General features: G+C 72.5%; 90 protein-coding genes and 3 pseudogenes (2 of these 93 only partly in view). 46 read left to right on the top strand and 47 right to left on the bottom strand.

The genetic code is table 11. The features are described 5' to 3' along the window. A protein-coding gene (locus tag OG245_RS25010) for a glycosyltransferase (protein WP_371625684.1) crosses the window boundary here: on the bottom strand, positions 1–139 show its 5' end (the start). The gene continues 1,460 nt to the left of window position 1, outside the view; 139 of the gene's 1,599 nt are visible here — the first part of the coding sequence; the start codon lies at positions 137–139; its stop codon lies off the left edge, out of view. Between the two features lie 350 nt (positions 140–489). On the opposite strand from OG245_RS25010, the gene OG245_RS25005 reads away from it, so the two are divergent. Continuing rightward, the gene (locus OG245_RS25005; protein WP_371625683.1) at positions 490–2,571 is read left to right on the top strand and encodes a TPM domain-containing protein; all 2,082 of its coding nucleotides are present in this window, start codon (positions 490–492) and stop codon (positions 2,569–2,571) included. Positions 2,572–2,634: 63 nt separating this feature from the next. Next, positions 2,635–3,348 carry a PspA/IM30 family protein gene (locus OG245_RS25000; RefSeq protein ID WP_371625682.1) on the top strand — a complete coding sequence of 238 codons (714 nt, stop codon included), beginning with the start codon at positions 2,635–2,637 and terminating at the stop codon, positions 3,346–3,348. Between the two features lie 94 nt (positions 3,349–3,442). Here OG245_RS25000 and OG245_RS24995 read toward each other — a convergent pair whose 3' ends face one another. The 5 genes from OG245_RS24995 to OG245_RS24975 all read right to left on the bottom strand — a co-directional run bounded on the left by OG245_RS24995 (position 3,443) and on the right by OG245_RS24975 (position 8,748). Next, entirely contained in the window at positions 3,443–6,010 is a 2,568-nt protein-coding gene (locus OG245_RS24995) for a SpoIIE family protein phosphatase (RefSeq protein WP_371627985.1), read from the bottom strand. A gap of 223 nt (positions 6,011–6,233) precedes the next feature. Then, positions 6,234–6,677 (bottom strand): ATP-binding protein, encoded by a 444-nt coding sequence (locus tag OG245_RS24990; protein ID WP_371625681.1) that lies wholly within the window; start codon positions 6,675–6,677, stop codon positions 6,234–6,236. 193 nt (positions 6,678–6,870) lie between these two features. Then, complete coding sequence (locus OG245_RS24985; protein WP_371625680.1) at positions 6,871–7,275, bottom strand: NUDIX domain-containing protein; 405 nt, start codon at positions 7,273–7,275, stop codon at positions 6,871–6,873. A gap of 271 nt (positions 7,276–7,546) precedes the next feature. After that, positions 7,547–7,747 (bottom strand): hypothetical protein, encoded by a 201-nt coding sequence (locus tag OG245_RS24980; RefSeq protein ID WP_047178584.1) that lies wholly within the window; start codon positions 7,745–7,747, stop codon positions 7,547–7,549. Between the two features lie 248 nt (positions 7,748–7,995). Then, positions 7,996–8,748, bottom strand: coding sequence for a GntR family transcriptional regulator (locus OG245_RS24975; RefSeq protein ID WP_371625679.1), 753 nt, complete (start codon positions 8,746–8,748; stop codon positions 7,996–7,998). A gap of 393 nt (positions 8,749–9,141) precedes the next feature. On the opposite strand from OG245_RS24975, the gene OG245_RS24970 reads away from it, so the two are divergent. Further along, the gene (locus OG245_RS24970; RefSeq protein WP_371625678.1) at positions 9,142–10,551 is read left to right on the top strand and encodes a glycoside hydrolase family 18 protein; all 1,410 of its coding nucleotides are present in this window, start codon (positions 9,142–9,144) and stop codon (positions 10,549–10,551) included. A gap of 126 nt (positions 10,552–10,677) precedes the next feature. On the opposite strand, the gene OG245_RS24965 is transcribed toward OG245_RS24970, so the two are convergent. Then, the gene (locus OG245_RS24965) at positions 10,678–12,264 is read right to left on the bottom strand and encodes a S8 family serine peptidase (RefSeq protein WP_371625677.1); all 1,587 of its coding nucleotides are present in this window, start codon (positions 12,262–12,264) and stop codon (positions 10,678–10,680) included. 574 nt (positions 12,265–12,838) lie between these two features. On the opposite strand from OG245_RS24965, the gene OG245_RS24960 reads away from it, so the two are divergent. Then, positions 12,839–15,547: a discoidin domain-containing protein gene (locus OG245_RS24960; RefSeq protein ID WP_371625676.1), complete on the top strand. Its 2,709-nt coding sequence runs from the start codon at positions 12,839–12,841 to the stop codon at positions 15,545–15,547. Between the two features lie 135 nt (positions 15,548–15,682). Then, the gene (locus tag OG245_RS24955) at positions 15,683–15,931 is read left to right on the top strand and encodes an SCO4226 family nickel-binding protein (protein WP_371625675.1); all 249 of its coding nucleotides are present in this window, start codon (positions 15,683–15,685) and stop codon (positions 15,929–15,931) included. Positions 15,932–16,032: 101 nt separating this feature from the next. On the opposite strand, the gene OG245_RS24950 is transcribed toward OG245_RS24955, so the two are convergent. The 9 genes from OG245_RS24950 to OG245_RS24910 form a co-directional block, all read right to left on the bottom strand. Then, on the bottom strand, positions 16,033–17,142 hold the full coding sequence (locus OG245_RS24950; protein WP_371625674.1) for an SPFH domain-containing protein: 1,110 nt from the start codon (positions 17,140–17,142) through the stop codon (positions 16,033–16,035). Positions 17,143–17,205: 63 nt separating this feature from the next. Then, the gene (locus OG245_RS24945; RefSeq protein WP_371625673.1) at positions 17,206–17,643 is read right to left on the bottom strand and encodes an NfeD family protein; all 438 of its coding nucleotides are present in this window, start codon (positions 17,641–17,643) and stop codon (positions 17,206–17,208) included. A gap of 190 nt (positions 17,644–17,833) precedes the next feature. Beyond that, a complete protein-coding gene (locus OG245_RS24940; RefSeq protein WP_371625672.1) occupies positions 17,834–19,039 on the bottom strand; it encodes an FAD-dependent monooxygenase in 1,206 nt (401 codons plus the stop codon). Next, the gene (locus tag OG245_RS24935) at positions 19,029–20,138 is read right to left on the bottom strand and encodes a 3-dehydroquinate synthase II family protein (RefSeq protein WP_371625671.1); all 1,110 of its coding nucleotides are present in this window, start codon (positions 20,136–20,138) and stop codon (positions 19,029–19,031) included. Before OG245_RS24935 ends, OG245_RS24940 begins: the two co-directional genes overlap by 11 nt. Further along, positions 20,110–20,952 carry a 2-amino-3,7-dideoxy-D-threo-hept-6-ulosonate synthase gene (locus OG245_RS24930; protein WP_371625670.1) on the bottom strand — a complete coding sequence of 281 codons (843 nt, stop codon included), beginning with the start codon at positions 20,950–20,952 and terminating at the stop codon, positions 20,110–20,112. Before OG245_RS24930 ends, OG245_RS24935 begins: the two co-directional genes overlap by 29 nt. After that, positions 20,949–22,595 carry a class I adenylate-forming enzyme family protein gene (locus OG245_RS24925; protein WP_371625669.1) on the bottom strand — a complete coding sequence of 549 codons (1,647 nt, stop codon included), beginning with the start codon at positions 22,593–22,595 and terminating at the stop codon, positions 20,949–20,951. Before OG245_RS24925 ends, OG245_RS24930 begins: the two co-directional genes overlap by 4 nt. A gap of 115 nt (positions 22,596–22,710) precedes the next feature. Further along, entirely contained in the window at positions 22,711–22,881 is a 171-nt protein-coding gene (locus tag OG245_RS24920; RefSeq protein WP_371625668.1) for a thiazolylpeptide-type bacteriocin, read from the bottom strand. Positions 22,882–23,271: 390 nt separating this feature from the next. Then, positions 23,272–23,436 carry a thiazolylpeptide-type bacteriocin gene (locus OG245_RS24915; protein WP_073740160.1) on the bottom strand — a complete coding sequence of 55 codons (165 nt, stop codon included), beginning with the start codon at positions 23,434–23,436 and terminating at the stop codon, positions 23,272–23,274. A 209-nt stretch (positions 23,437–23,645) separates the two neighbouring features. Further along, a complete protein-coding gene (locus OG245_RS24910; RefSeq protein ID WP_371625667.1) occupies positions 23,646–23,810 on the bottom strand; it encodes a thiazolylpeptide-type bacteriocin in 165 nt (54 codons plus the stop codon). A gap of 242 nt (positions 23,811–24,052) precedes the next feature. On the opposite strand from OG245_RS24910, the gene OG245_RS24905 reads away from it, so the two are divergent. After that, entirely contained in the window at positions 24,053–25,723 is a 1,671-nt protein-coding gene (locus tag OG245_RS24905; RefSeq protein ID WP_371625666.1) for a bifunctional 3-(3-hydroxy-phenyl)propionate/3-hydroxycinnamic acid hydroxylase, read from the top strand. Positions 25,724–25,738: 15 nt separating this feature from the next. On the opposite strand, the gene OG245_RS24900 is transcribed toward OG245_RS24905, so the two are convergent. The 8 genes from OG245_RS24900 to OG245_RS24865 form a co-directional block, all read right to left on the bottom strand. Beyond that, positions 25,739–26,479: an ABC transporter permease gene (locus OG245_RS24900; protein WP_371625665.1), complete on the bottom strand. Its 741-nt coding sequence runs from the start codon at positions 26,477–26,479 to the stop codon at positions 25,739–25,741. A gap of 33 nt (positions 26,480–26,512) precedes the next feature. Continuing rightward, positions 26,513–27,430 (bottom strand): ABC transporter ATP-binding protein, encoded by a 918-nt coding sequence (locus OG245_RS24895; protein WP_371625664.1) that lies wholly within the window; start codon positions 27,428–27,430, stop codon positions 26,513–26,515. Further along, a complete protein-coding gene (locus tag OG245_RS24890; protein ID WP_371625663.1) occupies positions 27,427–28,494 on the bottom strand; it encodes a thiopeptide-type bacteriocin biosynthesis protein in 1,068 nt (355 codons plus the stop codon). Before OG245_RS24890 ends, OG245_RS24895 begins: the two co-directional genes overlap by 4 nt. Before the next feature lie 14 nt (positions 28,495–28,508). Then, a complete protein-coding gene (locus OG245_RS24885) occupies positions 28,509–29,960 on the bottom strand; it encodes a hypothetical protein (RefSeq protein WP_371625662.1) in 1,452 nt (483 codons plus the stop codon). A 119-nt stretch (positions 29,961–30,079) separates the two neighbouring features. Beyond that, positions 30,080–32,011 (bottom strand): TOMM precursor leader peptide-binding protein, encoded by a 1,932-nt coding sequence (locus OG245_RS24880; protein WP_371625661.1) that lies wholly within the window; start codon positions 32,009–32,011, stop codon positions 30,080–30,082. Next, on the bottom strand, positions 32,004–33,824 hold the full coding sequence (locus tag OG245_RS24875; RefSeq protein ID WP_371625660.1) for a hypothetical protein: 1,821 nt from the start codon (positions 33,822–33,824) through the stop codon (positions 32,004–32,006). The genes OG245_RS24880 and OG245_RS24875 overlap by 8 nt, the downstream gene beginning before the upstream one ends. Further along, positions 33,821–36,400, bottom strand: a complete 2,580-nt coding sequence (locus OG245_RS24870; RefSeq protein WP_371625659.1) for a hypothetical protein — start codon at positions 36,398–36,400, stop codon at positions 33,821–33,823. The genes OG245_RS24875 and OG245_RS24870 overlap by 4 nt, the downstream gene beginning before the upstream one ends. Next, the gene (locus OG245_RS24865) at positions 36,397–37,542 is read right to left on the bottom strand and encodes a hypothetical protein (RefSeq protein ID WP_371625658.1); all 1,146 of its coding nucleotides are present in this window, start codon (positions 37,540–37,542) and stop codon (positions 36,397–36,399) included. The genes OG245_RS24870 and OG245_RS24865 overlap by 4 nt, the downstream gene beginning before the upstream one ends. Positions 37,543–37,884: 342 nt before the next feature. Between OG245_RS24865 and OG245_RS24860 the strand changes: the two genes are divergently transcribed. The 9 genes from OG245_RS24860 (at position 37,885) to OG245_RS24820 (ending at position 47,997) form a co-directional block, all read left to right on the top strand. After that, the gene (locus tag OG245_RS24860; RefSeq protein ID WP_371625657.1) at positions 37,885–38,595 is read left to right on the top strand and encodes a trans-aconitate 2-methyltransferase; all 711 of its coding nucleotides are present in this window, start codon (positions 37,885–37,887) and stop codon (positions 38,593–38,595) included. A gap of 259 nt (positions 38,596–38,854) precedes the next feature. Then, positions 38,855–39,496 (top strand): class I SAM-dependent methyltransferase, encoded by a 642-nt coding sequence (locus OG245_RS24855; RefSeq protein WP_371625656.1) that lies wholly within the window; start codon positions 38,855–38,857, stop codon positions 39,494–39,496. A gap of 22 nt (positions 39,497–39,518) precedes the next feature. Then, on the top strand, positions 39,519–40,823 hold the full coding sequence (locus OG245_RS24850; RefSeq protein WP_371625655.1) for a nucleotide disphospho-sugar-binding domain-containing protein: 1,305 nt from the start codon (positions 39,519–39,521) through the stop codon (positions 40,821–40,823). Between the two features lie 46 nt (positions 40,824–40,869). Beyond that, the gene (locus tag OG245_RS24845; protein ID WP_371625654.1) at positions 40,870–42,021 is read left to right on the top strand and encodes a DegT/DnrJ/EryC1/StrS family aminotransferase; all 1,152 of its coding nucleotides are present in this window, start codon (positions 40,870–40,872) and stop codon (positions 42,019–42,021) included. Between the two features lie 145 nt (positions 42,022–42,166). Then, positions 42,167–43,258 carry a glucose-1-phosphate thymidylyltransferase gene (locus OG245_RS24840; RefSeq protein ID WP_371625653.1) on the top strand — a complete coding sequence of 364 codons (1,092 nt, stop codon included), beginning with the start codon at positions 42,167–42,169 and terminating at the stop codon, positions 43,256–43,258. Next, positions 43,255–44,247 carry a dTDP-glucose 4,6-dehydratase gene (gene rfbB, locus OG245_RS24835; RefSeq protein ID WP_371625652.1) on the top strand — a complete coding sequence of 331 codons (993 nt, stop codon included), beginning with the start codon at positions 43,255–43,257 and terminating at the stop codon, positions 44,245–44,247. The genes OG245_RS24840 and rfbB overlap by 4 nt, the downstream gene beginning before the upstream one ends. Continuing rightward, positions 44,244–45,551: a lipopolysaccharide biosynthesis protein RfbH gene (rfbH, locus tag OG245_RS24830; protein WP_371625651.1), complete on the top strand. Its 1,308-nt coding sequence runs from the start codon at positions 44,244–44,246 to the stop codon at positions 45,549–45,551. Before rfbB ends, rfbH begins: the two co-directional genes overlap by 4 nt. After that, positions 45,548–46,972 carry an NDP-hexose 2,3-dehydratase family protein gene (locus OG245_RS24825; protein WP_371625650.1) on the top strand — a complete coding sequence of 475 codons (1,425 nt, stop codon included), beginning with the start codon at positions 45,548–45,550 and terminating at the stop codon, positions 46,970–46,972. Before rfbH ends, OG245_RS24825 begins: the two co-directional genes overlap by 4 nt. After that, positions 46,969–47,997: a Gfo/Idh/MocA family protein gene (locus OG245_RS24820; protein ID WP_371625649.1), complete on the top strand. Its 1,029-nt coding sequence runs from the start codon at positions 46,969–46,971 to the stop codon at positions 47,995–47,997. The genes OG245_RS24825 and OG245_RS24820 overlap by 4 nt, the downstream gene beginning before the upstream one ends. 25 nt (positions 47,998–48,022) lie before the next feature. Here the strand turns inward: OG245_RS24820 and OG245_RS24815 are convergent, their stop codons facing one another. Then, positions 48,023–48,646: a response regulator transcription factor gene (locus tag OG245_RS24815; RefSeq protein WP_371625648.1), complete on the bottom strand. Its 624-nt coding sequence runs from the start codon at positions 48,644–48,646 to the stop codon at positions 48,023–48,025. A gap of 1,376 nt (positions 48,647–50,022) precedes the next feature. Here OG245_RS24815 and OG245_RS24810 point away from each other — a divergent pair. After that, a pseudogene (locus OG245_RS24810) lies at positions 50,023–50,262 on the top strand (oxidoreductase); the annotation flags it as partial. A gap of 346 nt (positions 50,263–50,608) precedes the next feature. On the opposite strand, the pseudogene OG245_RS24805 reads toward OG245_RS24810, so the two are convergent. Further along, positions 50,609–50,862, bottom strand: a pseudogene (locus tag OG245_RS24805) (Txe/YoeB family addiction module toxin). Then, a pseudogene (locus OG245_RS24800) lies at positions 50,859–51,011 on the bottom strand (type II toxin-antitoxin system prevent-host-death family antitoxin); the annotation flags it as partial. The pseudogenes OG245_RS24805 and OG245_RS24800, both read right to left, overlap by 4 nt. Before the next feature lie 87 nt (positions 51,012–51,098). Between OG245_RS24800 and OG245_RS24795 the strand changes: the two are divergent. The 3 genes from OG245_RS24795 (at position 51,099) to OG245_RS24785 (ending at position 54,929) form a co-directional block, all read left to right on the top strand. Further along, entirely contained in the window at positions 51,099–54,011 is a 2,913-nt protein-coding gene (locus tag OG245_RS24795) for a hypothetical protein (protein ID WP_371625647.1), read from the top strand. A 238-nt stretch (positions 54,012–54,249) separates the two neighbouring features. Further along, complete coding sequence (locus OG245_RS24790; protein ID WP_014048106.1) at positions 54,250–54,525, top strand: hypothetical protein; 276 nt, start codon at positions 54,250–54,252, stop codon at positions 54,523–54,525. Next, the gene (locus tag OG245_RS24785) at positions 54,522–54,929 is read left to right on the top strand and encodes a type II toxin-antitoxin system VapC family toxin (protein WP_371625646.1); all 408 of its coding nucleotides are present in this window, start codon (positions 54,522–54,524) and stop codon (positions 54,927–54,929) included. Before OG245_RS24790 ends, OG245_RS24785 begins: the two co-directional genes overlap by 4 nt. 21 nt (positions 54,930–54,950) lie before the next feature. On the opposite strand, the gene OG245_RS24780 is transcribed toward OG245_RS24785, so the two are convergent. Together OG245_RS24780 and ychF are read right to left on the bottom strand one after the other, a co-directional pair. Continuing rightward, positions 54,951–55,244: a hypothetical protein gene (locus tag OG245_RS24780; protein WP_371625645.1), complete on the bottom strand. Its 294-nt coding sequence runs from the start codon at positions 55,242–55,244 to the stop codon at positions 54,951–54,953. 272 nt (positions 55,245–55,516) lie between these two features. Next, on the bottom strand, positions 55,517–56,605 hold the full coding sequence (gene ychF, locus OG245_RS24775) for a redox-regulated ATPase YchF (protein WP_205083994.1): 1,089 nt from the start codon (positions 56,603–56,605) through the stop codon (positions 55,517–55,519). Between the two features lie 357 nt (positions 56,606–56,962). On the opposite strand from ychF, the gene OG245_RS24770 reads away from it, so the two are divergent. Next, entirely contained in the window at positions 56,963–57,541 is a 579-nt protein-coding gene (locus tag OG245_RS24770) for a DUF6542 domain-containing protein (protein WP_371627984.1), read from the top strand. A 156-nt stretch (positions 57,542–57,697) separates the two neighbouring features. On the opposite strand, the gene ppgK is transcribed toward OG245_RS24770, so the two are convergent. Then, entirely contained in the window at positions 57,698–58,453 is a 756-nt protein-coding gene (gene ppgK / locus OG245_RS24765) for a polyphosphate--glucose phosphotransferase (protein ID WP_371625644.1), read from the bottom strand. A 38-nt stretch (positions 58,454–58,491) separates the two neighbouring features. Beyond that, positions 58,492–59,481: a 4-hydroxy-3-methylbut-2-enyl diphosphate reductase gene (locus OG245_RS24760; RefSeq protein ID WP_371625643.1), complete on the bottom strand. Its 990-nt coding sequence runs from the start codon at positions 59,479–59,481 to the stop codon at positions 58,492–58,494. Positions 59,482–59,574: 93 nt separating this feature from the next. Here OG245_RS24760 and OG245_RS24755 point away from each other — a divergent pair, with 93 nt between their 5' ends. The 4 genes from OG245_RS24755 to OG245_RS24740 all read left to right on the top strand — a co-directional run bounded on the left by OG245_RS24755 (position 59,575) and on the right by OG245_RS24740 (position 63,636). Then, entirely contained in the window at positions 59,575–61,050 is a 1,476-nt protein-coding gene (locus OG245_RS24755) for an APC family permease (protein ID WP_371625642.1), read from the top strand. Positions 61,051–61,255: 205 nt separating this feature from the next. Further along, positions 61,256–62,467, top strand: coding sequence for an exodeoxyribonuclease VII large subunit (xseA, locus tag OG245_RS24750; RefSeq protein ID WP_371625641.1), 1,212 nt, complete (start codon positions 61,256–61,258; stop codon positions 62,465–62,467). Between the two features lie 96 nt (positions 62,468–62,563). After that, positions 62,564–62,806 (top strand): exodeoxyribonuclease VII small subunit, encoded by a 243-nt coding sequence (locus OG245_RS24745; RefSeq protein WP_371625640.1) that lies wholly within the window; start codon positions 62,564–62,566, stop codon positions 62,804–62,806. Positions 62,807–63,045: 239 nt separating this feature from the next. Then, on the top strand, positions 63,046–63,636 hold the full coding sequence (locus OG245_RS24740; RefSeq protein WP_215106895.1) for a malonic semialdehyde reductase: 591 nt from the start codon (positions 63,046–63,048) through the stop codon (positions 63,634–63,636). 130 nt (positions 63,637–63,766) lie between these two features. On the opposite strand, the gene OG245_RS24735 is transcribed toward OG245_RS24740, so the two are convergent. Next, positions 63,767–64,315, bottom strand: coding sequence for a DUF4245 domain-containing protein (locus OG245_RS24735; protein WP_371625639.1), 549 nt, complete (start codon positions 64,313–64,315; stop codon positions 63,767–63,769). A gap of 158 nt (positions 64,316–64,473) precedes the next feature. On the opposite strand from OG245_RS24735, the gene glpX reads away from it, so the two are divergent. After that, complete coding sequence (gene glpX, locus OG245_RS24730) at positions 64,474–65,505, top strand: class II fructose-bisphosphatase (protein ID WP_361874329.1); 1,032 nt, start codon at positions 64,474–64,476, stop codon at positions 65,503–65,505. Positions 65,506–65,625: 120 nt separating this feature from the next. On the opposite strand, the gene OG245_RS24725 is transcribed toward glpX, so the two are convergent. Together OG245_RS24725 and OG245_RS24720 are read right to left on the bottom strand one after the other, a co-directional pair. Next, positions 65,626–66,000, bottom strand: coding sequence for a WhiB family transcriptional regulator (locus tag OG245_RS24725; protein ID WP_371625638.1), 375 nt, complete (start codon positions 65,998–66,000; stop codon positions 65,626–65,628). Positions 66,001–66,176: 176 nt separating this feature from the next. Continuing rightward, positions 66,177–66,869 (bottom strand): DUF1707 domain-containing protein, encoded by a 693-nt coding sequence (locus OG245_RS24720; protein ID WP_371625637.1) that lies wholly within the window; start codon positions 66,867–66,869, stop codon positions 66,177–66,179. A 393-nt stretch (positions 66,870–67,262) separates the two neighbouring features. On the opposite strand from OG245_RS24720, the gene OG245_RS24715 reads away from it, so the two are divergent. Then, the gene (locus OG245_RS24715; RefSeq protein WP_371625636.1) at positions 67,263–68,933 is read left to right on the top strand and encodes a fumarate hydratase; all 1,671 of its coding nucleotides are present in this window, start codon (positions 67,263–67,265) and stop codon (positions 68,931–68,933) included. Between the two features lie 59 nt (positions 68,934–68,992). Here the strand turns inward: OG245_RS24715 and OG245_RS24710 are convergent, their stop codons facing one another. Beyond that, positions 68,993–69,997: a LuxR C-terminal-related transcriptional regulator gene (locus tag OG245_RS24710; protein WP_371625635.1), complete on the bottom strand. Its 1,005-nt coding sequence runs from the start codon at positions 69,995–69,997 to the stop codon at positions 68,993–68,995. 70 nt (positions 69,998–70,067) lie between these two features. Between OG245_RS24710 and OG245_RS24705 the strand changes: the two genes are divergently transcribed. The 7 genes from OG245_RS24705 (at position 70,068) to OG245_RS24675 (ending at position 86,263) form a co-directional block, all read left to right on the top strand. Further along, positions 70,068–71,501 carry an MFS transporter gene (locus OG245_RS24705; RefSeq protein WP_371625634.1) on the top strand — a complete coding sequence of 478 codons (1,434 nt, stop codon included), beginning with the start codon at positions 70,068–70,070 and terminating at the stop codon, positions 71,499–71,501. Then, complete coding sequence (locus tag OG245_RS24700) at positions 71,446–74,769, top strand: type I polyketide synthase (protein ID WP_371625633.1); 3,324 nt, start codon at positions 71,446–71,448, stop codon at positions 74,767–74,769. The genes OG245_RS24705 and OG245_RS24700 overlap by 56 nt, the downstream gene beginning before the upstream one ends. Continuing rightward, positions 74,766–80,612: a MupA/Atu3671 family FMN-dependent luciferase-like monooxygenase gene (locus tag OG245_RS24695; protein ID WP_371625632.1), complete on the top strand. Its 5,847-nt coding sequence runs from the start codon at positions 74,766–74,768 to the stop codon at positions 80,610–80,612. The genes OG245_RS24700 and OG245_RS24695 overlap by 4 nt, the downstream gene beginning before the upstream one ends. Continuing rightward, positions 80,609–81,910, top strand: coding sequence for a M18 family aminopeptidase (locus OG245_RS24690; RefSeq protein WP_371625631.1), 1,302 nt, complete (start codon positions 80,609–80,611; stop codon positions 81,908–81,910). Before OG245_RS24695 ends, OG245_RS24690 begins: the two co-directional genes overlap by 4 nt. 115 nt (positions 81,911–82,025) lie before the next feature. Further along, a complete protein-coding gene (locus OG245_RS24685; RefSeq protein ID WP_371625630.1) occupies positions 82,026–82,760 on the top strand; it encodes a thioesterase II family protein in 735 nt (244 codons plus the stop codon). Then, positions 82,757–83,647 (top strand): mycofactocin-coupled SDR family oxidoreductase, encoded by an 891-nt coding sequence (locus OG245_RS24680; RefSeq protein WP_371625629.1) that lies wholly within the window; start codon positions 82,757–82,759, stop codon positions 83,645–83,647. Before OG245_RS24685 ends, OG245_RS24680 begins: the two co-directional genes overlap by 4 nt. A gap of 45 nt (positions 83,648–83,692) precedes the next feature. Beyond that, positions 83,693–86,263, top strand: coding sequence for an amino acid adenylation domain-containing protein (locus tag OG245_RS24675; protein WP_371625628.1), 2,571 nt, complete (start codon positions 83,693–83,695; stop codon positions 86,261–86,263). Between the two features lie 56 nt (positions 86,264–86,319). On the opposite strand, the gene OG245_RS24670 is transcribed toward OG245_RS24675, so the two are convergent. Continuing rightward, a complete protein-coding gene (locus OG245_RS24670; protein ID WP_371625627.1) occupies positions 86,320–87,873 on the bottom strand; it encodes a ricin-type beta-trefoil lectin domain protein in 1,554 nt (517 codons plus the stop codon). Between the two features lie 105 nt (positions 87,874–87,978). On the opposite strand from OG245_RS24670, the gene OG245_RS24665 reads away from it, so the two are divergent. The 3 genes from OG245_RS24665 to OG245_RS24655 all read left to right on the top strand — a co-directional run bounded on the left by OG245_RS24665 (position 87,979) and on the right by OG245_RS24655 (position 92,533). Beyond that, the gene (locus OG245_RS24665) at positions 87,979–89,394 is read left to right on the top strand and encodes a class II fumarate hydratase (RefSeq protein ID WP_371625626.1); all 1,416 of its coding nucleotides are present in this window, start codon (positions 87,979–87,981) and stop codon (positions 89,392–89,394) included. A 166-nt stretch (positions 89,395–89,560) separates the two neighbouring features. After that, entirely contained in the window at positions 89,561–90,247 is a 687-nt protein-coding gene (locus OG245_RS24660; RefSeq protein WP_371625625.1) for a DUF402 domain-containing protein, read from the top strand. Positions 90,248–90,631: 384 nt separating this feature from the next. Beyond that, positions 90,632–92,533 (top strand): SpoIIE family protein phosphatase, encoded by a 1,902-nt coding sequence (locus OG245_RS24655; RefSeq protein ID WP_371625624.1) that lies wholly within the window; start codon positions 90,632–90,634, stop codon positions 92,531–92,533. 72 nt (positions 92,534–92,605) lie between these two features. Here OG245_RS24655 and OG245_RS24650 read toward each other — a convergent pair whose 3' ends face one another. Further along, positions 92,606–94,840, bottom strand: a complete 2,235-nt coding sequence (locus OG245_RS24650; protein WP_371625623.1) for a transglycosylase domain-containing protein — start codon at positions 94,838–94,840, stop codon at positions 92,606–92,608. Between the two features lie 239 nt (positions 94,841–95,079). On the opposite strand from OG245_RS24650, the gene OG245_RS24645 reads away from it, so the two are divergent. The 5 genes from OG245_RS24645 to OG245_RS24625 all read left to right on the top strand — a co-directional run bounded on the left by OG245_RS24645 (position 95,080) and on the right by OG245_RS24625 (position 100,048). Further along, positions 95,080–96,051, top strand: coding sequence for an SPFH domain-containing protein (locus OG245_RS24645; RefSeq protein WP_371625622.1), 972 nt, complete (start codon positions 95,080–95,082; stop codon positions 96,049–96,051). Beyond that, positions 96,048–96,368 carry a hypothetical protein gene (locus OG245_RS24640; protein WP_371625621.1) on the top strand — a complete coding sequence of 107 codons (321 nt, stop codon included), beginning with the start codon at positions 96,048–96,050 and terminating at the stop codon, positions 96,366–96,368. Before OG245_RS24645 ends, OG245_RS24640 begins: the two co-directional genes overlap by 4 nt. An 88-nt stretch (positions 96,369–96,456) precedes the next feature. Next, positions 96,457–96,981 carry a PadR family transcriptional regulator gene (locus tag OG245_RS24635; protein ID WP_371625620.1) on the top strand — a complete coding sequence of 175 codons (525 nt, stop codon included), beginning with the start codon at positions 96,457–96,459 and terminating at the stop codon, positions 96,979–96,981. Then, positions 96,978–97,664: an ABC transporter ATP-binding protein gene (locus tag OG245_RS24630; RefSeq protein WP_371625619.1), complete on the top strand. Its 687-nt coding sequence runs from the start codon at positions 96,978–96,980 to the stop codon at positions 97,662–97,664. Before OG245_RS24635 ends, OG245_RS24630 begins: the two co-directional genes overlap by 4 nt. Next, positions 97,661–100,048 carry an FtsX-like permease family protein gene (locus OG245_RS24625; RefSeq protein WP_371625618.1) on the top strand — a complete coding sequence of 796 codons (2,388 nt, stop codon included), beginning with the start codon at positions 97,661–97,663 and terminating at the stop codon, positions 100,046–100,048. The genes OG245_RS24630 and OG245_RS24625 overlap by 4 nt, the downstream gene beginning before the upstream one ends. Before the next feature lie 78 nt (positions 100,049–100,126). Here OG245_RS24625 and OG245_RS24620 read toward each other — a convergent pair whose 3' ends face one another. Beyond that, on the bottom strand, positions 100,127–101,113 hold the full coding sequence (locus OG245_RS24620; protein WP_371625617.1) for a LysR substrate-binding domain-containing protein: 987 nt from the start codon (positions 101,111–101,113) through the stop codon (positions 100,127–100,129). Positions 101,114–101,246: 133 nt separating this feature from the next. Here OG245_RS24620 and OG245_RS24615 point away from each other — a divergent pair, with 133 nt between their 5' ends. Beyond that, complete coding sequence (locus tag OG245_RS24615; protein WP_073957802.1) at positions 101,247–101,801, top strand: peroxiredoxin; 555 nt, start codon at positions 101,247–101,249, stop codon at positions 101,799–101,801. A gap of 12 nt (positions 101,802–101,813) precedes the next feature. Further along, on the top strand, positions 101,814–102,347 hold the full coding sequence (locus OG245_RS24610; protein ID WP_371625616.1) for an alkyl hydroperoxide reductase: 534 nt from the start codon (positions 101,814–101,816) through the stop codon (positions 102,345–102,347). Between the two features lie 76 nt (positions 102,348–102,423). Here the strand turns inward: OG245_RS24610 and OG245_RS24605 are convergent, their stop codons facing one another. From OG245_RS24605 to OG245_RS24590, 4 genes are all read right to left on the bottom strand, one after another. After that, positions 102,424–103,839 carry an AI-2E family transporter gene (locus OG245_RS24605; protein ID WP_371625615.1) on the bottom strand — a complete coding sequence of 472 codons (1,416 nt, stop codon included), beginning with the start codon at positions 103,837–103,839 and terminating at the stop codon, positions 102,424–102,426. 164 nt (positions 103,840–104,003) lie between these two features. Then, positions 104,004–104,726, bottom strand: a complete 723-nt coding sequence (locus OG245_RS24600; RefSeq protein WP_371625614.1) for a transglycosylase SLT domain-containing protein — start codon at positions 104,724–104,726, stop codon at positions 104,004–104,006. Between the two features lie 388 nt (positions 104,727–105,114). Next, positions 105,115–106,437 carry a PhoH family protein gene (locus OG245_RS24595; protein ID WP_371625613.1) on the bottom strand — a complete coding sequence of 441 codons (1,323 nt, stop codon included), beginning with the start codon at positions 106,435–106,437 and terminating at the stop codon, positions 105,115–105,117. A 392-nt stretch (positions 106,438–106,829) separates the two neighbouring features. Further along, entirely contained in the window at positions 106,830–107,591 is a 762-nt protein-coding gene (locus OG245_RS24590) for an isoprenyl transferase (RefSeq protein WP_073741104.1), read from the bottom strand. A gap of 263 nt (positions 107,592–107,854) precedes the next feature. Between OG245_RS24590 and mgrA the strand changes: the two genes are divergently transcribed. Together mgrA and OG245_RS24580 are read left to right on the top strand one after the other, a co-directional pair. Beyond that, positions 107,855–108,904: an L-glyceraldehyde 3-phosphate reductase gene (mgrA, locus tag OG245_RS24585; RefSeq protein ID WP_371625612.1), complete on the top strand. Its 1,050-nt coding sequence runs from the start codon at positions 107,855–107,857 to the stop codon at positions 108,902–108,904. Positions 108,905–109,333: 429 nt separating this feature from the next. Then, the gene (locus OG245_RS24580) at positions 109,334–110,524 is read left to right on the top strand and encodes a winged helix DNA-binding domain-containing protein (RefSeq protein WP_371625611.1); all 1,191 of its coding nucleotides are present in this window, start codon (positions 109,334–109,336) and stop codon (positions 110,522–110,524) included. Positions 110,525–110,643: 119 nt separating this feature from the next. Here OG245_RS24580 and OG245_RS24575 read toward each other — a convergent pair whose 3' ends face one another. The 3 genes from OG245_RS24575 to OG245_RS24565 form a co-directional block, all read right to left on the bottom strand. Then, entirely contained in the window at positions 110,644–111,090 is a 447-nt protein-coding gene (locus OG245_RS24575) for a hypothetical protein (RefSeq protein WP_371625610.1), read from the bottom strand. A 148-nt stretch (positions 111,091–111,238) separates the two neighbouring features. Beyond that, the gene (locus OG245_RS24570) at positions 111,239–112,066 is read right to left on the bottom strand and encodes a class I SAM-dependent methyltransferase (RefSeq protein WP_371625609.1); all 828 of its coding nucleotides are present in this window, start codon (positions 112,064–112,066) and stop codon (positions 111,239–111,241) included. A 122-nt stretch (positions 112,067–112,188) separates the two neighbouring features. Then, positions 112,189–113,070 carry a prepilin peptidase gene (locus tag OG245_RS24565; protein WP_371625608.1) on the bottom strand — a complete coding sequence of 294 codons (882 nt, stop codon included), beginning with the start codon at positions 113,068–113,070 and terminating at the stop codon, positions 112,189–112,191. A 104-nt stretch (positions 113,071–113,174) separates the two neighbouring features. Here OG245_RS24565 and OG245_RS24560 point away from each other — a divergent pair, with 104 nt between their 5' ends. After that, on the top strand, positions 113,175–113,606 hold the full coding sequence (locus OG245_RS24560; protein WP_371625607.1) for a DUF192 domain-containing protein: 432 nt from the start codon (positions 113,175–113,177) through the stop codon (positions 113,604–113,606). Positions 113,607–113,705: 99 nt separating this feature from the next. Here the strand turns inward: OG245_RS24560 and OG245_RS24555 are convergent, their stop codons facing one another. Then, the gene (locus OG245_RS24555; RefSeq protein ID WP_371625606.1) at positions 113,706–114,905 is read right to left on the bottom strand and encodes a hypothetical protein; all 1,200 of its coding nucleotides are present in this window, start codon (positions 114,903–114,905) and stop codon (positions 113,706–113,708) included. A 174-nt stretch (positions 114,906–115,079) separates the two neighbouring features. Further along, positions 115,080–115,343 carry the 3' end of a hypothetical protein gene (locus OG245_RS24550; protein ID WP_371627983.1) on the bottom strand. Its footprint extends 330 nt past the window's final position, so 264 of the gene's 594 nt are visible here — the last part of the coding sequence; the start codon falls outside the window, past its right edge — the gene reads right to left on this strand; the stop codon is at positions 115,080–115,082.

Here is a 115,343-nt window from a genome sequence, read left to right as displayed (position 1 = left end):
GGCTGCCGTCGTCGACGTAGCAGATCTCGAAGCTGTCCCCGAGGGGGTCCAGGACGCCGACCAGGGCGGCGTGGAAGGCCTCGATCACCTCGGCCTCGTCGAAACACGGCACGACGACCGACAACTGAAGGCCAGTCACACGCCACCTCCGGACTTCGGGCCCCTCCTGGGTGCCGGGCCTCACCGGCGCGGCGCCGTCGGCCTCCGGCACCGGGCCTCGGAACGCGCCACGTCCGCCCCATCTCACGACGGGCGGCGGCCTCCGCCTCCGCGCACACGCGCGGGGGAACCTCTTTCCCGCGCCCTTTCATGCGAACAGCCGACGCGGATCGGCAGAACGCCGGGTCGCGAGGGCGAAAAGGCGCGCATAGCCTCACAAAGGTGATATCTCCTCGATCGCCACGGGCTCGGAACACCGCACCCGGCGGCCCCTGGCTCCCGGGCCGGGCCCGGCTTCCCGGCCGGTCGGCCGGATCTCCCGGCGGCCCTGTGGCCGGGCTTCCCGGCGCCCTCCTGGCCGGGCCTCTCGCCGGTCTGCTCGCCGTGCTGTCCGCCGTGTGCTGGCTGGTGCTCCCCGCCGCCGCGCCCGCCCGCGCCGACGACCCCGTCGAGCTGTCCCGGGACGGGCAGATCACCGACCGGGTAGGGGCGCTGGGCGACCGGACGGGGCAGGTGGAGGACGCACTCGACCGGTTGTACGCCGATGAGCGCGTCCAGCTCTTCGTGGTGTACGTACGCGATTTCTCCGGCCGGTCCGGGCAGACCTGGAGCGACGAGACCGCCGACCGCAACGGCCTGGGCCAGGACGACGTGCTGCTCTCCGTCGCCACCCACGACCGGCAGTACGCCTACTCCGTCGACGCCGGCTCCGCGCTCACCGACGAGCAGCTGCGGGAGGTGGCGGGCACCGCGATCGAACCCGCGCTGCGGGAGAACGACTGGGCGGGGGCCGCGATCGGCGCGGCCGACGGCTACGGCTCCGTGCTGGCCGGACGCCCGGTGACCGCCCCCACCATCACGCCGGGGCCCGCCGATCCCGGAACGGGCGGCTCCGACTCCACCGGCGCCCGCGATGTCATCCTGCCGGTGGCCGTCGTGGTGGGCGCGGGCGCGGTCGGCGCCTACGCGTACGCCCGGCGCAGACGGCGTACGACGACCCGCACCACCCCGGCGGCCACCGGCTGGGGCCGGGGCGCGGGGGCGGGTGGTGCGCCGGAGCCGCCGACGCCGCTGCCGGAGCTGGACGGGCAGGCGAAGCAGGTGCTGGTGGACACCGACGACGCGGTGCGCACCAGCGAGGAGGAACTCGGCTTCGCCACCGCCCAGTTCGGCGAGGAGGCGGCGAAGCCCTTCACCGAGGCGGTCGCGCGGGCGAAGGACGAGCTGACGCGGTCGTTCCGGTTGCGCCAGCAGCTCGACGACGCCTTCCCGGAGGACGACGCGACCCGCCGCCGGATGCTGGAGGAGATCCTGCGGCGGTGCGCGACCGCGAACGAGGGCCTGGACACCGTCTCCGAGGACTTCGACCGGCTGCGCGCCCTGGAACGCAACGCGCCGCAGGCCCTGGCCACCGTGGACGCCACCCACCGCGGCCTGGCCGGACGGGTCGTGGCGGCCGAGTCGGGCGTCGCCGGGCTGCACGAGCGGTACGGGGAGGGCACCGCCGCACCCGTGGCGGCCGACGTCGAGCAGGCGAAGGACCGGCTCGTCTTCGCGGCCTCGGCCGTGGAGCAGGCCCGTACGGCGGTCGAGGGCGGCGAGAACTCCCGGGCCGCGGTGTACATCCGGGGAGCCGAGGGCGCGGTGGGCCAGGCGGGCACGCTGCTGGACTCGGTGGACCGGCGGGCGGCGGAGCTGGGTGAGGCCGCGCGGAAGCTGCCCGCCGCGCTGACCGAGACGGAGACCGACCTCGCGGACGCGGGCGGGCTGCTCGAAGGAACCGCCGAGGGCGCGTCGACCGCCGATCTGCGCGGCCGGATCGCCCGCGCCGAGGCCGTACTCGGCGATGTGCGGGCCGCGACGGCCGCCGGACCGTACGACCCGGTCGACGCGCTGCGCCGGGTGGAGGAGGCGGACGCGGCCCTGGACGAGGCGCTGGCGGGGGCCCGGGACCAGGAGCGGGGCGAGGCGAAGGCCCGCTCCCTCCTCGATCAGGCGATGCTCACCGCCCGGTCCGCGATCGGGGCGGCGGCCGACTTCATCACGACCAACCGGGGTGCGGTCGGCAGCCAGGCCCGCACGCGGCTGGCCGAGGCGCAGCGGCGGTGGGAGCGGGCCCGGGAGCTGTCGGCGACGGACGCGCAGGGGGCGCTGGCCGAGGCGCGGCAGGCGGACGCGCTGGCCGGGCAGGCACTGAGCCTGGCCGAGCAGGACGTCCGGGGCTCCGGTTCCCTGCGGGGTCCCGGTTCCATGCAGGGCGGGGGCGGGGGCATGGGCGGGGCGGTGCTCGGCGGCATCATCCTCGGCGGGCTGTTCGGGGGCGGCGGCCGGTCCGGCGGCTTCGGCGGCGGGCCGGGCAGCTTCGGAGGGGGCGGCACCCGGGGCCGCCGGGGCGGTGGCGGCCGCTTCTGAACGACCGGCAGGGCAGGAACGGACACACCGGCACGACCGTCTCGACTTCCAAGGAGTCATCCCATGAGCAAGCAGACCATCCTCGGCCGCGTCACCCAGCTCGCCAAGGCCAACATCAACGCCCTCATCGATCAGGCCGAGGACCCGCAGAAGATGCTGGACCAGCTGATCCGGGACTACACGAACAACATCGCGGAGGCCGAGCAGGCGGTCGCGGCCACCATCGGCAACCTCCGGCTGATGGAGCAGGACCACAAGGAGGACGTCGAGGCGGCGGCCGAGTGGGGCGGCAAGGCGCTGGCCGCCAGCCGGAAGGCCGACGAGCTGCGCGGGGCCGGGTCGGTCGCGGAGGCCGACAAGTTCGACAACCTGGCGAAGGTCGCGCTGGGCCGCCAGCTCCAGTCCGAGCAGGAGGCGAGGACGGCCGGCCCGACGATCGCCTCGCAGAGCGAGGTGGTGGACAAGCTGAAGTCGGGGCTCGACCAGATGAAGGCCAAGCTCTCCCAGCTCAAGGCCAAGCGTGACGAGTTGGTGGCGCGGTCGAAGTCCGCGCAGGCGCAGAACCGGATGATGGACGCCGTGAAGAGCATCGACGTCCTGGACCCGACGAGCGAGCTGAGCCGCTTCGAGGACAAGGTGCGGCGCGAGGAGGCGAAGGCGCTGGGCAAGCAGGAGCTGGCGGCCTCCTCGCTGGACGCCCAGTTCGAGGAGCTGGACGGCCTGGGCGACAGCGCGGAGGTCGAGGCCCGGCTGGCGGCCCTGAAGACGGGCGCGTGACGGAGGACGGGCGCGTGACGCGGAGTGCGCCGGGAGTGCCCGCGTGCCCCCGGCGGACCGGGCGGGGCCGGCGCCCCGACGGAGGGCGCGGGGCTCAGTACATGCTCAGGAGCTGCTCCACGGAGAGTTCGGCGGCCGGGGCCCCGTCCGGCAGGGCCAGTTCGAACCAGACGGTCTTGCCGCGCGGAGTGCGGCGCGATCCCCAGGCCGTGCTGAGCAGACCGACCAGCTGGAGGCCGCGGCCACCCTCGTCGGTGTCGCGGGCGCGGCGGCGGCGGGGCTGGACGAGGCCGGCGTCCCACACCTCGCAGACCAGGGTGCGGTCGCGCAGCAGCCGGAGCCGGATCTCGCCCTCGCCGTAGCGCAGGGCGTTGGTGACCAGTTCGCTGACGAGGAGTTCGGTGGTGTCGACCAGGTCGTCGAGGTCCCAGGCGACCAGCTGCGAGCGGGCCAGCTCACGGGCGCGCCCCACGGAGCGGGGCTCGCGCGGCAGCGTCCAGTCCCCTACCGCCTCCTCGGGGAGCCCCTGGATGCGGGCCATCAGCAGGGCGATGTCGTCCTCGCCGTGCCGGGTGTCGAGGGTGCTCAGCACATGGTCGCAGGCGTCCTCCAGCTCCATCTGCGGACCGGTGAGAACGGCCCGCAGGGCGTCCAGGCCCTCGTCCAGCGGCTGGTCGCGGGACTCCACGAGGCCGTCGGTGTAGAGGGTGAGCAGGGCGTTCTCCGACAGCTCGACCTCGACCTCCTCGAACGGCTCGCCGCCGACGCCCAGCGGCATGCCCGGCGGTACGTCGATGAGCCGGGCGGGCCGGCCGGGCTCGACGACGGCCGGGGGGAGGTGCCCGGCGTTGGCGAACGTGCAGCGCCGGGTGACCGGGTCGTAGACCGCGTACACGCAGGTCGCGAGATACACCTCGGAGAGGTCCGCCTCGCGGGACTTCTGCGCGGCGCGGGAGGGCCACTGCGCTCCCCCGCTGCCGCCGAGGCCCTCGCTGCGCTCGCCGCCGCCCGGGGAGCCGAGGCCGCGGGCGACCTCGTCGAGGGCGGAGAGCACTTCGGCGGGCTCCAGGTCGAGGAGGGCCAGGGTCCGCACGGCGGTGCGCAGTTCGCCCATGGCGACGGCGGCGCGCAGGCCGCGGCCCATGACGTCGCCGACGACGAGGGCGGTGCGGTGACCGGGCAGCTCGATCACGTCGAACCAGTCGCCGCCGACCTCGGTGGCGGTGTTGCCCGGCAGATAGCGGCAGGCGATGTCGAGTCCGGCGGCCTCGGGGTCACCGGGGGGCAGGAGGCTGCGCTGGAGGATCAGGGCGCGTTCGTGCTCGCGGCGGTAGAGGCGGGCGTTGTCGATGCAGACGGCGGCGCGGGCGGCCAGCTCGGTGGCCAGGGCCCGGTCGCGCTCGCCGAACGGCTCGCTGCCCTTCGTACGGGAGAACTGGACGAGGCCGACGACCGTGTCGTGCGCGACCATCGGCACGGCGAGCGTCGACTGCACGAAGCCCATCTCGTCGCCGGGGACGTCCTCGACCCGGCCGGAGCGCAGCGCCGTGGCGCAGGGCGAGCCGAACGGGAAGCGGTGGACGGAGCCGAGCGCGGGCGGCAGGCCGTCCGGGCCCGGAGGCCCGCTGCCCGCCGCGGCGGTGGGCAGGGCGTCGGCGACCGCGCTGGCATGGGCCACCCGGCGCAGCTCCGCCGAGCCTCCGGCGGCGTCACGGTGGGCGGGCGCCCAACTGCCGGGAGCGGCCTCCTCGCCGGTGAGCAGCCCCTGGTAGAGGTCGACGGTGGCGAGGTCGCAGAAGCCGGGGACCGCCACGTCGAGGAGTTCGCGGGCGGTGGTCTCCAGGTCCAGGGAATTGCCGATGCGGGCGCTGGCCTCGTTGAGGAGGGCGAGGTTGCGGCGGGCGCTGGCCGCCTCGCGGGCGGCGATGTGCCGGCGGGTGACGTCGGTGGCGAGGCCGGCGACGCCGACGGGGCGGCCGGCCCCGCTGTGCACCCGGTAGAGGTTCATGGACCAGTGGCGGCGCTGGGTGCCGCCCGGGGCGGGGCCGACGAGCTGGAGGTCGGTGACCGACTCCCCGGTCTCCAGGACCCGTTTCAGGGTGGCGGACAGCCGGTCGGCCTCGGCGCGCGGCAGATAGTCCTCCACCGTGCGGCCCCGGTGGTCGTCGGCCGCGCCGCCGAAGACCGTGGCGAAGCGCTGGTTGGCCCGGACGACGGCGAAGTCCGTGCCGAACAGCACGAAGCCGAAAGGAGATTGGCCGAATATGGCCTGCGAGGCGGCGAGGTCCGTCTCGATCCGCCGCAGGGCCCGGACGTCCACGACGATACAGAGCGCGGCCCGCTCGCCCCGGCCCGTCAGACTCGGCATCACATAGACCTCGGCGACGCCGTGCGCCCCGCCCTCGCCCGGCATCCGGAACGGGACGAGGCCCGTCCACTCCTTGCCGTCGAGGATCTCGCCGACCCGTCGGTGGCCGTCCGAGCGCAGCTCGGCGGGCATGAAGGCCTCCACCGGGTCGCGGCCTATCGCCTCGGTCGAGGACATGCCGAACAGACCGGCGGCCCGGCTGCTCCACTGCTCGATCAGACCGTCGGGGCCGATCGAGAAGGAGGCGACCCTGATGTAGTCATAGATCGAGCCGGGCGGACTGCTCTGCCACACGACATCGCCCGTGGTCCCGACGACCTCACCGACCTCACCTGTTGTCCCAGGTATTTCGCTCACGCGACCGTCCCCTCCAGCTCACACACCGGACCGGTCCTGCCCGCAGTATTCAGCACTACGGCCCCGACCGACACGGCGTTCACGATCACAGCAAGGTCTCAGTCCCTTTCAGCCAGGTTCTGCCCGACCTCTGGTGATCGCTGTGCGTCCCTCCACTCTCCTAACCAGGGAGAGCCAGCTCGAACCACACCGTCTTGCCACTCTTTCCGCGACGGGTCCCCCAGCGACGTGCGGAACAGGCCACGAGCTGGAGCCCCCGGCCACCCTCGTCCTCGGGTCCCGCACTGCGTTCGGTGGGTGGATCCGGAAGCGGATCGGAGACTTCCACCAGCAGTACCGGGGCGGCGGGAGGGCGGTCGGCGAATGGGAGATCCCCGTCCGCGTGCGACTGGACCAGGCGTACGCCGATGGGTCCGGAGGCGTACCGGAGGGAGTTGGTCACCAGCTCGCTGACGAGCAGGACCGCCAGGTCGCCCACCGCGGCGTCGAGGCCCCAGGAGCCCAGCGCGCCCCGGACGGCGTGCCGGGCGCTCCGCACGGAACCGGGTTCGGCGGGGAAGGTCCACTCGGCGCAGTCGCCTTCGGTATCGATCACGCCGATCACTTCCCAGGGCCGACCACGGGCACACCTCTTGCGCAAATGGGCACTAATCAGCCCATACCCACGTTTTGTTGCCCACTACCGCGCAACCTGGCGTTTGGTGCAGACGGGCGTACGCGCACGACGCCGGGAGGACACGGCCGGAGAAGACGGGCGCAGGTCGCAGTCGGAGATCACGGCCGCAGGTCACGGCAGGTCAGCCCAGCGCGCCCGCCGCCCTGAGGTCGTCGAAGAGCAACTGGTCCACGGGCGGCACAAGGGCCCGGTCGGCGAAGGAGAACCACGCCATCTCCTCGATCTCGCTGCTCGCGGCGAGCGTGCCGCGGTAGTCGCCGTAGTAGCAGCTCATCCGTACGACGGCGGCGCCGGGCCGGTCGTCCACGGGGGCCTCGTACGTACCGGCGTGGACGACGGTCTCCCTGATCAGGCCGACCGTCAGCTCCTCCTCGACCTCCCGCAGGAGCGTCTGCAGATCGGTCTCCGCACCCTCGCGCTTGCCGCCCGGGATGTAGAAGACGTCCTTGCCCCGGGGCCGCGCGCAGAGGATCCTGCCGCCCTCGATCCGCACCCACGCCACCGTGTCGATCAGCACCGCCACCACTCCGCCCCGCTCGCCGTACCTCCGGCGGCTTCCGCACCCCCGGTCCGGGCGGGACCCTACCGCCCGGACCGCCGACCCACGGAACGCGGGGACGCGGGCGGTGGGCACACGGACGGTGGAGGCGGGGCAGGGGCAGGGAAGGGAACGGGAGGCGGGCACGGGTGCGCGCCACGAGGGCGCACGGGCGCACGCGGGCGGGAAGGCGCCCCGGGAGGACCGATGGGGCCCGGGAGGCGGAACGGCCTCCCGGGGCCCACAGGCCGTCCGCGCGTCAGGGCCTGGTGCCCTGCCCCACGCGCTCCACCCGGTAGACCTGGTGGCGATGGCGGTCGTCGAGGCCGTCGGCGACCTTCTGCGCCTCGGCCTGCGTGGCGTACCTGCCCACGCGGTAGCGATTGCCGCCGTCGTCCTGCCGTATCACCTGCCAGGGGAGCACCGCGCCGCTGTCGCTCATCGTGTCGCTCCCCCGCATATCGCCCCTCTTCCCACCGGCGTGCACGTCTCTAAGCATCCCCAGGAAACCGCAGTACGCATATGCCCGAGCGTACGCCTGACCTTCACTCAGTGCAGGCGGGTTTGCACAAAGAGATACACATCCGGCCATCACGAAAGGGGCGCATCCGCAGAATGCGCCCCCTCATGACCCAACAGCCCCGGCCGACAGGCCCCCATCGACGCCGGGCGGCCCCGTCAGCCGGACCGACGGGGCGTCATCTCACCTCATCTCACCGGGAGGTGGTACGCGACCCGGTACCGGTCCGCCGGCACCACCACGTCGGCCGTCTCCACGGCCCGGCCCGAGGCGTAGTACGTACGCCCGATGACGATGACCACATGGCCGGGCACGCCGCCGAGCGCCAGGAGCTCCTCCGCCAGCCCCGGGCGCGCGCCGACCTCCTCGGCGACGTTGTCCACGACGACGTCGATCGCGGCCATCCGGTCGACCACTCCGCAGCCGCCCAACGGACCCTCCTCCGGCAGCATCACCGGCGTCCGGCCGGTGACGGCCAGCGGCTCCCAGGAGGTGGAGAGCATGGTCGGCTCACCCGCCTCCCGGAAGACGTAGTGCGTACGCATCACGCGGTCACCCGGCTCGATGCCCAGCCGCTCGGCGATCTCGGGGTTCGCCCCCTCCTGCTCGCTGCGGGACTCCCAGGTCCCGCGCGCCCCCTCCGCCGTCTGCTCCTGCCGGAACGGACTGGCCCCCCCGTCCGGCCGGTTGCCGGAGCGGGCGATCCTGCGCGGCACGGGACGCTCGCGCACATAGGTGCCGGAGCCGGAGCGCCCCTCGACCAGCCCCTCCGCCATCAGGACCTTGCGCGCCTCCAGGGCGACGGTGTCCGAGACCCCGTACTCCTCCCGGATGCGGGCCTGCGACGGCAGGCGGGTATGGGGCGGCAGCGCGCCGTTGACGATCTTCTCCCTGAGATCGCTCGCCACGCGCAGATAGGCGGGCTGCTCACCGAAAGTCACAGGCCACTCCCAACAGGTTGACAGTCTGCGACAGCCTGACAACCGTGGGTTGTGCACCGCAAGCATGGGCCAGAGTTTCACTCAATGTGATGATCTTGTGACGGTGCACGCATACCTCGAACGCGTGCGCCAGATCAGTCCCGGACATCCTCCGACTCGACTCTGCCCAACGTCACACCGGCCGACACGGCCGCATCGGCACCGCCGCGCCAGCGCCGCACAGGCACCGCGCCGTCACCGCCACGGCACCGCCATCGAAGTCCGGCAACTCCCGGACTCTTGACCATTTTTGGTCCAGACCAATACCTTCCTGTGCACAGCACGGCTCCCGTACTTCCTTCCGCTTTCCTTCCGTTTCCCTTCCGCACCGGATCACGCACAGGAACGAGCCTCATGCGCCGAAGAAACCTGTCCCGAATGACCACCGCCGGCGTCGCCCTGGCCCTGCTGGGGGGCATCGCGCCCGCCGCCACGGCCAGCGCCGACCACGACCGGAGCAACGGCGGCGACCGCGACAAGGGGCACCACCGCCCCGCGTACAAGAGCGTCGGCTACTTCACCCAATGGGGGATCTACGGACGCGACTTCCAGGTCAAGGACCTGGACACCAGCGGGGCCGCGGCCAAGCTGACCCACATCAACTACGCCTTCGGCAACGTCAACGCCGAGGGCAAGTGCTTCACCGGCAACATCCCCGGCCAGGCGGACGCCTGGGCCGACTACGGCCGTCCGCTCGACGCGGCGGGATCGGTGGACGGCGTCGCCGACACCGACGCCCAGCCGCTCGCGGGCAACTTCAACCAGCTGCGCGAGCTGAAGGCCAAGCACCCCGGCCTCAAGGTCATGATCTCGCTGGGCGGCTGGAGCTACTCCACCCACTTCTCCGACGCGGTCCGCACCGCGGCCTCGCGCAAGGCCCTCGTCGCCTCCTGCGTCGACCTGTACATCAAGGGCGACCTCCCGGTGGACGGGGCCCGCGGCGGCCGGGGCGCGGCGGTCGGCCTCTTCGACGGCATCGACGTCGACTGGGAGTGGCCCGGCTCGCCGGGCAACGAGGGCACCGTCTACCGCCCGGAGGACAAGAAGAACTTCACCGCCCTGATCCACGAGTTCCGCACCCAGCTCGACGCCTACGCGAAGAGCCAGGCGAAGGCCAAGGAGAAGGCCGCCAAGGGCAAGGGCCACGGGCACGGGAAGCCGAAGCCGAAGCACTACGACCTGTCGGCCTACGTGGCGGCCAACCCGAAGGCGATCGACGCGGGCTTCGACGTGAAGCGCCTCATGAGGGACTTCGACTTCGTCAACATCCAGGGCTACGACTACCACGTCTCCGGCGAGAAGAAGACGGCGCAGCAGTCGGCCCTGTACGCGAAGAACGACTTCAGCGTCGATCAGACCGTGCGCGACTGGGTGCGCCGCGGTGCGCCCAAGCACAAGATCGTGGTGGGCCTGCCGACCTACGGCCAGGGCTGGACCGGAGTGAGCGGCGGCGGCACGGGCATGGGCCAGCCGGCCACGGCCCCGGCTCCGGCCACCTGGGCGGCGGGCTACGAGGACTACAAGGTCCTCAAGAAGCTGGCCGCGTCGGGGGCGTACAAGGTCCACCGTGACGTGAAGAACGGCCACGCGTGGCTGTTCGACGGCACGACGCTGTGGACGTACGACGACCCGCAGGTGCTGCGCACCAAGGCCTCGTACATCCGGGACAAGGGCCTCGGCGGGGCGATGTTCTGGTCGCTGGACGGGGACACGGAGAACGGTGAGCTGATCACCGCGGTCGACCGCGGGCTCAACCGCCGCTGACACCGCCACCGGCACCGAAGGGGCCGGGGCGGCCGCGTGACGCGGCCGCCCCGGCCCGACGTCCGGGACTCAGCGGTTCAGGTGTTCAGGGGTTCGGCGATTCGGCCCGGCACGCCGGGGCGTGTCTCAGAACTGGAGCGCCCAGCTGTTGATCCGCCCGGTGTCGGCGCTCGCGTTGTCGCCGACCCGGAGCTTCCAGGTGCCGTTGGCGACCTCGGAGGAGGCGTTGACGGTGTACGTGGTGACCACGTTGTCGGCGCTGCCGCCGGTGCCGTACGCCTTCAGGTTGTAGACGGAACCGTCGGGCGCGACCAGGTCGATCCTCAGGTCGCCGATGTAGGTGTGCGAGATGTTGACCGGGACGCTCAGCGCGGCCGGGGCGTTACCGGTGACACCGGTGACGGTGACCGGCGCCTCGACGGTGGCGTTGTCGTTGATCGCGTACCCGGTGGTGTTCTCGAACTTCTTGCCGGGCGGCGGGGTGGTGCCGCCGGGGCCCACGTACAGCAGCCGGTTCGGCGAGCCGCTGCCCGGGTTGGTGACGACCCCGGGAGTGGAGGCCGCGACCAGGGCGGCGGAGATCTGGGCGGGGGTGGAGCCCGGGTTGTCGGCGAGGTAGATCGCGGCGGCGCCGGCGACGTGCGGGCTGGCCATCGACGTGCCGGAGATGGTGTTCGTGGCACTGTCGCTGGTGTGCCACGACGAGGTGATCGAGGAACCGGGGGCGAAGATGTCCACGATCGAGCCGTAGTTGGAGAAGCTGGAGCGGGCGTCGGTGTTGGTCGTCGAGCCCACCGTGATCGCCTCGGCGACACGCGCCGGCGACTTGGTCGAGGCGTCGGTGGACTCGTTGCCCGCCGCGACGGCGTAGGTGACGCCGGAGGCGACGGACCGGCGCACCGCGGCGTCGAGCACCGAGTCCGCGCCGCCGCCGAGGCTCATGTTGGCGACGGCCGGCTTGACGGCGTTGGCCGTCACCCAGTCGATGCCGGCCACGACTCCCGCGGTGGTGCCGGAGCCGCTGTTGTTCAGCACCCGCACGCCGACGATCTTGGCCTTCTTGGCCACGCCGTACGCGGTGCCGGCCACGGTGCCCGCCACGTGCGTGCCGTGGCCGTTGCCGTCCTGCGACACGTTGTCGTTGTCCACGGCGTCGAAGCCGTTGAAGGCCCGGCCGCCGAAGTCGCTGTGGCTGATGCGCACCCCGGTGTCGATGATGTAGGCGGTGACGCCCTCACCGGCCTTGTCGGGGTAGGTGTAGCGCTGGTCCAGCGGCAGGTTCCGCTGGTCGATCCGGTCGAGGCCCCAGGAGGGCGGGTTGCTCTGGGTGGCGGAAGCCGTGAAGGTGCGGTTCTGCGAGACGGACGCGACGGCCGGGTCGGCGGCGAACTTCTTCGCCTCGGCGGCCGAGGCCTCGACCGCGTAGCCGTTGAGGGCCGAGCGGTAGGTCCGTTCGACGCTCGCGCCGTACTTCTTCGCGAGGGCCTTGCCCTGGGCGGAGTCGGACTTCACGGCCGAGTCCCTCAGCGTCACGATGTAGCTGTCGCTGATGGTGCCCGGGGCGCCCGCGTTCAGAATCACGCCTTCGGGGGCGCGCTCGGCCGCGGTCGCCGGAAGCGAGGCGGTGGCGAGTGCGACGGCGGCTGCGGTGGCTATGACGGTCGCCGCGGCGAGTCTTCGACGGGCCTGGGGGGTGTGACGCGTCACTGACATCTGAGGGGTCCTCCTCATCGGCGGTGCTCTGGTGGGGGGTGGTGCCGGAGCCGGGCGACCGACTCCCGACAGGGGCATGACAAATCAGCCATCGGAACGCCCCGTTCTCTGCGTCGTCCGGTGAACGGCACGCCCTGCTGCCAGCGAAAGATTGACCGATCCATGGCGAACCCACAAGGGTGCCTTGGGGTGCGCCATACGTGCGCCATTCACCTGCCATACGCCTGACACGACGGCGGGGATGACGGCCCGTCACTGCCCGGCGGACGGAACCCGGGCCGGGATCACCGCCCTGACCTGGTGCTGCCCGGTCTGCCGGGGCCCTTGGGGCCACTGCCACGCCCCGCGCGGGGCGTGGCCGCGAACGCGCTTTCCACGCGGGCCGATTCATGGTGATGTCACGAGGAATTCCTTGCGCCCGCCGCCCGGCGGTCTCCGCGCGGCGAGCCACGGCGCGGCGGGAGCGGCCGGTGGAGACGGGACCTGCTCCATCCGGCGGTCGGCCGGAGGCCCGGTGCGGGGGCCGTGCGCGCCGTGACGGCCGACCGCGCCCACGCGTCCCTACCTTCGTCCTGTGAGCCTCTCGCGCATCTCCGTCCTCGCGCCCCTCGTCGCGGCCGCCCTGATCGCACCGCTGCCGCCCCCCGCCGACGCCGCCGGGCCCCCCGGCCCCGCGCCGCTGCCGGGCCCGGTCCACCCGTCCGGCTCCCCCGCACCGCCCGCCTCGCCGCGGCCCGCCGTGCCCGCCTGCGGCCGGACGGACGGTGAGGGCGCCCCCGGGACCGCCTGGGCGCCGACGTCCACCCGCTTCGGGGAGGCCGCCGGCTACGACCCGTACACCGGCAACGGCTACCTCGGCCACCGGGTCCCCCCGGCCGGAGCCGGATACGCGGCCACCGGCGAGAAGACCGGCTGGCCGCTCTACACACCCCGCTACGACGGCGCGTTCGTCTCCGGGCTCTACGCGCGGGACAAGGCCGTCTCCGAGGGCCGCGAGGTGATCGCCGCGCTGCCGAGCTGGACGAACATCGATGTGGGCGTGGGCACGGAGACCCTCGGCCCGGACACCCCGGCGGGCCGGATCTCGCACTACCGCCAGACGGTCTTCCTCGCCTGCGGCCTCGTCCGCACCTCACTGCGGTGGACGACGGAGGACGGCCGCGCCACGGACCTCGTGTACGACGTGCTCACCGACCGGTCCGACGTCCACACCGGAGCCGTACGCCTGCGGATGACGCCGCGCTGGAGCGGCACCGCGACCGTCACCGGCCGGCTGGAGGACCGGGGCGCGCGCCGGATCACGCTCCGCGAGGACGGCACGTTCCGCACGCTCGGCACCGGGATCGAGGGGGCCGTCGCCCAGGCGATGCGGCGTGGTTCGGGTGTGGTCGAGACGCTGGGGCCCCGGGCCCGTACGTCTCCGAGGCCGACCCCGGTCCGCGCGGGCCGGACGTACACGTTCGAGAAGTACGTCGGCGTCGACACCGCCCTGACCTCCGGCGCCCCGGCCGAGGACGCCCGCGAGGCGGCGCACCGGGCGGCACGGCGCGGCTGGGACCGGGTCTTCGCGGCGAACGAGGCCGCCTGGCGCGCGGAGTGGTCCGCCGATGTGCTGGTCCCCGGGGACCGCCGGCTCCAGGGCCGGCTGCGCTCGGCCCAGTACGGGCTGCTGGCGAGCACCCGGCGGGGCTCCTCCGACAGCATCGCCCCGGCCGGTCTGACCAGCGACAACTACGCGGGCATGGTGTTCTGGGACGCCGAGACGTGGATGTTCCCGGGCCTGCTCGCCACCCGCCCCGAACTGGCGCGGTCGGTCGTCGAATACCGCTACCGCACCCGGGACGCGGCCCGAGCGAACGCCGAGAAGTACGGCCACCGGGGCCTGTTCTACCCGTGGACCAGCGCGAGCCGGGGCCGTATGGAATCCGAGTGCCAGAGCTGGGACCCGCCGCACTGCCTGACCCAGAACCACCTCCAGGGCGACGTCTCCCTGGCCGTCTGGCAGTACTACCTCGCCACCGGCGACCGCGACTGGCTGGCGGCGCGGGGCTGGCCCCTGCTCCGGGGCATCGCCGAGTTCTGGGAGTCGCGCGCCACGGCGAACGCGGACGGCAGCTACTCCGTCAACGACGTGGCCGGCCCCGACGAGTACAGCAACGGCGTCGACGACGGCGTCTTCACCAACGCGGTCGCCGCCACCGCGCTGCGCAACGCGACCCGCGCGGCCCGGCTCCTCGGCCAGAGCCCGCCCGCCGCCTGGAACGAGGTGGCGGACGGCCTGCGCATCCCGTACGACGCGGAGAAGAAGGTCTTCCTCCAGTACGCGGGCTACAACGGCTCCACGATCAAGCAGGCGGACACGGTCCTGCTGACCTACCCGCTGGAGTGGCCGATGGAGCCGGGCGCGGCGGCGGCCACCCTGGACTACTACGCGGCCCGCACCGACCCGGACGGCCCGGCGATGACGGACTCGGTGCACGCGATCGACGCGGCGGCGATCGGGGAGCCGGGCTGCTCGGCGTACACCTACCTCCAGCGCTCGGTGCGGCCGTATCTGCGGGGCCCGTACGACCTGTTCTCCGAGGCGCGCGGCGACAAGGCGGGGGCCGAGGACCCGCTGTCCGGCTTCCCCGCCGACGACTTCCTGACCGGGAAGGGCGGCTTCCTCCAGGTGTTCACGCACGGCCTGACGGGGCTCAGGCTCCGCGAGGACGGCGTGCGCCTGGACCCGACGCTGCCGCCCCAACTGCACGAGGGCGTCACGCTGAAGGGCCTGCGGTACCGGGAGGCGACGTACGAGGTCGGGATCGGCCCCCGGACGACCACGGTCCGCCTGACCTCGGGCACTCCGTTCACGGTCCACACGGCGAAGGGCCCGCGCCGCCTCTCCTCGGCGCTGGAGCTGCCCACCCGGCGCCCCGACCTGACCCCGACGGCCGACGCGGCGCGCTGCCGCCCGGTGACGGCGACGTCCGAGGCCCCCGGCCTGTACGCGGAGGCGGCGGTGGACGGGGCCCCGGCGACGTCCTGGTCCCCCGACGGCGCGGCGGGCTCCCTGACGGTGGACCTGGGCCCGAGGCCCCTCCGGCTCACCTCCGTGACCCCGGCCTGGAGCGACACGGCCCCCGCCTCGCACACCGTGGAGACCTCCGTCGACGGCCGCTTCTGGCGTCCCTACCTGGCGGGCGACACGGCACGCAAGGTCCGTGTGACGGTCCGCTCGGAGAATCCGCAGAAGCCGGCGGGACTGGCGGATCTGCGGGTGGAGGCGGAGGGGCGGTAGGGCGGCGGGAGGCGGTGGGAACACCCGGCAGCGCGCCGGTGGGCCCCCGCGCGCCCGCGCTCGGCATCAGGTGCAGCATGGAGGAGGGGCCTGGAAGAGGGGGCGCACAACCGAACATCCGGAGGTGTACGAGTCATGGGCATGTACATGGATGTCCACCGGGGCATGGAGGGCATCACGTCCGCGCAGTTGAAGGAGGCCCACGCGGCCGACACGGCGATCGAGGAGGAAGAGGGCGTCCACTTCGAACGCGCCTGGGCGGACCCGCGGTCCGGCACGGTCTACTGTCTGTCCACCGCCCCCTCGGCCGAAGCCGTCCAGCGCATCCACGAACGCGCGGGCCACACGGCGGACGAGATCCACGCGGTGCCGCTGGCGGTGTGACGTAGGGGCACGCGGCTGTCACCGGCGGTGCGACCGGTATCCGGGGCGCCGCCGGACCGGCCTGCCCGGGTGCCGGGTCCCGCAGCGCCCCGTCCGCCCACTCAGCCGCCGGGCTCCGGCCCCCGCCCCGGCAGGCGCGGCTCTCCCGCGGCCTCCGCCTCGGCCTTCGCGTCGCTGACGGCGACGGCGGCCTGCTTCGCGGCCTCGTCGGCGGCGGCGACCGCGTCCAGGGCGAGCGTGGAGTTCACCTCGACCTCCGGGGCCCCGACGTGGTCCTTGTCCGGGGCGTCGGCGTCGGTCGCGTCCTCGCGCCGAGCGCCGGGCGGCGGTCCCGTGCCCGCCGCCCGGTCGCCGAACGCGGTGGTGACGGTGCGGATCGCCTCGGTCAGCTCGCCCGGGATCACCCAGAAGGTGTTGTTGTCGCTCCGCGCCAGATCCGGGAGAGTCTCCAGGTACTTGTAGGCCAGGACCTTCGCGTCGGCGTTGTTGCGGTGCACGGCCTGGAAGACGAGCTCGACCGCCTTCGACTCGCCGTCCGCCCGCAGGATCATGGCCTGCTGCGTTCCCTGCGCCTCCAGGATGTCCTTCTGCTTCGTGCCCTCGGCGGTGAGGATCTTGGCCTGCCGCTCGCCCTCGGCGTGCAGGATGGCCGCGCGCTTGTCCCGCTCGGCCCGCATCTGCTTCTCCATCGCCTCCTTGATGGTGTTCGGCGGATCGATGGCCTTGATCTCGACGCGGTTGACCCGGATGCCCCACTTCCCGGTCGCGTCGTCGAGGACGGCACGGAGCCGGGCGTTGATCTCCTCGCGCGAGGTGAGCGTCCCCTCCAGGTCCATGCTGCCGATGACGTTCCGCAGGGTGGTCACGGTGAGCTGATCGATGGCGTGCAGATAGTCGGCCACCTCGTAGGCCGCCGCCCGCGGGTCGGTGATCTGGTAGTAGAGCACGGTGTCGATGTTGACCACGAGGTTGTCCTCGGTGATCACCGGCTTGGGGTCGGACGAGTACACCTGCTCGCGCACGTCGAGTTTGGTGTTGACCCGGTCCGCCACCGGCAGGACGAAGTTCAGACCGGGCTGAAGGGTCCGGCGGTACCGGCCGAACCGCTCGATGTTGTAGCGGCGCGCCTGCGGAACGATGCGTACGGTGGCGGCCACGAGAAAGACGACGACGAGTGCCGCCACAAGAATCGGGATGACGAGCGGATCCATACTTCCTCCTGCCTGTCCTGCCTACGTCTTCCCCCCGTCCTCCCGCGCCGCGTGTTCAGCCGTTCACGGAAGGAGTTCGCGGGGATACACGACGGCTGTGGCGCCTTCGATCTCCATGACGTCCACCAGGGCGCCCACCGGGATCACCTGGTTCTCGTCGAGAGCGCGAGCGGTCCACTCCTCGCCGGAGACCTTGATCAGGCCGTGGGTCGCGGTGACCTCCCGCACGACCTCGGCCCGCCTGCCGATCAGCGCGTCGCTGCCCTCACGCGTCAGGGGCGTCCCCTTCATCTGCCGCAGCGCGACGGGGCGGACCAGGGCGAGCCCCGCCACCGCCGCCAGTCCGAGCGCCACGAGCTGCCCCAGCAGGCCGACGCCCACACCGGCCACGACGGCGGCGACCAACGCCGCGCCGGCCAGCAGTCCGAAGACCAGCGTGAGGGTGAAGAACTCCGCGGCGCCGAGCGCCGCGGCGGCGAGCAGCCAAGCGAACCAGGGCATCGAATCGGCCTCCCCAAGGGAACCCGTCAAGGGGACTTACCCAGCTATGTACCCTTTTGGCCCTGAACGGAACCGTTAGGTGAGCTTGATCCGTGCGTGAGCGGGACGGGTGGGCCCGTACGCGGACGGCTGCCGGGGCCCACGCGGCCCGGGGCCCGCCAGGCCCGAGCAGGGCCCGGGGCCTGCCCGCTCACGCCTGCTGCCGCTCCGACGTCCACCGTGCCGCGGCGGCCAGGGCGTCGTGGCCGTACACCCAGCGCAGCCCGTCCAGCGCCGAACCCCGGGCCAGCTCCGCGTCGCGCGCCCGCTGGAGCGGTCCGTCCGGCAGGTGGGAGCCGATCGCCGTGGACCGGGCCGACTGCTGCAGGCGCTGGGTACGCGGGATCCGCTGCTCCTGATAGCGGCGGAGCGCCTCCGGAACGTCACCGCGCGACATCGCCAGCGTCGCCGCCAGCGCGAAGGCGTCCTCGATGGCCTGATTGGCGCCCTGCGCGGCGAACGGCAGCATCGGGTGCGCCGCGTCGCCGAGCAGCGTGAGGGCGTCGGAGGACCAGCGGGCCAGCGGCTCGCGGTCGTGCAGCGCCCAGCAGCCGATGCCGCCGCCCGCCCCGAGCAGGCGGGTGACCGTGGGGTGCCAGTCCCGGTAGGCCTCGGCCACCTCGTCCTGGTCGCCGATGGCGGTCCAGGACTCGCCCGGGTGCGCGGTGCCGCCCGTGGTGGCCGCGAAGCTGATCAGCCGGCCGCCGGAGACCGGATAGCAGACGCAGTGCCGGCCAGGTCCCAGCCACACCCGGACGCGGGGCTCGGCCAGTTCCGGCACCCGCTCCACCGGCACCAGCCCCCGGTAGATCCGTCGGCCGGAGAAGACCGGGGCGTCGGCGGCGAGATGCTCCCGTACCACCGAGCGGATGCCGTCCGCACCGACCACCAGTTCCGCGCGGTGCTCCGAACCGTCGGCGAAGCGCAGCTCGACGGCGCCGGGCCCCTCCGTCAGCCCGGTCAGCCGGTGACCGGTCCGCACCACCGCGCCGGCCAGGTCGCGCAGCGCCCGGTGCAGGTCCGCCCGGTGCACGGTGACGTACGGCGCGCCGAACCGTTTCTCGCACTCCTCGCCCAGCTCGGTCCGGGCCAGCGTCCGCCCGTCGTCCCAGCGCAGCAGATCGCGGGAGAGCGGGCGGACGCCGTACCGCCGCAGGGAATCGGAGAGCCCCAGACGGCGGAGCAGCCGAACCGCGTTCGGCGCCAGCTGCACCCCGGCGCCGGCCTCGGCAGGCTGCTCGGCGCGTTCGAAGACCCGGCAGCCGATGCCCAGCCGCGCCAGTGCGGCGGCCAGGGTGAGGCCGCCGATGCCCGCGCCGATCACCGCGATGCCCGGCGCCGGGGCGCTACTGCTCATGGCAGAACTCGTCGATCGGATAGCCCACATGGCGGTCGGCGGTCGGCAGATGCCCCAGCACCCGGTCCCCGGGGCGGAGTTCGGTGCTGTTCAGCACGGCGTCCCCCGGTCCCAGCACCCGGACGTGCCAGTCGTCCTGGAGGATCAGATTGACCTCCTGGCCGCCCGCGGCCACCGCGTCGATGGAGATGAGCGGACGGGTCTCGATCTTGACCCGTCCCACCGCGACCGTCCGGGTCCGGCCCTTGGTGTCCACCACCATCACCTTGCTCCCGGCCCTCAGTTCGCTGAGGTAGCGGGTGCGCCCCTCGTCGGCGAGGGTGTACGAGTGGATGGCGCCCGCGTTGACCCGGAAGGGGCGGGTGGGCATGTACGGCAGGGGGTGGGTCTCGCTGACGCACAGGATCATGCCCTTGGAGTGCGAGCCGACCAGGATGCCCTCGTCCTTGCCCAGATAGGAGCAGGTGTCCACGCAGGCACGCTCGCCCATGCCGATGTGGGCCACGGCGGTGACCTCCAGCTCCACGAGGAGCAGCTCGCCGGTGCCGCCGGCCGCGGTCGCCTTGAGCGCGGTGGCGTCGCCCACGCTCCGGCCGGGCATCAGCACGCCGTCGGAGCCGAGCTGGAGACAGCCGAAGACGACGGCGGCCTCCTCGGTGTTCTTCGCCATGGTGATGATGGCGCCGTCGGCGTCGGCGGCGGCCGCGATCACGATCTCCAGCGGGATCTTGGTCGGGTCCCGGAACTCCAGCACGCTCCAGCGTTCGGTGCGGGCCGCCTCGATGGCCGCGTCCAGGCTCTCGGCGTCGGTGATCTCCACCAGCCGCCCGAACTCCACGTCGGGGGCGGCCCCGGCGGCCTCCGCGCGGGCGGAGGCGTCCCCGGCGAGTATGACGACCCCGGCGGAGCCGTAGCTCGCGGGCCGCTTGCCCGGCGGAGGCATCAGCACCTTGGTGACGGTCGGCGGCAGCCCCTCCAGATCGGCCGGGTCGGCGGCGACTATGCCGTCGATCCGCTGGTGCAGCGCCTCCTCCACGATGGCCTGCCGGGCCTTGCCTGCCGAACGGATGTCAAGCCAGCACAGTTTCTCTGAGCTCACTGCCGTGCCCTTCCTCGATGTGACCGAGCGTGCTCCCGGGGCGGTGGTGGACGACTCCAGCCACCCGGGCGGCCATCGCCCCGGGGTCGGGGGACTGGAAGATGTTTCTGCCCATCGCGACGCCGGCCGCGCCGCCCGCCACCGCCTCACGGGCGAAGGCCAGCACCTCGTCCTCCGTGTCGCGCTGCGGGCCGCCCGCGCAGATCAGCGGGATCGGGCAGGCGGCGGTGAGGTCCCGCATCTCCGCCCGCGTGCGCAGGCAGGGGGCCTTCACCAGGTCGGCGCCGAGGTCGGCCGCGAGGGTGACGGCGTGGGCGACCAGTTCGGGGTCTGCGGGGTCGGTGATCTTCGGGCCCCGCGGGTACATCATCGCCAGCAGCGGAAGGTTCCAGCGGTCGCACCGGTCGGCCACCGCCCCGAGGTCGGCCAGTTGCCGCGCCTCTTCCCGCGACCCCATGTTGATGTGCACGCTCACCGCGTCCGCGCCCAGCCGCAGCGCCGCCTCCACCCCGGTGACCAGGTGCTTGGCGTCCGGGTCCGGCGCGTGCGCGGTACTGGCGTTCAGATGCAGGATCAGGGACATCGAGGCCAGCCGGGAGTGGTCGATGTGGCGGACACTGCCCTTGTGCACCACGATCGCGTCCACCCCGGCGCCGGCGAGCTGCCCGGTGAGCCGGTCGATGCTGCTGCCGCGCGGCACCACCGGGCCGTCGCTGAGCGAGTGGTCGAGCGGGACGATCATCAGCCGCTGGGGGTCGTGGTGGAACAGCCGGCGCAGCCGCACAGCGCGGCCGAAGTGCTGGTGTGTGGTCATGGAGTTCCCTTCGGCGGTGCACCGTCGTGCGCCTGCCGGCCGTTACCGGAGCGCAGACAGGCCAGGTCGGGCTTGCCGCGCTCGTTGAGCGGCATGGAGTCCCAGAACGTGATCTCGGCGGGGGCGTGCAGGGTGGAGAGCCGCTCGCCGACGTGGGTGCGCAGTTCCTCCGCGGAGGAGGTCCGGCCCGCCCTGAGCACGACGGCCGCGTGGACGTACTCGGTCCGGTCCTGGTCCCGTACGCCGTGGACGGCCGCGTGCCGTACCGCCGGGTGGGACAGCAGCGCCCCCTCCACCGCGGCGGGATAGATCTTCAGGCCACCGGACTTGATGACCTGTCCGCTGCGGCCGGTCAGCCGCAGATAGCCGTACCGGTCCAGGTGGCCGAGGTCTCCGGTGTCCAGCCAGCCGTCCCGCAGGACGCGGGCGGTCAGCCCGGGGTCGTCCGGGTAGCCGTCCATGACCGTGGAGGCGCGTACCCAGATCTCCCCGTCCTCCCCGCGCGGCACCGGGCGACCGGTGCCGGGCTCGCGCATCTCCACCTCCACCCAGGGCAGCGGCCGCCCCACACTGCCCAGGAGTTCGGGTTCCAGGTGGTCGAACGGGCTCAGATTGCTGATGCCCCCGGCCTCGGTGGTGCCGTACAGCTGGACGAGCACCGGGCCGAACACCCGCAGCGCCTCGGCGATCCGGTGCGGTGCGGCGGGGGTGCCGCTGTAGACCACCCGGCGCAGCGACCACAGGGCGTCCCCGACGGGCGCCGGGACGGAGCCCTGCTCACGGCCCGGCGTGTCGGCCAGCAGTTCCGTGAGCCGGTACAGGTGCGGGACGGCCAGATAGGTGTCGGTGACACCGTGGTCCGCGAAGGCCCGCAGCACCTTCGGAGCGTCGAAGTCCTGGTGCAGGAGGACCTGGCCGCCGGCGGCCAGCACCGAGTCCGCCATGGCGCCGATGGTGTGGCTGAGGGGCGTCACGGCGAGGAACACCCGCCGCTCGTCCGGCTCGCCGCCCGCCGCGGACCGGACGGTGCTGTCCCAGACCCCGAAGGTCTGATGGATGCTCTTCGGCGCACCGCCGCTGCCGCTGGTGAAGGCCACCACGGCGCGGCGGTCGGGGGAATGGGCGGGGAGTTCTCCCAGCGGCTGCTCCCGGAAGGACAGTGCGTCGGGGCAGTCGGCGGCACCGATTCCGTATCCCAGCAGGCGGGGGCCGCCCCCGGTCGGCGACAGCAGGGCGCGGGCGCGCTCCAGATGGGGGGCGTCGACGAGGATCACGGACGTGCCGGTGGCGGCGAGGATCCGCGCCTGGGTGGCGGCGGGCAGCGGGAACGCGTCGGAGCGGGGGTTGGCCGAGCGCACCTGGACGACCCCCGCACCCAGGAGGTGAGCGGCGTAGCGGCCGATCAGCATCGCGGGATGGTTGGGTTCGGTGAGGACCGCCACCGTGCCGCCCGGGGCCAGCCCGGCCTGCCTCAGGCCCGCCACCGTCGCGCGTACCGCGTCGGCCAGCGCCGCGCCGTCCAGCCACCGGCCCCGGAAGTACAGGGTGGGCAGGGCGGGTTGACGGGCCAGCCGCCACAGCACGCGCCGTGTGTAGTGCTCATGTCCGGCCCAGGAGTCGGGCACATCAATCGGGAATGTCACGACCATCCGTTCGGGGCCGGGCGCCGGGCCCGCCCTCCGCTGGGCGGACCACCCGGTGGTGCCGTCTGCGCGGTGGGCGGTGCACCCGCCGCGCAGACGGCACTGCGCCGCGGGTTCAGCAGCAGCAGCAGGAGGACGAGGAGGAGGAACAGCAGGTGACGGGCAGGCTCGACGCGGCCATTTCCGGCAGCGCGACGCCGTCCGCGATCTCCATCGTGTTCAGCTCCTCGATGTCGAAGGAGTCGAACATCGCGTCCGCGTCCATGGTCTCCAGGGTCGATCTCATCTTGGTGTACCCCCAAGCTCTCGGCCCGCCGGCCAGGAGACCGGCGGTGCGTGTGTTTTCCAACCGGTACCCGGCACACGATCGCCCCGCGGACCCGGCGCTGACGTGGTCAGCGATTCCCGCCGGACAGCCGCCTGCCGCATGTTCGTCGAACGGGTGGTGCTGTCTGCCGCCCGACCGGCGGCAGGAGGAGAAGGGGAATGAGCGGCACAGTTCACGACACCGGCGGTGCATACGCTTTCCCGTCGGCACCCGGCACGCAATAACTCCTGGCCGGGCGCTGACATTTGTCAGCAGGTCCCGCCGGAAACGATTTCCGCTGCCGATACTCCTCGGTGGTGCTGCCTGCGCGTCGGGAGACCCGTCGCGCAGACAGCTGGTGTCCCTACCTCAGCAGCAGGAGGAAGAGGACGAGGAGCAGCAGGTGAAGTCGCCCTTCGAGGCGCCCATCTCGGGGAGGGCGACGCCGTCCGCGAGCTCCATGGTGCCGAGCTCCTCGATGTCGAAGGAGTCGAACATCGCGTCCGCGTCCACGGACTCCAGGATCTTGCTCATCTTGGTGTACCTCCAAGCTCTGGCCCGCCGGCCACGAGACCGACGGTGCATACGATTTCCATCCGGAACCCGGCACGCAATTGCCCTTGGCACGGCGCTGATATTTGTCATCAATTCCGGCCGGACAACCGCCTGTCGAGCATCGCTCACCTCGGTGACGCCGCCCGCGCCTCGGGAGACCCGCCGCACGGACGGCTGGTGTCCCTAGCTCAGCAGCAGGAGGACGACGACGAGGAGCAGCACATGGTGTTGCCGGTCGAGGCGCCCATCTCGGGCAGCGCGACGCCGTCGGCGACCTCCACGGTGTCCAGCTCCTCGATGTCGAAGGAGTCGAACAGGGCGTCCGCGTTCATCGCCTCAATGGCCATGCTCATTGACTTGATTTCCCTTCTTGATTAAGACTGCCATTCGGTAGAAGTGGCACCATGGATAATTTCGGTCACTTCCGGCGCTGGCAATCTCTCGCGAAGCGGCGCTGACATTTGTCACCAGCCTCTGTCGGGAAGCCGATCGAAGGGGCACAAATGTCGCTTTGATGAATCGGTACGGTGGGCCTCGATTATCACGGTTGCCCGCGTACGGCCCGAACACCATGGGTATTCAGGACAGGAGAAGCATGAACGGGATATCTGGGTCACGCGGTCGGGGCGCCGGCGCTCCGGAGGCCGATGTCCTGGTCGTCGGCTACGGGCCGGTGGGACAGGTGCTGTCCATCCTGCTGGCCCAGTACGGGTGGCGGGTCGTCGTCGTCGAGCGGTATCCGGAACCGTACAGTCTGCCGCGAGCGGTGGCGTTCGACGCCGAGGCCGCCCGGACGCTCGACGCCGTCGGCGTCGCCGGCCGGATCGGGGACATCACCGAGCCCTCGCAGGACTACGTGGTCAGCGACGCCGCCGGGCGGCAGCTCATGCGGATCGGTCTGGGCGGCTCGGACGGGACGGGACGGCCGGACTCCACCTCCGTGTACCAGCCGGGGCTGGAGGCCGCGCTCGCGGCCCGCGGCGGGGAACTGCCCACGCTGCGCGTGCACCGGGGTCTGCGGGCCGTGGAGCTGACCGGCTCCGATTCCGTCGCCGAGCTGGTGGCCGAGGAAGAACACGGCCGTGAGCGGCGGACCTTCACCGCCTCCTGGGTGGTGGGGTGCGACGGTGCGGGCAGCTTCGTGCGGCGCTCCCTGGGCGTCGGCTGGGCCGACTCCGGCTTCGCCCTGGACTGGCTGGCGTGCGATGTGGTGCCGGACCGCCCGGAGGACTTCCCGCCGTCCAATCTCCAGATCGCCGATCCCGCCCGGCCCCGGGTGGCCGTCTCCTGCGGACCGGGCCGCCGCCGCTGGGAGTTCATGCGGATGCCCGGGGAGGACCGGGCGGAGTTCGGCACCGAGGAGAACGCCTGGCGGCTGCTGTCGATGTTCTCCGCGAGGCCGGACAACGTCACGCTCACTCGCCACGCCACCTACACCTTCCGGGCCCGCAACGCCGAGCACTGGCGGCGCGGGCGGGTGCTGCTGGCCGGGGACGCGGCCCATCAGATGCCGCCGTTCGCCGGGCAGGGCATGTGCTCCGGCTTCCGGGACGCGGCGAACCTCGCCTGGAAGCTCGACCTGGTGCTGGGCGGCAGGGCCGGGGAGGCTCTCCTCGACAGCTACGAGCAGGAGCGCCGCGCCCACGTCCAGCACGCGATCGACCTGTCCGTGCGGCTCGGGCGCCTGATCTGCGTGACCGACCCGGCCGCGGCGGCGGACCGGGACCGGGCGATGACCGCCCGCCCCTCGGGCCCGGCCCGCCCGTCCGGCCCGGCGCGTCCCCCGGGCCCCGCCCGCCCGTCCGGCCCGCTGGGCGAGCACCTGGCCGAGGGCTTCCTCGCCGACGGCGGGCCCCCGGCCGGTGAGCTGGCCGGCCGGATGCGGCTGACCGGCCCGGACGGTCCGGGCCCGGCCGACTCCGTGCTCGGCCCCGGCTTCGTACTGCTGTGCCGCGAGAACGTCGCGGACGCCCTGTCCCCCACCGCGCGGGAGACCCTGCGGCTGGTGTCCGGCCGGATGGTGACCGTCCTGCCCGCCGACGCCGAGACCGACACGGCTCCCGGGCCGGACACGGTGCTGGACACGGACGGCCGCTGCCTGGCCTGGCTCGATTCGATTCCGGCCGGAGCCGTCCTGGTCCGGCCCGACCGCTACGTGTTCGGCGCGGCCCGGGACGCGGACGGGCTCACCGCGCTGTTCACGGACGTCCGGCGGCGGCTGCGTCCGGCCACCGGACGGCCGGACGCGGCCGCCGAGTCCGCCTGAGCGGCCCGTCGGGGCTCAGTGGTAGCGGCGTCCCTCGTCACGCTGGTAGGCGTAGAAGGCGAGGGCGGCCAGGCCGGCGGTCCAGACCACGAGCGACACGATGGCGACCGGGTTGATGTCGTAGTCGCCGACGGTCGCCCACATCAGCTCGGCCGAGCCGCGCGTCGGGACGAACGGGGCGATCGTCTCGATGAATCCGGGCGCCTCGCCCGGACCGCCCAGCAGGCCCCCCGCGAAGGCCAGCGGCAGGAAGACGAGCTGGACGGTGGCGATCGCCGCCTTGGTGGAGAGCAGGTAGCCGATCGCCAGCCCCATCATGGTGAACGGCACGGAGACGATGATCACCACGCCGATCGCCAGCAGGAAGCGGACCGGCGAGATGGTGGCGGGGGTGAAGAACGCCGCCACGATCACGACCGGGAACATCGAGAACAGCATCATCGCCAGCCCGGTGATGATGCGGCTGCCGAACCGCACCGCCGGGCCGATCGGCAGGGTGCGGGTGTACGGGTCCCAGGGCTGGGAGCGGTCTTCGGCGACGCCGGTGCCGTGGCCGAAGAGATTGCTGATCATCGCCGCGAACACCACCATCGAGGCGGTGGCGAGGGTGGCCCCGGCGGGGTCGTCCTTGGTGTTGGGCACCACGAAGAAGAACAGCGAGGCGGCCGGGAAGAAGGCCGCGCCGATGATCGCCATGGGGATGCGGCTCAGCTCGACCAGCTGGTAGCGGGCATGGACAAGGGTCAGTGATGACATGGCCTCAAGCACTTTCGTGGGAGGTGCGGCGGATCAGGACTGGGAGATCACCAGGAAGGCTTCTTCGAGCGTGGCCTGCTGGACGGCGAGGCCGGAGAACTCCACGCCCTGACGCACCAGTGCCCGGACCAGCTGATCGGCGTCGTGGGTCATCAACTCGACCCGCTCCTCGGTCCGTTCCTCGCTGATGACGCCCGGCAGCTCCGGCAGCGGTCCGGCGTTCATGGACACGCGCTGCATATGGGCCATCCCCCGGATGGCGCCCACGCTGTCGTCCGCCCGGATGCGGCCCTGGGCGATCACCACCACCCGCTTCGCCAGGGCCTCGATCTCCTCCAGGTAGTGCGTGGTGAGCAGGACCGTGCCACCGCCCTCGTGGAACTCGCGGATGCGGTCCCAGAGCATCCGCCGGGACTCCACGTCCAGACCGGTGGTCGGCTCGTCCAGGATGACCAGGCGCGGGCGCCCGACGAACGCCAGGGCGAGCGCCAGGCGGCGCTTCTGGCCGCCGGAGAGGCCACCGGCCTGGCGGCGGGCCTCCTTGGTCAGGTCGAACCGCTCCAGCAGCTCGTCCCGGTCCTCGGTCTCCTGGAAATGCGCGGCCACGAAGTCCACCGCTTCGGCCACCCGCAGGGTCGGCGGAACGCCGCTCTCCTGCGGGGTGACGCCGATGAACCGCCGGCTGGCCGGGTTCGTGGGGGCGCCGCCGAACAGCTCGATGCGCCCGGAGGTCGGCTTGCGCAGTCCCAGCAGGGAGTTGAGCAGCGTGGTCTTGCCGGCGCCGTTCGGCCCGAGCAGGCCGATGAACTCGCCCTCCCGCACGGTGAAGTCGACGTTGTCCAGGGCGACGGTGTCTCCGTAGCGCCGGGTGACCCCGATGGCGCGGGCGATGACGGCCGGGGTGGGGGGAGCCCCAGCACGTGCGGTGGCGGTGGTGGGGCTGGTGCTCATCGGTGCTCCTCGGTTGATGTGCCCGCGCTGCTCTGCGCCGAGCCGGATGAATCGGAAGGGGGTACGCCGTCGGGGGCCGGCGGGACGGGGAAGAGCCTCGCCAGCCGCGCGTAGGTCTGGTATTCCTCGACCGTCCGCAGGCCGAGGCGGTTGTGCAGCATGTGGACGTGGGAGATGGTGACCTGTGCCGGATGGAGCGGGGTCTCCCGCCGGATCCGGTCCGACAGTCCGGTGAGTGCTTCCTGCCACGGCACGAGCGGGCCTCCGGTGTCTCCCCCGGTCGCTTTGGCCCGCAGCTCGTCGGTCGGCCGGGCCGCCCGGTACAGCTCGTCGAGCTGCCGCTCCGCATAGCCGTAGCCGGCGGCCCACGTCCGCCAGGCGCGCAGTCCGTGGTCGTAGAACGCCGCCTCTTCGGCGGGGTCGTCGCCGAGCGCCCGCGCGGCGCAGACGGTGGCGCGCAGGGCCAGCAGGGCGCGGGCCCCGGTGGAGGGTTCTCGCCGGAGGAAGGCGAGCACCAGCCTGCTGGAGAGCTCGAAGAGCCGCTCGCTCTCGGGCATCAGCTCCCGGCCGCCGTACCGCTCGTACTCCGGGTGGTAGGCGAAGCGGTGGACACCGGGCTCCAGCATGCCGGTGACCTCCTGGTGGGAGGGCCGGTCCCCGGCCGTGGTCATGGAGGCGGCGGTCCGCGCGTAGTCCGCCGGGTCCATCGCCGTCTCGCCCTCCCGCAGCCTCCCGGCGTCCACGAGGCGACCGGCCAGCAGCCGCTCCGCCTCATCCGCCTGTTCATCGGTCAGATCACCGACGCGCAGCCGGACATGGGGGCCGCCGTGCCAGTAGCGCAGGAAGAACCACGGCCGTCCCGGCAGCGTCCGCAGCACCGGCCCGAGCGCCTCGACCGCCACCCGGTCGTGCACGCTCCGGTCGCCGCTCGGCACATGCAGGTGCCAGGTCCGCCACACGGTGCCGGCTCCGCCGGGGCCGGGGCCACCGGCCCCGGCGCGTGCGGTCCCGGCGGGTGGGGTCTCGGCGCGTGCGGTCCCGGCGCGCTCGGATGTGTCCGTCAACTCCTGCTCCCTCGTCACAGACGTAGATCGCACAACAGTCCCTCGAAGCGCGGGGTCCCGGTGATGGCAGCGCAGACGATCATCTCGTCGGGGTCCAGGCCGAGGAGTTGCTTCGTCGGGGCTTCCTGGAAGGCGCGCGCTGGCCTCGCGTACAGACCCGTGGCGGCCGCCGCCAGCGAGATGCCCTGGGCCGCCCAGCCCGCCGCGTACTGGGCGGCGGTGAATCCGCCGGGGCCCAGCCGGTCCACGAGCCGTCGTGGGTGAGCGGAGAGGAACCAGACCACGCTCGCGTGCCGGATGTCACCCCCGGCGTACGGGGTGACGGGGTAGCCGTAGTTCTGCTCCAGTTCGGCCGCCGCACCCGGACGGTCCCGGTGCAGCGTCGGTCGGCCGTCCCTCAGGTGCCAGACTCCGTCGGGGTGTCCCTCGACGCCCTGGAACACCGCGGTCAGGCGCAGTTCCTCCCAGGCGGCGGCCAGGTGCGGGCCGGGCGGCGGGACGCTCAGCCAGCTGACGGCCTCGCGCACGGTCCGCTCGGCCACCGGTCGCCTGCGGCCGGTCATGCCGTACATGCCGCGCGGCATCCGTCCCGCGCTGCGGCGCCACAGCACCTCCGCCCAGGACAGTGCTCCGTCCCGGGGCGGACCCGCCGGACCGGCCTGGCCGGGCGGGGACGCCGGGATGGCGGGGCCGAGCGGTGCGGCCGGACCCGTGAAGTCCTGGCAGCGGTTGACCGTCAGGATCCCGTCGAGGACCGGGTCGGGAGCCCGCTCCGCCGGGGCCGCGGCGACGGGCGGCCCGCCGTCCTCCAGGGCCACGGTCAGCGGCAGGGACCATTCGGCCTCGGGCGTCAGACCGAAGTCCGTCAGCAGGCCCCCCGCGTCCCGGTCCGGCAGCCGCAGCCTTCCGGACAGGCCGAACAGCTCCATCCCCAGACACAACTGCCGCAGATTGATGCCCAGTTCCAGACCGACCAGGGAGCTGCGGAACCACCGGTAGGAGTCGGGCAGCCGGGTGTACCGGCCGGCCAGCGTCACCTCCAGCGGACCGGCCGCCCCGTCCTGGCGTCCCACACCGGTGAGCGCGTGCCGGTAGAGGTCGAGCACCCGGCGGTGGCGGCCGTCCCGGACGAGCACCTGGACGGGAAACTTCGCCCGCACCGAGGGATAGGGACGGTGGTCGTTGAACGGGTTCTCCGGCTCCCGCCGTTGCAGCCCGAAGCCCGCGACCAGGGCGTGCCCGAGGGCGTCGGCGCTCCCGGGCGGGGAGCCGGCCCGGCCGTACGGGTAGGGCGCCCGCTCCAGCAGCTCGGTGGTGCCCCGGGGCAACGGGGTCCGGTCGCCGAGCGCCGCCTCCGGAAGCGCGGGCGCGACCTCGGTGTCCGGGCGGGGTTCGGGGACGACCTCCGCCTCCACCGGCACGCCGAGCCCCGTCGCGTAGGTGAACCACCGCATGTCGCGGGACATGACATCGGCATCGTCCGGGATCGGTGACCCAGGGCCGCCCCGGTCGCCGGTATCTGTCATGGGGAACTCCGTATGCCTTGGTGGTTCGGTGAACATCGGTGCGACCGTGCCGCAGGAGGTCAGGGGAAGGCGTGCGGGTCGTAGGGCGGCGACAGCTTGCCGGAGGGGGTTCCGACGAGTGCCGCCTCCAGCCGCGGCAGCCCGGCCACCCGTTGCTGGGCCTGGCCGAAGCACATGGGAACGATGCCCGGCACCACGGCCTTGGCGGCGGCCAGGCCCAGGTCGGCGTGGTCCCGCGTGGTGGAGTCCACCAGGACGATCCGGTCCAGTCCGGCTCCGGCGTAGCTGCCCCGGACGTAGTCCAGCGCACCGCGCACATCGCCCCCGGCCACGTGCTCCAGCCGGTCGGGCCAGCCCGCGAACGCCTCCGACAGGCTCATCCTCGGCCCGCCGAGAACACGCGTGACCCGCTCCTTCATCTCGGGCAGCGCGTAGAGCCGCAGATGGTCGTCCATCTCGTCCACCAGCCAGGGGTCGGCCAGCATCGGTTCGGCCTCGGAGCGTTCCCAGGTCATGCGTTCGGTCGCCATCTGGACCACCTCCCACAGCGCCCCGCGGACCGCGGAGACCGGGTCGATGCCGGAGCCCGCTGCGGAGAACGTGGCGGGGAACGGAGCCCGCGTGTTGACCGCCATCGCCCAGACCACCGGGACGTCGATGTCCTGGGTGGCGCGCAGCAGATGGACCCGGAAGCCGCGCGAGGCGGCCGTCGCCAGCAGCCCCCGGGTGACCGGATCGGTGATCGAGGAGTGGGTGATCTCCGGCAGCGGAAGGGCCCGGTGGAAGCTGATCAGGAAGGCGTCGCGCTCGGCGAGTTCCAGCAGCGAGTACAGCGCCGCCTCCTCCAGGCAGGAGCCGACCGCGCAGCCGCTGGAGGACTCCTGGTACAGGTGCCGGCGCGGCGCGGCACCGTGCCGGCGTGCCGCCCGCTGGTCCCGTCCGTAGCGGTAGTCGTACTGGAAGAAGGCGAGTTCGGCGGGGACGAGCCGGGGCCGGCCGTCCGCCAGGTCGTGTCCCCAGGCCCAGGCCATCGGCGTCTCGTCCGTCACCCGCTCGATCCGCGCGGTGGGACGCGCCGCCTGCTCCTCGGTGTACTCGCCGAACGCGGCGGGCCGCACGGCCACCTCCGCCCCGCCCGGGGTGCGGACGAGTTCGGCGTACGAGACCCCCTCGACCAGCGGCGCCTGGTGCGGGAAGCCCGACAGCCGCTCGTACACCTCCAGGATGGCGATCGGGTCCGCCTTGGCGAAGGTCGTCTCGCGGGCGTAGCCGAGGGCCACCGCGTCGGGCTGGAGGGCCATGCTCATGGCGAAGGGGGCCAGCAGCTCGCGCTGCTGCGCGAGGACCGGTCCGAAGCGCGGGTCCACCAGGCGTGAGCGCAGCGCTCCGGGCCGCACCAGTCCGGCCCCGGCCGCGGCCCGGCCCGGATTGTCCGCGGCGGCGGGGCGGGGCCGCAGGGCCAGGGGCTCCGGCGGCCTCCCCACCGGTCGTTCGGGAATCTCCGGCGCGCAGAGCGGACAGGCGAAGTGGCGGGGTATGCGGTGCGTCCGCGTCCCCCGCGCCCCCACCGCGTACACCTCACCGGGCGCCAGCGGGCGGACGGCCAGCCGTGCCAGGGCCGCGCGGGTCAGTTCGGGGAGGAACGGGCGGCGCGGGGCGATCCGGGCCGTGGGCCGGGTCAGGTCGTCGGTCAGGGGGTGGTCGATCACCAGCCGGGACCGCAGCTCGGCGCAGCCCGCGCAGCCGGAGTCCGTCCCGGGCACCCAGCGGGGGCCGACCAGCACCTCGTCGCCGTAGACGCGGACGGACAGGTGCTCACGTCCGTCGGCGGACCGCAGTTGCTCGCGTTCCCAGTCCAGGTCCCAGCCGAGCGTGGCGCCGACGGTGCCGTCCCCGCAGGCGCCGAGCGGCTCCAGCACGGCACGCCAGTCGGCGCCCGGGGCGTCGGACAGGGCGGGTGCGCAGGCCACGGTGGTGCGGGTCTCAGCCATGGGCCGTCTCCTCGGTGGTCTCCGCCCCGGCCCGTGTGCCCTGCGGCTCCGCGTCGAGGGGAACGGCCCGGACCGCGCCCGACCACAGGGGCGACGCACCGGTCACCGGGTCCGGCCGGCGCGGGGTGCCCTCGTAGCGGAGTCCGGCGGCGGCGGCCGTGTCCGCGACCTGCTTGCGCAGCGCGGCCTGCGCCGAGGCGTCGGCGAACAGCAGGGCGTCCGTGTGCACGCCTTCGGCCGGGGAGCCCGCGCCGGGCACCCCGTGGGCCTGGTGCCGGGCGAGCGCGGTGGCCAGCGCGCGGTGCACCGCCTCCGTGTCGTCACGGCCCCAGCTCAGCCCGGTCCACGGCCGCGGGCCACCGGAGGTCCGTACCTCCGCCAGCGTCCAGTCCAGCCCCGGGTGGCGCAGCAGCGTCACCGCCGGGTCCGGCATGCCCTCTTCCTCCAGCATGCGCAGGAGCGGCGCCGAACGCGCCTCGGCGCCGACGGTCCTGGTCGCGTACGGCACGGCCGCGTCGGCCATCAGCCGCAGCGCGCCGTCCAGCAGCCAGTGCTCCTCGGTGAGACCCGCGGCGGCGCCCGGGGCCGGGCAGTCCGCGCGGAGGGCGGCGAGGGCGACGGCGACCGTCGCCGTCCGCTGGTCCTCGGCCCAGGCGACCACCGGGTCGCCGCCGGCGTCACGGCCGGCCGTCTCCCGCAGGGCCAGCGGCATCTGGGGCAGTTCCTCGCCGCCCAGCAGCGCGAAGGGTCCGGTCCAGCGTGCGGTGAGCGTGGTCACCGCCTCGACGGCCTCGTCGGGGGTGGGCGGCGGTACGGGTTCGGTGCCGGCGGCGGGCGCGGCGGTCAGGAAGCGCCGCTCGGCGGTCGTGCCGGCGGCGGCGCCGGGGTCCGTGAGGCTCACGCGGTCCGCCGTCAGCTCCTCACCGTGGAGGACCTGCGCCTCGCCGGGCTGTGCGACGCCCGCGAGGGTGTCGAACAGCAACTGCCCCGCGAGCGCCCCGGCCAGGACCGCGGCCGTGGGGTGCGGGACGGCGGAGGCGGCTTCGGCCGCGGCCCAGCGTGCGGCCCGGCGGACGAGCGCGGCCGAGGCCGGGAGCGACGCGCCACCGGGGGCGGCGGGCCCGACGGACGCGACGAGACCGTCCCAGCGGACCGGGACCAGCGGCGCCCCCTCGGGCAGCAGGGCGGTCAGCGCCTGTCGGGTCACGCCGCCGTCCGCGCCGGGGCAGTAGAGGGCGGCGCCCGGCGGCACGGGCAGGTCCCGCGGGTCCGGAAGCGGCGCGGAGCCACTGAGCGGCAGCAGCCGCAGGCCCAGCCGGGAGGCGGTGGCAGCGACGGCGTCCGGGTCCGGGGTGGCCAGCGTGAGACCGGTGATCCCGGCCCGGTGCAGTCCGCGGGCGGCCGGCAGCACGACGTCGGCCGGGCCGCAGAGCAGCACCTCGGTGGCGCGCAGCCGCTGGAACACGGCGTACGGGTCGGCGCACTCCGATTCCAGGTGCGCCAGCGCCTCCGGGTAGCGGGCCCGGATCTCGGCCGACGGCTCGGGCACGGTCAGCGCGTCCACGTCGAGCATGAGGCCGCGGGCCCGCAGCTCGTCGACGATCCGGCGGACGACGGGCCGGGCCCGCTCGCTGCCCAGCGCGGTGACCAACTCGTCCTCGGTGGTTCCCGCTTCCAGCAGCGGCACGCAGATGTCGGCGACCCGGTAGAGCAGTTGGGGGCCGCTGATCACGAACTGGGTTCCGGGGCCGTTGAAGTAGACCCCTTCCGAGACCGGCGCATAGTGGAGATGGGGGCGCGCGCGTAGCGTCATCGGGTCTTTCCTCCGTACTGGAAGGGGCCGCCGGGAGCGCGGCCGATGTCGACGATCCACTCCAGGGCGTGCGGGCTGTCCGCCACCCGGGGAAGCGCCTCCTCCACGTAGGCCGCGTCGCCCCGCTCCCGCATCCGGGGGAGCACGCGCACGCTGAGTGCACTGGCCAGATCGACGTACTGGGGCTTCTTCTTCCTGCCCTCGCCGGCGGACCGGCCCTCTCCGGCGGCCCGGCCCCCGTCGGCGGCCCAGCCCTCCCCCGCGGCCCGGTCCTCACCGGTGCCGTCACCGGGCGGCGGCTTGAGGACGACCTCCTCGGGCACGCCGTGCCGGTTACGCCACCGGGCGAGCGCCAGCAGCCGGTCGTGCTCGGCGGGCCCGGCGGCCACCGCCTCGTCCAGCTCCCGGCCCCCGTACCAGCGGCGGCGGGCCAGCACGGCCGAGCCGACCCGGAAGCGCGGGCAGGCCCGGGTGCGGTCGCCGTCCCACTTCTGTTCGTCGTGGTGGATCGCCACGAAGGGTTCGCGCAGCACGCCGCCGGAGTACAGCCAGTTGGCCACCCGGAGCGGTGCCGGAAGCCTCTCCGGGTGCCCGGTGCCGAGCGAGAGCACGTGCAGCGGGCGGCCGTCGGGGTCGAGGATGCCGAGCGCGTCCGTGTCCGGGTCGTGGCGCAGCCGCAGCCGGAACCAGTCGTCCGGCCCCAGCCGGTCCGGGAGCACCGGCGGGTGCGCGTTCACGTTGAGCCGGTGCAGCCCGGGGTCCTCCGCCAGCCGCCCGTCCTGCCCGGCGTGGCGGGCGCGCAGTTGCTCGCGGAAGTGGGGCAGGGCGCGCCCGCCGAGGGCGCGGTCGGGTCCGAGGAACCTGCCGTAGAGCATGCCGTGGCCCGCGTAGGCCTCGTTGAACAGGAGCTGCCGCTGCCACGTCTGGGTCAGCACGCCGTAGCGGAGGTCGCCGGTCCGGAAGCGGTCCGGCAGGCCCGTGGTCAGGTCGAGGGCCTGGGACGCGGTCCAGTCGACGGACTCGCCGGTGGCCGTCGCCCGGTCGATCGCGGCGATCGCGGTGTCGACGATGTTCTCCCGCAGCGCGTACAGCCGGTCCAGCGAGCGGTCGGCGGGGCCCAGTTCGCCGGGGGGCGCGTTCTCGGGAATCCGGTAGGCCCGCCGGTAGGTCTCGGCGCTCAGGTAGTCCGCGTGGTCGCTGAGCCGGATCTCGGCGCCGGCGCCGAACCGCTCGACGAAGACGGCGGACAGCAGCGCCCGGATGTCGTGCATCCAGTCGAAGACGGACAGCAGGGCCACCCCGGCGGCGAGGTCGTCGAGCTGGCTCCGCCAGTCGGCGGTGGACACCCGGACCCCCTCCAGCAGGGCGTCCTCCTCGATGAGGATCTGTGCCGGCCGCCCCGCCTCGCGGCTCAGCCCGGCCAGCGTCCCGCGCAGCCGCCGCAGTGCCTCGGGCCGTTCGTCGGCGGAGTCGTCGGCGAGTCCGCGCAGGCCGGCGCCGGTCTGCTCCAGCAGGCTCCGGGCGGTGTCCGTGACGGTCCGGCCGGTGGGGTCGAGCAGTTCGGGGAAGTCGGCCGCGCCGTCCTCCGGCCGGCTGCGGGTGCACAGGATGCCCGCGCCCACCGCACGCTCCAGGGCCTGCCAGGCGCGTTCGGCGCCGCAGCCGCTGCGGTCGGCGAAGTCCGCGGCGACGTCGGCGGCGCGGCGTGGGCCGACGGCGACGGCGGCCACCAGCAGCCCGACCGCGCCGGAGACCTTGGCCGACAGGCGGCGCACCCCGCCGTCGGGTCCGGGCCGCAGGAAGTACAGGAGGTTGCCGTCGGGCGACAGTTCGGAGGTGGGCGGCAGGTGGAGCAGGAGATCGGGGGTGAGTTCGCCGTCCGAGGTGTGCAGCCCGCCCAGCACGTAGTCGAGCATGACGCGGTCCAGTCCCTGGAAGGGCACCACCCGCCCGAACTCCGGGGCGTCCGGACCCGGTCCGTCCGGCACGGGGACGGCCAGCCCGATGGCGGTGAAGCGGGCCATCGGACTGGTGCGGACCATGGCCCGGGTGACGTACTGGACCAGCCCGCGCTCGGACTTGCGCAGCCGGGTGGGGACGGGCTCGGTGGCGGCGACGGCCGCCACGTACCGTTCCGCGCCGGCCGCCGCCTCGGGAGCCACCAGCGTCATCGAGTGCCGCAGGCTCTCGTCGCCCAGCAGTCCGGCCAGCGTCCCGCGCTCGGCGTCCACCGCGTGCGGGTAGCGGCCGACCACGTCGGCGGCGAGCGCCTCCCGCCGCTGCCGGGCCTCCCACCAGCGGTTGACCAGGGGGTGGTCGACGAGCAGCGCCGACCGGGGGGCGGTGTCGTTGTGGATGGCGCGGCGCAACGCGATGAGCTGCCCGCGCGCGTCCCGGTCGGTGGTGGCGCCGATCAGTTCGTAGAGCGCGTCGGAGCACCGGTCGGCCAGTTCGCGCACCTCTGTCGTGGCCCCGTCCAGCGTGCGGAGCGCTGCCAGGAGCCCGGGGTCAGCGAGCCTGCTGCGGCGCAGCGGGTTGAGGCGCAGCATCCACAGGGGTTCCCCGGTGTCGCTCATTCCGCCGCCCCGGCGGTGGCCTGCGCCATCTCCTGCCGTGTCTGCTCCAGCCTGTCCTGCCAGGAGGAGCCGAGGACGTCGTCCACCAGTTCGGCGACGGCGAAGCAGAAGTAGTAGCGGTGCATGGGCGGTACGCCCAGCAGCGGCAGCTGCTGGTAGAAGAGGTTGACGAGCAGCCGGTAGGAGGCGAACCACTGCGGCGGCGCGGCGATGACGCCGGACTCCTCCATCGTGCGGTGGAAGGCGCTGGGCTCGGTGCTCACGCGGCCGTCCCCGCCGGGCGGGCCCATGGTGTCCAGGTCGAAACCGGCGCCGAGGCCGTCGACGTCGTCCAGGGTCAGCCTTCCCTGGGCGACCGTGGCGTCGAAGGCGCCCATGGAATAGGCGAAGGCACGGGCCCAGGCCGCCGTCCCGTGGTCGGGCGTACCGGCGATGGCCCGCTCCACGACGGGCCGCAGGCGGGGGGCGTCGGTGGCCAGCCGCTGGGCGAAGGCGGGGCGGGGGTCCTTGCGGGCGGCGGCCCAGGCGAAGAACGCCTCGGCGTGCGAACGCATCGAGAACGCCCCGTTCCCGGCCCCGTGCTGGTGCGCCGCGGCCAGCGCGGCGAACGCCTCCATGACCCGTACCGGCGCCTCGCGCGGCTCCCCGGCCAGCCGCTCGACCGTCCGGGTCAGCGGCCGGTCCAGCTGGTCCAGGGCCAGTTCCCGCAGGTCCTGGAGCGGCTGCGGCCAGGTCTCGACCGACGCGGGGCTCAGTGCCTCGGTGGCACCGTGCTCACGCATCGGCAGATAGGGCGGTGCGACGCCTTCCAACCGGCCCGTCTCACGGGCCTGGGCGAGATAGGTCTCCTCGTCCGTCACGGCCTGGCCCTCGGTGGAACCGGCGTCGAGGGCGGCGGCGATCCCCGCCCAGTCGAGCGGCGGACGCCCGGGCACGCTCCGGGCGACGATGTCGATGTGCGGACCGTGCAGCCAGCCGCGTCGCAGGTGGAGGAGGGCGGCCCGGTTGTCCTCGCGGAGGCGTCGGCTGACCGGCAGTACGCTCCGCGCCAGCCAGCGAGGCGTGATGGGCACCCGGGAGTACAGGCGTACGCCCGCCGCCTCGGACATGTCCGGACCGGCGGCTGCTGTGTCTGTGATCACGCTGCGTACCCGTTCATGATCGGAAGGCGGTGCGGGAGATGGCGGCCGTCTGACGTGGTGCGACGTAGTCCGGCAGGGCTCACAATGCCGCCGCGCCGGGCCGCGGACAACGAGCAGTGGACGGAACCTGACATCTGTCATGTGCCTCCGAACCGTCCGTCGTGGCGCGGTCCGCGCACGGTGGACGGCCGGAGGCCCGCCGAACCGGCCGCGGCGGGCTGCTCCGGCGCCCGCCGGGCCGGGCCGCCGGATGATAGAACCTTGGCTCCCGCAGACAGCTCGCCGAGCTCTCCCCGCGATGGACGGAGCATCAGGATGGTCACGACGCAGCACCCTTCGACGGTGTACAGCACGGAACACGCCGAGATCTACGACTTCATCCACGCGGCCCGGGGCCGGGACTGGTCGGCCGAGGCGGACGTCATCACCCGGCTGATCCGGGAGCGTTCCCCCGAAGCGGGTTCGCTGCTCGACGTCGCCTGCGGCACCGGCGCGCATCTGGAGCGGTTCGCCGAGCACTTCGGCACGGTGGCCGGCGTCGAGCTCTCCCCCGAGATGCGCAGGACCGCCACGAACAGGGTCCCGGCGGCCCGCGTGCACGAGGGGGACATGCGGCGGTTCGAGCTCGGCCGGACCTTCGACGCGGTGCTCTGCATGTGCTTCTCCCTGGGGTACATGAGCACCGTCGAGGAGCTGCGTCGGAGTGTGGCGGTCCTGGTACGTCATCTGGCGCCCGGCGGAGTGCTCGTCGCCGAACCCTGGTGGTTTCCCGAGCAGTTCATCGACGGGTTCATATCGGCCTCCCTCGCCCAGGAAGAGGGCCGGGCCATCAGCCGGCTGTCGCACTCGGTCCGGGACGGAAGCGTCAGCCGGATGACGGTGCGCTATACCGTCGCGGAAACCACCGGTATCCGTGAATTCACCGAATACGAAACGTACTCGCTGTTCACCCGGGAGGAATACCTGGACGCCTTCGGGCAGGCGGGGTGCGAGGTGGAGTTCCTGCCCGACTGGCCGAACGGCAGGGGGCTGTTCATCGCGGTCCGCGCATGAGGGAGACCACCCGGCGCGGTGACGGGGAACCGGGGAAACCGGATCCGCGTGACGGGGAACCGGGAAAACCCCGTCCCCCGGGGCGCCCTGACAGATCCGCGCCGCGACAGCAAGGCACCGAGGCAGGTTCCTGATATGTGTCACAGCCCCCATCGCTTCGATCCCGCGGGCCCCGGACGTGGGCTAGCTTTCCGCGGAGAATGCCGACGGCCCTTCCCGGGGCCGTCGGCGGATCGACCGCATATTCCGGGGAGAGACCATGAGCGAGCCGTCGGACCGGATCGCCGGAGTCGGCGCGCGTGCCGACAGCGGTGTGGAGGTCTTCGAGCGTCACTACGCCGGTGAGCCGGGCGCCGGCTGGGAGATCCAGCGGCCCCAGACGGTCCTCGTACGCCTCGCCGAGGAGGGCGCGCTCCGCGGCCGGGTGCTCGACGTCGGCTGCGGCAGCGGCGACAACGCCCTGCTGGCCGCCGAACACGGCCTGGAGACGACGGGGGTGGACGCCGCGCCCAGCGCGATCACCCTCGCCACCCGCAAGGCGCGCGAACGCGGCCTGGAGGCACGCTTCCTGGAGTGGGACGCCCTGGACCTCGCAGCGCTCGGCGAGCAGTTCGACACGCTCATCGACGTCGGGCTCTTCCACTGCTTCGCTCCCGAGGACCGGCCCCGCCTCGCCCGCAGCATGGCCTCCGTCGTGCCGGCCGGCGGACGCTGCTTCCTGATGTGCTTCAGCGACCGGCAGCCGGGCGACTGGGGTCCGCGACGCGTTCCCGAGCAGGCCGTCCGGGAGAGTTTCACCGGCGCCGGGTGGCGCGTGGACACGCTCGAAGCAGCCGAACTCGACGTCGCCTTCCGCCCTGGGGTCGCCCAGGCCTGGTTCGCCGCCATGACCCGCCTCTGAGCGGGTCGGAGAGAAGACGACCATGCGCGTCCTGTTCTGCACCTGGCCCGCCGCGGCCCATCTCTACCCCAGCGTGCCGATGGCCCGGGCCCTGCACGACGCGGGTCACGAGGTGCGGGTCATCTCCCACCCGTCGCTGCTGGACACGATCGACGCGACGGGCCTCACGGGGGTGTCGCTCGGCGACGAGCGGACCCTGCCGCAACCGCTGGGCGCCGGCCGCCCCATCGCCCCGGACACGTACGCCGACCTGGTCCGCCTCACCAAGTCCCTCGAACTGGACGGCTATGACCGGTACGTGTGGACCTACTACCGGGACTACATGCTGCCGGCCGTACGCGACTTCCAGCCGGAGGGCGCTCCGGCCGGCGCACCCCAGCACGCCCTCGACGCGCTGGTCGGCTTCTGCCGTTCCTGGCGGCCCGACCTGGTCCTGTGGGACCCCACGATGCCGGCCGCCGGGGTGGCCGCGCGGGTGTCCGGCGCGGCCCACGCCCGCATCCTGTGGGGCCCGGACCTGTGCGGCTGGGCGCACGAGCAGTACACCCGGTGCGCGAAGCTCTCCGACGACGCGCTCCTGCCCGAGGAGCCGATGGTCTCGTCGGTCCGGCCGATGGCCGAGCGCTACGGGCTCCCCCTGACCGACGACCTGCTGTTCGGGCAGTGGACGGTCGACCCGGTGCTGGAGCGGATGCGCCTGCCCACCGCGGTGCGCACCGTGTCGATGCGCTGGGAGGCGTACGCCGGCCCGGCCGTGCTGCCCGGGTGGCTGAAGGAACCGCCCGCACGCCCGCGGGTGGCCATCACCCTCGGTTCCTCGATCCGGGCCTGGGGACGGGACAGCGCCCTGCTCGTCAACCGGGTACTGGAGATGGTGGACGGCCTGGACATCGAGGCCGTCGCCACGCTGGACGCCTCCCAGCTCGCGGTGGCCGACCGGATACCCGACAACGTCCGTACCGTCGACTACATCCCGCTGACGGAGCTGCTGCCGACCTGTTCGGCGGTGATCCACCACGGCGGCCACGGATCGTTCGGGGCCGCCCTGGTCAACCGGATCCCGCAGTTCGTCGTGATGGACCCCGGCTACCCCATGGAAGCGCCGCTCACGGGCCGCTTCCTCTCCCGGAGCGGAGTGGGAACGGGGGTCCGCGTCGACCGGCACACCGGCGCCGAACTGCGTGCGGGGCTGTCCCGGCTGCTGACCGCGCCGTCCTTCCGCGACGCGGCGGCGGAGCTGTACACGGACCTGCTGACCGCTCCGGAGCCGAGCGCGATCGTCCCCGTCCTGGAGCGCCTCACCCGCCACCACCGGAGCCGGGACTGAACCCGCCACCTTCCCACCGTCCCCACCCGCGCCAGGGAGCCACCGCGTGATCAACGTCTTCCAGCCGAGCCTGGGCGAGGCGGAACTCCTCGCCCTGTCCGAGGTCTTCGCTTCGAACTGGCTGGGCCACGGACCCCGCACCCAGGAGTTCGAAGCACGCTTCGCGGACCACATCGGAGTCGAAGCGGACCGGATGCTCTTCCTCAACTCCGGTACGGCCGGGCTCTTCCTCGCCACCGAGCTGCTCGACCTGGGCCCCGGCGACGAGGTGGTCCTGCCGTCCGTGAGCTTCGTGGCCGCCGCCAACGCCATCGCCGCGACCGGCGCGCGCCCCGTCTTCTGCGACGTCGACCCCCACGGTCTCCACCCGACCGTGGAGCACGTCGAGCGCGCTCTGACACCCCGGACCAGGGCCGTCATCGTGCTGCACTACGGCGGCTACCCCGGGGAGGTCGCGGGGATCGCGGCCCTGTGCCGGCGGCGGGGGATCCCTCTCGTCGAGGACGCGGCCTGCGCCGTGGCCTCCACGGTCGACGGCAGGGCGTGCGGCACCTTCGGCGACCTCGCCCTGTGGAGCTTCGACGCGATGAAGGTGCTGGTGACCGGCGACGGCGGCATGCTGTACGTCCGCGACCAGCGGCTCGCGCGCCGCGCCCGGGTCCTCGCCTACCACGGTCTGGAGCAGGCCAGCGGCTTCGCCCACGCGAAGGTGTCCCAGCGGTGGTGGGAACTCGACGTACGGAGCTTCGGCCGCCGGGTCATAGGCAATGACCTGACCGCCGCGCTCGGCACGGTGCAGCTCGGCCGGCTGCCCGCCAACGTCGCCCGGCGGCGCGAGGTGGCGGCCGCCTACGACCGCCTGCTCGCGGACACCCCGGGCGTACGCCTGCCGCCCCCGCTGCCCGAGGGGCACCTCTCCTCGCACTACTTCTACTGGATCCAGATGGATCCGCTCATCCGTGACCGGGTCGCGGCCACGCTGCTGGCCCAGGACATCTACACCACCTTCAAATACCCTCCGCTGCACCGGGTGCCGGCGTACGGCGCCCACCCCACCGACCTTCCGGGCACCGACCTGGCCACCGACAGCACACTCCTGCTCCCCCTCCACCAGGCCCTGACCGACGCGGAGATCCGGACGGTGGCCCACGCGCTGTGCGAAGCCGTCACCCATCACCTGGCCCTGGCCGGGGCCTGACGCACGCCGACGGGAACCACCGAGGGAGGCGCCCGCCTGTGGGCATCGACGAGACAGCCGTTCCAGGTGCGTACGCGCACGCGCCCGGCCGGGCGGCGCGCCCCCCGTGCGCCCCGGCCCGTACCACTCCACGGGAGGAACGCCCATGAAGGCGCTGATACTCGCCGGAGGTCTCGGGACGCGGCTGCGGCCGTTCACCGAGACCATGCCCAAACAGCTGATCCCCATCGCCAACCAGCCCGTTCTCGAACACGTCCTGGTCAACCTCCGCGCGCTGGGCGTACGGGAGATCTGCGTGGTCGTCGGCGCCTGGGGGCCCGACATCGCGGCACGGATCGGCGACGGATCGCGGTTCGGCGCCCGGATCACCTACCTCACGCAAGCCCGGCCGCTGGGTCTGGCGCACTGTGTGGCCATCGCCCGTCCGTTCCTCGGCGACGACGACTTCGTGATGTACCTCGGCGACAACGTCGTGCAGGACGGCATCGCGGGGCCGGCCGAGGAGTTCCGGGCCCGCCGCTCCGCCGCGCACCTGGTGGTGGCCAGGGTTCCCGACCCCCGTGCCTTCGGGGTGGCCGAGCTGGACACCGGTGGCCGGGTCCGACGGCTGGTGGAGAAGCCGCGCCTGCCGCTCAGCGACCTGGCGCTCATCGGCGTCTACTTCTTCCGCCCCGCCATCCACCGGGCGGTCGCCGCGATCGGCCCGAGCGCACGCGGCGAGCTGGAGATCACCGACGCCGTCCAGTGGCTCGTCGACCGGGGGTCCGCGGTCACGGCCGGCGAATACACCGGCTACTGGAAGGACACCGGACGCGTGGAGGACGTGCTGGACTGCAACCGGCGCCTGCTGGACACCCTGGAGAGGGGCGTCCACGGAACGGCCGACGCCGCCAGCCGCCTGACCGGACCGGTGCACATCGCCCCGGGCGCCACCGTGCTGCGCTCCGTCATCACCGGGCCGGTGATCGTCGGCCCCGGCTCCCGCGTCGAGGACTGCCGCATCGGACCGGGCACATCGATCGGCAGCGACTGCGTCCTGCGCGGCACCGAGCTGGAGAACTCCATCGTGATGGACGGGGCGTGGGTGACGGAACGGACCGGCGCGAGCGACCTGCTCATCGGCCGCTCGGTGCGGATCGGCTCCGGATCGCCCCCGGTGCCACGGCCCACGGACCTGACCACGGAACTGCCCACGGAGCTGGCGGCGAACGGCGCGCGTACAGGAGGAGCCCGATGAGGATTCTGGTCACCGGCGGGGCCGGGTTCGTCGGCTCGCACTACGTCCGGACGATGCTGGCGCAGGGGTACCCGGGCTACGAGCGGGCCGACGTCACCGTGCTGGACAAGCTGAGCTACGCGGGCAACGCCGCGAACATTCCGGTCGGTCACCCCCGGCTGCGCCTCGTCCGGGGCGACATCTGCGACGCGCCGCTGCTGAACGACCTGCTGCCCGGCCACGACGCCGTGGTGCACTTCGCGGCCGAGTCGCACGTCGACAGGTCCCTGGACGCACCCGCCGTCTTCACCCGGACGAACGTGGTGGGCACCCAGACCCTGCTGGACGCCTGCCTGGCCGCAGGGGTGGAGCGGGTGGTGCACATCTCCACGGACGAGGTGTACGGGAGCATCGACGAGGGCTCCTGGCACGAGGAGTCGCCGCTGCTGCCCAACTCCCCCTACGCGGCGTCGAAGGCGGCGGCGGACCTGACCGTGCGCGCCTACTGGCGGACCTTCGGGCTGGACGTGTCGATCACGCGCTGCTCCAACACGTACGGCCCGTACCAGCACCCGGAGAAGGCCATCCCGCGCTTCACCACCAACCTCCTGGAGGGCGAGCCGATCCCGCTGTACGGCTCCGGGCGGAACGTACGCGACTGGATCCACGTGGACGACCACGCGCGGGCCGTCCAGCTCGTGCTGACCAAGGGCGTCGCCGGCGGCATCTACCACGTGGGCGGCGGCCACGAGCTGACCAACATCGAGCTGGCGGAGCAGCTGGCCGTCCTGTGCGGCGCGGACCGGTCGATGATCCGGCATGTGACCGACCGCAAGGGACACGACCTGCGCTACTCGCTGGACGGGTCCAAGGCCCGTGACGAGCTGGGGTTCACGCCACGGGTCGGCTTCGGAGAAGGGCTGGCCGCCACCGTCGACTGGTACCGGGAGAACACGGCGTGGTGGAAGGCAGCGAAGGACCAGGCAGCGCAGACGGAGGACCGGTCGTGAACGACGAGCACAGGATACGGGTCCTGGAAGAGGCCCGGAAGCACCACCAGAGCGTGCGTGATTCCGGGGAGTTCGTACCGGGGACCACGGAGATCTGGCCGTCCGGCGCGGTCCTGGACGAGGACGACCGCGCGGCACTGGTGGAGGCGGCCCTGGATCTGCGGATCGCGGCCGGGCCGCTCTCCAAGCGCTTCGAGTCGAACTTCGCCCGCCTGCTGAAGCGCCGCAAGGCCCATCTGACGAACTCCGGTTCGTCCGCGAACCTGCTGGCGCTCACCGCCTACACCTCCCCCCTCCTGGGCGAGCGGCGGCTGCTGCCCGGTGACGAGGTCATCACGGTCGCCGCCGGATTCCCCACCACGGTGAACCCGATCCTGCAGAACGGCCTGGTGCCGGTCTTCGTCGACATCGAGCTCGGCACCTACAACACCACCGCCGACCGGGTCGCCGCGGCCATCGGGCCCAGGACCCGCGGCATCATGATCGCGCACGCCCTGGGCAACCCGTTCGAGGTGGCGGAGATCGCCCAGCTCGCCGCGGACCACGGCCTGGTCTTCGTCGAGGACAACTGCGACGCGGTCGGCACCACCTACCGGGGGCAGCTGACCGGGACGTTCGGTGACGTCAGCACCGTGAGCTTCTACCCCGCGCACCATCTGACGATGGGCGAGGGCGGCATCGTGACGACCTCGGACCTCAAGGTCGCGCGGATCGTCGAGTCACTGCGGGACTGGGGGCGGGACTGCTGGTGCGAACCGGGGCACAGCGACACCTGCCTGAAGCGCTTCGACCACCAGCTCGGCGCGTTGCCCGCCGGCTACGACCACAAGTACATCTTCTCCCACGTCGGCTACAACCTGAAGTCGACGGACCTGCAGGCGGCGCTCGGCCTGTCGCAGCTGCGGAAGCTGGACGGGTTCATCGCGGCGCGCCGCCACAACTGGCGGCGGATGCGTGAAGGCCTGGACGGCGTACGCCACCTCCTGCTGCCGGAGGCGACGGCCGGCAGCGACCCGAGCTGGTTCGGGTTCGTGATGACGGTCGGTCCCGATGCCCCGTTCACCTGCGGGGAGCTGACCGGTTTCCTGGAGAGGCGGAAGATCGGTACGCGCCGCATGTTCGCGGGCAACCTCACCCGGCAGCCCGCCTACCTCCACCAGCCCCACCGCGTCGTGGGCGAGCTGACCAACAGTGACATCGTCACGGAGCGGACCTTCTGGACCGGTGTCTACCCGGGCCTCACCGACGAGATGACCGACTACGTCATCGCCTCGGTACGGGAGTTCGTGGCGGGCCGCCGGTGAGGCTCGACAGCTCCCGGCCGCAGGACACGGAGGCCGGACCGGACGGGCTGGAGGGGTTGGGCGGGCTGGAGGCCAGGATCGCCCGCTCCGTGGCCGCCACCGACCCGGCGACCGGCGCCCGGAGCACGACGGCCGAGATCGTCGCGTGGCTGACGGAACGCCGCCGCGACCACGGCACACGGATCCGGCGCATCCCGTTCGCGGAGCTGGACGGCTGGTCGTTCCAGGACGACACCGGGAACCTGGTGCACCGCAGCGGCCGCTTCTTCACCGTCGAGGGCCTGCGCGTGCACGACGCGGACCGGGCACGGGCCCCGTGGCAGCAACCGGTGATGATGCAGCCGGAGGTGGGCGTACTCGGCCTCCTCGCCCGGGAGTTCGAGGGCGTACTGCACTTCCTGGCCCAGGCCAAGATGGAACCGGGCAACCGGGACCTGCTCCAGCTGTCACCGACCGTGCAGGCCACCCGGAGCAACTACCAGCGGGTGCACGGGGGCTCCGGCGTGCGGTTCCTGGAGTTCTTCACCGATCCGGGCCGTGCCCGGACGCTGACCGACACGCTCCAGTCCGAACACGGCGAGTGGTTCCTGTACAAGTCGAACCGCAACATCGTGGTGGAGACGGCCGAGGAGGTCGCCGAGGACCCCGCCGCCGAACCGGACTTCCGCTGGCTGACCCTCGGCCAGATCGGCGAGCTCCTCCGGCTGGACAACGTGGTCAACATGGACACCAGGACCGTACTGGCCTGCCTGCCGACCCCCGCAGGGCCCCGGCCGGCCCGGCACACCGACGCCGAGGTGTCATCCTGGCTCGGTGCCGCCCGCGCCCGCTCCCGGCTCCGGGCCGAACCCGTACCGCTCGCCCGGGTGCGGGGCTGGCTCCGGGACGAACAGGCGGTCCGCCGCCCGGACGACCGCCACTTCCGCGTGGTCGCGGTCGCGGTCGAGGCGGACGGCCGGGAGGTGGGCAGCTGGACCCAGCCCCTGTTCGAACCGTGCGGCCCCGGAGTCAGCGCGTTCCTCTTCCGCCACTTCGACGGCGTGCCGCATCTCCTGGTCCACGCCCGTGCGGAGGCGGGGCTGTCGCGGACCGTCGAGGTGGGCCCGACCGTGTGCTCCCCATCCGACGACCGCGGTCACCATGCGGCGTACGCGGAGTTCGTCCGTGCGGCCGAAGGTTCACGCGTCCGCTACGCGACGGTGCTCTCCGAGGAGGGCGGGCGGTTCCTGTACGCCGAGAACCGCTGCCTCCTCGTGTCGCTGGACGGCGTCGACGACAGCGACCTGCTCAGCCCGCCGCCGGACTACCTCTGGATCACGCCGGGCCAGCTGGGCGCCCTGACGGGCCGGGGCCATCAGGTCACCGTCCAGGCCCGTACGCTGCTGGCCGTGCTCAACTCCGGTGCGGTGAGGCTGTCATGAGCCGACCGGTACGGATCGCGGTGCTCGGCACGGCGGAGTTCGCCCGGCGGCGCATGCTGCCCGCCTTCCGAGCCTCCGCCGACGTCACCGTGGTCACCGTGGCGAGCAGGGACCCGGCCAGGGCGGCAGAGCTGGCCCGGGAGTACGGCTGCCGGGCCGCCGACGACTACGCCGAGCCGCTGGCCGATGCCGACGTGGACGCGGTCTATCTGCCGCTGCCCGCGTCGATGCACGCCGAGTGGGCCGGTGCGGCGCTGCGGGCGGGCAAGCACGTGCTCGTGGAGAAGCCCGCCGCGATGAGCGGGGCGGACGCCGCCGAACTCTGCGCGCTGGCCCGCTCACGAGGCCTGGCCCTGGTGGAGAACGTCCTGTTCCTCCACCACTCCCAGCACCGGGCGGTCATGCGGCACGTCGCCGACGGGGCGATCGGACGGCTCCAGGCCTTCGACGCCGCGTTCACCGTGCCGCGCCGGCCGGCCTCCGACATCCGCTACGACCCGGCCCTGGGCGGCGGGGCCCTGTGGGACCTCGGCGTGTATCCGCTCCGCGCGGCACTCGGCCTGCTGGGACCGGACCCGCGCCCGAGGCTGGTGGGCGCCACCGCCAGGCGGGATCCGGCGGACAGGGTGGACACGGCGGGTACGGCGCTGCTGGACGGCGGAGACGGACTCGCCCTCCAGCTCAGCTACGGCCTCGACCACACCTACCGCAGTACGTACACGCTCTGGGGCAGCACGGGCCGGCTCACGGTCGACCGGGCGTTCACCCCACCCGCCGACCACGAGCCGGTGCTCCGGCTGGAACGGGCAGGGGTGACGGCCCGGCTCTCCCTGCCCGCGGACGACCAGGCGGGCAACGCCGTCACGGCCTTCGCCCGCGCGGTCCGCACCCGCGCCCGTCCGGCACCGGAGATCCTGCGCCAGGCCGAACTGCTGGAGGCGATCAGCCTCGCCGGCACGGCGGTCCACCGCACGGCGCCACCTGTGCGCGACAGCCGCACTTCCCCGGCGGACCTCGCCGGATGATGATCCCGCTGGAGCGGAACGGAGCTCAGATACCGCCGAGTTCTTCCGCGATGCGTGCCGCGTCGTACCGATTGCGGGCCTGGAGCTTCTTGATCGCCGACGAGGTCAGGTTCCGCACCGTGCCGGGGGCGAGGTAGAACTCCCGGGCGATCTCCTTGACGGAGGCTCCGGTCGCCGTGGAGCGGAGGACGTCACGCTCGCGTTGGCTCAGGAGGTCGACGGCCGGACAGGAGACGTCGGCCGGACAGGAACCGTCCGCCGGTCTCTCGCGCCCCCGGAGGTCCTGCTGTCTCGCCTGCATGCTGCGGATGGTGCCGATCAGCTGATTCAGCCGCGCCCCGCGCGAGATGACGCTCACCATCTCGGACTCCTGCACCTTGACCAGCGCCACCTGCCCGGGCTGTTCGGTGATGAGAGTGATACCGCAGTGGGGCACGTGGTTGCGCACTTCGTGCACCGTTTCCCGTACGTACGGAGTCACTCCGCCCAGGACCAGGGATACGGCGGCCGCCTTGCGGATCGCGGGAACCAATTCGCGGTGCGAGCCCACGACCCCCGCCACCCGGAATCCGGGAATCTGGTTCAGCAGTCCGGCGAGCGCTTCGGTGTATATGACATGCTCACCTGCGACGAGAATACGCGTACTCATTACCGTTCCCCCGTTGTGCCTCAATGCAAGGGAAAGTCCGCCGGGCCACACCTTGTGGGTGAACGCGGGCTCCACACCTCGCGTCCCCCGGGACGCCTGGTCGGATCCACGGTGCGGACGTCGGGTGCCAACCGGCCCCGCCTGGCGAAAGACCCCCTGGATGTCGGTCAGATAATATGCGCGACCTTGAACTTACAAAAGCCTTCAACCACTTCTCGGAAAACCGCTCCAGAAAAAGGCCAATGTCCCGAAAATTGCGGTGGACGCACAGTCGTCCTCCCTCTCGATGAGGCGGAATGCCGAACCGAAGGAGCATTCTTCGCCCAAAATGCCCACACCCAGGCCCATCCCTCGCGGAGACCGCTCAGGAGAAACCCGCTCCCCGGGTCGCCCAGAGGCTCGTGACACGGGCCGGGTGGCGCGGCCGTACGCGGCGCAGGAGAAGGGAGCGACGGGGACGGGCCACCGAGCGGCCCTGCGCCGCCGCCCGACGCCGGCTGCCGGGGGCCACCGACGGACGCCCGAACTCCCGCTGCGGCGAACGACACTGCCGGAGGTCCCGCTCATCGGCGCGGGCCGGCGGGCCCGTAGCCGCACGCACGGCAACCAGCACCGAGGAGCACGGGGGCCGGGCACGGGGCCGGCGCCCGGGGCAGCCGAGAAGAGGCGCGCCGGCCTCGTTCGCCTCGCCCGCCCCGTCCAGGGTCGGGGGCCCCTCGCAAGCGCGCACGGCATACGTGACGAGCCGTATCGGTAAGACGTCCTCGGCGTCCGTGCCGAGGCTCGGCACCCCGGGCCCGCCCAACGCGATCGAGCCACCGGCATCAGCACCCTCACGCATCGACGCGGCGCCCTCGAAGCGAACGGCCACAAGCATGTCCACCCTCAACACTCGCTCCATGCTCTCGGCCCACTGACCTGTCCGACAACACACAGTGATCAGATCCGGATCGCCTCACGAAGGCGCAGAGGTCCTTGGTTGCGCTCTCCGATGTCTCACCATGCGATCGCTCCCACCGGAAGCGTAAAGGTGAATCCAGGCCAAGTGCAAGGATAAGCAAGGAGTTGGTCTAGGTTCCGTAAAGGTCCTGAGGTGATGCGTGGCGGAGTTGACGTTTCCGCGGGTCAGGGGCTTGTTCGCGGCCCCACGGCCGCCCCTGACGACCGGTCGGGACCGAGTGTCCCCGCACCGCACTTCTCGGCCCCGCGACCTCCAGGACATCCACCCTTCCCAGACAATGCCGGACAACAGACTCAACCACCAGGCCACACAGCCGACTTCGGCGGATACCACGAGGAACTCCCACCGGTCCGCGAGCGACCGGACGTGAGCACCCCTGCGCGCACCAGGCCACCGCACTACCTGAAACCCGAACTGCGGCGCACTCTTCTTCGGAACGCATCCTCCCGCTCCCCTCGAAGCGGAGAAGGCGCCACCGTTCAACGCCGTCTTCTACACACTCGACCTGCTCGTCCCGATCACCGCCTTCGGACAGGACGCCGCCTTCGCACCCCGAGACACGGGGCAGTGGCTCGCCTACGGCCTGACCTCTGCCGGGTGGATCCTGGCCACGACCGTCGCAGCCGGCATCTCACGGGCGATCAGCCGCCAGTAGCGCACCACGGCACACGGCGTGACCCCGGTACGCACGAAGACGCGGGCAGAACCACGTCCGGAGATCTCGTCAGTGGTCCGCCGAGACCCGGCCACGGACCGGCGAAGCGGCGTAACCGTCGCCCCGCACGGCGACCGGAGTCAGCACGCTACGGACTCCGCACGGAACGCAAGCACCGTCCGACCCACCCCGCCGCGGGTCGGACGGCCTTTCGCCGGACGTATCAGACGTTGAAGCGGAGTGTCTACTACAGAGCTTCCCACCTGCGAAGACGCCGGTTCCTCGATGGCCATCCCAGAACGGGAGCACCCTCTCAGCACATCCCCACCAGGAACCGTCTCCACGGTCAGTATTGGTAGCGAGCCGCGAGGATGACAACCTCCTTGTCCGTAACCAGGTAGACAAGCCGTTGCTCGTCGTCGATGCGCCGAGACCACACTCCGGGCAAGTGGTACTTCAGCGGCTCGGGCTTGCCGATCCCCGTGAAGGGGTCACGCCTGACATCCTCAACGAGCCTATTGATCCGAGGAGCATTTTGCGGTCGTTCTTGAGCCAGGACGTATAGTCCTCCCAGCCCTGTTTTTCGAAGGCAAGCCTCACTCGGCACCCGCAGCCGGGCCAGCCGCATCCGGATCGATCAGCTCACGCTCCGAGACGTCGATGTGAGCCAGCGCATTCTCGTAAGCCGTGAGCAGCCGCCGCGCATTCGCCGGAGAACACAGCAGGTAAGAGCCCTCACGCAGCGCCGCAGGCGAGATGCCCGGCTCGTACGTGAACTCCCACATCGAGACACTCCACTACCGTGATCGAGGTCTGCCGCCGACCAGGGGATGAAGATGACCAGCGCTGACTCAGGGCAGTGGGAAGACCTCTACAGGCCCACCGACGGCTGGTCGGCAGCCGCGCCCACGGGGTGGCCCCCGGTGGTCGACCAGAAGATCACCGTTCTCCCTTTCCACGCACAGCACTGGAACGACTTCGAGAAGCTGCTTCTCGACACCGTTATCGAGACGGAGAGCGTGGTCCGCGCGCTCCGTTACGGCGGTCCCGGACAGGAGCAGGGCGGCATCGACATCGCCGGCGTGAGGCCTGACGGCACCTGGCACGCGTACCAGGCCAAGAAGGTGGAACGGTTCCTGGAATCCGACGCGAAGAAGGCCGTGTCGGCCTTCGTGGCGGGCAGGCGGCCGTTCGGAGCGAAGCGTCTCGTCATCGCCACGGCCTGTTCCGTCACGCGGACACAAGTCCGCGATCTCCTTCACGAGAGCCAGAAACAACATACGGACCTCGTACTGGAGCAGGTATGGGACGCGGAGCACCTCAGTCATCTGCTGCGCCCATACCCGCGCATCGTCGCCCGCTTCTTCGGCGAACACGTCGCCCGACGATTCTGCGACGCGGATGCCCTCCGCAGCTGTACGCCGGCGCCCTCACCAAGCAGGGGAGGCGCCTCGCGTCACCCAGCACCTCCGGGACAGCCACTGAGCTCCTTCAGCAATCCTTTCTCGCTGGAGGTCCATGAGGCGATCCGCCCCGTGAACGGAGGAGAGGGGCTGCCCACTCTCCCTGCCTACGTCCGACGCAGCCACGACCAGAAGCTGCAAGCGACCATCGACCTCGCCCTCTCGGGAAACAGCTCCATGGCGGTCCTCCTGGGAGACTCCTCGACCGGCAAGACGCGTGCAGCTTGGGAGGCGATCCAGCGCCTGCCAGAGGAATGGAAGCTCTGGCACCCGTCGACCCCGGCTTCATTCATGGTTTCGCTGGACGCGGTCGAGCCGCACACCGTGCTATGGCTGAACGAGATCCATCGGTTCCTGATCACGTCCGATGAAGCACAGGACGAACGCACAGCGGGCGCACTCCGCAGGGCCCTCGGTGACCCCACCAAGGCACCTGTGCTCATCCTCGGCACGGTCTGGCACGAGTACTGGGCGGAACTGGTGCGCAAGCCCGGCACCACTGACGAACGGCGGGAGTCACGGAGCCTCCTGGAGAACTGCCGGATCCTGGTTCCGGAGACGTTCTCTGCACAAGAGCTGGCCGCGCTGAAGGACATCGAACCCGCGGACCCTCGGCTGAAGGAAGCAGTCAACCGTGCGGAGGACGGGCACATCACGCAGTATCTGGCAGGCGGTCCGGCCCAGTTGGACCGATACGAGCTGGCTGCTCCGGCCGCACGTGCCGTCCTCCATGCGGCGATGGACGCGCGACGGCTGGGGCACGGCCTTGCCCTTTCCCGCCCCTTCCTGATGCAGGCGGCAGAGGCATACCTCACGGGTCCACAACGAGATGCGCTGCAGGAAGACTGGTTCGATGCGGCCATCGCCTACCTCTCACCCCCTTGCCGCGGCGCTCGAGGCGCGTTGGCTCGCGTGCGGCCGACGCCGGACGATCCACTCAACCAAGGCACCCGCTACAGGCTGGCCGACTACCTTGAGCAGCACAGCAAGCGGAATCGAAGCACGGTCTGCCCTCCGGACGCCTTCTGGGTGGTCGCCGAGCATCATGCGACGACGGCGGCAGACCGGTCGGCCCTGGCCCTCTCGGCCCATGATCGCGGCCGCTCCGCAGCGGCAGAACGCCTGGCGAAATCCGCTGCGAGCCTGGGAAACAGCACGGGCCTCACCGGCCTCGCGCAACGCGTGCAAAGGGAGCGCGGAGCTCGTGAGGCTCTGGCCTATTTCCTGCTCGCTGCCGAGGCCGGCGACAACAGTGCCCGCACTGCGGTGGCCTGGCAGTACGAGCAGGACGGCCGGGCCGACGAGGCCGAGGCCTGGTACCGCGCAGTCACGGAAGGCGACTACCGCGCCTCGGCGCTCGTAGGCCTGGCATCCATCGCCTGGGAGCGAGGTGAAGAGACGACAGCGATGCGTCTCTACACCGAAGCGCTCAAGACCGGGGGCGCCCGTACCGTCGAGTACCAAGCGCGGTACATGGCCGCTCGGGGCGGCAACGAGGAGCACGCGCTCCACCTCGCCCACATGGCGTTCAAGGCGGGTAACACGGAGGCTTTCACGGGCCTGGCCTGGACCTATATGAACCCGGAGGAGAAGGACACCGCACTCCGGGTCTTCTTCTATGCGGCCACGCAAGCGGGAGACGTCAATGCCCTCAGGGAGCTCGCCTGGCTGTTCGAAGAAAAAGGCGACTCGGAAACGGCCGACCACTTCTGTGAGCTGGCTGTCCTCCGCGGAGAAGTGGGCACCATCAGAGGTCTCGGTCAGATACGCGCGGGCCGGGGGAAGCGCGGCGAGGCAGCGGGACTGTTCTGGCGCGCGTGGAACGCCGGCGATGCCTGGGCGCTGTGCAAACTGGCCGAGCTACGAGAAGACGACGGCGATCTGAAACGAGCCCGCCGACTGTACGAGCGCATGCTCTCCGAGGGGCAGCCGTTCGGGCTCACCGGCCTGGTCCGCGTCATGGAGAAATCGGGACAGAGCGCGGATGCGGAGAGGCTCGCATGGGATGCCCGCCGGTTCCCCCACTCGAGCGCGTGGGCAGAACTGGTACGCCTGCGGGAGGGCGCTGGTGACATCGAGGGCGCCGAGCGTCTCCTTCGCATGTCACTGGAGGACGGCGACCTCGGCAGCCTGCTGCGCCTGGGCAAGCTCAGGCTACGAGCGGGCGACCGCCGAGGCGCCGAAGGGTTCCTGCGCCAGGCGGTCGAGGCAGGCATCCGCGAAGCCGACCGGATGCTCTACGAGTTCCCGGAGCTGCCGGATCATGGCGATCCGCAGGACCCGTGAAGCAGACCGACCTGCCACCTGGCAGGTCGGTCCACGTACCGATGGGTGATCACACGTTGAAGCGAAAACTCCACCATAAGGCTGTGACCTACAGGAATGCAGGTGCATCCCAGCACCATCCCAGCACGGGAGCCGCGACGAAATACAAGCAGATCCAATGACGCCGAGACTACGCCGCCGGATACGGGCCGCGCAGCACCCCACCCGATGTAATAGATCCTGTACTAGACTGACCCCTATGAAGTCACCCCGCCCCGGCGGCACGGAGAACATCTCCGTCTCGATGCCCTCGGAACTCCTCGGTGCCCTGCGGACCCGCACCGGCAAGCGCGGCGTGTCCGCGTACGTGACCGCGGCGGTCCGGCACCAACTCGCGATGGACGGCCTCGCCGAGATCGTGGCCGCCTACGAAGCCGAGCACGAGCCGCTGAGCGAGGCCGAAGTCCAGGCCGCGCAGAGCGAACTGTTCGGTGATGCACCGGCGCCCTATGCGTCGAACGACAGCGCCGCATGAAGGAGCCCGCGGCCAGGTCCCTGGTTCTGGACTCTCAGGCACTGTCGCTGCTGCTGCGTAACGACCGCCAGATGGTCACCTGGATCGAGGCCGCACGGCGCGTGGGCGTGCCCGTCCTCGTGTCAGCCCTGACGGTGGTGGAGGCCGTCTACGGGAAAACGGACACCGCCCGGCTGCGCTGGCTTCTCTCCCGTCTTCAGGTCCAGGACGTCACCCAGGCGGACAGCCTCAACGCGGTGCAGTTGCTGGCCGACGCCGGTGGCCTGCACGGCCACAAGTACGCCATCGACGCCCTCGTCGCCGCGATGGCGCTCCGCTCCCCGGCGCCCGTCCTGGTACTGACCTCGGACCGCGACGACTGGTCGAAATTGTGCGGCGACCGCGTACAGATCAAGGACGTGTGAGGGCGTCGCGCATGTGCGCGATCACCTGCGGGTCATCCATGCCCCGCCCTCAATCCTGCGGCGCGGGTCACGACGGAGGACGGCCATCCGGTCGCGCAGAAACGGCACAGGAAGCACCGCAGCGAACATGAGCACGTACAGCGCGCGTATCTGGTGCGGGTTGCGGAGCCAGCTGGTGCGCAGTTCATCGAAGGAGCGGTGCAGTCCTTCGGCTCCTGTCCGGTCGCCGACCGCCGACGCCTGGGCTCGCCCGCACTGCCCCGCGACCACCACGAAGGCTCGGCAGGCACCGCTGGCGCGCCATGCTGTTGTCATGACGCACTCCGGCCAGGACAACCCAGCAAGGATCACACCGGTGACACGGCGCGATGTCTTCGACTTGCTACGCGCTGCGGCGGGCGTGCAGACGGAGCCTCCCCCGCCCGCCCCCGCATTGGGCAGCGCAGGGGCCGAAACCCAGCACGGGCTTCTCATCCCATCCCGGCACGATCCCAGCACGGGGAAAAACCAAGGGCCCGACTCCGAAGAGTCGGACCCTCCCTGACCTGCACGTTTGCCAGATCAGCGACGTGGAGCTACGTCACCCGCTACACGTTGAAGCGGAACTCCACCACGTCCCCGTCCTGCATGACGTAGTCCTTGCCCTCCATACGGGCCTTGCCCTTGGCGCGGGCCTCGGCGACCGAGCCGGTCTCCACCAGGTCGGCGAAGGAGACGATCTCCGCCTTGATGAAGCCCTTCTGGAAGTCGGTGTGGATCACACCGGCCGCCTCCGGGGCCGTGGCGCCCTTCTTGATGGTCCACGCGCGGGCTTCCTTCGGACCTGCCGTGAGGTAGGTCTGGAGGCCCAGGGTCTCGAAGCCGACGCGGCCGAGGGTGGCGAGGCCGGGCTCTTCCTGGCCCATCGACTGGAGCAGTTCGAGGGCCTCGTCGTCGTCGAGCTCGATCAGCTCGGACTCGATCTTGGCGTTCAGGAAGATCGCCTCGGCGGGGGCCACCAGGGCGCGCTGCTCGTTCTTGAAGTCCTCGTCGACCAGCTCGTCCTCGTCGACGTTGAAGACGTACAGGAACGGCTTGACGGTGAGCAGGTGCAGCTCGTGGAGGAGGCGGCCCTTCTCGGTGGACGCCGTGATGCCCGCCGCGAACAGCGTCTGGCCGGACTCCAGGATCTTCTGGGCCTCCTCGACCGCGGCGAGGACCGCGACCTTCTCCTTCTGGAGGCGGGATTCCTTCGTCAGGCGCGGGACCGCCTTCTCGACGGACTGGAGGTCGGCGAGGATCAGCTCGGTGTTGATCGTCTCGATGTCGTCCTTCGGCGAGACCTTGCCGTCGACGTGGACGACGTTCTCGTCCTTGAAGGCCCGGATGACCTGGCAGATCGCGTCGGACTCGCGGATGTTCGCGAGGAACTTGTTGCCCAGGCCCTCGCCCTCCGAAGCGCCCCGGACGATGCCGGCGATGTCGACGAAGTCCACCGTCGCCGGGAGGAGCCGCTGGGAGCTGAAGATCTCCGCGAGCTTGTTCAGGCGCGGGTCCGGGACGCCGACCACGCCGACGTTCGGCTCGATCGTGGCGAACGGGTAGTTGGCCGCCAGCACGTCGTTCTTGGTCAGGGCGTTGAACAGGGTCGACTTGCCGACATTCGGCAGACCGACGATTCCGATCGTGAGCGACACTTTGGCGACTTCCTGGAGTGAGGAGGGGCGTCCGGGTCCGGCTCGGCGGTTCGGGCCGGGGCAGCCGAGTCCCGGAGTGGGACCGATTCTCCAGTTTACGGGGCTGCTCCGCGGGCCCGGACAGTGCGGTTTCACGGTCCCCTCCCCCGGCCCGAACAGTGGGCCTTTTGACCGTGTGACATCGAACGCAACGCCAAGGTCGGCCAAAGCGCGTGTCCAACGCCTGATTCCCCGCCCTCCGCGACCTACGTTGTACAGGTGGAGCAGCACAGGACACGTCCCCCGCAGCGCCGGCAGCCCTCGCAGGCCGCGCCCGCCCCGCCCGCGCCGGGCGGTCCCGCCGGTGAGAGTTCCGCCGTGTACCGGGTGCGGGTGCGCAGTGTGCCCCCCGTGGTTCTCGCACTGCGGCGGTTCCCCAACCCCCGGCTCACCGGGATCGGGGCCGGGCTGTTCGCCGCCCTCACGATGTTCGTGCTCGCCTGCGTCGACCGGCTGCTGTTCGACAGCTCCGAGCTCGTCTACGGGCTGCTCTTCCTGCCCGTCAGCGCACTGACCGCCCTCTGGGTCCGGCCCGCCGATCTGGTCACGGCGCCGATCAGCGTGCCCATCGCCTTCGCCGTCGGGGTGTTTCCCATCTCCGGGGGCTCCGAAGGCCTCGGCGGGCAGATCATGGGCCTCGTCACCGCCCTCGCCGTGCACGCCGGCTGGCTGTACGGCGGGACGCTGATCGCGGGGCTCATCGCCTCCGTGCGCAAGGTGCGCCAGATGCGGGCCCGGCGGCGGTACGTGCTGGCCCAGGGGCGCGGCGCCGGCCCGGAGCGGGCTCCCCGGGCGGCCGCCTCGTCCGCTGCCCCTTCCGCTGCCGCTGCCTCGAAGCCCGTACGGGCCGGGGCGGGCGGCGCGGGCGCGGTCGCCCGCCGTCCTCAGCAGCCCTGAGCACCCAAGGGCGGCTCCGAGCAGCGCTGAGCCGGCTCCGACCGGTTCTCGGTCGGTCCTCGTGGTCGCTGCCGGTGCCCGCGCCGCCGTCGCTGCCGCTTTCGGTACCCGCGGCCGGTGTCCCTGCCGGCGCAGGCCCGTGTTCCGTCCGGCCGCTCAGCCGCTCCGGTCGTGCGTCTGGTCCGCCGCAGCCATCGCCGCTCCCACGATGCCCGCGTTGTTCTGGAGCTGGGCCGGCACCATCTCGGCCCGGACCTTCTCGATCAGCGGCAGGAACTTCTCCGCCTTCCGGCTCACCCCGCCGCCGATGATGAACAGCTCGGGCGAGAACAGCATCTCCACGTGCAGCAGGTACTTCTGGACCCGGTGCGCCCAGTGCTGCCAGCTGAGGTCCTCGTCCTCCTTGGCCTTCGTGGAGGCGTGTTTCTCCGCGTCGTGGCCGTGCAGTTCCAGGTGGCCCAGCTCGGTGTTGGGGACGAGCCGGCCGTCGGTGAAGACCGCGCTGCCGATGCCCGTTCCGAAGGTCAGCATGATGACCGTGCCCGCGCGGCCCTTGCCCGCGCCGAAGGTCATCTCCGCGACCCCTGCCGCGTCCGCGTCGTTCAGGATGGTGACGGGCTGACCGATCCGCTCGCTGAGCAGGGTGCGGGCGTCCGTGTCGATCCAGCCCTTGTCGACATTGGCCGCGGTGCGCGTGATGCCGTCCGTGACGACCCCGGGGAAGGTGATGCCGACGGGACCCGTCCAGTCGAAATGGCCGACGACCTCGGCCACACCGTCGGCCACGCCCTTGGGCGTGGCCGGGTGCGGTGTCAGCACTTTGTGGCGCTCCCGCGCCAGGTCTCCGCGGTCCAGGTCCACGGGAGCGCCCTTGATCCCGGATCCGCCGATGTCCACGCCGAAGATCTCCATGGAACCCACGGTACGGGCAGGCCGGGCCCCGTGCCCGGCTACTCGGCGGAAAGGGCGGCGGCCTCGGCGCGCAGGTCGCGCCGCAGCTCCTTGGGGAGGGAGAAGGTGATCGACTCGTCGGCCGTCTTCACCGTCTCCACGTCCGCGTAACCGCGCTCTTGGAGCCATTCCAGGACGCCGTCGACGAGGACGTCCGGGACGGAGGCGCCGGAGGTCAGGCCGACCGTGGTCACGCCCTCCAGCCATGCCTCGTCGATCTCGTCGGCGAAGTCGACCAGGTGGGCGGCGGGGGCTCCGGCGTCCAGGGCGACCTCGACCATGCGGATGGAGTTCGAGGAGTTCTTGGAGCCGACCACGATGACCAGTTCGGCGTCCTCGGCGAGCTTCTTCACCGCGATCTGGCGGTTCTGCGTGGCGTAGCAGATGTCGTCGCTGGGCGGCGAGAGGAGGTTGGGGAACTTCGCCTTGATGGCGTCGACCGTCTCCATCGTCTCGTCGACGGACAGGGTGGTCTGGGAGAGCCAGACGACCTTCGACTCGTCGCGGACCGTGACGTTCGCGACGTCCTCGGGGCCGTCGACCAGCGTGATGTGGTCGGGGGCCTCGCCGGAGGTGCCGATGACCTCCTCGTGCCCCTCGTGGCCGATCAGGAGGATGTCGTAGTCCTCCTTGGCGTACCGGACGGCTTCCTTGTGGACCTTGGTGACCAGCGGGCAGGTCGCGTCGATGGTGGCGAGCTTGCGCTCGGCGGCCTCCGCGTGGACGGTGGGCGCGACTCCGTGCGCGGAGAACATCACGATGGAGCCCTCGGGCACCTCCGCGGTGACGTCCACGAAGATCGCACCCTTCTTCTCCAGGGTCTGCACGACGTACTTGTTGTGCACGATCTCGTGGCGCACGTAGATCGGGGCCCCGTACTGCTCCAGGGCCTTCTCGACGGCGATCACGGCACGGTCCACGCCCGCGCAGTAGCCACGGGGAGCGGCGAGCAGGACACGGCGGGCAGGAGTTGCAGTCATGCGTCCCATCGTAAGGCCGTGGCGAACAGGCGCGAGGACGGCCGGATCGGGAGACTGGTCGCGGTGCGTTCGTGAGGAATGACGGATGGTGATGGAGGGGCGATGACGTCGGTGCCGGAGAGCGGTTCGGGCAACGGGACAGGGCCCGGTTCGGGCAGTGGGGCGGGCGGCGGGGCGGGCAGCAGTACGGGACCGGGCAAGCTGCGGCGGACGCTGGGATTCCGGGATCTGGTCGTCTACGGGCTCCTCTTCATCGCCCCGATGGCCCCTGTCGGGGTGTTCGGCACCCTGGACGCGAAGTCCGACGGCGCGGTCGCGCTCGTCTACGTGGTGGCCACGGTGGTCATGGGGTTCACCGCCTTCAGCTACGCCCAGATGGTGCGGGTCGCCCCCTTCGCCGGTTCGGTCTTCACGTATGCCCGCAAGGGGCTCGGGGAAGGGCCGGGGTTCATCGCCGGGTGGATGGCCATGCTCGACTACCTGCTGATCCCGGCCGTCGCCTACCTCTTCTCCGGGATCGCGATGAACGCCCTGGTCCCGGAGGTCTCGCGGTGGGTGTGGACCGCGATCGCGGTGCTGGTGACCACCCTGCTCAACCTGTGGGGCGTACGGGCGGCCGCCCGGGTCGGCTTCGCGGTGCTGGCCATGGAGATCGTGGTGCTGCTCGTCTTCGTGGTCTCGGCCGTGGTCGTCCTCGTACGGGACGGGGCGCAGCGCGGCTGGCTGACTCCGCTGACCGGTGACTCCGGGTTCTCCATGACGGCGGTGCTGGGGGCCGTGTCGATCGCCGTGCTCTCGTATCTGGGCTTCGACGCCATCGCCTCGTTCGCCGAGGAGGTGACGGGCGGCTCGCAGAAGGTGGCGCGGGCGGTGCTGTTCTGTCTGGTGCTGGCCGGTGTCCTGTTCGTGGCGCAGTCGTATCTGGCGGCGCTGCTGGAGCCGGTGAGCTCGGCGGAGCTGGCGGCGGATCCGGCGGCGCAGGGGTCGGCGTTCTACGACGCGGTGGACGCCTCGGTGGGGACCTGGCTGCACGACCTGGTGGCGGTCAGCAAGGCGATCGGCGCCGCGTTCGCCGCACTGGCGGGGCAGGCCGCCGCCGGGCGGCTCGTCTTCGCGATGGCCCGTGAGCGTCGCCTGCCGCACTTCCTCGCGAGGGTCGACCCGTCGTCGGGCGTGCCGCGGGTGGCGATCCTGTGCGCGGCGATCGTGACGCTGGTGGCCGCCGTGTGGGCGGCCCGGCGCGACGACGGCCTCGACCATCTGGTCTCCGTGGTGGACATCGGCGCGCTGACGGCGTTCATCCTGCTGCACGCGTCGGTGGTCGGCTGGTTCGCCGTACGCCGGATGGAGGGGCCGCCGGTGTGGTGGCGGCATGTGCTCGTGCCGGTGGTCGGCGCGGGAGTGCTGGTCGCGGTCATCGTGGAGGCGACGACGTCCTCCCAGGTCGTGGGCCTCTGCTGGCTCGGGGTGGGGCTGGTGGTGCTGGCGGTGCAGGGCACGGGCCACCGCGGCGGTATGGAGGGCCCGGGTGGCCCGGGTGGCCCAGGTGGCCCGGCGAAGGAGACCCCGGTCCCGTAGGACGTCTCCGACGGACCTTTCCCACGGGCCTCTCCCAAGAACTTCTCCTCCTACGGGAGCGTGTTCCGTTCGGCTTCGCGCCCGTACCGCTTCGGGCCCCGTACCGCTGTACCTCCCTACCGCTTCGGGGCTTCGTGCGGTGCGTGGCCTCAGTCCTCCGCGCGGGGCTGGGGTCCTGTCGGTGGCTGCCGATACGCTCGCCCGTATGGCTCTCAACACGTCCGCGGAAGCGCCGCTGCCCGTCGGTGAGGTGTCCCGGCTCATCGGCGGGTGGATCGACCGGCTCGGCGCCATCTGGGTGGAGGGGCAGATCACCCAGCTGTCGCGACGGCCGGGCGCCGGGGTCGTCTTCCTGACGCTGCGCGATCCGTCCCATGACATCTCGGTGAGCGTGACCTGTTTCCGGCAGGTCTTCGACCGGATCGCCGATGTGGTGACGGAGGGCGCGCGCGTCGTCGTGCTGGCCAAGCCCGAGTGGTACGCGCCCCGGGGGCAGTTGTCGCTGCGGGCGACGGACATACGGCCGGTCGGTATCGGCGAGCTGCTCGTGCGGCTGGAGCAGCTGAAGAAGTCGCTCGCCGCCGAGGGGCTCTTCGCCCTGGACCGCAAGAAGCCGCTGCCGTTCCTCCCGCAGCTCGTCGGGCTGGTCTGCGGGCGTGCTTCCGCCGCCGAGCGCGATGTGCTGGAGAACGCCCGCCGTCGCTGGCCCGCCGTGCGCTTCGAGGTCCGCAACACCGCCGTGCAGGGGGTGAACGCGGTCGCCCAGGTGGTGCAGGCGGTCGAGGAGCTGGACGCGCTGGACGAGGTCGATGTGATCGTGGTGGCCCGGGGCGGCGGCAGCGTCGAGGATCTGCTGCCGTTCTCCGACGAGCAGCTGATCCGGACCGTGGCCGCCTGCCGTACGCCGGTGGTCTCCGCGATCGGCCACGAGCCCGACTCGCCGCTGCTGGACCTGGTCGCCGATCTGCGTGCCTCCACGCCCACGGACGCGGCCAAGAAGGTCGTCCCCGACGTGGGCGAGGAGCTGGAGCGGGTGCAGCAGCTGCGGGACCGGGCGCTGCGGACCGTACGGGGGCTGCTGGACCGCGAGGAGCGCGGGCTCGCGCACGCGCTCGGCCGCCCCGCGATGGAGCGGCCCCACCGGCTGGTGGACGAGCGCGAGGCGGAGGTGGACGCGCTCCTCGGGCGCAGCCGCCGGGTGCTGGGCCATCTGCTGGACCGGGCCGATTCGGAGCTGTCGCACACGCTCGCCCGGGTCGTCTCGCTGTCGCCGGCCGCGACCCTGGAGCGGGGATACGCCGTGCTCCAGCGGCCCGACGGGCATGTGGTCCGCTCCCCCGAGGAGGCCGGGGCGCCCGGCGAGCCGCTGCGGGCGCGGGTGTCGGAGGGCGAGTTCACCGTGCGGGTGGACGGGTGAGGCCGGAGGAAGCGGGAAACGGTGCGGCCGGGCGGCCGTGTCGCAGGGGCGACAGCGCCCACAGGCTCGTAACAGCTCACGCTTAGGGTGGATCACATGACGGACGACGACGGGACGACGGCGGCTGCCGCCACGGGCACGCTCGGCTACGAGCAGGCGCGGGACGAGCTGATCGAGGTCGTACGCCGGCTGGAGGCGGGCGGCACGACGCTGGAGGAGTCGCTGGCCCTGTGGGAGCGGGGCGAGGAGCTGGCGAAGGTCTGCCGGCACTGGCTGGAGGGCGCCCGTGCCCGGCTGGACGCGGCCCTGGCCCGGCCCCAGGAGGACGAGCAGGGCTGAGCGACCGCCCAGGGCGTGCAACGACGGCGCAGCGGTGACGCGGTGGTGGGCGGCGCGGGGACGTCCCACGCGCGGGGACGTCCCGGGGTGGCCGGTCGGCGTCAGACCCGGGACGGTCGCACAAGACCGATGTACTGTGCAGTGGATCACTCCCGGCCAGCTTTAGTTGAAAGTTAACCTATTTCTGGCGTACGTTCGGGTCTTCTCCCCACCGCGCACGTCCGGAAGGTTTGCACCAGATGTCCCTCGTTCTCGACCCCGCCGCCCAGGACCTCCTCTTCCGTGAGGCCCGTACCGCCAACACCTTCACCGACGAGCCGGTGACCGACGAGCAGGTCCAGGCGATCTACGACCTGGTCAAGTTCGGGCCGACCGCCTTCAACCAGTCGCCGCTGCGCGTCGTCCTGGTCCGCTCCGCCGAGGGTCGCGAGCGCCTGGTGCAGCACATGGCCGAGGGCAACCGGCCGAAGACCTCCACGGCCCCGCTGGTCGCGATCCTCGCCGCCGACAACGAGTTCCACGAGGAGCTCCCGGCGCTGCTCCCGCACTTCCCGCAGGCCAAGGACATGTTCTTCTCGGAGCGCCCGGTCCGCGAGTCGGCCGCCGTCCTCAACGCCGCGCTCCAGGCCGCCTACTTCATCATCGGCGTCCGCGCCGCCGGCCTGGCCGCCGGCCCGATGACCGGCTACGACGCCGCGGGCATCCAGAAGGAGTTCCTGGACGACGACCACGCCCCGCTGATGGTCGTCAACATCGGCAAGCCGGGCGAGGACGCCTGGTTCCCGCGCAGCCCGCGCCTCTCCTTCGACGAGGTCGTCACGACCGTCTGAGTCCCGTCACACGCGAAGGGGCCCCGGAACACCAGGTGTTCCGGGGCCCCTTCGCGTCCGTGGTCCGGAGCGGGCCGCGCCTCAGGAAGCAGGCGCGGGCCGTACTCCAGGAAGCCGGCGCGGCCGTGCGTCAGGAAGCCGGCGCGGCGGGCGGTGTCGTCTTCAGCGCGGCGGCCATCTCGACCAGGCTCTCCTTCGGCGCCGAGCCGGTCACCACCGTGGTGTGGCCCTTCCCGGGCAGGACGAGGGCGTCGTACTTCGCGCCCTCCCAGTACTGCCACTCCTGGCCGGCCACCGTCTCGGTGCGCCCGGTGTCCTTGGCCTTCCGGCTGACCTCGGGGACGTACGTACCCGCGGCGGCGGTGGACTGCTCGACCGCGACGTACCTGCGGTCCGCGTCGAGGAAGCCCAGGTGCCAGGCCTTGCCCGCGGCGTCGTCGTACCTGACGGAGGTCGCCTTCCACTCCTTCGGCAGGCCCTCGGGCGCGGCCACGGGGTAAGGGGCGGCGGTCCGCACCGTCGCCAGCTCGACGGTGAAGTCGACGGCCTTGATCGGATCGGCGTGCTCGTCCTTCGGGATGAACAGGTAGATGACGCCCGCGCAGGCGGCGATCACCAAGGTCGACAGGATCATGTCCCGGACTGTCTGCTTGCCTCGCTTGCTTGCCACGGGATCCATGGTGGCACGCGGCCTGACACGCCCGGCCGCAGGGTGCCGCTGTCGACCGCGACGCCGGAGGCGCTCATGCGTGACCCGGCCTGCTCATTTTATCGACCTACCGATAGAGTCACAGCACCCTCATATCCGGTCGTCGCCGTACAGAAAGGTGCGCTCCGATGTCCGAGCATCATCTGCCGTCCCAACTGGAGGTCTCCCCGGAGGCCCCCGACCGCAACCTGGCCCTGGAGTTGGTCCGGGTCACCGAGGCCGCCGCCATGGCCGCCGGGCGCTGGGTGGGCCGCGGCGACAAGATCGGCGCCGACGGCGCCGCCGTGAAGGCCATGCGGACCCTCGTCTCGACCGTCTCGATGAACGGCGTCGTCGTCATCGGCGAGGGCGAGAAGGACGAAGCGCCCATGCTGTTCAACGGCGAACGGGTCGGCGACGGCACCGGCGCCGAGGTCGACATCGCGGTCGACCCGATCGACGGCACCACGCTCAACGCCAAGGGCATGCCGAACGCCATCGCCGTGCTGGCGGCGGCCGACCGGGGCGCGATGTTCGACCCGTCCGCGGTCTTCTACATGGACAAGTTGGTGACGGGGCCCGAGGCGGCGGACTTCGTCGACATCAACGCGCCCGTGTCGGTCAACATCCGGCGTGTGGCGCGGGCGAAGAACTCCATGCCCGAGGACGTCACCGTCGTCATCCTGGACCGGCCCCGGCACGAGGGCATCGTCAAGGAGATCCGGGAGACGGGCGCGCGGATCAAGTTCATCTCCGACGGCGACGTCGCGGGCTCGATCATGGCGGCCCGCGAGGGCACCGGCGTCGACCTGCTCATGGGCATCGGCGGGACGCCCGAGGGCATCATCTCGGCGTGCGCCATAAAGTGCCTCGGCGGCGTCATCCAGGGCAAGCTCTGGCCCAAGGACGAGGCGGAGCGGCAGCGGGCCCTGGACGCGGGTCACGACCTGGACCGGGTGCTGTCGACCGACGACCTGGTCAGCGGCGACAACGTGTTCTTCGTGGCGACGGGGATCACCGACGGTGAGCTGATGCGCGGTGTGCGGTACCGCGCGGAGACGGCGACCACCGAGTCGATCGTGATGCGGTCCAAGTCCGGCACGATCCGGTCGATCTCCTCGACCCACCGCCTGTCGAAGCTGCGCGCCTACAGCGCCATCGACTTCGACCGGGCGAAGTAGCCGACTGCGGGACCGGAGAGGGGTGCGGGGAGCGGACCATCGCTCCCCGCACCCCTCTCCCGTACACGCGGATCTCGTACGCGCGGATCTCGTACGCGGATCCCCTGCACGCGGGCGCGTTCAGCCCGCCGCGGCTATGTGCTCGGCCTTCGTCGCAGCGGCCGTGAGCTCGATGTCCCTCCGCCGTCGCCGGGCCAGCGCCACCCGGCGCTCCGCGGCGGTGAGGCCGCCCCACACCCCGTACGGCTCGGGCTGCATCAGCGCGTGCTCGCGACAGTCCACCATCACCGGACACCGGGCGCAGACCCGCTTGGCGGCCTCCTCGCGGGCCAGCCGGGCAGCGGTCGGTTCCTTCGACGGGGCGAAGAACAGGCCCGCCTCGTCGCGGCGGCAGGCCGCATCGGAATGCCAGGGGCCCGCGTCGTCCTCCCGGGCGGGGGTCCGCTGGGCCGGAACGGCGGCGACCTGCAGAGGCTGATGCGGCGGTTGCAGCACGGTCTACTCCTGACGACGGCTACGGCTTCGCGAGCGAGAGTCGATGCAGCATTCCCTACCCGCTGTGCGTACGCCTATGCACTGCGTGGCCCCAGCGCGCGGCGCACCGCAATGCGCCCCCACGGCATTCTGGCCGATTCGGCGCTGATTACCGGAGGCCGTGCGCCCCGCCGTATTCAGTGGCCGAGATGCTTGCGCACCCGCCGCTGGAGGTCCGCGACGAACTTCCCCCGCTTCGGCCTGGCTTCCACGGACCCGAACACGGAATAGCCGTTGACCACGACGACCGGTGCTTCCGGGTCCGCCGATTCGAGCGTCCGCACTTCGAAGCCGCCGAAGACGCCCGTGCCGTTGCCGCGCAGGGAAATGTTCTCCGGCACCCGGATGTCGACGCTGCCGAAGATGGACGTCGCATTGATAACGGTGAAGCGTTGGCCGAAAAGCGCTTCGGTCAGGTCGATCTCCACGCTGCCGAACAGCGCGAAGGCGTTCGTCCGGCCGCCGGCCCGCCAACGGCCCTTGCGGGTGGCGCTGCTGAAGACCGCGACGAGGTTCTCCGCGGGACCCTCGGGGCTCTCGGGGCCGTAGACGTACGGCTGGGAGTCCGGGCGGACCGTGGGCCCCGAGGACGCGGGCAGGTCGCGGACCATCGGCTGGAGTTCGCCGACGGTCTTGGCCCGGTAGACCAGGTCGATCCGCTCCGCGTGCTCGTCCGCCGTCAGACGGCCCTCGGCCATCGCCTCCCGCAGGATGTCGGCGATCCGGTCACGGTCGGCGTCGGAGGCGCGGATGTCATCGCCGTCCAGGACTTCGGCGGGCGGCGGGACGGCCGGTGCGAGGGGCTGCTGAGGCTGCTTCTCTAGGTCCACCGGCCCAGCGTACCCAAACGCGATAGATCGCGACTACCCCTCAAACCGGCGCGCCCCGGCCCCGCGCACCGCCCTGCGGCGGCGTCCAGGGTCTTTCGTCTGGATCAGGTCGGATCAGGGAGCGGGGTCCGGTGCGTGCGGCTGCAAGGCGGAGGAGAGAGTCACCGCGGAGCATGGGCGACCGACGACAACGCCGGAGGGGGTCCCTCCCTGCTCGAGCGAAGCCGAGAGCTTGGGGGAGCGCGCACCGGGGCCCGCGAGCCCGACATGATCCAGACGAACGGCCCTAGGTGAGCCTTACCTCACAGGAACCCTCAGGAGGGGGCGCTCTACCCTGGTGGATGCGCTGCCCGAGGGAGGTCAGCCGCCGTCGCCGAGTGAGGAATGGCCGTCATGGCAGAGTTTGCGTACTCCGATCTGCTCCCCCTGGGGGAGGACACCACGCCGTACCGTCTGGTGACGGCCGAGGGTGTCTCCACCTTCGAGGCCGACGGCCGGACGTTCCTCAAGGTCGACCCGGGGGCGCTGCGCACGCTGGCCGCCGAGGCGATGCACGACATCTCGCACTACCTGCGCCCGGCCCACCTGGCCCAGCTGCGGCGGATCGTCGACGACCCGGAGGCGTCCTCCAACGACAAGTTCGTGGCGCTGGACCTCCTGAAGAACGCGAACATCGCCGCCGCGGGCGTGCTGCCGATGTGCCAGGACACCGGTACGGCGATCGTCATGGGCAAGCGCGGGCAGAACGTGCTGACCGAGGGCGGTGACGAGGAGGCCCTGTCGCACGGGATCTACGACGCGTACACCAAGCTCAATCTGCGCTACTCGCAGATGGCCCCGCTGACCATGTGGGACGAGAAGAACACCGGCTCCAACCTCCCGGCCCAGATCGAGCTGTACGCCACCGACGGCGGCGCGTACAAGTTCCTCTTCATGGCGAAGGGCGGCGGCTCGGCCAACAAGTCGTTCCTCTACCAGGAGACGAAGGCCGTCCTCAACGAGGCCTCCATGATGAAGTTCCTGGAGGAGAAGATCCGTTCGCTGGGGACCGCGGCCTGCCCGCCGTACCACCTGGCGATCGTGGTCGGCGGCACGTCGGCGGAGTTCGCGCTGAAGACCGCCAAGTACGCCTCCGCGCACTACCTGGACGAGCTGCCCGCCGAGGGCTCGCCCACCGGGCACGGCTTCCGGGACAAGGAGCTGGAGGAGAAGGTCTTCGAGCTGACGCAGCGGATCGGGATCGGCGCCCAGTTCGGCGGCAAGTACTTCTGCCACGACGTGCGCGTGGTGCGGCTGCCCCGGCACGGGGCCTCGCTGCCCGTCGCCATCGCCGTCTCCTGCTCGGCCGACCGCCAGGCCACCGCGAAGATCACCGCCGAGGGCGTCTTCCTGGAGCAGCTGGAGAAGGACCCGGCGCGCTTCCTCCCCGACACCACCGACGAGCACCTCGACGGGGCGGGCGGGGACGTCGTGGAGATCGACCTCAACCGGCCGATGGACGAGGTGCTGGCCGAGCTGACCAAGTACCCGGTCAAGACCCGCCTCTCGCTGACCGGTCCGCTGGTCGTGGCCCGCGACATCGCCCACGCCAAGATCAAGGAGCGGCTGGACGCGGGCGAGGAGATGCCGCAGTACCTGAAGGACCACCCGGTGTACTACGCGGGCCCGGCGAAGACGCCCGAGGGGTACGCCTCCGGCTCCTTCGGCCCGACGACGGCCGGCCGGATGGACTCCTACGTCGAGCAGTTCCAGGCGGCGGGCGGCTCCAAGGTGATGCTCGCCAAGGGCAACCGCAGCAAACAGGTCACCGACGCCTGCGACGCGCACGGCGGCTTCTACCTCGGCTCGATCGGCGGCCCCGCCGCCCGCCTCGCGCAGGACTGCATCAAGAAGGTCGAGGTCGTCGAGTACGAGGAGCTCGGCATGGAGGCGGTCTGGCGCATCGAGGTCGAGGACTTCCCCGCGTTCGTCGTCGTCGACGACAAGGGCAACGACTTCTTCACCGAGCCCGCCCCGGCTCCGACGTTCACCAGCATTCCGGTACGGGGGCCGGGGCTCGGCTGACCCCCGCCCCGCGGAAGTGACCGGGAGGGCCCGTCCGCGCGGACGGGCCCTCCCGTGCGTCATCGGCCGTCCAGCAGGCCCGAGGTCGCGACCAGATACCCCAGCTGCGCCCGGCTGTTGCTGCCCAGCTGCTCGGAGACCTTGCGCATGTGCTCGGCGACGCTGCGGCGGCTCATGCCGATCCGGCGGGCGATGGCGGCGTCCGTCTCGCCGTTGACGACGGCCTGGAGGATGGCGCGCTGGAGGTCGGAGGTGACGACGGGGGTGCGCAGCGGCGCGCGTTCGGGCCGGACCGGGACCGCGCGGGACCACGCCTCGTCGAAGTGGCGGACCAGGAAGCGGACCAGTGACGGGTGCTGGACGCGCAGCGCGGCGTGCGGCTCGTCGGAGAACGGGATGAGGGCGAGGTCCCGGTCGAAGACGATGAACCGGTCCACGACCTCGGCCAGGGTCCTGATCTCGGCGCCTTCGGCGGTCACCTGCTCGATGTAGGCGAGCGTGGTGCGGTCCGAGCGGACGGTGTGCTGGTAGAGGGTGCGCTGCCGGATGCCGCGGCGCAGGTTGCCCAGGTCGCGCGGGAGCGACTGCTCCAGGACGTGGGCGGGGCGTCCGCCGCCGGGATGGGCGGTGCGGACCTCGGCGCGGCAGCCGCTGACCCCGGCGTCCAGGGCCTTGCCGATGACGGCCGCGCCGGAGAGCCGGGTGAGGGCGGGGCGTTCCTGCCGGTTCATCTCGGTGTAGAGGCCCTCGAAGGCGGCGAGGGTCGCGCGGGCGGAGCGCAGGGTGCGGCGCTGCTCGACGATCGCCTCCTCGATCGGGGCGAGCGCTGCGAAGGAGGCGGTCTCCGGCGGTACGGGGATGAGGTAGCCGGGCGACTCCTGGTCGGCCACCATCAGGTGCAGGGACAGCAGGCAGGGGGGCGCGGCGCCGGTCCGGAGGCCGCCCTCCGACAGCGCACGGCGATAGGCCGCGAGCGCCGCCTCGCAGGGTTGTTCCGGTATCGACCGGTCCGAGGGTGATTCACGGCAATCACATACCGGTGAGGGGGGATGATCGTCCTTCACAAGGATGCAGATTACCTTTGTGCACTCGGGAGTCCCCCGTCCGGCGCCCGCCCTCGACGAGTATGTCCGGGTGACATCTGGAATCGACAACGCGGACGGGCCGAAAACGGACGAGGCGGACGGCGGCGCCCGGAAGAACCGGGACACGGCGGTCTCCGAGCGGCGTTTTCGATTCCTCGTCGCCGGATACGCGGTGTCTTCCTACGGCACATTCCTGAATATGGTGGCGCTGAATCTCTTCGTCTACGAGACGACGGGCCGGGCGCTGGCCATGGGTCTGTTCATGGCGGTGCGGCTCGCCTCCGGATTCGTCGCCGGTCTCGTCGTGGGCGGTCTGCTCGCCCGTTTCAGCGCGAAAAGCATCATGCTGTGGGCGAATGTCGGACAGGGCGCCGTCATGCTGGTGCTCATCCTGGCGCCGGACGGTCTGCTGACCGGGGCGCTGATGGCCGTCTCGGTGGTGATCGGGGCGTGCGGGACGCTGTTCATGGTGGCGTTGCGCAGTTCGATCCCGGAGATGGTCGGGGAGGACCGCAGGGCCTGGGCCAACTCCCTCTCGATCACCGGTCGTTCGCTGGCGATGGTGGCGGGGTTCGCCTCGGCGGGCGTGGTGGTCTCCCTCGTCGGGTACACCGCCGCCTTCCTGGTCGACATGGCGACGTTCGTGGCGTGCGCGGTGACGGTGGCCCTGCTGCCGATCGCCGGAGGCAGGGGAGCGGGCGGGTCCGGGGCCGCGAAGGGGGCGGACGGCAGGGCGGCGGACGGGGCCGGGAAGGACGCCCCGGGCGCCCCGCCCGCGAAGGGCGGCAGGCGCCGGCGGCCCGTGGCCTTCCTCGCGCTGGCCGCCGCACCCGGGATGGGCCTGATGGTGGCCCTGCGCGGGGTCGACGCGTTCGGTTCCTCGTCCCACAACGCGGCGCTGCCGATCTACTCCACCTCGCTCGACGCGTCGAACCCCGCGGTGTTCGTCTCCGCGTTCTGGTGTGTGTGGGCACTGGGCAACATCGGGGCCCAGCAGGTGATCCAGCGGTACGCGCAGCGCACCGGGCGCTCCGTGGGAGCGCTCGGTTTCGGCTACGGCACGGTGGTGATGTCGGCGGCGTTCATCGCGGCGTTCGCCGGGTTCCCGCTGGCCGCGACCGCGGTGATCGCGCTGATCGCGGGGGCCGCGGACGGCCTCACCGAGGTCGCGTACACCTCGCATCTCCAGACACTTCCGGCCACCTTGCGCGGCCACGCCTTCGGTCTTTCGGCCACTTTCGAGAACCTCGGCTTCGGCGTCGGCATGATCCTTGTGGCGGCGGCCCTCGACCGGTTCTCCCCGCTGGCCGTGGTGGGCTGGTCCCACGGCGCCGCCATCGTCGTCGCCGTGGTGTTCCTGCTGAGGGTGGCGGGCGTGCGGCGGGCGGAGCGGGCGGGGCGTGCGGGGCTGCGAAAGGAAGAAGCCGTTGAGGGACGACCGGATCGCGGTGATCGGGACGGCGCTGAGGTTTCCGGGGGCTGACACCCCCGAGGCGTACTGGCGCGACATCCGGGCGGGGGCCGGTCACGTACGCCGGTTCACCCGGGCCGAGTTCGCCGCGGCGGGAGTCCCGGCGGCGGAGTACGAGCGGCCGGGGTTCGGCGGGGCGAGCGCGCTCCTGGCGGACGTGGACGGCTTCGACGCCGGGTTCTTCGGGATGAGCGGGCGGGAGGCGGAGCTGACCGACCCGCAGCAGCGGCTGTTCCTGGAGTGCTGCTTCCACGCCCTGGAGGACGGGGGCTACGCGGGCGGCGCAGGCCGTCACGCGAACAGCGAGGACTACGCGGGCGGCTCCGTACGGATCGGGGTGTACGGCAGCTCCGGCTACCGCCTGTACTCGCTGCACAGCTATCTCGCGGAGAACCTGGCGGCGGAGGCCGGCTCGGGCGACTGGATGACCGCCAAGCAGGTCCAGGTCGGCAACTACCCCGACTTCACCGCCACCCGGGCCGCCTTCCGGCTCGGTCTGACCGGTCCCGCGCTGACCGTGTCGACGGCCTGTTCCAGCGCCCTGGTCTCGGTGCACCTGGCCTGCCAGGCGCTGCGCGCCGGGGACGCGGACCTGATGCTGGTGGGCTCCGCCGCGCTGCATCTGCCGGAGGTCACCGGCCAGGTCCCGGTGAAGGGCTCCACCCTCTCCCCCACCGGCACGGTCCGGGCCTTCGACGCGGACGCGGACGGCACGGTCGGGGGGAACGGGGCCGCCGCCGTCCTCCTCAAGCCGCTGGCACGCGCGCTGGCCGACGGCGACACCGTGCACGCGGTGATCCTGGGCTCGGCGGTCACCAACGACGGCTCGGACAAGGAGACCAACGACCGTGCGGGCAGGGGAGGGTTCGCCGCCCCCGGGGTCGCCGGGCAGCGGGACGCGGTGCTCGGGGCGCTACGCGCGGCGGAGGTGGACGCGGCGTCGATCGGCTATGTGGAGGCCCACGGCACGGGCACGCTGAAGGGCGACCCGATCGAGTTCGCGGCCCTGACCGAGGCGTTCCGCGCGCACACCGACCGGACCGGCTTCTGCGCGCTCGGCTCGACGAAGCCGGCCATCGGCCACCTGGACAGCGCGGCGGGGCTGGCGGGGCTGATCAAGGCCGTGGAGGTGCTGCGGCACGGGGTGGTCCCGCCGCTGGTGAACTTCTCCCGGCCCAACCCGGCGCTGGCGGTGGACGACAGCCCGTTCCTGCTGCCGCTACGGGAGGGGCCCTGGCCGCTGGCGGGGGTGCGGCGAGCCGGTGTGCACTCCATCGGCATGGGCGGTACGAACGCTCATGTGATCCTGGAACAGGCGCCGGAGACCCCGCGCACCGCGCCGTCCTCCGGCGATGTGCCCGCGCCGGCGCTGCTGCCGCTCTCGGCCGCCGACGGGGACGCGCTGCGGGCGTACGCCGCCTCCCTGCGGGACCGTCTCGCGGCCGGGCCGCCCCCCTCCCCCGCCGATCTGCTGACCACCACCGCGCTCGGGCGGCGGCTCCTGCCGCACCGGCTGGTCGTCACGGCCGCGGACCCGGTGGCCGGTCTCGACGCGTTCCTGTCCGGGGCCCCGGCGGGCGAGGCGTACACGACCGGCGTCGTCGACGGCGTACGGGAGAGGCGGCCGGTGTTCCTCTTCAGCGGCCAGGGCGGCGGGCATCCGGGCATGGGCGCCGAACTCGCCGCGCGCTTCCCGGTGGTGGCCGAGGTGCTCGACGGCTGCGCCCGGGTGTACGCGGAGGAGACCGGACGGGACGACTTCCTGGACCGGATCGTCGGCGGGCAGGGACCCGGGCGATGGGACACCGCGTTCGCGCAGCCCGCCCTGTTCGCCCTCCAGATCGCCCAGGCCCGGCTGTGGGAGCGGCTCGGGATCACTCCGGCCCGGGTCGCCGGGCACAGCGTCGGCGCGTACGCGGCGCTGTGCGTGGCCGGGGCGCTGGAGACCGAGGAGGCGATGCGGCTGGTGTGCGGGCGCGGGCGGCTGATGCTGGAGCGGGCGGCCCCGGGCGCGATGGTCTCCGCGTTCGTCCCCCGGGCCCGGGTGCGGGAGCTGCTGGACGCCGTCCCCGGGCTGGAGCTCGCCGTGGTCAACGGCACCGCGCACCACGTGCTCGGCGGCCCACCGGAGGCGGTGGACGCCGCACGGACGCTGCTGGCGGCGCGGGGTGAGGCGTACGAGGTACTGGCGGTGGACCGGGCCTTCCACACGGCGCTGCTCGACCCGGCCCTGGAGGACTTCCGGGTGCTGGCCGACAAGGCGGAACTCCGGCCGTTGCGAACGGAGTTCGTCGACGGTACCGACGGCACGGTCCGCCCCGCCGGGTGGCGGCCGGACGCCGCTCATCTGGTCGCCCAGGCCCGCCGCACGGCCGACTTCGCCGCCGTACTGGACCGGCTGGCCGGGTCCCCGGCGCTGCTGGAGCTGGGCCCGTCCGCCGTGCTGACGGGGATGGTCCGCCGGTCGCTGCCGGACGCGGTCTGCGTACCGACGCGGCAGTGGGAGCGGGCGGTGGCCGCGCTGCACTGCGCCGGGGCCGGGGTGGACTGGGCGGCGCTGCTCGACCGGTGCGGCGGCCGGCGCGTCCGGCTGCCCACGTATCCCTTCCAGCGCCGGTCCCACTGGAGGGGCCCGGCCCCGCACACGCCCCCGGTCCCGTACACACCCCCAGTCCCGCACACGCCCCCGGCACCGCTCAGCCCGCCCAGCCCGCTCACCTCGCTCTCCTCGCTCACGGAGCTGACCGCCCCGGTCGGCGGGGCCGCTCACCCATCCCCACGCTCGACGGAGGACCGCATGACCGAACAGGCCGTACTGGACCGGGTGCTGGAGCTGACGGCACGCCATCTCGGCCACCGGCCGGACGAGGTCTCCGCCGACCGCACGTTCATCGGCCTCGGCGCGGACTCGCTCCAGCTCATCGGGATGGTGCGGCAGCTGGAGGCCGAGTTCGGCACGGAGATCAGCATGCGGGAGGTCCTGGAGGAGGCGGGCACGCCCCGGCTGACGGCGGCGCTGATAGCCGGGCGGGCGGCTCCCGCCACGACGCCGCCGGTCGTGGAGCCGGCGCCCGCGGCGAAGGCGCCGGCACCTGCTGCGGTCGAGCCGGTCACGCCCGCGCCGGTCGCGGACGGGCCGGTGTACGCCACCCGGGCCGAGGTCGCCGCGCTGTCCGAGCAGCTGCGTCAACTGGCCGAGACCCAGGCCGTCATGCTCACCCAGCTCTCCGAGGCCGTCGCGCTGCTGACCGCCCGCGCCACGGGGACGGACGGGCGATGAGCGCGGGGATACCCGAATCCGCCCAGGCCGTGGCGGGGGCCGTAACCGGAACGGACGCCGCCGTCACCGCCGAAGCGGCCGCCGAGGCCGTGGCCCGGGCGGCCGAGCTGTCCCGAGCGCTCACCGCCCGGCTCGCGGAAGCCCGCGGCCAGGTGCCTGCGAAGAGTCCGAAGCCCACCACCGAGGAGGCCGCACACGGCCCCCGTCTCGTCGTGGACGCGGCGGGCGGGATGGCCGGGGCGGGAGCCGACGAGGCCCAGCGGGCCCACACCGCCTCCCTGATCCGGCGGTTCACCGAGCGCACCCGCACCTCCAAGGAGCTGGCCCAGCGGCACCGTCCGGTGCTCGCCGACAGCCGCGCGGTCGTGGGGTTCCGGGACGCCACCAAGGAGATGCTCTATCCGGTCGCGGCCCGCTCGGCGCACGGCTCCCGGCTCATCGACGTGGACGGCAACGCCTACACCGACATCACGATGGGCTTCGGCGCGCTGCTGCTGGGCCACGAGGCGGAGCCCGTCACCGACGCCGTGCGCCGCCACCTCTCCGACGGGCTGCGCTTCGGCCCCCGGTCCCCCGACACCGGGGAGGCCGCTGAGCTGCTCGCCTCGCTGACCGGCCTGGACCGGGTCGCCTTCGCCTCGTCCGGCACGGAGGCGAACTCGGCCGCGATCCGGCTGGCCCGCGCCGCGACCGGGCGCGACAAGATCGTCATGTTCCGGGGCTCGTACCACGGGCACATCGACTCCGTCCTCGGCCGGCCGGGCGGACCCGGGCAGCACGCGGTGCCGGTCTCCCGGGGCATCCCGGCCAGCGCGGTGGCGGAGCTGATCGTGCTGGAGTACGGGGCCCAGGAGTCCCTGGAGACGATCGACGCCCTCGGCGACGGCATCGCGGCCGTGCTCGTCGAGCCCGTGCAGTGCCGCAACCCGGGCCTGCGGCCGGTGGAGTTCGTCCGATCGCTGCGCGCACTCACCGCGCGCCGCGGCATCGTGCTGCTCTTCGACGAGATGCTGACGGGGCTGCGCCCCCACCCGCGCGGTGCGCAGGAGCACTTCGGGGTGGTGCCGGACCTCGCCACGTACGGCAAGGCGCTCGGGGCCGGCTTCCCGATCGGCGCGGTGGCGGGGCGGGCGGATCTGCTCGACGGGGTGGACGGCGGGTTCTGGCGGTACGGGGAGCCCGGCGGGCCCTCGCGGGAGACCACGTTCATCGGCGGCACGTACATGCAGCATCCGCTGTCGATGGCGGCGGCCCGCGCGGTGCTCGGTCACCTCACCGAGCGGGGGGCCGGGCTCCAGAGCGGGCTGAACGCCCGCACGCAGGCGCTCGCGGACCGGCTCAACGCCTTCTTCCGCGACGAGGAATTCCCCCTGGAGCTGGCCCACTTCGGGTCAATGTTCCGCTTCAGGCACCGTGCGGACCTGGAGTTGCTCTACCACCATCTCCAACTGCGCGGCGTGTACGTGTGGGAGTGGCGCAGCTTCTATCTCTCCACCGCCCACACGGAGGAGGACGTGAACCGGGTCGCGGAGGCGGTCGAGGGCTCGTTGCGGGAGCTGCGCGACGGCGGGTTCTTCCCCCGGTCCGCCCGCCCGGTCGCGGTCGGGCGGGCCGAAGCACGTCGTCCGGCACCCGACTTCGGCGTCTACTTCTTCGGCGACTACCCGGACAGCGGCGGGTCCGCGAGGAGCGGCAGCGGCATCCCGGAGGCGTACGACACCGTCCTGGAGACCGCGCGCTTCGCCGACGAGCACGGCTTCTCCTCCGTCTGGCTGCCCGAGCGGCACTTCGACTCCTTCGGCGGGATCTTCCCGAACCCCGCCGTGCTCGCCGCCGCCGTGGCGCGGGAGACCGGGAGCGTCCGGATCAACGCGGGCTCGGTGGTGCTGCCGCTGCACGATCCGGTGCGGGTCGCCGAGGAGTGGTCGGTGGTCGACAACCTCTCCGGTGGCCGGGTCGGCATCGGCTGCGCCACCGGCTGGCACGCCCGGGACTTCGCCCTGCACCCGGACCGGTTCGCGGACCGGCGGCGGATCGCCTTCGACCACCTCGACGAGGTGCGCCGGCTGTGGCGGGGAGAGGCGGTGCGGCGGCGCACGGGCGAGGGCGCGGAGGCGGAGCTCCGGATCCGGCCGCGCCCGGTGCAGGAGGAGCCGCCGTTCTTCCTGGCCACCTCCGGGCAGCGGGCGTCGTACGAGGAGGCGGCCCGGCGCGGCCTCGGGGTCGTCACCAACCTGATGACCCAGACCGTGGACGAGCTGGCGGCGAACGTCGCGCAGTACCGGCGTACGCGTGCGGAGTGCGGGCTCGACCCGGCGGCCGGGCGGGTGACGGTGCTGGTGCACACGTATCTCGGCGACGACCACGCCACCGCGCGGGCCGAGGCGCTGGAGCCGATGGTGCGGTATCTGCGGTCCTCGCTGCTGATGCGCTCGGCGGCCACCGCCACGGGGTCCCGGCGCGAGGACGTGGCGGCGGCGAGCGAGGAGGACCTGGACTATCTGTTCCGCCGCGCGTACGACCGCTACTGCGACCGGCGGGCGCTGATCGGCACACCGACGAGCGTCGCGCCGCTGGTCGACGCGCTGCACGGGGCCGGGGTGGACGAGATCGCGGCCCTGGTCGACTTCGGGATGGACCGGGAGCGGCTGCGGTCGGGGCTGGAGCGCCTGGACGTGCTGCGCCGCCGGACGCGGGAGCGGGACACCCGGGAACGGGACGCCCAGGAACGGGAGCGGGAGCGGGACGCCCGGGTTCCGGTTGCCCGGGTTCCGGACACCGTCGCGCCCGCCACCTCGGCGCAGCGGCGGCTGTGGCTGGCCGCGCGGCTGATGGAGAACCCGGCGGCGTACAACGAGACGGGCGCCGTACGGCTGCGCGGTCCGCTGGACGTGGCGGCGCTGCGTACGGCGGTGGACGGCCTGGTCGAGCGGCACGCGGGACTCCGCACGGTGTTCCGGGCCGAGGAGGCGGGCGTCGTCCAGGTCGTACGGAACGGGCTCCGCGTCCCGTTGACGGTGACCGACGCCCTGGGGCAGGACGCCGGACGGGCGATCGGGGCGCTGCTCGCCGAGGAGAGCGGCCGGGCCTACGACCTGGCCGCGGGTCCGCTGTTCACGCCCCGGCTGCTCCGGCTGGCCGAGGACGACCACGTCCTGGTGCTCGGTACGCACCACATCATCACGGACGCGCACTCGGCCGCGCTGATCGCCGGGGACCTCCGGGAGCTGTACACGGCGGCCCGCGCCGGACGCCCGCCGGTCTTCGAGCGACCCGCCGGAACGACCGTGGCAGCCCCCGAGCCCTCGGGCGACGCGGCCGACCTGGCCTGGTGGCGCGAGGCGCTGGGCGACCGGCCGCCGGTGCTGGTCCTGCCGACGGACCGGCCGCGCGGCCGCCGGGTGGCGGGGCGCGGCGGGGCGGTGGCCCGGACCGTGGGCCGGGAGCGGGCGGACCGGCTGCGGGAATGGAGCGGGCAGCAGGGCGTCACCCTGTTCGCGACGCTGTGCACGGCCTGGCAGCTGGTGCTGCGCGGGCGGTCGGGGCAGGACGCGTTCCTGCTGGGCACGACGTTCGGGCGGCGGCCGGCCGCGACGGCGGACACGGTCGGGTTCCATGTGGCGCTGCTGCCGTTGCCGCTGTCCGCCACCGACGCGACCCCGTCGCCGGAGGCCGTACGGGCCACCGGGCGGGCGCTGTTCGCGGCGGACGAGCACAGCGGGGTGGACCTGGACGCGCTCCTGGCGGCCGTCCACCCGGACCCGGGGAATCCACGCCCGCTGGTGACCGTGTCGGTCGATCTGGACCGGGCGGCGCTGGCCGGAATCGACCTGCCCGGGCTGCGGGCGGAGGCGGTGGCGGCCGGGACGGAGTCGGCGCCGCTGGAGCTGGCGCTGATGGCCACCCACGTCCCGGACGGGAGCCTGCGGCTGCGGCTGCGCTACGACGCGGACCTGTTCGACGCGGCGACGGCCGAGGGGTATCTCGCCGAGCTGGACGAGCGGTTGGACGCGATGCCGGCCCCGGACGCGGTGGAGCCGGACGCGGTGGAGCCGGAGAGAGCGGAGCCGGGCACCCGGACGGCCTCCGGCACCGCCGCGCTCCTCCGCGAGGTCTGGGAGTCCGTCCTCGGCGTGCACGGCTTCGCGGACGACAGCAACTTCTTCGATCTGGGCGGCAATTCGATCGCCGCGATCCGCCTGGTGAACCGGGTCCGGGACACGCTCGGAGTCGACTACCCGCTGGTGGACCTCTTCGCCGACGCCACACTGCGGGCCATGACCGGGCAGTTGACGGACCGCCCGGAAGCGGACGACCCGGAGACGAGCGGCGCGGACACGGACCGCCCGGAGACGGGCGTCGTCTCCGTCGTCGACCGCGCCCCCGTCAGCGACCAGCAGGCCCGGATGATCGCCGGGCACCACATCATGCCCGACCCCGCCGTGTGGAACGTACCGACGCGCATCACGTTCACCGGGGCGCTGGACCCGGCGGCCCTGCGGTCCGCCGTGACCGAGCTGGTCGCCCGGCACGACGGGCTGCGGACCAGGTTCGCGCAGGAGGGGGCTCCGGACGGGCCGTGGTGGCAGGAGGTGCTGGCGGCGGAGCCGGTGGCGCTGCCGGTGGAGGACCTGACCGGGCTGCCCGCCGACGAGCGGCGCCCCCGGGCGGACGCCCTGTGCCGGGCCGACGCGGCGGCCCCGTTCGACCTGGGGCGGTCGCTCCGGCCCCGGACGCGGCTGCTGCGGGTCGAGGAGGACCGCTGGGAGCTGATGTTCGTCCTGCACCACATCTGCGCCGACGGCTGGTCGCTGTCCGTGCTGCTCTCGGAGCTCGCCGCGCTCTGCACGGCCGCCGCCGCGGGCGTCCCGCACGGCCTGCCCGACCCGGCGATGCAGGCGCCCGGGTACGCCCGGTGGCAGCGGGAGCGGCACGATCCCGCCGCCGAGGCGGAGCGGGCCGCGTTCTGCGCCCGCTATCTGGACGGGGTGCCGTCCGCCGTCCCCGTACCGACGGACCGGCCCCGTCCGCAGAAGCTGAGCGGCCACGGGGACACGGTGCGCGGGGTCGCGACGGGCGCGGTGCGGGCGGCGGTGGAGAAGCTGGCGGCCGACCGGGGCACCACCTCGTTCGCGGTCGCGGCGGCGGCTCTCGGAGTGTTCCTGACCCGGCTGTCGGGAGAGGAGGACACCTTGTTGAGCGTGCCGTACGCCAACCGCGAGGGCACCGCTTCGGAGTCGCTCGTGGCGATGACGTCCACCGCGGTGATGGTCCGCGTACGACTGGATTCAGCCAATCTTGACGAGACGTGCGCGGAGCTCGCGGTCCGTACGGGCACGGGCGCGCTCGGTGCCATGGCGCACGTGCTTCCCACCGCGCGCATCATGCAGGCGATGCGGGACGCGGGCGCTGTCAGCGTCCCCGACCGGGTGCCGCACGTCCTGGCGTTCCAGAACTCCGTCGACACGGACATCGAGATCCCCGGGCTCCGGGTCGAGGTGGCCGATCTGGCACCGCCGCTTTCCCGCAGCGAACTGTGCTTCGGGCTTGCGCCGCGCCGGGACCCCGCGAAGGGTTATCGAACGTTCCTGGAATTCTCCACCGACCTGTGGGACCACGAGACCGCCCACGACCTTCTCTCGTCGTACACCGACCTGCTCGCGGAGTTCAGCGCCCGGCCCGACCGGCCGGTGCGGGAACTCCTCGGGGAGCGCCCCTGGCAGGGGCCGCCGGGCCGAGGCTCCGGAGGCTCCGCCGGGGGCGCGAGCGCCGGGCCCGACCAGCCCGGCGGACCGTCACCCTCCCAGTCACTGCCGAACACCGGAAAGGCGGACGCCGTATGACTCCGGCCCCCCACCGCAGCCACACCGACGACCTGCTCTCCTTCATCGCCGCCAGCCCTTCTCCGTACCACGTGGTGGCCAGTGCGGCCCAGCGTCTGGAGAAGGCAGGCTTCCGCGAACTGCGCGGCACCGACGACTGGACCGGAGCGACCGGCGGCTGCTTCGTCAGCCGCGCCGGTGCGCTGATCGCCTGGTACGTCCCCGAGGGCGCGCCCGCCCACACCCCGTTCCGGATCGTCGGCACCCACACCGACTCACCGAACCTGCGCATCAAACCGGCTCCGGACACCGGGAATTCGGGGTGGCGGCAGATCGGGGTGGAGATCTACGGCGGGGTCCCGCTGAACACCTGGCTCGACCGCGACCTGGGCGTCTCCGGCCGCCTCGCCCTGCGCGGCCCCGACGGCGTCCCGCGCAGCCGGCTGGTGCAGATCGACGAACCCCTGTTGCGGGTGCCGCAGTTGGCCATTCACCTGGACCGTTCGGTGAACGAGGGCGTGGCCCTGGACCGGCAGCGGCACATCGCGCCGATCTGGGCGCTGGGCGACCCGCGGGAGGGCGAGCTGCTGCGCCGGGTCGCGTCGGCCGCCGGGGAGGACCCGGCGGACGTGCTGGGCTGGGACCTGATGCTGCACGATATCCAGCCGCCGGGATACCTGGGCGTGGACCGGGAGTTCGTGGTGGCGCCCCGGCTGGACAACCAGGTCTCGGTGCACGCCGGGGTGACCGCGCTGGTGGACGCGGCGACGGGGACCACGCAGCCCTCCTTCGTACCGGTGCTGGCCGCCTTCGACCACGAGGAGGTCGGCAGCGGTTCCGAGACGGGTGCGCAGAGCCCGCTGCTGGAGCGGATCCTGTCGCGGTCCGTGTCGGCGCGCGGTGGCAGCGACGAGGACTGGTCGCGGGCGCTGGCGGGCGCGTTCTGCGTCTCCGCCGACATGTCGCACGCGGTGCACCCCAACTACACGGAGCGGCACGACCCCGACCACCGCCCGCTCCCGAACGGCGGCCCGACGGTCAAGGTGAACGTCAACCAGCGGTACGCCACCGACTCCACCGGCATCGCCGTGTTCAGGGCGGCGGCCGAGCGGGTCGGCGCGCCCTGGCAGCCGTTCGTCTCCAACAACGCGATGCCCTGCGGTACGTCGATCGGTCCGCTGACGGCGGCCCGCCTCGGCGTCACCACGGTGGACGTCGGGGTGCCCGGCCTGTCGATGCACTCGGCGCGCGAGCTGTGCGGGGTGAACGACCCGGGCCATCTCGCCGCGATCCTCACCACGATCATGGTCGGGGACTGACAGCAGCGCCCGTCCCCCACCGACGGGCGCGGCATCCGGACGTACGGAACAAGGCCGTGCGGCACAGAGGCGTACGGAACAGAGACGTACGGCACTGAAGAGAACAGGAACGATCGTGGCCGACGAAGAGACCGTCCTCATCTGCCTGCCCTTCGCCGGGGCGGGCCCCTCCTTCTTCACGCCCTGGCAGCGGCTGGCCCCGGAGGGTCTGCGGATTCTCCCGGTGTCGCTGCCGGGCCGGGAGAAGCGGTTCCCCGAGCCCGCCCACACCTCGGCGGCCCCGGCCGTCGACGACGCGTACGCGCAGGTGACGGCGGCCCTCGGTGAAGGGGACGGGACCGGCGGCCCGGTCGTGCTGTTCGGGCACAGCATGGGCGCGGTCCTCGCGTTCGAGCTGGCGCACCGGATCGAGCGGTCGGGCGGGCCGGTCCGGCTGGCCGCGCTCGTGGTCAGCGGCGCGCCCGGCCCCTGGACGCCGCGCACGGACCGGGCGGACGGGCTGCCGGACGCGGAGTTCGCCGCCCGGGTCCGGGCGTTCGCCGGATACGACCATCCGGCGCTGGCCGACCCGGAGATGCGGGAGCTGCTGCTGCCGACGCTGCGGGCGGACGTCCGACTCCACGAGACGTATGTCCCGTCCACGGACCGGCCGTTGGGTGTTCCGGTCATCTCCGTCCGAGGGCGGGAGGACACCCTGGTCGGGGCGGCGGAGGCGGCCGAGTGGGGCCGGGCGACGACGGGGAAGCTGACGGTCGCCGAGCCGGCCGGCGGGCACATGTATCTCACCGAGCGGCCGGCCGAGCTGCTGGCGCTGGTGGCCGCCGAGGTGCGTGCGGCGAGGGGCCGGTGAGCGGCGGCGCCGGCCCGGGTCGTGCTGCCGGCGGACGTGGTCCTGGACCGGCGGGCGGCGGGGCCCGGCTCGCCGGGCGTACGGCGCTGATCACCGGAGCGGCGCGCGGTCTCGGCCGGGCCTGTGCGCTGGCGTTCGCCCGTGAGGGGGCGGACCTGGTGCTGCTGGACGTGGCGGGCGAGCTGCCCGGGGTGCCGTATCCGCTCGGTTCGGCCTCGCAGCTCGCGCACACCGGGCGGCTCTGCCGCGAGGCCGGGTCGGCCGTGCTGACCCGGCAGGCCGACGTGCGGGACCTGGCGGCGCTGGAGTCGGTGGCGGAGGCGGCCGAGGAGCGCTTCGGGCGGATCGACGTCCTGGTCAACAACGCGGGCATCGCCGCGCCTTCGGGCCGCCCGGCGCACGAGATCACCGAGGCCGAGTGGCAGCTGATGATCGACGTGGATCTGGGCGGTGCCTGGCGGGCGATCCGCGCGGTCGGCGGCCGGATGGCCGCACAGGGGTCCGGTTCGATCGTCAACATCGCGTCGACGGCGGGGCTGGTGGGCTACCGGCACTTCGCGGGGTACGTCGCGGCCAAGCACGGTCTGATCGGCCTGACGAAGGCGGTGGCCCTGGACTACGCGCCCCGGAAGGTCCGGGTCAACGCGGTCTGTCCGGGCTCGGTGCGGGACGACGAGGCGATGGAGGGCCGGATGCTGGCGGAGATCGCCCGCTCGCTGGAGGTGCCCGTCGCGGAGCACGAGGCCGCGTTCGTCCGGGACCAGCCGATGAACGCGCTGGTGGAGCCGGACGATGTGGCGGACGCGGTGCTCTGGCTGGCCTCGGACGCGTCCCGGCAGGTGACCGGCAGCGTGGTGACCGTGGACGGCGGGTTCACCGCCCGCTGACCGCCGTATCAGCCGTTTCCCCTCCGTGGACGAGGAGTTGCTCACGTGCCGCCCGCTCATCACTCCCTGACGGTCCGCCTGCCGCCGTCCTTCCCCGATACCGCGCTCGCCGCCGTCCTCACGGCGGCGGCCGGGCTGTGGTGGCCCGGAGGCCGCCGCCCCCGGCTGTGGACGGAGACCGTGCCCGCTCCGGCCGCGTCCGACGCCGCCGCCCGGCGGCGCACGGCCGAGGCCCGCCGCCCGGTCGCGCCCGGCCACCGGCTGCGCGCGGTGCTGCTGCGGTACGCGGACGGGCACCCCGGCGACCTCGTCCTGACCGCCGACGCGGCCGCGCTGGACGCCCGGTCGTTGCGGATCGTCGCCCGCGTACTGCTGGGCGAGCTGCCCCCGGACCAGGTCACGCCGCACGACGGGCCGCTCCCCCCGGACCCGCGCGTGGACGAGGAGACCCGGCGGCTCGCCGCCGCGCTCGCCCTCACCGCCGGGCGGTACACGGGCGCGGCCTCGGTGCGCGTCGCCGTCCCCGTACCGGCGCGGAACCGGCCGCCGTACGCGCTGGGGCCGCTCGACGGGTACGCGGTGTTCACGGCAGATCTGTCCCCGGGGCGCACGGTCGCCGACCTGCTCGCCACCGAACCGCTCGTCCCGGCCGAGGGCGAGGAACCGCCCGCGCTCGGCCTGGTGGCGGGCGATGGGGACGGGGACGGACCGGTCACGCTGCCGGCCGGCCCGGGCGGACCACCCGTACCGGCACATCAAGTGGAGCGCCTGTGCCAGGAGTTGATGAGTCGCTCGCCCAGCACGCCGCTCCTGGATCTGGATCCGCTGAGCGAGTCCGAGTCCACCGGGCAACTGGCGCTCGGAGCGGCGCGGAAGATCGTCGCCGCCCAACCCCTCCGCGTCGACCAGGTCTTCGCCGCCCAGGTCACCGCCCGCCCGGACGCTCCCGCGCTCACCGTCGGTGCCGCCACCCTCACCTACGCCGAACTGGACTCCCTGGCGGAGGAGTTCGCGGACGGTCTGTACGCCCACGGCGTCCGCCCCGGTGACCTCGTCGGGCTCTGCCTGCCCCGCGGAGCCCACCTGGTGGCGGTGATGCTCGGCGTCCTGAAGGCGGACGCGGTCTACGTACCGCTGGATCCGGAGCATCCGGCGGACCGGCGGGAGCGCACCGCGAAGGACGCCGGTCTCCGGCTGACGGTCGAGGACACGGTCGCGCTCACCGGCCACCCGGCCCGCCCCGCCGGGGAACGGCGGGCGGCCGGCGCCCCCGCGTACGTCATCCACACCTCGGGCTCGACCGGCCGCCCCAAGGGGGTCCTCGTCCCGCACGCCAACGTCACGGCCCTGGTCGACGCCGTCCGCGACGACTTCGCCCTCTCCCCCGGCGACACCTGGACGTGCTTCCACTCGGCGGCGTTCGACTTCTCGGTGTGGGAGATCTGGGGCGCGCTGCTGACGGGCGGACGGCTGGTCCTCGTGGACCACTGGACCTCGCGCTCGCCGGAGGACTTCCACGCGCTGCTGGTCCGGGAGCGGGTGAGCGTGCTGAGCCAGACCCCGTCGGCGTTCACCCAGCTCGCCGCCGCCGACCGGACGGGCGGTGACCTGTCCGCCCTGCGGCTGGTGGTGCTGGGCGGCGAGCCGCTGGACACCCGCCCGCTGCTCGGCTGGTTCGACCGGCACCCGGAGGACCGCTGCCGCCTCGTCAACATGTACGGGATCACCGAGACCACCGTCCACGTGACGGCGGCCACGGTGACCCGCCGCGAGGCGCTCGCCGGGTCCCGGTCGGTGGGGCGGCCCCTGCCCGGCTGGTCGGTCCGGGTCCTGGACGCCTCCGGGCGGCCGGTGCCGCCGGGTGCGCCCGGGGAGATCCACGTGGGCGGGGCGGGCGTGGCGCTCGGCTATCTGCACCGGCCCGCCCTGACCGCCGAACGCTTCGTCCCGGACGCCCTGGACCCGGCCGGGCGGCTCTACCGCAGCGGCGACCTGGGGCGGCTGCTGCCCGACGGGACGCTGGAGCACCTGGGCCGGATCGACGACCAGGTGAAGGTGCGGGGCTTCCGGATCGAGCCGGGCGAGATCCGGCAGGTGCTGCTGGAGGACCCGGCGGTGTCGGCGGCAGCGGTCACCGTGACCGGCGGCGGGGGCGGGGACGCGGCGGCCGTGCGGATCGACGCGTACGTGGTCCCGGCCCCGGGGGCGGGCGAGGACGCCGGACCCGTACGGGAGCGGGCCGCCCGGCTGCTCCCCCCGCACATGGTGCCCGCGACGGTGACCGTGCTGCCGGCCCTCCCCCTCACCGCGAACGGCAAGCTGGACCCGGCCCGGCTGCCCGCGCCCGGAGCGCGCCGGACGCCGGGACCGGCCGCCGCGCCCCGCGAGGCCGCCCCCGCACCCACTGCCGTCCTCGCCGCCATCTGGCGGGACGTCCTCGGCGTCGGGGAGATCGGCCCGGACGACGACTTCTGGGACCTGGGCGGCAATTCGCTGTACGCGATCCGGATCGCCACGCTGGCCCGGGAGCGCGGGCTGCCCGGCATACCGCTGCGGCAGCTGTATCTGACGCCGACGCTGGGGGCGCTGTCCGAAGCGCTGGCCCGGGAGGCGTGAGAAGGGGCACGGGAAGGGGCGGCCGCCCCACGACGGCCGCCCCTCGCCCACTCCGGCTACGCGAAGCGCTGGTTCGCGCTCCCGTCGCACGTCCGGAGCTTGAGCGGGTCCTTGGCCCCCGCCAGCGTCAGACACAGGTTCGTCGCCGCGGCCGGGCGGACGGTGCCCGCCTGCCGGACGAACTTCTGGTTGGCCGCGCCCGAGCAGTCCCACACGACGAGCGTGGCGCCGGCGTCGTACTTCGCGCCCGGCACGTCCAGGCAGCGGTCGTGGCTCAGCGCGGTGCGGGCCGTCTGCGTACCGGCGTCGTACCACCAGCTCTGGTTGCGCCCGCCGTGGCAGTCCCAGCCGCCGAGCGCGGTGCCGTTACGGGTGACCGAGGCGGGCACGTCCACGCAGGCCCCGGTCGCCTCGTTCCTCAGCGGGGCGAACAGGTCGTCGAAGGCCGCCCCCGTCAGGACCGGCTTCCCCGTGCCGGCCGGGTCGGCACAGCTCGCCTCGCGCAGCCCGGAGTCGTACAGCTGGGTGAGGCAGGAGGCGAAGGCCCGGTGGCCTGCCGCGTTGGGGTGGAAGGACTGGCGGACGGAGTTCTCGTCGGGCAGGCCCGGCTTGCTCGCGTCGATGAACAGCCCGCGCGCCCAGGTCTCCTCGGTGCACACCTCGTGGCCGTGGAAGAGCCGCGAGTTGTCGAGGTAGGACGCCCCCGTGGCGGCGGCGGCCCTGCGCATGCCGACCTGGAAGGCGGGCACGGCGGTGTTGCGGCCCCAGACGGTGTCGGAGTCGTAGCCGAGCCCGCCGCAGACCAGCTTGCCGGGGAACTTCGGGTTGTCGCGGAAGTCCGGGCCGATCGGGCTCGGGTAGCCCATGAGGACGAGCTTGTAGTCGTTGTTGGCGTACCCGGCGCCCGTCATGACGGTGCGCAGGTCGCGGACGGTCTGCTCGACCTTGGGGACCAGCGCGTCGACCCGGGCCTGCCAGCCGCCCGCGTACTTCGGTTCGCAGGGGCCCTGGAGGCTGATGTAGCGGACCACGCAGTCGGTCATGACCGGGCCGAACTGGAGGTCGTCGTTGGCCCCGGCGACCAGGACGATCATCTTGATGCGGGTGTTGCGGGCCTTGATCGCGAGGCTGTCGCTCTGCACGAGTTCGTCGGCGTACTGCTTGTTTCCGCCGATCTTGATGTTTCCGGTATAGGCGCCGGAACACGAGACGTTGTACGTGACGTCCGCCGCGATGCCCGTGCGGTGGATGGCGGCGTCCGGCGAGCGGTGGCACCAGTTGTCCGGCCCGTTGGTGCCGGGGTCGTAGGTGCCGACGCCCTCGCCGGAGATCTCGCTGTCGCCGAGCGAGATCAGCCCGGTCCTGCGGTCGCCGAGCGGGCGCTCGGCGGGGCTCCCGTACAGCTGGGTGGCCTCGGCGGCCCGGACGGCTTCCAGCGCGGGCGGGAGAGGGGTGGATGCGATAGAGCTGGTACCCGACTCCGTCGCGCCCGCGGGTCCGGCGGCGGCCATACCGCCGACGGCGGCCGCGAGAGCGACGGCGGCCGCGACCGTGACACGGAGCCGGCGAAGGCTTCCGAGCCCTCGAAGTCTGGTGCTGGTGCGCCTCATTGCGCCTCCCGGTAGTGGTTACCCCCGGTATTTACTGGTCGGTAGGCGACTTGGGAATACATGGAACAAGAGAAGTGCTCATCTTTTTCAGGAGGTTTAAACACCATGGTCGACACGTCAGGTGACACGCCCCGTGACAGCGGGTTCCGGATCGAGCACGACTCGATGGGCGAGGTGAAGGTCCCCGCGGACGCCAAGTGGCGCGCCCAGACCCAGCGGGCGGTGGAGAACTTCCCCGTCTCCGGGCAGCGGCTCGAACGGGCGCACATCGAGGCGCTGGCCCGGATCAAGGGCGCGGCGGCCAAGGTCAACGCCGAGCTGAAGGTACTGGATCCGGACATCTCCGCCGCGATCCAGGAGGCCGCCGCCGAGGTCGCCTCGGGCCGCTGGGACGCGCACTTCCCGGTCGACGTGTTCCAGACGGGCTCGGGCACCTCGTCGAACATGAACACCAATGAGGTGATCGCCACCCTCGCCACCGAGCGCCTCGGCCGCGAGGTCCACCCCAACGACCACGTGAACGCCTCCCAGTCGTCCAACGACGTCTTCCCGTCCTCCATCCACATCGCCGCCACCGCCGCCGTCACCGCCGACCTGATCCCCGCCCTGGACCACCTGGCGGAATCCCTGGGGCGGAAATCGGCCGAATTCGCGGAGGTCGTGAAGTCCGGCCGTACGCATCTGATGGACGCCACCCCGGTCACCCTCGGCCAGGAGTTCGGCGGCTACGCGGCCCAGATCCGCTACGGCGTGGAGCGGCTGCGCGCCTCCCTCCCCCGGCTCGCCGAACTGCCGCTCGGCGGTACGGCGGTGGGCACCGGCATCAACACCCCGCCCGGCTTCTCCGCCGCCGTGATCGCGGAGGTCGCGGACGCCACGGGGCTGCCGCTCACCGAGGCCCGCGACCACTTCGAGGCGCAGGGCGCGCGGGACGGGCTCGTGGAGACGTCCGGACAGCTGCGGACCATCGCCGTGTCGCTGACCAAGATCTGCAACGATCTGCGGTGGATGGCGTCGGGTCCGCGCACCGGCCTCGCCGAGATCGCACTGCCCGACCTCCAGCCGGGCTCCTCGATCATGCCGGGCAAGGTCAACCCGGTGGTCCCGGAGGCGGTCCTGATGGTCGCCGCCCAGGTCACCGGCAACGACGCGACGGTCGCCACGGCCGGCGCGGCGGGCAACTTCGAGCTGAACGTGATGCTCCCGGTCATCGCGAAGAACCTGCTGGAGTCCGTACGGCTGCTGGCACGCGCCTCCCGGCTGCTCGCGGACCGCACGGTCAACGGCATCACCGCCGACGTGGAACGGGCCCGCGCCTACGCCGAGTCCTCGCCCTCCGTGGTGACCCCGCTGAACAAGTACATCGGCTACGAGGAGGCGGCGAAGGTCGCCAAGAAGTCCCTCAGGGACGGGACGACGATCCGCGAGACGGTCCTGGCCTCGGGGTACGTCGAGCGCGGCGACCTGACGATGGAGCAGCTCGACGAGGCACTGGACGTGCTGCGGATGACGCGCCCGTGAGCGCGGGCCGCCAGGGCGCCGCCCGGGGACGTCCGAGGGCGCCCGGCGGCCCCCGGGGTGACCGCGTGACACCCGGGGTGGCCGTGACGGCTGAGGTGTCCGGCGGATCGCGACCGGGTGACCTGAGTCGCAGCGGGCCGGTGGGAGCGCTCCGTAAGATCTCTCCATGACAGGTACGGGAGAGCACGCACGCTGGGCGCCGGGGGACCGGATCCTCTGGCGCTACCGCGACAACGGCCGGGCCCACCGGACGGCCGGCGCCCCGCCCGTGCACATCTGCCGTCCGGTGACCGTGGTCCAGGACACCGACGAGCTGCTCGCCGTCTGGATGGCGCCCGGCACCGAATGCGTGCGGCCGGTGCTGGCCGACGGCACCCAGGTGCACGCCGAGCCGCTGGCCACCCGCTACACCGCACCGCGCACCACGGCCCGCTCGACCTGGTTCGGCTCCGGGGTGCTGAAGCTGGCCAGGCCCGGGGACCCGTGGTCGGTGTGGCTGTTCTGGGACCGGGGCTGGATGTTCCGCAACTGGTACGTGAATCTGGAGGAGCCCCGGACCCGGTGGTCCGGAGGGGTGGATTCCGAGGATCACTTTCTCGACATCTCCGTGAACCCCGACCGGAGCTGGAAATGGCTCGACGAGGACGAGTTCGCCCAGGCGCAGCAGGTCGGCCTGATGGACCGGGAGACCGCGGCGCGGGTCCGTGCGGCGGGGCTCGCGGCGGTCGAGGTGATCACCGGGTGGGGGACGCCGTTCCGGGACGGCTGGGAGCACTGGCGGCCCGATCCGCGGTGGCAGGTGCCGCCGCTGCCGGATGACTGGGACCGCACCCCTGCCCGTATGCCGTCGTGAGACCCTGGAGAGACCCTTCGGGCGGTCCGGTCGGCAGGTCCGGTCGTACGGAGGGCTGATCGCCGCAACCAGCGGGCACCACACCGGAACTGACCACAAGTCATCACACCGGTCGTGCGGAGGGACGGGCCACGGACCCGGACGTTCCGCTCGGTCGCGGGAGCCACTACGAGGGGGTGGAGACGTGCACGCTGTCCGCTGCCCTCTCACCGCGTCCGCCGCCGGCGGGGTCGCCCGTCGGCCATCTCCGGGGCGCTCGGTTTCGGCCCCTTCATCGGGGGCATCCGGTGACAGCCGTTGTTCTTCCCGCGCTTGCCGGGGCACAGTAACGCCCCACGAGGTGACTGCCTCATACAACCGGCCCGGACGGACGGAATCCCACGCGTGACGGAGCACCCCACCTCCCACGAAGGCCGGCAGCCTCTGGCGGCCCGGCAGCAGGAGCGCACCCGGCCCCGGCAGCAGGACGCCGCGGCAGCGGCCGCCGCTGCCGCGGTCCCGGCTCCGGCCGCCGCGCCGAACCCGGGTCCGGGAGCCGCCGCCGAGGCGCAGGCGGCCACCCGCCGCGAGGGCGACCGGCTGCGCTTCGTCGGCGCGGCGACCCGGCGGATCGCCCGGGGCATAGACCTGGACGAGATCGTCCTCGGGCTGTGCCGGGCCAGCGTGCCGACGTTCTCCGACGCGATCCTGGTCTATCTGCGCGACCCGCTCCCGGTGGGCGACGAGCGCCCGGTGAGCCCGTTCGTCCTGCGGCTGCGCCGCAGCGACCGGCTGCGCGTCAGCGGCGAGGAGGCCGGCGAGGCGACCGGATCGGAGACCGAGCGGCTGCGCCCGCTGATCCTGGACCCGCAGGCCGACCTGATGCCGGCCGCCGAGCTGTGCGAGGTGCGGGCGGGCGGTGCGCTGGCCGAGGTGCTGCGCGGGGTGCGGCCGGTCTTCGGCGACTCCGCGGCGGCGCGGGCCGCCCTGCCGGAACTGCTCGGCCCCGGCCGGTCCGTCCCCACCGGACACCGGGCGATCCTCGCCCCGCTGCGCGGGCGGCGCCGGGTCATCGGGGCCGCGGTGTTCGTGCGCGGCACCGAGCGCACCCCGTTCGAGGCCAGTGATCTGCTGGTCGCGGCGCAACTGGCGACGCACACCGCGCTCGGCATCGACAAGGCCGTGCTGTACGGGCGCGAGGCCTACATCGCCGACGAGCTGCAGCGCACGATGCTGCCCGACTCGCTGCCCCAGCCCACCGGCGTCCGGCTCGCCTCGCGCTATCTTCCGGCAGCGGAGACGGCCCGGGTCGGCGGCGACTGGTACGACGCGATCCCGCTGCCCGGCAGCCGGGTCGCGCTGGTCGTCGGCGATGTGATGGGCCACTCCATGACCTCGGCGGCGATCATGGGCCAGCTCCGGACGACGGCGCAGACCCTGGCGCAGCTCGACCTGCCGCCGCAGGAGGTCCTGCACCACCTGGACGAGCAGGCGCAGCGCCTGGGCAGCGACCGGATGGCGACCTGCCTGTACGCGGTCTACGATCCGGTCGCGCACCGGATCACCATCGCCAACGCCGGACACCCGCCGCCCGTGCTGCTGCACCTGGGCGGGCGGGCCGAGGTGCTGGTGGTGCCGCCGGGCGCCCCGATCGGGGTGGGCGGCGTCGACTTCGAGGCCGTCGAGCTGGACGCCCCGGCCGGCGCCACGCTGCTCCTCTACACCGACGGTCTGGTGGAGTCGCGGCTGCGGGACGTGTGGACGGGCATCGAGCAGTTGCGGGAGCGCCTCGCGGCGACCGCGCAGCTCACCGGTGACGACCACTCGCCGCCGCTGGAGGCCCTGTGCGACGACGTGCTGGACATGCTCGGCCCGGGTGACCGGGACGACGACATCGCGCTGCTCGCCGCCCGCTTCGACGGGATCGCGCCGAGCGATGTGGCGTACTGGTACCTGGAGCCGGAGGACGCGGCTCCGGGCCGGGCCCGGAGGCTGGCCCGGCGGGCGCTGAGCCGCTGGGGTCTGGACGACCTGGCCGACGAGGTGGAGCTGCTGGTCAGCGAGGTCGTCACCAATGCGGTGCGCTACGCGGAGCGGCCGGTGACGCTGCGGCTGCTGCGGACCGACGTCCTGCGCTGCGAGGTCGGCGACGACTCGCCGCAGCTGCCCCGGCAGCGCCGGGCGCGGGAGACGGACGAGGGCGGGCGCGGGCTGTTCCTGGTCAACCGGCTGGCCCGGCGGTGGGGTGCGACGCGTCTGTCGACGGGCAAGGTCGTGTGGTTCGAGATGGCGCCCCGGGGGCAGTGAGGAGCCCGCCGGGGGCTGTATGACACAGGAGGGGGCGGGCCCGCGGGCCCGCCCCCTCCTGTCGTCACGGCCTCACTGCGGGGCCACTCCGTTGCCCCCCGGCCGTTCGCCCGGCTGGCCGTCGTCGTCCCCGGGCAGCGGCGGGATCTCCGGACTCGTGGGGGGCGTGGTGGGCGGCGTGCTGGTGGGCGGAGGCGGCGTCGACGACGACGGGGTGTCGCTGGGCGTCCCGCTCGGCGTGTCCTCGGACGGCGAGTCCGACGGGGTGGGGTCCTTCGACGGGGTGGGATCCTCGGACGGGGTGTCGGACGGCGCCGGCGGGGCGGGCACCTCGCCGCGCTCCACGTCCTGGAGGTCGAACGTCTTGCCGGACCCGCCGCCGAGGGCGCCGAGGGTGTAGTCGGCCCAGATCCTGGCCGGGAAGCCACTGCCGCTGGCGCGGCCGGAGTTGGCCGTGCCGGTCAGGGAGACCTGCTTGCGGCCGCCGTCGCCCTCGCCGAAGAGGGCCACGACCGTGGTCAGCTCCGGGGTGTACCCGGCGAACCAGGCCGACTTGTTGTCCTCGGAGGTGCCGGTCTTGGCCGCCGCGTCGTAGGCGGGGCTGTTGGCCGCGCCGCCGGAACCGGCGTCGACGACCCCGGTGAGCCCCTTGGTCACGGTGTCGGCCGAGGCGCGGCTGATGACCTGCTCCCGCTTGGGCTTCTCGGCGGTCACCGTGCGGTCGCGGTGCTCGGCGGACTGGAGGATGTGCGGGGTGACCTTCCGGCCGTGGTTGTCGAGCGTGGCGTAGACGCCGGCCATGTCCCAGGTCGAGGCGTTCATGGTGCCGAGGGTGACGGCGGGGCGCTCGGGGAAGTTCTTGTCCGGTACGCCGAGGGCGAGCGCGGTCTCCTTCACGGCGGCGGGCGTCACGTCCACGATCATCTGCGCGAAGACGGAGTTGACCGAGCTGTTCAGGGCCTTCTGGACGGAGACCGGGCCATAGCTGCGGTCGTCCTGGTTCTGCGGGGCGAACGGGGTGTCGCTGCCGACGACGGGCCGCTTGCTGGTGCCGTCGTAGACGGTGTTGAGCCCGATCAGGCTGCCGTCCTGCGTCTTCGACTCGTTCTCCAGGGCCGAGGCGAGCACCAGCGGCTTGAAGGTGGAGGCGGGCTGGTAGTCCTGGCGGGTGGCGTTGCTGATGTAGTGCTTGATGTAGTCCTCGCCGCCGTACAGGGCGACGACCTTGCCGCTCTTCGGGTCGACGGAGGTGGCGCCGGCCTGGACGGTGGCGTCGATCTTGTTGCCCTCGCGGTCGAGCTTGGACTCCAGCTGGTCGTCCACCGACTTCTCCAGCGCCTTCTGGCGCTTCTTGTCGACGGTGAGGGTGAAGGTCCAGCCGCCGGCCTCGCGGTCCGCGGCGGAGACGCCCTGCTTCTCCAGCTCCTTGTTGGCGGCCTCGACCAGATAGCCGGCCTGGCCCTCCATGCCCTGGGCGGGCTTGGGCTTCTGGGGGAAGGGGAACTCCAGGCCGGCCTTCTCGGACTCGGTCAGCCACTTCATCTCGACCATGTTGCGCAGGGTGTAGGCCCAGCGCTCCTTGACCAGCTTCTTGCCGGTGTCGGTCGCGGTGTTCCAGTCGTACTGGCTGGGGGCCTGGAGGAGGGAGGCGAGGTAGGCGCCCTGGGAGACGTTCAGGTCCTTGGCGTCGACGCCGTAGTACGCCTGGGCGGCGGCCTGGATGCCGCTCGCGCCGCGCCCGTAGTAGGCGGTGTTGATGTACCCGGCGAGGATCTTCTCCTTGGACTCCTGCTGGTCGACCTTGAGCGAGATCACCAGTTCCTTGAGCTTGCGGCTCACGGTGGGGTCCTGCGTCAGGTAGAAGTTCTTCACGTACTGCTGGGTGATGGTCGAGCCACCCTGCTTGCCCTTGCCGCTGACGGTGTTGAGGAGGGCGCGGGTGGTGCCCTTCAGGTCGACGCCCTGGTCCTTGTAGAAGGACTTGTTCTCGGCGGCGACGAAGGCGTGCTGGACCTTCTCGGGCACCTCGTCCAGGTCGACGATCTGGCGGTTGACGCCCTTGCCGGTCCGGGCTAGGACCGAGCCGTCGCTGTACTTGTAGACGTTGCTCTGCCGCTCCGCCATGGCGTTGGCGGCGGGGACGTCGACGTACACGTAGAGCGCCCCGAAGGCCCCCATGCCCAGCAGGACGATCCCGAAGAACGCACCCAGCAGCTTCTTCCACGTGAAGAGTCTGCGTATGCCGCCGCTCTTCTGGCCCCTGCGCGACTCCCGCGCCTGGGCTCGTCGCGCATCCGCTCGACCCATTGGTGTGTTGCTCCCGCTTCTCTGCTCGACCGGCTCGATCGGTTTCCTCAGTTCGCTCAGACCTGCCAGCTAACACCGCCGACGGGGACAAAAGACAAGCGATCCGGTCTTTTACGGACGTGAGAATCAGCACCCGTTCCCTAGGAACCGACTCCCCAGAGGTGGACAAGGTTGCGAAAACCATTAATGTGTAATCACATTGCTAGCGCGGTGCGATACCGCGCCGAACGGGGGATCCCATGACCGCACAGCACGACGACCACCGCCCGGGCACACCCTCGACCGACCTCCCCGTCGACACCCCGGACATGCCCGCACCGCAGGTCAGGGAGGTCACGGCACACTCCATCCCGGGCGGCGTCGGCCTGCTCCTGACCGTGGTCGGGGTGCTCGCCGGGGTCGGCCTCGCCATCGTCGGCGGCGTGATCGGGGCCGGCGGGAACAACGCGGTCGGCGTCCCTCTCCTCATCTTCGGGGTGCTCTTCGTGATCACCTCGTTCTTCTGCATGAGCGGTGTGAAGATGGTCGCTCCGGGCGAGGCCCGGGTGATCCAGCTCTTCGGCCGGTACGTCGGCACCATCCGCACCGACGGGCTCCGCTGGATCAACCCGCTGACCTCCAGCCGCAAGATCTCCACCCGCGTCCGCAACCACGAGACCGCCGTCCTCAAGGTCAACGACGCCTACGGCAACCCGATCGAGCTGGCCTCGATCGTCGTCTGGAAGGTCGAGGACACCGCCCAGGCGCTCTTCGAGGTCGACGACTTCCGGGAGTTCGTCGCCACCCAGACCGAGGCGGCGGTGCGCCACATCGCCATCGAGTACCCGTACGACGCCCACGAGGAGGACGGCCTCTCCCTGCGCGGCAACGCGGAGGAGATCACCGAGAAGCTGGCCGTCGAGCTGACCGCCCGGGTGAAGGCGGCGGGCGTCCTGATCATCGAATCGCGCTTCAGCCACCTCGCGTACGCCCCCGAGATCGCCTCCGCCATGCTCCAGCGCCAGCAGGCCGGAGCGGTCGTCGCGGCCCGCCAGCTGATCGTGGAGGGCGCGGTGGGCATGGTCGAGATGGCCCTGGACCGGATCGCCGAGCAGGACATCGTGGAGCTGGACTCCGAACGGAAGGCGGCCATGGTCAGCAATCTGATGGTGGTGCTGTGCGGTGACCGCGCGGCCCAGCCGGTCCTCAACACGGGCTCCCTCTACCAGTGACCGACCAGACGCCTCCCCGGCGGACACCGGCGTCCCGGTCGCGGCAGCGCAAGCAGATGCTGCTGCGGCTGGACCCCGCGGTGCACGACGCACTCGCCCGCTGGGCCTCCGACGAACTGCGCAGCGCCAACGCGCAGATCGAGTTCCTGCTGCGGCGGGCGCTCGCGGAGGCGGGCCGGCTGCCGGGGGCCGCGCGCCCGATCGCCCGCCGGGGGCGGCCGCCCAGACAGCCGCCGGAGGAGCCGGGAACCCCGCCGAAGCCCGGGGCCGGCACCCCGCGCCCTCCCCCCGGAGACGGCGTCCAGGACAGCTCGTAGCACCGCGACCCCGGCCCTCCTCATGGGCCGGGGTCGCTTTCCGGACGTGTATACACGGCAGGTATACACACCGTGTACAGTGCTGCTCATGTCTATCGGTCACACCCTCCTCGGGCTCCTGGAGTCCGGCCCCCGACACGGCTACGACCTGAAGCGGACCTTCGACGAGAAGTTCGGCCAGGACCGCCCGCTCCACTACGGCCAGGTCTACTCGACGATGTCCCGGCTCCTGAAGAACGGGCTCGTCGAGGTCGACGGCGTCGAGAGCGAAGGAGGACCCGAGCGCAAGCGGTACGCCATCACCGACGCCGGGATCACCGATGTCTCGCACTGGCTGGCCCAGCCGGAGAAGCCGGAGCCCTACCTCCAGTCGACGCTCTACACCAAGGTCGTCCTGGCGCTCCTGACCGGTCGCAGCGCGGCCGATCTGCTGGACACCCAGCGCTCGGCGCACCTGCGGATGATGCGCGTGCTCACCGACCGCAAGCGCAAGGGCGACCTCGCCGACCAACTGATCTGCGACCACGCCCTGTTCCACCTGGAAGCCGATCTGCGCTGGCTGGAACTGACCTCTGCCCGTCTCGGGCAGCTCGCCAAGGTGGTGGCTCCGTGATTCCCGAAGGCTCCCTTCTCGCCGCGAACGATCTGCGCAAGACCTACGGCTCGACACCCGCCCTGGACGGCGCGTCGTTCTCCGTGCACCCCGGCGAGGTCGTCGCCGTGATGGGCCCCTCCGGCTCCGGCAAGTCGACGCTGCTGCACTGCCTGGCCGGGATCATCACGCCCGACTCCGGCACCATCACCTACGCGGGCCGCGAGCTGTCCGCGATGTCGGACGCCGAGCGCAGCGCCCTGCGGCGCAGCGACTTCGGCTTCGTCTTCCAGTTCGGCCAGCTCGTCCCGGAGCTGACCTGTGTGGAGAACGTCGCGCTGCCGCTGCGGCTGAGCGGCGTCAAGCGCAAGGCCGCCGAGCGCACCGCCCTGGAGTGGATGGAGCGCCTGGAGGTCGACGACCTCGGGGCCAAGCGCCCCGGCGAGGTCTCCGGCGGGCAGGGCCAGCGGGTCGCCGTGGCCCGTGCGCTGGCGGGGTCGCCGAAGGTGATCTTCGCCGACGAGCCGACCGGTGCGCTGGACTCCCTCAACGGCGAGCGGGTGATGGAGCTGCTCACCGAGGCCGCCCGCTCCGCCAACGTCGCCGTGGTCCTGGTGACCCACGAGGCCCGCGTCGCCGCCTACTCCGACCGTGACATCACCGTGCGCGACGGCCGGGCCCGCGACATGGAGCACGCCGTATGACGCTGCTCGAAGAGAAGCAGGCCGTGGCACCGCCGCGTCCGCCAGCGCCCGCGCGGGGCGCGGTGACCCTCCGCGACCTCGGCCTCGGCATCCGGTTCGCCGCCGCAGGCGGCCGCGAGGGCTGGATCCGTACGCTGCTGACCGCCGTCGGCGTCGGCCTCGGCGTCGCGCTGCTGCTGCTCGCCTCCTCCGTACCGCATCTGCTCGACGAGCGGAGCGCGCGCGAGCAGGCCCGCAGCGAGTCCCGGATCTCCGCGTTCTCCGACGCGAACGCCCCGAAGTCGGACAGCTCGGTGCTGCGGATCGATACGTCCACCGAGTACCACGACCGGACCGTCGCGGGCTATCTGATGCGCCCCGACGGCTCGACGCCCGTCCTCCCGCCGGGGGTCGAGCGCTTCCCCGCGCCGGACACGATGGTCGTCTCCCCCGCACTGCGGGAGCTGCTCGACGAGCCGGGCAACGAGCTGCTGCGGGATCGGCTCCCGTACAGGATCACCGGCACGGTCGGCGATGCCGGGCTGCTCTCCCCCGGTGAACTCCTCTACTACGCGGGCAGCGACGCCCTGACGCCGGCCAACGGCGGCCACCGGATCGCCGCGTACGGGGACGACCGCCAGGGCATCCCCCTCCCGCCCCTGCTGATCGTGCTCGTCATCATGGTCTGCGTCGTGCTGCTGGCGCCGGTCGCGATCTTCATCGCCACCGCCGTGCGCTTCGGCGGCGACCGGCGCGACCGGCGGCTGGCCGCGCTGCGCCTGGTCGGCGCGGACATCCGGACGACCCGGCGGATCGCCGCCGGGGAGGCGCTGTTCGGCGCGCTGCTCGGGCTGCTGTTCGGCCTGGTGTTCTTCCTGGTGGGCCGGCAGTTCGTCGGCGCGGTGGAGATCTGGGACGTCAGCGCGTTCCCGGCCGACCTGGCGCCGGACCTCCGGCTGGCGTCGCTGATCGCGGTGGCCGTGCCGCTGACGGCCGTCCTGGTCACCCTGGTGGCGATGCGGTCCGTGGTGATCGAGCCGCTCGGCGTCGTGCGCCGGGGACGTGAGCGGGGACGCCGCCTGTGGTGGCGGCTGCCGGTGCCGCTGGCGGGTCTCGTGGTGCTCGCGCTCTGGGGCCGGGTCGAGGAGTACGCCCCGGTGAACCCGTTCCCGATCACCGCGGGCGCCGTGCTGGTGCTGTTCGGGCTCGCCCTGCTGCTGCCCTGGCTGGTCGAGGCCTGTGTGAACCGGCTGCGCGGCGGCCCGGTGCCGTGGCAGCTCGCGACCCGCAGGCTCCAGTTGAGCAGCGGGGCCGCGTCCCGCGCGGTCAGCGGGGTCACCGTGGCGGTGGCGGGGGCGATCGCCCTCCAGATGATGTTCGCCTCGATGAACGCCGACTTCAACCGGATGACGGGCGCGGACCCCCTCCGGGCCCAGTTCGCCGGGTACTCCGAGAACGTCACGGGCGAGGGGGCCACCGCGGCCATCGAGCAGTTCCGCGCGACCACGGGCGTGGAGGTGGTCATCGGCTCGGTGGAGGCGTACGCGTCCAAGCCCGGCACGTACGCCGAGGACGAGGTCCAGCCCACCACCTCCCTGACCGTCGGCACCTGCGAGACCCTGCGCGAGCTGGCCCGGATCGGCGCCTGCGAGGACGGCGACACCTTCGTCGTCCACCCGGAGAACGACAAGGACATGACCGCCTGGGTCGACGAGACCGCACGCAAGGGCGAGGTGGTCGAGATCGGCTCCGGGGAGAAGCCCCTGCGGTGGACGCTGCCCGCCGGCTCCCGGACCGTGACGGGCCGCACCGACCCGATGGGCGACCCCCACTGGGGGATCATGGCCACGATCGGCGCGGTCGACGCGGACAAGCTGCCCGGGGCGACGATCACCACCCAGATCCGGGTCGACCGGAGTGTGCCGGACGTCGCCGAGTACGTACGCAACACGGCGGCCAGGATCGACCCGGGGATGCGCTTCGTCACGATCGACTCGGTGGAACGCGACCGCCAGTACGCCAGCATCCAGACCGGGCTCCAGGTGGGCGCGAGCGCGGTGCTGCTGCTGATCGCCCTGTCGATGCTGGTCTCCCAGCTGGAGCAGTTGCGTGAGCGCAAGCGGCTGTTGTCGGTGCTGGTGGCCTTCGGCACCCGGCGCTCCACGCTCGGCTGGTCGGTGCTGTGGCAGACGGCCGTGCCGGTGGTGCTCGGTCTGGTGGTGGCGGTCGCGGGCGGTCTGGGCCTCGGGGCGACGCTCGTCCACCTGATCGAGAAGGAGGTCTCCGACTGGTGGCTGTTCTGGCCGGTGACGGGGGTCGGGGGCGCGCTGATCCTGCTGGTCACCCTGTTGTCGCTGCCGCCGCTGTGGCGCATGATGCGCCCGGACGGACTGCGCACCGAGTGAGACCCGCACGACCCGCGTAGAGCCGGGGCCCCTGGGAACAGGGGCCCCGGTCCGCGTTCCGCGCGAGGGCGGCGCGCTCTACGGGCCCTCCGCCACCAGCCGCACCGGCAGCGGCCGCATCGCCTCGCGCAGGGCGGCCGCGAACTCCTCGAACTCGCCGCCCCGCGCCGACCCGGTCCGCATCGCCAGCGCCACCCGCCGGGTGGGTGCCGGGTCCGCGAAGTATCCGGTGGCCAGCGCCTCGTTGCGGCCGGTCTCCACCGTCACCGCGGTCCGGGGCAGCAGCGTCACCCCGAGCCCGCCGGCCACCAACTGCACCAGGGTGGAGAGCCCGGCGGCGGTCGTGGTCACCGGGGCGCCCTCGGTGCGGCCCGCCTCGCGGCAGATGTCCAGCGCCTGGTCGCGCAGGCAGTGCCCCTCGTCCAGGAGCAGCAGCGGCAGTTCGCGCAGCGCGTCGCGCGGGATGTCCACCCGGCCGCCGAGCCAGTGGTCCTGCTCCATGACCAGCACGAAGTCCTCGTCGAAGAGCGGGATCTCGGTGACGCCCGGCACCCCGAGCGGCACGGCGAGCAGGAGCAGGTCGAGCCGCCCGGCGGCGAGACCCTCCAGCAGCGAGGAGGTCTGTTCCTCGTGGACCTGGAGGTCGAGGTCCACGTACCGCTCGTGGACGAGGCGGAGCACGGTGGGCAGCAGATACGGGGCGACGGTCGGGATCACGCCGAGCCGGAGCACTCCGGTGAACGGGGCCCGGACCGCCTCCGCCTCCTCCATCAGCGCGGCGACGGCCTCCAGCACCGCCCCGGCCCGCACCGCGAGCCGCTCCCCCGCGGGCGAGAGCAGCACCTTGCGCGTCGTACGCTCGATGAGCTGGACACCCAGTGCCTCCTCCAGGGTGGACACCGCTCCGGAGAGTGCGGGCTGACTCATCCCGATTGCTGCCGCGGCGTCCCGGAAGTGCAGATGCTCCGCCACGGCCGTGAAGGCGCGCAGCTGCGACAGGCTGGGCTGTTTGGCGGCCGACCTACCGGACTGCTTGGGGCGTATGCCCTGATTACCCTGGCCCACTGATAGGCACCTCCGATCATCTCGACCGAGTGTAGCTATTTCCGCGATCAATGCACTCTGTGCCAAGGTGGAACTCGTCCAACCCTCAGGAACGCCCCCAAAAGGGGAATTCCAGACGTTGCAAGGAGAGCGCGTGCTCACTGTCGGTGACAAGTTCCCCGAGTTCGACCTGACTGCTTGTGTCTCGCTGGAGAGCGGCAAGGAGTTCGAGCAGATCAACCACAAGACCTACGAGGGCAAGTGGAAGATCGTCTTCGCGTGGCCGAAGGACTTCACCTTCGTGTGCCCCACCGAGATCGCCGCCTTCGGCAAGCTGAACGAGGAGTTCCTGGACCGCGACGCCCAGGTCCTCGGCTTCTCCGGTGACTCCGAGTTCGTGCACCACGCCTGGCGCAAGGACCACCCGGACCTGACCGACCTGCCCTTCCCGATGCTGGCCGACTCGAAGCACGAGCTCATGCGTGACCTCGGCATCGAGGGCGAGGACGGCTTCGCCCAGCGCGCCGTCTTCATCGTCGACCAGAACAACGAGATCCAGTTCACGATGGTGACCGCCGGTTCCGTGGGCCGTAACCCCAAGGAGGTCCTGCGGGTCCTCGACGCCCTGCAGACCGACGAGCTGTGCCCGTGCAACTGGACCAAGGGCGAGAACACCCTCGACCCGGTCGCGCTCCTCTCGGGCGAGTGAGCTGATACCGACATGGCTCTCGACGAACTGAAGTCCGCCATACCGGACTTCGCCAAGGACCTGAAGCTCAACCTCGGCTCGGTCATCGGCAACAGCGACCTCCCGCGGCAGCAGCTGTGGGGCACCGTGCTGGCCTGCGCGATCGCCTCGCGTTCGCCGAAGGTGCTGCGCGAGCTGGAGCCCGAGGCGAAGGCCAACCTCTCCGCCGAGGCGTACACCGCGGCGAAGTCGGCGGCCGCGATCATGGCGATGAACAACGTCTTCTACCGGACCCGGCACCTGCTGTCGGACCCGGAGTACGGCACGCTCCGCGCGGGCCTGCGGATGAACGTCATCGGCAACCCGGGCGTGGAGAAGGTCGACTTCGAGCTGTGGTCGCTCGCCGTCTCCGCGATCAACGGCTGTGGCCAGTGCCTGGACTCCCACGAGCAGGTGCTGCGCAAGGCCGGCGTGGACCGTGAGACCATTCAGGAAGCCGTCAAGGTCGCTTCGGTGATCCAGGCGGTCGGTGTGACCCTCGACGCCGAGGCCGTACTCGCCGAGTAGTGACACCGCACCACCCCTGATACGAGAAGAGCCCCGAGGACGACCGACCGTCCCCGGGGCTCTTCTTTTCGTATGCCTACTCCTGCGGAGGCTTGTTCTCCCGCGCGGATTCGCCCTGAGGGTCCTGCGGCTCCGGTGGCGCCGGGGCCGGCCCCGCGTCCGCCGGCCCCGCGTGCGCCGGCCCCGCGTGCGCCGGGCTCATCGACAGGGCGGTGGCCCCGTGGTGGCCGCCCCGCTCGCCCGGCTCCCCGTACGAGCGCAGATAGCCGACCACCGTGTTGATCACGGCGACCAGCGGTACGGCGACCACCGCGCCGCCGATGCCCGCGACCAGGCCGCCGGTCGCCACCGCGAGGACCACCGCGAGCGGATGCACCCGGACGGCGCGGCCGAGGATGAACGGCTGGAGGATGTGACCCTCGATCTGCTGCACCGCCAGGACCACCACCAGCGCCCACAGCGCGGTCCACACCCCCTCGGTGACCAGGGCGACGACCACGGCGAGCGCCCCGGAGACGACGGCGCCGACGAGCGGGATGAAGGCGAACAGGAAGATGAAGACGGCCAGCGGCACCGCGAGCGGCACGTTGAGGACGTAGAGGCCGAACCCGATGAAGATGGCGTCGATCAGGGCGACGAGCACCGTGCCGCGCACGTACGCGGTCAGGGTGCGCCAGGCGCGCGGACCGGCGCCGGCGACCCCGGGGCGGGCCGCGGCGGGCACCAGCTTCAGCGACCACTCCCAGATGCGCCGGCCGTCGTAGAGCAGGAACAGCGTGGAGAACATCGCCAGCAGCAGCCCGGTGAGGAACTCCACCATCACGGTGACGCCCTGGAGCCCGGCGGAGGTGATCTCCTCGGTGTTGGTGCCGATGGTGTCGTTGAGGTTCTTGGCGATGTCGTTGATCTGCGACTCGGTGACGTGGAAGGGGCTGTCGAGCGCCCACCGCTTCAACTCGTCGATGCCGTCGCGGACCCGGTCGGAGAGCGTGTCGAGGTTCTCCATCACCTGCCACACCACGAACCAGCCGACCAGGCCGATGATGACGAACCCGAGGACGGCGGTCACGGCGGTGGCGAGCCCGTGGGGCAGCCCGAACCGCTTGAGCCGGACCACGGTCGGCTGGAGCATCGCGGTGACGAGCAGCGCGGCGGCGAAGGCCAGCACCACGAGCTGGACCGCGCTGATCACCCGCATCAGCACCCAGAGCGTCCCCGCCAGGACGAGGAGACGCCAGCCGGCCTCGGCGGCGACCCGCATCCCCCACGGGATCGCCGCCACCGGATCCGGCTTGGCGGCGACCGAGGGAGCGTACGAGGGCGGCGCGGGCACCTGTCCGGTGCCGTCGTCCTCCGGGGCGGCGGGGGCCCCGCGCACCGCGCGGGGGTCATCGTCCTCGGCGGCGGCACGCGCCCGCCGCTCGTCCAGTCGCGCGCCCAGCTCCGTCAGTTCGGAGCCGAAGCGGCCCAGCCAGCCCGGTAGTTTCGACATGCCTGCTTTCCTTCCCCCATCTTCGCGTCCCAGCGCTCCGCGGCGTTTCCCCACGCCCCCGGGCCGCCAGGATGCGACCGTACACGCGCGAGGCCCCTCACCGTCCGGACGGTGAGGGGCCTCGCGAGGTTGAGAGGGCGGTCCGTGGACTTCGCCCGCTCCCCCTAATACCAGTTGTTGGCCTGCCAGAAGGACCAGGCGCCGCACGGGCTGCCGTAACGGCCGTCCATGTAGCTGAGGCCCCACTTGATCTGGGTGGCCGGGTTGGTCTGCCAGTCGGCGCCGGCGGACGACATCTTGTGACCCGGGAGCGCCTGCATCAGACCGTACGCCCCGGAGGACGGGTTGGTCGCGCGGTAGTTCCAGGTCGACTCGTGGTTCACGATGTTGCTGAAGCACTGGAACTGGTCCGCGGGGACCATCTGACGGGCCATCGCCTGGACGTCGGCCACGCTGTAGGAGCCCTGTGCGGAGAACGAGGCGGCGTCGCGGACGGAAGAACGGCTGGCGCGCTCGGCGTCTTCCTTCTCCTTCTTCTTCTGCTGCTCCGCCTTGCGCTCGGCCTCGACCCGGTCCTCGGCGGCCTGCTTCTTGGACTTGGCGTCCTTGGCGGCCTGGAGGCGCGCCGATTCCTCGGCCGACTTCTTCGCGGCGGCGTCGGCGGCGGATGCCTGGGCATCGGCCTGCTGCGTCAGCGAAGCGGTCTGGACCTGGGCCTGCTGGCCCGCGGGGATGTCTGCGAGCAGCGTGGTGTCGGCTGCGGCCGCCTCGAAGTTGTTGTCGTCGACGGCAGGAGTGCCGCCCGCAGCAACGCCTACGACGGCGCCAACGGTGGTGACCGCGGTGGCGGATGCCACGGCGAACCCCCGGACCGAGATCCGGCTCACATGATGTCCTTCCAGCATCGCCCGCTTAGGTGACCTCGCGGGCGCGTTCGTGCCCCTGGCACTGGCCTCCCTACTGCGTGGGTCACGGGAGGCACGGGCCCGATGGACAACCCCGGTGAGGGGCTGCCGCGTGGTACTCGCGGGCGGCATACGGGCGTCTCGTGTTGAGTTGTGTGGTGCGTGGCGCCTCTGGAGGTGCCCAAGTGCCGTATGCGGGGCCTGACGGAAGCAAGACTCTGCCGGACGGGAGCGCCGGGAGGCAATTCTGTCTCGCGTGGGAAAGGTCACACCCCGTTTGGCCCTCCCGTTTTTCGGAAATGACGGCGCAGCACAATGCCGCCCGGCTAGGCTCCTTGGCTCGCCGGGCGGCATCAAAGGGACATGCGCGTCAGATGTGGCCTTCCTCCAGCATTTCGGTCACCAGCGCGGCGATCTGCGAACGCTCCGACCGCGTGAGCGTGACGTGGGCGAACAGCGGATGGCCCTTCAGTTTCTCGACGACGGCGACGATTCCGTCGTACCGGCCGACCCGGAGGTTGTCCCGCTGGGCCACGTCGTGGGTGAGCACGACACGCGAATTCGCCCCGATCCGGGACAACACGGTCAGCAGGACGTTCCGTTCGAGCGACTGGGCCTCGTCGACGATCACGAACGCGTCGTGCAGGGACCGGCCGCGGATGTGGGTGAGCGGCAGGATCTCCAGCATCCCGCGGCCGAGCACCTCCTCGATGACCTCGCGCCCGGCGACCGCCGAGAGCGTGTCGAAGACCGCCTGCGCCCAGGGGCTCATCTTCTCGGCCTCGCTGCCGGGGAGATAGCCGAGCTCCTGCCCGCCCACCGCGTACAGCGGGCGGAAGACCATCACCTTCTTGTGCTGCTGGCGCTCCAGCACCGCCTCCAGGCCCGCGCAGAGGGCCAGCGCCGACTTGCCGGTGCCGGCCCGGCCGCCCAGCGACACGATGCCGACGTCGGCGTCGAGGAGGAGGTCGAGGGCGATCCGCTGCTCGGCGCTGCGCCCGTGGATGCCGAAGGCCTCCCGGTCGCCCCGCACGAGCCGTACGTTGCCCTCGGCCGTCACCCGGCCGAGCGCCTTGCCGCGCTCGGACTGGAGGACCAGGCCGGTGTGCACGGGCAGTTCGGCGGCCTCGGGGACGTACAGCGTCTCCTCGGCGAACAGCAGGTCGATCTGTTCCCCGGCGAGGGACAGCTCGCTCATGCCGGTCCAGCCGGAGTCCGTGATGGCGAGCTCCGCGCGGTACTCCTCGGCGAGGAGGCCCACGGAGGATGCCTTGATACGGAGCGGCAGGTCCTTGGAGACGACCGTGACGTCGTACCCCTCGGCCTGGAGGTTGCGTGCGACCGCGAGGATCCGTGAGTCGTTGTCCCCCAACCGGTAGCCGGCGGGCAGGACGCCGGGATCGGAGTGGTTGAGCTCGACACGGAGCGACCCGCCCAGATCCCCGAGCGGGATCGGGGCGTCCAGCCGGCCGTACCGGACCCGGAAGTCGTCCAGCAGCCGCAGGGCCTGCCGGGCGAAGTAGCCGAGCTCGGGGTGATGCCGTTTGGCCTCCAGTTCCGTGACCACCACGATCGGCAGCACGACTTCGTGCTCGTCGAAGCGGGCCATGGCACCGGGATCGGCCAGCAGGACGCTGGTGTCGAGAACGTATGTGCGCCGGTCGGGCATGCGGCGCTTGCTGCTGGTCACCACGGAAGGACGTACCCCCTCGGACGAGGTCGGGGAGTGCGACGGACGGTCGCGGAGCTTCCCGAAGGGAGAGGACGGACCGGGATCGGGCCCCTGTGCGCGGGCCGGACCACGGCCACCGCGTCGGCCGCAGACTGTCTACGGTCCTTCGTGTGCAAAGGGCCTCCCGGGCGAGCGGGCTGGGTGCCGCTCACTTGGATGCGACATCCGCCTGGTTGATGACCGGACGTCGACCTGACAGGGGTATTCCCTTTTCCGCGCGAAGCCATGCCGCCGCATATGACACGGTGCGGAGAAGTCCCGGTGGACGCGCGGTGACCCCCTGACATACGCGATGGCTCCCCTATATAGGGGAGCCATCGGCGAACGCGGGCAGGGGGGTGTTTCAGGACACCTCAGGCGCCGTAGCGGCGGTGGCGGGCGGCGTAGTCGCGCAGCGCCCGGAGGAAGTCGACCTTGCGGAAGGCCGGCCAGAAGACCTCGCAGAAGTAGTACTCCGAGTGGGCGCTCTGCCAGAGCATGAAGCCCGAGAGCCGCTGCTCGCCGCTCGTCCGGATCACCAGGTCGGGGTCGGGCTGGCCCCGCGTGTAGAGGTGCTCGGAGATCAGGTCGGTGGAGACGACCTCGGCCAGCTCCTCGAAGGTCGTGCCCTTCTCCGAGTGCTCCAGGAGCAGGGAGCGCACCGCGTCCGCGATCTCCTGGCGGCCGCCGTAGCCGACCGCGACATTGACGATTATCCCGTCGATGTCGGAGGTCGCCTCCTGGGCCTCCTTGAGCACCGACTGCGTCTCCGGCGGAAGCAGGTCGAGCGTGCCGACGTGGTGGACGCGCCAGCGCCCGTCCGCCGCGAGGTTGCGCACGGTGTTCTCGATGATGCCGAGCAGCGGCTTCAGCTCGTGCTCGGGCCGGTCGAAGTTGTCCGTGGACAGCATCCAGAGGGTGACGACCTCGACGTCGGTCTCGCTGCACCAGCCGAGCAGCTCGGAGATCTTGTCCGCGCCGGCCTGGTGGCCCTGCACGGCCGAGCCGCCGGACGCCTTGGCCCAGCGCCGGTTGCCGTCGAGGATGACCCCGATGTGCTTCGGCACCTGGTCGTGGTCCAGGCGGCCTCCCACCCGGCGCGCGTAGAGCCTGTACACCAGGTCGCGGAAGTTCACTGCGTTCACCCTCTCGGTTCCGTACGGGCCCGGGGCCCGCCCTCCCCGTCGCCGGGGGTCCGGGGGCCGTCCCCCCGCAGGGGATCGCTGCACGGTCTGCGCCGCCCGCACGATCCCTCGGCGGTCCGCGCCCCTACCACTGGCACGGCCGCGCGGGCCTTCGCCGCGCCGCACATCGGCATTCCCCGAAGCCGCCACATTACTGCGATCGGGTCACGGGGGCCCAACCCGGTCTGTCACAACTCCGTGATAAGGAATGAAACGTGACTGATTACCTCTCCCCCGACCTCGCCTACCGCGCCGCCGGTTCGCGCTACGACTCCATGGAGTACCGCCGGACCGGGCGCAGCGGCCTCAAGCTCCCCGCCCTCTCGCTGGGCCTGTGGCACAACTTCGGCGACGACCGGGCCCTGGACTCCCAGCGGGCGATCCTGCGCCGCGCCTTCGATCTCGGGGTCACCCACTTCGACCTGGCCAACAACTACGGCCCGCCGCCCGGCTCGGCCGAGCTGAACTTCGGCAAGCTCTTCGCCCAGGACTTCACCCCGTACCGTGATGAACTGGTCATTTCTACCAAGGCCGGTTATCTGATGCACCCCGGCCCGTACGGCGAGTGGGGCTCCCGGAAGTACCTGCTCTCCTCGCTCGACGCCTCCCTGAAGCGGATGGGCCTCGACTACGTCGACGTCTTCTACTCGCACCGCTTCGACCCGCACACCCCGCTGGAGGAGACGATGGGCGCCCTGGCGTCCGCCGTCCAGCAGGGCAAGGCGCTGTACGTGGGCGTCTCCTCGTACACCGCGGAGCAGACCGCCGAGGCGGCCGGGCTGCTCAGGGAGATGGGCGTGCCGGCGCTGATCCACCAGCCCTCGTACTCCATGATCAACCGCTGGATCGAGGACGACGGGCTGCTCGACACCCTGGAGGCGGCCGGAATGGGCTGCATCTCCTTCGTGCCGCTCGCCCAGGGCCTGCTCACGAACAAGTACCTGAAGGGCATTCCGGAGGGCTCGCGCGCCACCCAGGGCAAGTCCCTCGACCCGGGCCTGCTCTCCGACGAGGTCGTCCGCCGGCTCAACGGCCTCGACGACATCGCCCGGGGCCGCGGCCAGTCGCTCGCCCAGCTCGCCATCGCGTGGGTGCTGCGGGACAGCCGGATGACCTCGGCGCTGATCGGCGCGTCGAGCGTGAAGCAGCTGGAGGAGAACGTGGCGGCCCTCGCGGGCCCGGCGCTGACCGCCGACGAGCTGAAGGAGATCGACGCCTTCGCCGTGGACACCGCGGGCACGAACATCTGGGCCGGCCGCAGCTGACGCCGGGTCGGCGCTGACGCCGGCTCAATGCTGACGCCGGCTCGACGGGGCTTGCGGGCGAGGTGGACGGGAGCGCCCGGGGCGGCACGGCAGCGCCGGCATCGGCCCACAAAAAACGGGCCGGTCCGTGGGGGGGATACGGACCGGCCCGAGGGGGGGTTTCCACCATAACCCTTCGTAAGTGCTGCCGCGTGCCGCGCCACTCCACCATTACTCTCCGAATTCGCCGGACTGCGTTCCGGACAGGGCGGCGGACGCCGGTCGAGCGCCCGGTCCCGACCCCGGTACGGCCCCCTGGATCGGCCCGGGATCGGTCTGGCATCGGCCCGGTACAGGCCCCGGTATCGAGGGGGCGCGGTACGGCGTCGGCTTGACGCCTCCGGGCGGTACAGGACGGAACCTGACCTCTGTGGGCTCTAGGTTCGAGGCATGACGACACGATCCCGTGCGACAGCGACAGCGACCGTGAGCTGGACCGGGGCGAACGCCCGGAGGCTGGCCCGCCAGCACCTCCACCGCCCGGATGCCGCCGCCGGCGCGTCTCCCGTCGCCTCCCCCGGCGCGGCGGTGGCCGCGATGCTCGGCGCGCACGCCCAGGTGCTGTCGGCGGCCGAGCTGTCCGTGGGGCTGCGCGGGGACGGACTGACCCGCACGGACGTCCGTACGGCCCTGTGGACCGACCGGACCCTGGTCAAGACGTTCGGACCGCGCGGCACGGTCCACCTGCTGCCCGCCGCCGACCTGCCCCTGTGGACCGGGGCCCTGTCCGCCGTGCCGACGGGTACGAACCCCTTCCCCAAGGACGCCCGGATGACTCCGGACCAGGTGGAGGCGGTCGTCGCGGCCGTCGCGGACGCGCTGACCGGGGCGGAGCTCACGATCGACGAGCTCTCGGATGAGGTCGTCGCACGGACCGGGCCGTGGGCCGGGGACCTGGTGATGCCCGGATTCCGGACGATGTGGCCGCGCTGGCGGCAGGTCCTGCACCTGGCCGGCCACCGGGGCGCGCTGGCCTACGCCCCGAACCGGGGGCGGAAGGCGACGTACACCAACCCCGGGTGCACCCCGCTGCCCGGCCCCGGGGCACTGGCCGCACTGATCGAGCGGTACCTGCGCGCGTACGGTCCGGCCACCCCCGCCCACTTCGCCCGCTGGCTCGCCGCGCCGAAGACCTGGGCGGCCGAGCGGTTCGCCGCCCTGGCGGCGGCGGGGGCCATCGAGGAGGTCGCCTTCGCGGACGAGGGCCCGGCGTGGGTGGCAGCGGGCGACACGGACTTCCCGGCCTCACCGGTGCGCGGCGTGCGCCTGCTCCCGTACTTCGACGCGTTCGCCATCGCCTCCCAGCCCCGCGCGCGGCTGTTCCCGGGGGCGGCGTACGAGCGGGCCCTCGCGGGCGGGCAGGCGGGGAACTTCCCGGTGCTGCTGGTGGACGGGGTGGTGGCAGGCGTCTGGCACCTGCGCCGCTCGGGCCGCCGGATCGCGGTGACGGTGGAGCCGTTGGAGCCCCTGCCCCCGGCCGCGCTGCGGGCGCTCCGGGAGCAGGTGGAGCGGGTCGCCGCGATCATGGAGGGGACGGCGGAACCGACGGTCGGCCCGGTGGCGGTGGGGCCGCACGCTTAGGGGCCGGGCTCGTGGGCCAGAGGGCCGGGCTCGTGGGCCAGGGGCCGGGCTCGTGGGCCAGAGGGCCGGGCTCGTGGGCCAGAGGGCCGGGCTCGTGGGTCAGGGGCCGGACTCGTGGGTCAGGGGCCGGGCTCGAAGCGGATCGCCATCGTGTCTCCGGCGACCACCACGAAATCCCCCTCCTCGCACCGGATGACCGCCCGGAGCACCTCCCCGCCGGAGTCCCTCAGCTCCTGGGTGCCCACGACCGTCCACGCGCCCCCGTAGGGCACCGGCGGGAGCAGGGCGGGCGGGGCGTGCTGCCATCGGCTCGCCGGTACGCACCAGTCGGGCAGGCTCGGCCAGGCGCCCGGGGTGACGTGCAGTGTCCGGTCGGAGGCGCAGGTCAGCAGGACGGACTGGTCGTCCGAGAGAACGAACTCGACGGCCTCCGGCTCGCCCGCCCGGCCCTCGGGCCGGTAGTAGACGCCGAGGACGGCGATGATCCTGGCCCCCGTGAGCCAGTCGGCGTTGCCCTGCCGCGCACGCCCGGCAGGCGCCGCGCAGTCTCCCCTCTCCACGGTCATGACCGCTCCCCCTCCTGCGCTGTGCCCTGCGCTGTGCGCGCGTCCCGTCGAGTAGGACGGCCGGCCGCACGATCCCGTTGCCTCCGGATCAAGCCTGAACTGGCGTACGGAGTAAGCCGGTTGACCGGAGCGTGCCTATCGGCCGCCGTCACCGGGGCTTGCGGGCCTCGATCAGGAAGCGGGCCGTGCGGGCGTGGAACGGCCCTTCCGCCTCGATCTGCCGGTGCAGTGCGGCCAGTCGGGGCCGGTACTGCTCGACGGTGAAGCCGGGCACCATCCAGATCACCTTGCGCAGGAAGTAGACCACCGCGCCGATGTCGCGGAACTCGGTGCGCAGCGTCTCGGAGCGCAGGTCCACCACGTCGAGACCGGCCGCCGTGGCGGCGGCCCGCGCGTCCTCGGGGTGGCGGCCGCGCCGGACCTCGGGCGGCTGGGGGCCGAGGAAGTACTCGACGAGTTCGAAGACACTGGCCGGGCCGACCTGCTGCGAGAAGTACGTGCCGCCGGGAGCGAGCACCCGCGCGATCTCCTCCCACCACGTGGTGACCGGATGGCGGCTGACCACGAGGTCGAAGGCGGCGTCCCCGAAGGGCAGCGGCGGCTCGTCCGCGTCGGCGACGACGACCGCCCCGAGCGGGTGCAGCAGGGCGGTGGCACGGGCGATGTTGGGCGGCCAGGCCTCCGTGGCCACGGTGACCGGCGGGAGCTTCGGCGCGGCGGCCAGGACCTCGCCGCCCCCGGTCTGGAGGTCGAGCGCGGCGTGGGCCCGGCCGAGCCGGTCGGCCATCGCGCGTGCGTACCCCCAGGAGGGGCGCTCCTCGGTGGCCCGGCCCTCCAGCCAGGAGAAGTCCCACCCGTCCACGGACACGGCGTCGGCCTCGGCGACGAGGGCCTCGAACCGGTCGCGGGAGGCCGCGGAGTCGAAGGGGAGGGGCGCGGGGGCGGGGCCGGGAGCGGGTGTGGATGGTTCGGACATACGGGAATCGTGTCAGGGGGGCCCGGGGCGCGCGAATGGATTCCGCGCGTGCGCGCGCTCCGGGCGGGCGTGCGCGGGCGGGCCCGCGCACGGTCGGGCGGATTCCGCGCGCGGGGTCGTCGTCACCCGGCCAGGGCGCCGAGCAGCAGGCCGGTCAGCGCCCCGCCGATCATGAACGGCCCGAACGGGATGCCGGTCCTGCGCCCCGCCCGGCGCAGGACCACCAGACCGAGCCCGTATGCCGCCCCGAACAGGAATCCGGCGAACCCGCCCACGAACAGCACGGTCCAGCCGTACCAGCCGAGCGCCACGCCCAGGGCGAGGGCGAGCTTCACGTCGCCGAAGCCCATGCCGTTCGGGTTGATCAGGAAGAGCAGGAAGTAGAAGCCGCCGAGGGCCAGGCCGCCCAGCAGGCCGGAGGTCCAGGATCCGGCGTGCCCGGGAAGCAGCGCGGCCCCGCCGAGCAGCAGGACGGCCGCGGCCGCCAGGGGCAGGGTCAGCGGGTCGGGCAGCCGGTGCACCCGCCGGTCGACGACGGCGAGGAGCACGGCGACGGGGGTCAGCGCCAGCCACCCGATCAGCTCGGGCCTGGCCCCGGTGGCGGCGGCGAGCACGACGCAGGCGACCACGGTGACGAGGGGCGCGAGGACGCCGGGGGCGTAGGCGGACGGACCGGGGGCCGGAGTCGCAGGAGCTGCCGGAGTTCCGGTGTCGTGGCCCGCGTCGGCGGTGGAGGTGGTGGAGGAGGTGTCGGTCGTGGTGGCGGTGTCGGCGGTGGTGGTGCCGGTCCCGGGCACGGCCGGTGGTCCCGGGGCGGTGGCGCAGGGCGCGCACCGGGCCGGGCCGAGCCAGCCGCGGGCCGGGCCGGTGAGCGGATGCCCCGCGGGGCACGTCGTGCGCCAGGGCTCCTCGGGCTCGACGGCGAACCGGTAGGCGGCACGCGGGATCAGGAGTCCGGTGACGGCACCCCAGACCGCGGCGAGGGCGAGCAGCACGACGTCCACGGGACGACCCTAATGGGCGTCGGGAACAAGGGTCTTGGGCCCGGGGACCCAAGCGCGGCCGTATCCGACCCGGGCGGGTCCGCCGGGGGCTACGGTCGGTGCCCATGAGGACATGGCGCGATGGCGACGGGACGCTCACGGTCGGCACGGACTCCGGGGCCCGGGAGGTGCCGCTGCGGATAGCGGCCTCGTACCGGGCCCGTACCAAGGGGCTGCTGGGGCGGGACGGGATCGAGGGGGCGATGATGCTCACCCCGTGCGGGAGCGTGCACACCTTCCGGATGCGGTTCCCCATCGATGTGGCGTACCTGGACCGGAAGTTCACGGTCCTGGCCGTCCGCACGATGAAGCCCGGCCGGCTCGGCCTGCCCCGGCTGCGCGCCCGGCACGTGGTGGAGGCGGAGGCCGGGGCGATGGAGCGGTGGGGGGTGCGGCCGGGCGTGCGGGTGGAGTTGAGGACGACGGGCCCCGCCTCCGGGACGCCGGGTGCGTCCGGCGCCCCCGAGGCGTCGGGGACGTCAGGTTCCGGAGCCTGAGAACGCGGCACGACGCCCGGGAACCCGGCGCGACGCTGCCGGGGCTCCCGGGCCGCGGCGTTCGGGGCCTCCGGGGTCGCGGCGTCCGGGCGGGCTGGGCTACGGCGGGCCCGAGCCCAGCAGGGTCCAGGCCCCGTAGGCGGCGGACGCGCAGGCCAGGACGGCGAGGGCGGCGGCCGTACGCCCGGTCGTGCGCAGCCGCAGCAGGGCGACGGCTGGCGGGAGCAGCAGCGGGAACGCGGGCATCATCAGGCGCGGCCGGGAGCCGAAGTAGCCGGCGCCGATCAGTGAGATGACGACGATCGTGAGGGCGTAGACGAGCACGGGGAGCGGCTGCCGCTGCCGTACGCACAGCACCACCAGCCACCCCAGCAGCCCGAGCGCCGCGCACAGGCCGAGGGCCGCGGGCCAGGGCAGCCCGGCGATGAAGGCGGCGAGCGCGCGGCCGCCGTCGATGTTGTTGCCCCACTGCGCCTGGACGTCGAAGTAGGCGAACGGGCTGCCCTCGCGGACGGCCACGAACACCACGTACGCCAGCCAGCCCAGCGGTGCGAGCGCCACGCCGGCGATCGTCCGGGCGTTGCGGCGCAGCACCGGCCCGGCGCGGCGCTCGTCGCGGTACTCCCGCACGAGGGTGACGGCCGCCGTGATCGCGAGCGCGGCGATGAGCGCCGCCGCCGTGGGCCTGGTGAGCCCCGCCAGGACGCAGAGCGCGCCCGCCACGATCCAGCGGCCCCGGAGAACGGCGTACAGCGCCCAGGCGGCGAGCGCGGTGAACAGGGTCTCGGTGTACGCCATCGACTGGACGAACGCCGTCGGGTACACCCCCCACAGCGCGGCCAGCACCACGCCCGTGCGCCGTCCGCGCAGGTGGGCGCCGATGGCGTAGATGCCCCAGGCGGCGAGCAGCCCGGCCGTCCAGGCGACCAGGAGTCCGGCGTCGCCGAGGGTGAGCGGGGTCACCTCGGAGAGGGAGCGTTCCAGGGCCGGGAGCAGGGGGAAGAACGCCAGGTCGGAGTGGACCGAGCCGTCCGGGAGGGTGACGGTGTAGCGGTAGCCGTTCTCGGCGATGCGCTGGTACCAGACGGAGTCCCAGCGTCCGCTGAGCGGCCCCAGCGGGTCCTTCCCGGCGGCGGACGCGGCTGCCCAGAAGGCCAGGAGCCCCAGGGCCCGGACGCCGGCGTAGACCGCGAGCGCGGGCGCGGCGGCCCGGAACGCGGCGGCGGCCCGGGACCCGGCGGTGCGGGGGCCCGGGGCCGGGCCGGCGGGCGGCCGGGTGCGGAGCTGGTGATCGGGCATACGGCCGATTATGACGTCGGCTGCGGCCCTCGATCCGCACCGGGGCCGGGGCGCGGGGACTGCCCGGGGACCGCCGGAGGGGTGCACGGGGACGGTCCAGGGACTGCCTGGAGACGGTCCAGCGGCTGCCCGGGGACGGTCCAGCGGCTGCCGGCGGGTTCGCGGCTGCCCGGCTCAGACGCCGAGCACCTCGTTCCCGTACACCTTCCACGGCGACATCTCCACCCCGTCCATGACGGCCAGCTGCGGGTGGCGGGCGGCCGTCTCGTCCCGTACGGCGACGGTGTCCGGCCAGGAGTGGAGGTGCGCGTCGCCCTCGATGACGACGCCGTCCCAGTCGGTGGCCGCCGTCGCGCCGCTCCGGTCGACGACGAAGCCGATGCAGAGCACGGAGGCCCGTCCGACGGTCCGCCGGATGGCGCTCACCGCGTGTTCCCG

The sequence above is a fragment of the Streptomyces sp. NBC_01116 genome, from assembly GCF_041435495.1.
In the GTDB taxonomy this organism is placed as follows: domain Bacteria; phylum Actinomycetota; class Actinomycetes; order Streptomycetales; family Streptomycetaceae; genus Streptomyces.
The sequence above is the reverse complement of the archived record's forward strand: the minus strand, read 5'-3'. Positions and strand labels throughout refer to the sequence as shown.

Excerpts from the sequence above, each read along its gene's own strand:
- OG245_RS24635 (WP_371625620.1), top strand. The coding sequence starts at position 96,457 with ATGTCTATCGGTCACACCCTCCTCGGGCTCCTGGAGTCCGGCCCCCGA.
- OG245_RS24920 (WP_371625668.1), bottom strand. The coding sequence starts at position 22,881 with ATGAGATCGACCCTGGAGACCATGGACGCGGACGCGATGTTCGACTCC.
- OG245_RS24735 (WP_371625639.1), bottom strand. The coding sequence starts at position 64,315 with ATGGATCCCGTGGCAAGCAAGCGAGGCAAGCAGACAGTCCGGGACATG.
- OG245_RS24955 (WP_371625675.1), top strand. The coding sequence starts at position 15,683 with ATGGGCATGTACATGGATGTCCACCGGGGCATGGAGGGCATCACGTCC.
- OG245_RS24580 (WP_371625611.1), top strand. The coding sequence starts at position 109,334 with ATGACGACACGATCCCGTGCGACAGCGACAGCGACCGTGAGCTGGACC.
- OG245_RS24820 (WP_371625649.1), top strand. The coding sequence starts at position 46,969 with ATGAGCCGACCGGTACGGATCGCGGTGCTCGGCACGGCGGAGTTCGCC.
- OG245_RS24855 (WP_371625656.1), top strand. The coding sequence starts at position 38,855 with ATGAGCGAGCCGTCGGACCGGATCGCCGGAGTCGGCGCGCGTGCCGAC.
- OG245_RS24905 (WP_371625666.1), top strand. The coding sequence starts at position 24,053 with ATGAACGGGATATCTGGGTCACGCGGTCGGGGCGCCGGCGCTCCGGAG.
- OG245_RS24780 (WP_371625645.1), bottom strand. The coding sequence starts at position 55,244 with ATGACAACAGCATGGCGCGCCAGCGGTGCCTGCCGAGCCTTCGTGGTG.
- OG245_RS24875 (WP_371625660.1), bottom strand. The coding sequence starts at position 33,824 with ATGACGCTACGCGCGCGCCCCCATCTCCACTATGCGCCGGTCTCGGAA.
- OG245_RS24790 (WP_014048106.1), top strand. The coding sequence starts at position 54,250 with ATGAAGTCACCCCGCCCCGGCGGCACGGAGAACATCTCCGTCTCGATG.
- OG245_RS24740 (WP_215106895.1), top strand. The coding sequence starts at position 63,046 with ATGTCCCTCGTTCTCGACCCCGCCGCCCAGGACCTCCTCTTCCGTGAG.
- OG245_RS24950 (WP_371625674.1), bottom strand. The coding sequence starts at position 17,142 with ATGGATCCGCTCGTCATCCCGATTCTTGTGGCGGCACTCGTCGTCGTC.
- OG245_RS24570 (WP_371625609.1), bottom strand. The coding sequence starts at position 112,066 with ATGTCCGAACCATCCACACCCGCTCCCGGCCCCGCCCCCGCGCCCCTC.
- OG245_RS24695 (WP_371625632.1), top strand. The coding sequence starts at position 74,766 with ATGAGCGCGGGGATACCCGAATCCGCCCAGGCCGTGGCGGGGGCCGTA.
- OG245_RS24930 (WP_371625670.1), bottom strand. The coding sequence starts at position 20,952 with ATGACCACACACCAGCACTTCGGCCGCGCTGTGCGGCTGCGCCGGCTG.
- OG245_RS24970 (WP_371625678.1), top strand. The coding sequence starts at position 9,142 with ATGCGCCGAAGAAACCTGTCCCGAATGACCACCGCCGGCGTCGCCCTG.
- OG245_RS24965 (WP_371625677.1), bottom strand. The coding sequence starts at position 12,264 with ATGTCAGTGACGCGTCACACCCCCCAGGCCCGTCGAAGACTCGCCGCG.
- OG245_RS24910 (WP_371625667.1), bottom strand. The coding sequence starts at position 23,810 with ATGAGCATGGCCATTGAGGCGATGAACGCGGACGCCCTGTTCGACTCC.
- OG245_RS24880 (WP_371625661.1), bottom strand. The coding sequence starts at position 32,011 with ATGGCTGAGACCCGCACCACCGTGGCCTGCGCACCCGCCCTGTCCGAC.
- OG245_RS24650 (WP_371625623.1), bottom strand. The coding sequence starts at position 94,840 with ATGGGTCGAGCGGATGCGCGACGAGCCCAGGCGCGGGAGTCGCGCAGG.
- OG245_RS24850 (WP_371625655.1), top strand. The coding sequence starts at position 39,519 with ATGCGCGTCCTGTTCTGCACCTGGCCCGCCGCGGCCCATCTCTACCCC.
- OG245_RS24670 (WP_371625627.1), bottom strand. The coding sequence starts at position 87,873 with ATGAGGCGCACCAGCACCAGACTTCGAGGGCTCGGAAGCCTTCGCCGG.
- OG245_RS24815 (WP_371625648.1), bottom strand. The coding sequence starts at position 48,646 with ATGAGTACGCGTATTCTCGTCGCAGGTGAGCATGTCATATACACCGAA.
- OG245_RS24625 (WP_371625618.1), top strand. The coding sequence starts at position 97,661 with ATGACGCTGCTCGAAGAGAAGCAGGCCGTGGCACCGCCGCGTCCGCCA.
- ppgK (WP_371625644.1), bottom strand. The coding sequence starts at position 58,453 with ATGGAGATCTTCGGCGTGGACATCGGCGGATCCGGGATCAAGGGCGCT.
- OG245_RS24745 (WP_371625640.1), top strand. The coding sequence starts at position 62,564 with ATGACGGACGACGACGGGACGACGGCGGCTGCCGCCACGGGCACGCTC.
- OG245_RS24715 (WP_371625636.1), top strand. The coding sequence starts at position 67,263 with ATGGCAGAGTTTGCGTACTCCGATCTGCTCCCCCTGGGGGAGGACACC.
- OG245_RS24645 (WP_371625622.1), top strand. The coding sequence starts at position 95,080 with ATGACCGCACAGCACGACGACCACCGCCCGGGCACACCCTCGACCGAC.
- OG245_RS24690 (WP_371625631.1), top strand. The coding sequence starts at position 80,609 with ATGACTCCGGCCCCCCACCGCAGCCACACCGACGACCTGCTCTCCTTC.
- rfbB (WP_371625652.1), top strand. The coding sequence starts at position 43,255 with ATGAGGATTCTGGTCACCGGCGGGGCCGGGTTCGTCGGCTCGCACTAC.
- OG245_RS24895 (WP_371625664.1), bottom strand. The coding sequence starts at position 27,430 with ATGAGCACCAGCCCCACCACCGCCACCGCACGTGCTGGGGCTCCCCCC.
- OG245_RS24915 (WP_073740160.1), bottom strand. The coding sequence starts at position 23,436 with ATGAGCAAGATCCTGGAGTCCGTGGACGCGGACGCGATGTTCGACTCC.
- OG245_RS24755 (WP_371625642.1), top strand. The coding sequence starts at position 59,575 with ATGACGTCGGTGCCGGAGAGCGGTTCGGGCAACGGGACAGGGCCCGGT.
- OG245_RS24605 (WP_371625615.1), bottom strand. The coding sequence starts at position 103,839 with ATGTCGAAACTACCGGGCTGGCTGGGCCGCTTCGGCTCCGAACTGACG.
- OG245_RS24610 (WP_371625616.1), top strand. The coding sequence starts at position 101,814 with ATGGCTCTCGACGAACTGAAGTCCGCCATACCGGACTTCGCCAAGGAC.
- OG245_RS24795 (WP_371625647.1), top strand. The coding sequence starts at position 51,099 with ATGACCAGCGCTGACTCAGGGCAGTGGGAAGACCTCTACAGGCCCACC.
- OG245_RS24885 (WP_371625662.1), bottom strand. The coding sequence starts at position 29,960 with ATGTCCCGCGACATGCGGTGGTTCACCTACGCGACGGGGCTCGGCGTG.
- OG245_RS24575 (WP_371625610.1), bottom strand. The coding sequence starts at position 111,090 with ATGACCGTGGAGAGGGGAGACTGCGCGGCGCCTGCCGGGCGTGCGCGG.
- OG245_RS24840 (WP_371625653.1), top strand. The coding sequence starts at position 42,167 with ATGAAGGCGCTGATACTCGCCGGAGGTCTCGGGACGCGGCTGCGGCCG.
- OG245_RS24870 (WP_371625659.1), bottom strand. The coding sequence starts at position 36,400 with ATGAGCGACACCGGGGAACCCCTGTGGATGCTGCGCCTCAACCCGCTG.
- xseA (WP_371625641.1), top strand. The coding sequence starts at position 61,256 with ATGGCTCTCAACACGTCCGCGGAAGCGCCGCTGCCCGTCGGTGAGGTG.
- OG245_RS24760 (WP_371625643.1), bottom strand. The coding sequence starts at position 59,481 with ATGGGACGCATGACTGCAACTCCTGCCCGCCGTGTCCTGCTCGCCGCT.
- OG245_RS24945 (WP_371625673.1), bottom strand. The coding sequence starts at position 17,643 with ATGCCCTGGTTCGCTTGGCTGCTCGCCGCCGCGGCGCTCGGCGCCGCG.
- glpX (WP_361874329.1), top strand. The coding sequence starts at position 64,474 with ATGTCCGAGCATCATCTGCCGTCCCAACTGGAGGTCTCCCCGGAGGCC.
- OG245_RS24665 (WP_371625626.1), top strand. The coding sequence starts at position 87,979 with ATGGTCGACACGTCAGGTGACACGCCCCGTGACAGCGGGTTCCGGATC.
- OG245_RS24900 (WP_371625665.1), bottom strand. The coding sequence starts at position 26,479 with ATGTCATCACTGACCCTTGTCCATGCCCGCTACCAGCTGGTCGAGCTG.
- OG245_RS24555 (WP_371625606.1), bottom strand. The coding sequence starts at position 114,905 with ATGCCCGATCACCAGCTCCGCACCCGGCCGCCCGCCGGCCCGGCCCCG.
- OG245_RS25000 (WP_371625682.1), top strand. The coding sequence starts at position 2,635 with ATGAGCAAGCAGACCATCCTCGGCCGCGTCACCCAGCTCGCCAAGGCC.
- OG245_RS24785 (WP_371625646.1), top strand. The coding sequence starts at position 54,522 with ATGAAGGAGCCCGCGGCCAGGTCCCTGGTTCTGGACTCTCAGGCACTG.
- OG245_RS24940 (WP_371625672.1), bottom strand. The coding sequence starts at position 19,039 with ATGAGCAGTAGCGCCCCGGCGCCGGGCATCGCGGTGATCGGCGCGGGC.
- OG245_RS24980 (WP_047178584.1), bottom strand. The coding sequence starts at position 7,747 with ATGCGGGGGAGCGACACGATGAGCGACAGCGGCGCGGTGCTCCCCTGG.
- OG245_RS24660 (WP_371625625.1), top strand. The coding sequence starts at position 89,561 with ATGACAGGTACGGGAGAGCACGCACGCTGGGCGCCGGGGGACCGGATC.
- OG245_RS24560 (WP_371625607.1), top strand. The coding sequence starts at position 113,175 with ATGAGGACATGGCGCGATGGCGACGGGACGCTCACGGTCGGCACGGAC.